The 111456-nt window shown below is 59.7% G+C and carries 130 protein-coding genes, 2 tRNA genes and 2 pseudogenes (2 of these 134 running past the window's edge); 51 read left to right on the top strand and 83 right to left on the bottom strand.

Annotated features, from left to right (window positions below):
- From G7068_RS16175 to G7068_RS16110, 14 genes are all read left to right on the top strand, one after another.
- On the top strand, positions 1-16 hold the final stretch of the coding sequence (locus tag G7068_RS16175) for a hypothetical protein (protein WP_166287230.1). The gene continues 428 nt to the left of window position 1, outside the view; 16 of the gene's 444 nt are visible here — the last part of the coding sequence; its start codon lies off the left edge, out of view; its stop codon occupies positions 14-16.
- A 33-nt stretch (positions 17-49) separates the two neighbouring features.
- Complete coding sequence (locus G7068_RS16170) at positions 50-247, top strand: hypothetical protein (protein WP_166287227.1); 198 nt, start codon at positions 50-52, stop codon at positions 245-247.
- Positions 240-827 carry a phage tail tube protein gene (locus G7068_RS16165; RefSeq protein ID WP_166287224.1) on the top strand — a complete coding sequence of 196 codons (588 nt, stop codon included), beginning with the start codon at positions 240-242 and terminating at the stop codon, positions 825-827. The genes G7068_RS16170 and G7068_RS16165 overlap by 8 nt, the downstream gene beginning before the upstream one ends.
- A 9-nt stretch (positions 828-836) precedes the next feature.
- Complete coding sequence (locus tag G7068_RS16160; RefSeq protein WP_166287221.1) at positions 837-1589, top strand: phage tail tube protein; 753 nt, start codon at positions 837-839, stop codon at positions 1587-1589.
- Between the two features lie 22 nt (positions 1590-1611).
- Positions 1612-2277, top strand: coding sequence for a hypothetical protein (locus G7068_RS16155; RefSeq protein WP_166287218.1), 666 nt, complete (start codon positions 1612-1614; stop codon positions 2275-2277).
- Between the two features lie 155 nt (positions 2278-2432).
- Entirely contained in the window at positions 2433-2714 is a 282-nt protein-coding gene (locus G7068_RS16150; RefSeq protein WP_166287215.1) for a hypothetical protein, read from the top strand.
- A 32-nt stretch (positions 2715-2746) separates the two neighbouring features.
- Positions 2747-7012, top strand: a complete 4266-nt coding sequence (locus tag G7068_RS16145; RefSeq protein WP_166287212.1) for a phage tail tape measure protein — start codon at positions 2747-2749, stop codon at positions 7010-7012.
- Positions 7009-7845, top strand: a complete 837-nt coding sequence (locus G7068_RS16140) for a hypothetical protein (RefSeq protein WP_166287209.1) — start codon at positions 7009-7011, stop codon at positions 7843-7845. Before G7068_RS16145 ends, G7068_RS16140 begins: the two co-directional genes overlap by 4 nt.
- Positions 7842-9452 (top strand): hypothetical protein, encoded by a 1611-nt coding sequence (locus tag G7068_RS16135; protein WP_166287206.1) that lies wholly within the window; start codon positions 7842-7844, stop codon positions 9450-9452. Before G7068_RS16140 ends, G7068_RS16135 begins: the two co-directional genes overlap by 4 nt.
- A 33-nt stretch (positions 9453-9485) precedes the next feature.
- Positions 9486-10109: a hypothetical protein gene (locus G7068_RS16130; protein ID WP_166287203.1), complete on the top strand. Its 624-nt coding sequence runs from the start codon at positions 9486-9488 to the stop codon at positions 10107-10109.
- Positions 10110-10118: 9 nt separating this feature from the next.
- The gene (locus G7068_RS16125) at positions 10119-10604 is read left to right on the top strand and encodes a hypothetical protein (protein ID WP_166287200.1); all 486 of its coding nucleotides are present in this window, start codon (positions 10119-10121) and stop codon (positions 10602-10604) included.
- 155 nt (positions 10605-10759) lie between these two features.
- Positions 10760-11704 carry a peptidoglycan recognition protein family protein gene (locus tag G7068_RS16120; protein ID WP_166287196.1) on the top strand — a complete coding sequence of 315 codons (945 nt, stop codon included), beginning with the start codon at positions 10760-10762 and terminating at the stop codon, positions 11702-11704.
- Between the two features lie 30 nt (positions 11705-11734).
- A complete protein-coding gene (locus tag G7068_RS16115) occupies positions 11735-12157 on the top strand; it encodes a hypothetical protein (RefSeq protein WP_166287193.1) in 423 nt (140 codons plus the stop codon).
- 2 nt (positions 12158-12159) lie between these two features.
- The gene (locus G7068_RS16110; RefSeq protein ID WP_166287190.1) at positions 12160-12378 is read left to right on the top strand and encodes a hypothetical protein; all 219 of its coding nucleotides are present in this window, start codon (positions 12160-12162) and stop codon (positions 12376-12378) included.
- Positions 12379-12382: 4 nt separating this feature from the next.
- Here the strand turns inward: G7068_RS16110 and G7068_RS16105 are convergent, their stop codons facing one another.
- The 39 genes from G7068_RS16105 to G7068_RS15915 all read right to left on the bottom strand — a co-directional run bounded on the left by G7068_RS16105 (position 12383) and on the right by G7068_RS15915 (position 34185).
- Positions 12383-12835 carry a hypothetical protein gene (locus G7068_RS16105; protein WP_166287187.1) on the bottom strand — a complete coding sequence of 151 codons (453 nt, stop codon included), beginning with the start codon at positions 12833-12835 and terminating at the stop codon, positions 12383-12385.
- Positions 12832-13341 carry a hypothetical protein gene (locus tag G7068_RS16100; protein ID WP_166292895.1) on the bottom strand — a complete coding sequence of 170 codons (510 nt, stop codon included), beginning with the start codon at positions 13339-13341 and terminating at the stop codon, positions 12832-12834. The genes G7068_RS16105 and G7068_RS16100 overlap by 4 nt, the downstream gene beginning before the upstream one ends.
- Entirely contained in the window at positions 13334-13789 is a 456-nt protein-coding gene (locus G7068_RS16095; RefSeq protein WP_166292894.1) for a hypothetical protein, read from the bottom strand. The genes G7068_RS16100 and G7068_RS16095 overlap by 8 nt, the downstream gene beginning before the upstream one ends.
- 3 nt (positions 13790-13792) lie before the next feature.
- A complete protein-coding gene (locus tag G7068_RS16090) occupies positions 13793-14173 on the bottom strand; it encodes a hypothetical protein (RefSeq protein WP_166287178.1) in 381 nt (126 codons plus the stop codon).
- Positions 14170-16701 (bottom strand): bifunctional DNA primase/polymerase, encoded by a 2532-nt coding sequence (locus G7068_RS16085; RefSeq protein WP_280116223.1) that lies wholly within the window; start codon positions 16699-16701, stop codon positions 14170-14172. The genes G7068_RS16090 and G7068_RS16085 overlap by 4 nt, the downstream gene beginning before the upstream one ends.
- Before the next feature lie 278 nt (positions 16702-16979).
- Positions 16980-17606, bottom strand: a complete 627-nt coding sequence (locus tag G7068_RS16080) for a DUF669 domain-containing protein (RefSeq protein WP_166292892.1) — start codon at positions 17604-17606, stop codon at positions 16980-16982.
- Positions 17607-17659: 53 nt separating this feature from the next.
- Positions 17660-18469: an AAA family ATPase gene (locus tag G7068_RS16075; protein ID WP_166292891.1), complete on the bottom strand. Its 810-nt coding sequence runs from the start codon at positions 18467-18469 to the stop codon at positions 17660-17662.
- A 51-nt stretch (positions 18470-18520) separates the two neighbouring features.
- Positions 18521-19453, bottom strand: coding sequence for a hypothetical protein (locus G7068_RS16070; protein WP_166292890.1), 933 nt, complete (start codon positions 19451-19453; stop codon positions 18521-18523).
- Between the two features lie 61 nt (positions 19454-19514).
- On the bottom strand, positions 19515-19748 hold the full coding sequence (locus tag G7068_RS16700; protein ID WP_425280504.1) for a WhiB family transcriptional regulator: 234 nt from the start codon (positions 19746-19748) through the stop codon (positions 19515-19517).
- A 7-nt stretch (positions 19749-19755) separates the two neighbouring features.
- The gene (locus tag G7068_RS16060) at positions 19756-19914 is read right to left on the bottom strand and encodes a hypothetical protein (RefSeq protein ID WP_166292888.1); all 159 of its coding nucleotides are present in this window, start codon (positions 19912-19914) and stop codon (positions 19756-19758) included.
- A 162-nt stretch (positions 19915-20076) separates the two neighbouring features.
- Positions 20077-20301 (bottom strand): hypothetical protein, encoded by a 225-nt coding sequence (locus tag G7068_RS16055; protein WP_166292887.1) that lies wholly within the window; start codon positions 20299-20301, stop codon positions 20077-20079.
- Positions 20302-20417: 116 nt separating this feature from the next.
- The gene (locus G7068_RS16050; protein ID WP_166287167.1) at positions 20418-20612 is read right to left on the bottom strand and encodes a hypothetical protein; all 195 of its coding nucleotides are present in this window, start codon (positions 20610-20612) and stop codon (positions 20418-20420) included.
- The gene (locus G7068_RS16045) at positions 20609-20899 is read right to left on the bottom strand and encodes a hypothetical protein (protein WP_166292886.1); all 291 of its coding nucleotides are present in this window, start codon (positions 20897-20899) and stop codon (positions 20609-20611) included. The genes G7068_RS16050 and G7068_RS16045 overlap by 4 nt, the downstream gene beginning before the upstream one ends.
- 129 nt (positions 20900-21028) lie before the next feature.
- Positions 21029-22114, bottom strand: coding sequence for a WDGH domain-containing protein (locus G7068_RS16040; RefSeq protein ID WP_166292885.1), 1086 nt, complete (start codon positions 22112-22114; stop codon positions 21029-21031).
- Positions 22111-22446: a hypothetical protein gene (locus tag G7068_RS16035; RefSeq protein ID WP_166292884.1), complete on the bottom strand. Its 336-nt coding sequence runs from the start codon at positions 22444-22446 to the stop codon at positions 22111-22113. The genes G7068_RS16040 and G7068_RS16035 overlap by 4 nt, the downstream gene beginning before the upstream one ends.
- A 207-nt stretch (positions 22447-22653) precedes the next feature.
- Positions 22654-23154, bottom strand: coding sequence for a hypothetical protein (locus G7068_RS16030; RefSeq protein ID WP_166292883.1), 501 nt, complete (start codon positions 23152-23154; stop codon positions 22654-22656).
- A 4-nt stretch (positions 23155-23158) separates the two neighbouring features.
- Positions 23159-23440 carry a hypothetical protein gene (locus G7068_RS16025; RefSeq protein ID WP_166292882.1) on the bottom strand — a complete coding sequence of 94 codons (282 nt, stop codon included), beginning with the start codon at positions 23438-23440 and terminating at the stop codon, positions 23159-23161.
- 94 nt (positions 23441-23534) lie between these two features.
- Complete coding sequence (locus tag G7068_RS16020) at positions 23535-23717, bottom strand: hypothetical protein (protein WP_166292881.1); 183 nt, start codon at positions 23715-23717, stop codon at positions 23535-23537.
- Between the two features lie 117 nt (positions 23718-23834).
- Positions 23835-25478 (bottom strand): DEAD/DEAH box helicase, encoded by a 1644-nt coding sequence (locus tag G7068_RS16015; protein ID WP_166292880.1) that lies wholly within the window; start codon positions 25476-25478, stop codon positions 23835-23837.
- 12 nt (positions 25479-25490) lie between these two features.
- Entirely contained in the window at positions 25491-25838 is a 348-nt protein-coding gene (locus tag G7068_RS16010; protein WP_166292879.1) for a hypothetical protein, read from the bottom strand.
- Positions 25839-25865: 27 nt separating this feature from the next.
- Positions 25866-26048 carry a hypothetical protein gene (locus tag G7068_RS16005; protein WP_166287148.1) on the bottom strand — a complete coding sequence of 61 codons (183 nt, stop codon included), beginning with the start codon at positions 26046-26048 and terminating at the stop codon, positions 25866-25868.
- A gap of 202 nt (positions 26049-26250) precedes the next feature.
- A complete protein-coding gene (locus tag G7068_RS16000) occupies positions 26251-26862 on the bottom strand; it encodes a hypothetical protein (protein ID WP_166292878.1) in 612 nt (203 codons plus the stop codon).
- Entirely contained in the window at positions 26862-27140 is a 279-nt protein-coding gene (locus G7068_RS15995; protein ID WP_166292877.1) for a hypothetical protein, read from the bottom strand. Before G7068_RS15995 ends, G7068_RS16000 begins: the two co-directional genes overlap by 1 nt.
- On the bottom strand, positions 27140-27586 hold the full coding sequence (locus G7068_RS15990) for a hypothetical protein (protein WP_166292876.1): 447 nt from the start codon (positions 27584-27586) through the stop codon (positions 27140-27142). Before G7068_RS15990 ends, G7068_RS15995 begins: the two co-directional genes overlap by 1 nt.
- The gene (locus G7068_RS15985; protein WP_166287136.1) at positions 27586-28179 is read right to left on the bottom strand and encodes a hypothetical protein; all 594 of its coding nucleotides are present in this window, start codon (positions 28177-28179) and stop codon (positions 27586-27588) included. Before G7068_RS15985 ends, G7068_RS15990 begins: the two co-directional genes overlap by 1 nt.
- A 3-nt stretch (positions 28180-28182) precedes the next feature.
- Complete coding sequence (locus tag G7068_RS15980) at positions 28183-28578, bottom strand: hypothetical protein (RefSeq protein WP_166287133.1); 396 nt, start codon at positions 28576-28578, stop codon at positions 28183-28185.
- The gene (locus G7068_RS15975) at positions 28575-28883 is read right to left on the bottom strand and encodes a hypothetical protein (protein WP_166287130.1); all 309 of its coding nucleotides are present in this window, start codon (positions 28881-28883) and stop codon (positions 28575-28577) included. The genes G7068_RS15980 and G7068_RS15975 overlap by 4 nt, the downstream gene beginning before the upstream one ends.
- 2 nt (positions 28884-28885) lie before the next feature.
- Complete coding sequence (locus G7068_RS15970; protein ID WP_166292875.1) at positions 28886-29254, bottom strand: hypothetical protein; 369 nt, start codon at positions 29252-29254, stop codon at positions 28886-28888.
- Positions 29251-29535 (bottom strand): hypothetical protein, encoded by a 285-nt coding sequence (locus tag G7068_RS15965; protein ID WP_166292874.1) that lies wholly within the window; start codon positions 29533-29535, stop codon positions 29251-29253. Before G7068_RS15965 ends, G7068_RS15970 begins: the two co-directional genes overlap by 4 nt.
- A gap of 12 nt (positions 29536-29547) precedes the next feature.
- Positions 29548-30000, bottom strand: coding sequence for a hypothetical protein (locus G7068_RS15960; protein WP_166292873.1), 453 nt, complete (start codon positions 29998-30000; stop codon positions 29548-29550).
- A complete protein-coding gene (locus tag G7068_RS15955) occupies positions 29997-30200 on the bottom strand; it encodes a hypothetical protein (protein WP_166292872.1) in 204 nt (67 codons plus the stop codon). Before G7068_RS15955 ends, G7068_RS15960 begins: the two co-directional genes overlap by 4 nt.
- Positions 30197-30544 carry a hypothetical protein gene (locus G7068_RS15950; RefSeq protein WP_166292871.1) on the bottom strand — a complete coding sequence of 116 codons (348 nt, stop codon included), beginning with the start codon at positions 30542-30544 and terminating at the stop codon, positions 30197-30199. The genes G7068_RS15955 and G7068_RS15950 overlap by 4 nt, the downstream gene beginning before the upstream one ends.
- A gap of 2 nt (positions 30545-30546) precedes the next feature.
- Positions 30547-30960: a hypothetical protein gene (locus G7068_RS15945; RefSeq protein WP_166292870.1), complete on the bottom strand. Its 414-nt coding sequence runs from the start codon at positions 30958-30960 to the stop codon at positions 30547-30549.
- Positions 30942-31268 carry a hypothetical protein gene (locus G7068_RS15940; protein WP_166292869.1) on the bottom strand — a complete coding sequence of 109 codons (327 nt, stop codon included), beginning with the start codon at positions 31266-31268 and terminating at the stop codon, positions 30942-30944. Before G7068_RS15940 ends, G7068_RS15945 begins: the two co-directional genes overlap by 19 nt.
- 86 nt (positions 31269-31354) lie before the next feature.
- Positions 31355-31621 (bottom strand): hypothetical protein, encoded by a 267-nt coding sequence (locus tag G7068_RS15935; RefSeq protein WP_166292868.1) that lies wholly within the window; start codon positions 31619-31621, stop codon positions 31355-31357.
- Between the two features lie 892 nt (positions 31622-32513).
- Positions 32514-32858, bottom strand: a complete 345-nt coding sequence (locus G7068_RS15930; RefSeq protein ID WP_166292867.1) for a hypothetical protein — start codon at positions 32856-32858, stop codon at positions 32514-32516.
- 44 nt (positions 32859-32902) lie between these two features.
- Positions 32903-33322: a hypothetical protein gene (locus tag G7068_RS15925; RefSeq protein ID WP_166292866.1), complete on the bottom strand. Its 420-nt coding sequence runs from the start codon at positions 33320-33322 to the stop codon at positions 32903-32905.
- A 115-nt stretch (positions 33323-33437) separates the two neighbouring features.
- The gene (locus tag G7068_RS15920) at positions 33438-33827 is read right to left on the bottom strand and encodes a hypothetical protein (protein WP_166292865.1); all 390 of its coding nucleotides are present in this window, start codon (positions 33825-33827) and stop codon (positions 33438-33440) included.
- A gap of 31 nt (positions 33828-33858) precedes the next feature.
- Entirely contained in the window at positions 33859-34185 is a 327-nt protein-coding gene (locus G7068_RS15915) for a hypothetical protein (protein WP_166292864.1), read from the bottom strand.
- 338 nt (positions 34186-34523) lie between these two features.
- Here G7068_RS15915 and G7068_RS15910 point away from each other — a divergent pair, with 338 nt between their 5' ends.
- From G7068_RS15910 to G7068_RS15835, 16 genes are all read left to right on the top strand, one after another.
- Positions 34524-34868 carry a hypothetical protein gene (locus G7068_RS15910; RefSeq protein ID WP_166292863.1) on the top strand — a complete coding sequence of 115 codons (345 nt, stop codon included), beginning with the start codon at positions 34524-34526 and terminating at the stop codon, positions 34866-34868.
- A gap of 92 nt (positions 34869-34960) precedes the next feature.
- Positions 34961-35269: a hypothetical protein gene (locus tag G7068_RS15905; protein WP_166292862.1), complete on the top strand. Its 309-nt coding sequence runs from the start codon at positions 34961-34963 to the stop codon at positions 35267-35269.
- Positions 35270-35333: 64 nt separating this feature from the next.
- A complete protein-coding gene (locus G7068_RS15900; RefSeq protein ID WP_166292861.1) occupies positions 35334-35738 on the top strand; it encodes a thioredoxin domain-containing protein in 405 nt (134 codons plus the stop codon).
- A 116-nt stretch (positions 35739-35854) separates the two neighbouring features.
- Positions 35855-36220, top strand: a complete 366-nt coding sequence (locus tag G7068_RS15895; protein WP_166292860.1) for a nucleoside triphosphate pyrophosphohydrolase family protein — start codon at positions 35855-35857, stop codon at positions 36218-36220.
- A 2-nt stretch (positions 36221-36222) separates the two neighbouring features.
- Positions 36223-36639, top strand: coding sequence for a hypothetical protein (locus G7068_RS15890; RefSeq protein ID WP_166292859.1), 417 nt, complete (start codon positions 36223-36225; stop codon positions 36637-36639).
- 79 nt (positions 36640-36718) lie between these two features.
- Complete coding sequence (locus G7068_RS15885; RefSeq protein ID WP_166292858.1) at positions 36719-36985, top strand: hypothetical protein; 267 nt, start codon at positions 36719-36721, stop codon at positions 36983-36985.
- Positions 36982-37179: a hypothetical protein gene (locus G7068_RS15880; RefSeq protein ID WP_166292857.1), complete on the top strand. Its 198-nt coding sequence runs from the start codon at positions 36982-36984 to the stop codon at positions 37177-37179. The genes G7068_RS15885 and G7068_RS15880 overlap by 4 nt, the downstream gene beginning before the upstream one ends.
- A complete protein-coding gene (locus G7068_RS15875; RefSeq protein ID WP_166292856.1) occupies positions 37172-37402 on the top strand; it encodes a cupin domain-containing protein in 231 nt (76 codons plus the stop codon). The genes G7068_RS15880 and G7068_RS15875 overlap by 8 nt, the downstream gene beginning before the upstream one ends.
- A 300-nt stretch (positions 37403-37702) precedes the next feature.
- Positions 37703-39064: a DNA sulfur modification protein DndB gene (locus G7068_RS15870; protein WP_166292855.1), complete on the top strand. Its 1362-nt coding sequence runs from the start codon at positions 37703-37705 to the stop codon at positions 39062-39064.
- Between the two features lie 158 nt (positions 39065-39222).
- Positions 39223-39726, top strand: coding sequence for a hypothetical protein (locus G7068_RS15865; protein ID WP_166292854.1), 504 nt, complete (start codon positions 39223-39225; stop codon positions 39724-39726).
- A complete protein-coding gene (locus G7068_RS15860) occupies positions 39723-41405 on the top strand; it encodes a hypothetical protein (RefSeq protein WP_166292853.1) in 1683 nt (560 codons plus the stop codon). Before G7068_RS15865 ends, G7068_RS15860 begins: the two co-directional genes overlap by 4 nt.
- Before the next feature lie 9 nt (positions 41406-41414).
- Positions 41415-42926 (top strand): hypothetical protein, encoded by a 1512-nt coding sequence (locus G7068_RS15855; protein WP_166292852.1) that lies wholly within the window; start codon positions 41415-41417, stop codon positions 42924-42926.
- A gap of 54 nt (positions 42927-42980) precedes the next feature.
- On the top strand, positions 42981-43982 hold the full coding sequence (locus G7068_RS15850; protein WP_166292851.1) for a hypothetical protein: 1002 nt from the start codon (positions 42981-42983) through the stop codon (positions 43980-43982).
- Complete coding sequence (locus G7068_RS15845) at positions 43982-44341, top strand: capsid cement protein (RefSeq protein WP_166292850.1); 360 nt, start codon at positions 43982-43984, stop codon at positions 44339-44341. The genes G7068_RS15850 and G7068_RS15845 overlap by 1 nt, the downstream gene beginning before the upstream one ends.
- An 8-nt stretch (positions 44342-44349) precedes the next feature.
- Positions 44350-45456 carry a phage major capsid protein gene (locus G7068_RS15840; protein ID WP_166292849.1) on the top strand — a complete coding sequence of 369 codons (1107 nt, stop codon included), beginning with the start codon at positions 44350-44352 and terminating at the stop codon, positions 45454-45456.
- A 169-nt stretch (positions 45457-45625) separates the two neighbouring features.
- The gene (locus G7068_RS15835) at positions 45626-46045 is read left to right on the top strand and encodes a hypothetical protein (RefSeq protein ID WP_166292848.1); all 420 of its coding nucleotides are present in this window, start codon (positions 45626-45628) and stop codon (positions 46043-46045) included.
- Here the strand turns inward: G7068_RS15835 and G7068_RS15830 are convergent.
- The 12 genes from G7068_RS15830 to G7068_RS15775 all read right to left on the bottom strand — a co-directional run bounded on the left by G7068_RS15830 (position 46042) and on the right by G7068_RS15775 (position 57367).
- Entirely contained in the window at positions 46042-47187 is a 1146-nt protein-coding gene (locus tag G7068_RS15830; RefSeq protein ID WP_166292847.1) for a tyrosine-type recombinase/integrase, read from the bottom strand. The two genes, G7068_RS15835 and G7068_RS15830, sit on opposite strands and share 4 nt — an antisense overlap.
- 97 nt (positions 47188-47284) lie before the next feature.
- Positions 47285-47357: transfer RNA gene (locus G7068_RS15825), tRNA-Ala, on the bottom strand.
- A 34-nt stretch (positions 47358-47391) separates the two neighbouring features.
- Entirely contained in the window at positions 47392-47802 is a 411-nt protein-coding gene (gene rsfS, locus G7068_RS15820; RefSeq protein WP_166292846.1) for a ribosome silencing factor, read from the bottom strand.
- A 75-nt stretch (positions 47803-47877) separates the two neighbouring features.
- Positions 47878-49623, bottom strand: coding sequence for a hypothetical protein (locus tag G7068_RS15815; RefSeq protein ID WP_166292845.1), 1746 nt, complete (start codon positions 49621-49623; stop codon positions 47878-47880).
- The gene (gene nadD / locus G7068_RS15810) at positions 49620-50219 is read right to left on the bottom strand and encodes a nicotinate-nucleotide adenylyltransferase (RefSeq protein WP_280116206.1); all 600 of its coding nucleotides are present in this window, start codon (positions 50217-50219) and stop codon (positions 49620-49622) included. Before nadD ends, G7068_RS15815 begins: the two co-directional genes overlap by 4 nt.
- A gap of 15 nt (positions 50220-50234) precedes the next feature.
- Positions 50235-50444 (bottom strand): hypothetical protein, encoded by a 210-nt coding sequence (locus tag G7068_RS15805; RefSeq protein WP_166292844.1) that lies wholly within the window; start codon positions 50442-50444, stop codon positions 50235-50237.
- 58 nt (positions 50445-50502) lie between these two features.
- Complete coding sequence (locus G7068_RS15800; protein ID WP_166292843.1) at positions 50503-51756, bottom strand: glutamate-5-semialdehyde dehydrogenase; 1254 nt, start codon at positions 51754-51756, stop codon at positions 50503-50505.
- 23 nt (positions 51757-51779) lie between these two features.
- On the bottom strand, positions 51780-52556 hold the full coding sequence (gene proB, locus G7068_RS15795) for a glutamate 5-kinase (protein ID WP_166292842.1): 777 nt from the start codon (positions 52554-52556) through the stop codon (positions 51780-51782).
- Positions 52553-54058: a GTPase ObgE gene (obgE, locus tag G7068_RS15790; protein WP_166292841.1), complete on the bottom strand. Its 1506-nt coding sequence runs from the start codon at positions 54056-54058 to the stop codon at positions 52553-52555. The genes proB and obgE overlap by 4 nt, the downstream gene beginning before the upstream one ends.
- Positions 54059-54146: 88 nt before the next feature.
- The gene (rpmA, locus tag G7068_RS15785) at positions 54147-54401 is read right to left on the bottom strand and encodes a 50S ribosomal protein L27 (protein WP_166292840.1); all 255 of its coding nucleotides are present in this window, start codon (positions 54399-54401) and stop codon (positions 54147-54149) included.
- A gap of 35 nt (positions 54402-54436) precedes the next feature.
- On the bottom strand, positions 54437-54745 hold the full coding sequence (rplU, locus tag G7068_RS15780) for a 50S ribosomal protein L21 (RefSeq protein WP_166292839.1): 309 nt from the start codon (positions 54743-54745) through the stop codon (positions 54437-54439).
- Between the two features lie 156 nt (positions 54746-54901).
- Positions 54902-57367, bottom strand: coding sequence for an Rne/Rng family ribonuclease (locus G7068_RS15775; protein WP_166292838.1), 2466 nt, complete (start codon positions 57365-57367; stop codon positions 54902-54904).
- Between the two features lie 241 nt (positions 57368-57608).
- On the opposite strand from G7068_RS15775, the gene G7068_RS15770 reads away from it, so the two are divergent.
- Positions 57609-58220: a vitamin K epoxide reductase family protein gene (locus G7068_RS15770; protein ID WP_166292837.1), complete on the top strand. Its 612-nt coding sequence runs from the start codon at positions 57609-57611 to the stop codon at positions 58218-58220.
- 11 nt (positions 58221-58231) lie between these two features.
- On the opposite strand, the gene coaE is transcribed toward G7068_RS15770, so the two are convergent.
- Entirely contained in the window at positions 58232-58846 is a 615-nt protein-coding gene (coaE, locus tag G7068_RS15765) for a dephospho-CoA kinase (protein ID WP_166292836.1), read from the bottom strand.
- Positions 58847-58894: 48 nt separating this feature from the next.
- Here coaE and G7068_RS15760 point away from each other — a divergent pair, with 48 nt between their 5' ends.
- Positions 58895-59509, top strand: a complete 615-nt coding sequence (locus G7068_RS15760; protein WP_166292835.1) for a DUF4126 domain-containing protein — start codon at positions 58895-58897, stop codon at positions 59507-59509.
- Positions 59510-59729: 220 nt separating this feature from the next.
- Here G7068_RS15760 and rpsA read toward each other — a convergent pair whose 3' ends face one another.
- On the bottom strand, positions 59730-61181 hold the full coding sequence (gene rpsA, locus G7068_RS15755; RefSeq protein ID WP_166292834.1) for a 30S ribosomal protein S1: 1452 nt from the start codon (positions 61179-61181) through the stop codon (positions 59730-59732).
- Positions 61182-61409: 228 nt separating this feature from the next.
- Here rpsA and G7068_RS15750 point away from each other — a divergent pair, with 228 nt between their 5' ends.
- Positions 61410-62507, top strand: coding sequence for an N-formylglutamate amidohydrolase (locus G7068_RS15750; RefSeq protein ID WP_166292833.1), 1098 nt, complete (start codon positions 61410-61412; stop codon positions 62505-62507).
- A 23-nt stretch (positions 62508-62530) separates the two neighbouring features.
- On the opposite strand, the gene G7068_RS15745 is transcribed toward G7068_RS15750, so the two are convergent.
- Complete coding sequence (locus G7068_RS15745; protein ID WP_166292832.1) at positions 62531-63877, bottom strand: anaerobic C4-dicarboxylate transporter; 1347 nt, start codon at positions 63875-63877, stop codon at positions 62531-62533.
- 136 nt (positions 63878-64013) lie between these two features.
- A pseudogene (gene polA / locus G7068_RS15740) lies at positions 64014-66634 on the bottom strand (DNA polymerase I).
- Positions 66635-66725: 91 nt separating this feature from the next.
- Between polA and G7068_RS15735 the strand changes: the two are divergent.
- Positions 66726-67154, top strand: a complete 429-nt coding sequence (locus tag G7068_RS15735) for a hotdog fold thioesterase (protein WP_166292831.1) — start codon at positions 66726-66728, stop codon at positions 67152-67154.
- A 68-nt stretch (positions 67155-67222) separates the two neighbouring features.
- Here G7068_RS15735 and G7068_RS15730 read toward each other — a convergent pair whose 3' ends face one another.
- Positions 67223-67831 (bottom strand): ANTAR domain-containing response regulator, encoded by a 609-nt coding sequence (locus tag G7068_RS15730; RefSeq protein WP_166292830.1) that lies wholly within the window; start codon positions 67829-67831, stop codon positions 67223-67225.
- 144 nt (positions 67832-67975) lie between these two features.
- Between G7068_RS15730 and G7068_RS15725 the strand changes: the two genes are divergently transcribed.
- Positions 67976-68057 (top strand) — tRNA-Leu (locus G7068_RS15725).
- A gap of 111 nt (positions 68058-68168) precedes the next feature.
- Complete coding sequence (locus tag G7068_RS15720; RefSeq protein WP_166292829.1) at positions 68169-68408, top strand: hypothetical protein; 240 nt, start codon at positions 68169-68171, stop codon at positions 68406-68408.
- A gap of 6 nt (positions 68409-68414) precedes the next feature.
- On the opposite strand, the gene G7068_RS15715 is transcribed toward G7068_RS15720, so the two are convergent.
- The 16 genes and pseudogenes from G7068_RS15715 to G7068_RS15640 form a co-directional block, all read right to left on the bottom strand.
- Positions 68415-69923, bottom strand: a complete 1509-nt coding sequence (locus G7068_RS15715) for a SulP family inorganic anion transporter (RefSeq protein ID WP_166292828.1) — start codon at positions 69921-69923, stop codon at positions 68415-68417.
- Positions 69916-71391, bottom strand: coding sequence for a pyruvate kinase (gene pyk, locus G7068_RS15710; RefSeq protein ID WP_166292827.1), 1476 nt, complete (start codon positions 71389-71391; stop codon positions 69916-69918). Before pyk ends, G7068_RS15715 begins: the two co-directional genes overlap by 8 nt.
- Positions 71392-71407: 16 nt before the next feature.
- The gene (lgt, locus tag G7068_RS15705) at positions 71408-72442 is read right to left on the bottom strand and encodes a prolipoprotein diacylglyceryl transferase (RefSeq protein WP_166292826.1); all 1035 of its coding nucleotides are present in this window, start codon (positions 72440-72442) and stop codon (positions 71408-71410) included.
- A gap of 91 nt (positions 72443-72533) precedes the next feature.
- Complete coding sequence (trpA, locus tag G7068_RS15700; RefSeq protein WP_166292825.1) at positions 72534-73328, bottom strand: tryptophan synthase subunit alpha; 795 nt, start codon at positions 73326-73328, stop codon at positions 72534-72536.
- On the bottom strand, positions 73325-74587 hold the full coding sequence (gene trpB, locus G7068_RS15695; protein ID WP_166292824.1) for a tryptophan synthase subunit beta: 1263 nt from the start codon (positions 74585-74587) through the stop codon (positions 73325-73327). Before trpB (G7068_RS15695) ends, trpA begins: the two co-directional genes overlap by 4 nt.
- A gap of 13 nt (positions 74588-74600) precedes the next feature.
- Positions 74601-75371, bottom strand: coding sequence for an indole-3-glycerol phosphate synthase TrpC (trpC, locus tag G7068_RS15690; protein WP_166292823.1), 771 nt, complete (start codon positions 75369-75371; stop codon positions 74601-74603).
- Position 75372: 1 nt separating this feature from the next.
- On the bottom strand, positions 75373-75606 hold the full coding sequence (locus tag G7068_RS15685; RefSeq protein WP_166292822.1) for a DUF6704 family protein: 234 nt from the start codon (positions 75604-75606) through the stop codon (positions 75373-75375).
- 104 nt (positions 75607-75710) lie between these two features.
- Positions 75711-76289, bottom strand: a complete 579-nt coding sequence (locus G7068_RS15680) for a Trp biosynthesis-associated membrane protein (protein ID WP_166292821.1) — start codon at positions 76287-76289, stop codon at positions 75711-75713.
- A complete protein-coding gene (locus tag G7068_RS15675) occupies positions 76289-77869 on the bottom strand; it encodes an anthranilate synthase component I (RefSeq protein WP_166292820.1) in 1581 nt (526 codons plus the stop codon). Before G7068_RS15675 ends, G7068_RS15680 begins: the two co-directional genes overlap by 1 nt.
- A gap of 26 nt (positions 77870-77895) precedes the next feature.
- The gene (gene hisI / locus G7068_RS15670; protein WP_166292819.1) at positions 77896-78261 is read right to left on the bottom strand and encodes a phosphoribosyl-AMP cyclohydrolase; all 366 of its coding nucleotides are present in this window, start codon (positions 78259-78261) and stop codon (positions 77896-77898) included.
- Positions 78258-79048, bottom strand: a pseudogene (gene hisF / locus G7068_RS15665) (imidazole glycerol phosphate synthase subunit HisF). The gene hisI and the pseudogene hisF overlap by 4 nt, the downstream one beginning before the upstream one ends.
- A gap of 13 nt (positions 79049-79061) precedes the next feature.
- On the bottom strand, positions 79062-79904 hold the full coding sequence (hisG, locus tag G7068_RS15660) for an ATP phosphoribosyltransferase (RefSeq protein ID WP_166292818.1): 843 nt from the start codon (positions 79902-79904) through the stop codon (positions 79062-79064).
- 96 nt (positions 79905-80000) lie between these two features.
- On the bottom strand, positions 80001-80264 hold the full coding sequence (locus G7068_RS15655) for a phosphoribosyl-ATP diphosphatase (protein ID WP_166292817.1): 264 nt from the start codon (positions 80262-80264) through the stop codon (positions 80001-80003).
- A gap of 57 nt (positions 80265-80321) precedes the next feature.
- The gene (locus tag G7068_RS15650) at positions 80322-80612 is read right to left on the bottom strand and encodes a hypothetical protein (RefSeq protein WP_166292816.1); all 291 of its coding nucleotides are present in this window, start codon (positions 80610-80612) and stop codon (positions 80322-80324) included.
- Positions 80613-80837: 225 nt separating this feature from the next.
- On the bottom strand, positions 80838-81500 hold the full coding sequence (rpe, locus tag G7068_RS15645) for a ribulose-phosphate 3-epimerase (RefSeq protein WP_166292815.1): 663 nt from the start codon (positions 81498-81500) through the stop codon (positions 80838-80840).
- Between the two features lie 27 nt (positions 81501-81527).
- Positions 81528-83075 (bottom strand): helix-turn-helix transcriptional regulator, encoded by a 1548-nt coding sequence (locus G7068_RS15640; RefSeq protein WP_166292814.1) that lies wholly within the window; start codon positions 83073-83075, stop codon positions 81528-81530.
- Positions 83076-83335: 260 nt separating this feature from the next.
- On the opposite strand from G7068_RS15640, the gene G7068_RS15635 reads away from it, so the two are divergent.
- Positions 83336-83596: a LapA family protein gene (locus G7068_RS15635; RefSeq protein ID WP_166292813.1), complete on the top strand. Its 261-nt coding sequence runs from the start codon at positions 83336-83338 to the stop codon at positions 83594-83596.
- Positions 83597-83633: 37 nt separating this feature from the next.
- On the opposite strand, the gene G7068_RS15630 is transcribed toward G7068_RS15635, so the two are convergent.
- Positions 83634-84962 (bottom strand): threonine/serine exporter family protein, encoded by a 1329-nt coding sequence (locus tag G7068_RS15630; protein WP_166292812.1) that lies wholly within the window; start codon positions 84960-84962, stop codon positions 83634-83636.
- A gap of 201 nt (positions 84963-85163) precedes the next feature.
- On the opposite strand from G7068_RS15630, the gene G7068_RS15625 reads away from it, so the two are divergent.
- The 10 genes from G7068_RS15625 to G7068_RS15580 all read left to right on the top strand — a co-directional run bounded on the left by G7068_RS15625 (position 85164) and on the right by G7068_RS15580 (position 97764).
- Positions 85164-86192 carry a linear amide C-N hydrolase gene (locus tag G7068_RS15625; protein ID WP_166292811.1) on the top strand — a complete coding sequence of 343 codons (1029 nt, stop codon included), beginning with the start codon at positions 85164-85166 and terminating at the stop codon, positions 86190-86192.
- 81 nt (positions 86193-86273) lie between these two features.
- The gene (locus G7068_RS15620; RefSeq protein ID WP_166292810.1) at positions 86274-87836 is read left to right on the top strand and encodes a helix-turn-helix transcriptional regulator; all 1563 of its coding nucleotides are present in this window, start codon (positions 86274-86276) and stop codon (positions 87834-87836) included.
- Positions 87837-87937: 101 nt separating this feature from the next.
- Positions 87938-89215, top strand: coding sequence for a metal-dependent hydrolase family protein (locus G7068_RS15615; protein WP_205881318.1), 1278 nt, complete (start codon positions 87938-87940; stop codon positions 89213-89215).
- A 57-nt stretch (positions 89216-89272) separates the two neighbouring features.
- A complete protein-coding gene (locus G7068_RS15610; protein WP_166292809.1) occupies positions 89273-90043 on the top strand; it encodes an ATP-binding cassette domain-containing protein in 771 nt (256 codons plus the stop codon).
- On the top strand, positions 90040-91995 hold the full coding sequence (locus tag G7068_RS15605; protein ID WP_166292808.1) for a YhgE/Pip domain-containing protein: 1956 nt from the start codon (positions 90040-90042) through the stop codon (positions 91993-91995). Before G7068_RS15610 ends, G7068_RS15605 begins: the two co-directional genes overlap by 4 nt.
- 62 nt (positions 91996-92057) lie before the next feature.
- The gene (gene gad / locus G7068_RS15600; RefSeq protein WP_166292807.1) at positions 92058-93467 is read left to right on the top strand and encodes a glutamate decarboxylase; all 1410 of its coding nucleotides are present in this window, start codon (positions 92058-92060) and stop codon (positions 93465-93467) included.
- A gap of 93 nt (positions 93468-93560) precedes the next feature.
- Positions 93561-94250: a hypothetical protein gene (locus G7068_RS15595; protein WP_166292806.1), complete on the top strand. Its 690-nt coding sequence runs from the start codon at positions 93561-93563 to the stop codon at positions 94248-94250.
- Between the two features lie 30 nt (positions 94251-94280).
- A complete protein-coding gene (locus tag G7068_RS15590; RefSeq protein WP_166292805.1) occupies positions 94281-94958 on the top strand; it encodes a GAP family protein in 678 nt (225 codons plus the stop codon).
- Positions 94959-95003: 45 nt separating this feature from the next.
- Positions 95004-96266 (top strand): hypothetical protein, encoded by a 1263-nt coding sequence (locus tag G7068_RS15585; protein WP_166292804.1) that lies wholly within the window; start codon positions 95004-95006, stop codon positions 96264-96266.
- A 28-nt stretch (positions 96267-96294) separates the two neighbouring features.
- Positions 96295-97764, top strand: coding sequence for a hypothetical protein (locus tag G7068_RS15580; RefSeq protein ID WP_166292803.1), 1470 nt, complete (start codon positions 96295-96297; stop codon positions 97762-97764).
- Here the strand turns inward: G7068_RS15580 and G7068_RS15575 are convergent.
- From G7068_RS15575 to G7068_RS15565, 3 genes are all read right to left on the bottom strand, one after another.
- A complete protein-coding gene (locus G7068_RS15575) occupies positions 97719-99098 on the bottom strand; it encodes an MFS transporter (RefSeq protein ID WP_425280484.1) in 1380 nt (459 codons plus the stop codon). The two genes, G7068_RS15580 and G7068_RS15575, sit on opposite strands and share 46 nt — an antisense overlap.
- 69 nt (positions 99099-99167) lie before the next feature.
- The gene (locus G7068_RS15570; protein WP_166292802.1) at positions 99168-100643 is read right to left on the bottom strand and encodes an RsmB/NOP family class I SAM-dependent RNA methyltransferase; all 1476 of its coding nucleotides are present in this window, start codon (positions 100641-100643) and stop codon (positions 99168-99170) included.
- Positions 100640-101554 carry a methionyl-tRNA formyltransferase gene (locus G7068_RS15565; protein ID WP_166292801.1) on the bottom strand — a complete coding sequence of 305 codons (915 nt, stop codon included), beginning with the start codon at positions 101552-101554 and terminating at the stop codon, positions 100640-100642. Before G7068_RS15565 ends, G7068_RS15570 begins: the two co-directional genes overlap by 4 nt.
- A 195-nt stretch (positions 101555-101749) precedes the next feature.
- Here G7068_RS15565 and trpB (G7068_RS15560) point away from each other — a divergent pair, with 195 nt between their 5' ends.
- Entirely contained in the window at positions 101750-102955 is a 1206-nt protein-coding gene (gene trpB, locus G7068_RS15560; RefSeq protein ID WP_166292800.1) for a tryptophan synthase subunit beta, read from the top strand.
- 69 nt (positions 102956-103024) lie between these two features.
- Here the strand turns inward: trpB (G7068_RS15560) and G7068_RS15555 are convergent, their stop codons facing one another.
- The 5 genes from G7068_RS15555 to G7068_RS15535 form a co-directional block, all read right to left on the bottom strand.
- The gene (locus tag G7068_RS15555) at positions 103025-103663 is read right to left on the bottom strand and encodes a hypothetical protein (RefSeq protein ID WP_166292799.1); all 639 of its coding nucleotides are present in this window, start codon (positions 103661-103663) and stop codon (positions 103025-103027) included.
- Positions 103664-103677: 14 nt separating this feature from the next.
- On the bottom strand, positions 103678-105720 hold the full coding sequence (locus G7068_RS15550) for a primosomal protein N' family DNA-binding protein (protein ID WP_244304557.1): 2043 nt from the start codon (positions 105718-105720) through the stop codon (positions 103678-103680).
- Between the two features lie 37 nt (positions 105721-105757).
- Entirely contained in the window at positions 105758-106948 is a 1191-nt protein-coding gene (gene metK / locus G7068_RS15545; protein WP_166292797.1) for a methionine adenosyltransferase, read from the bottom strand.
- Between the two features lie 133 nt (positions 106949-107081).
- On the bottom strand, positions 107082-107348 hold the full coding sequence (gene rpoZ, locus G7068_RS15540) for a DNA-directed RNA polymerase subunit omega (protein WP_166292796.1): 267 nt from the start codon (positions 107346-107348) through the stop codon (positions 107082-107084).
- Between the two features lie 53 nt (positions 107349-107401).
- On the bottom strand, positions 107402-108049 hold the full coding sequence (locus G7068_RS15535; protein WP_166292795.1) for a DUF8185 domain-containing protein: 648 nt from the start codon (positions 108047-108049) through the stop codon (positions 107402-107404).
- A 70-nt stretch (positions 108050-108119) separates the two neighbouring features.
- Here G7068_RS15535 and G7068_RS15530 point away from each other — a divergent pair, with 70 nt between their 5' ends.
- The 3 genes from G7068_RS15530 (at position 108120) to G7068_RS15520 (ending at position 110639) form a co-directional block, all read left to right on the top strand.
- On the top strand, positions 108120-108989 hold the full coding sequence (locus G7068_RS15530; RefSeq protein WP_166292794.1) for an acyl-CoA thioesterase: 870 nt from the start codon (positions 108120-108122) through the stop codon (positions 108987-108989).
- An 85-nt stretch (positions 108990-109074) separates the two neighbouring features.
- The gene (locus G7068_RS15525) at positions 109075-110106 is read left to right on the top strand and encodes a hypothetical protein (protein ID WP_166292793.1); all 1032 of its coding nucleotides are present in this window, start codon (positions 109075-109077) and stop codon (positions 110104-110106) included.
- Positions 110103-110639: an RNA polymerase sigma factor gene (locus G7068_RS15520; protein ID WP_166292792.1), complete on the top strand. Its 537-nt coding sequence runs from the start codon at positions 110103-110105 to the stop codon at positions 110637-110639. The genes G7068_RS15525 and G7068_RS15520 overlap by 4 nt, the downstream gene beginning before the upstream one ends.
- A 140-nt stretch (positions 110640-110779) precedes the next feature.
- Here G7068_RS15520 and G7068_RS15515 read toward each other — a convergent pair whose 3' ends face one another.
- Both G7068_RS15515 and ettA read right to left on the bottom strand, forming a co-directional pair.
- Positions 110780-111250: an acyl-CoA thioesterase gene (locus G7068_RS15515; RefSeq protein WP_166292791.1), complete on the bottom strand. Its 471-nt coding sequence runs from the start codon at positions 111248-111250 to the stop codon at positions 110780-110782.
- Positions 111251-111259: 9 nt separating this feature from the next.
- Positions 111260-111456: the final stretch of an energy-dependent translational throttle protein EttA gene (gene ettA / locus G7068_RS15510; RefSeq protein ID WP_166292790.1), read on the bottom strand. The gene runs 1486 nt beyond the window's last position; the window shows 197 of its 1683 coding nt (coding positions 1487-1683); the start codon falls outside the window, past its right edge — the gene reads right to left on this strand; the stop codon is at positions 111260-111262.

Raw genomic sequence — 111456 nt, 5'->3', positions numbered from 1 at the left:
CCTAAGCCATTCCTGAGCACTGGCTATGTATATGCTGTAAACTGTCGACATGCCTGAGTTTAGGAAATACCGGCACCGCGAGACGGGCCTAGTCAGCGAAATGCACCCCACCACCGCTCGCGGCATGGGCGATCTGGTGGCAGAGGTTCGTGAGACCGCAAAGCCCCGTGTCTCCATAAAGGACCTCCAGGCCAAGGGCGCCGCCAGCAAGTCCGAATCAAAATCGAAGGAGAGCAAGGATGTCTGATCGCGTCCTACGCGGAAATGAGACCGTTCTTCTCATCCCCGCTTACGTTGACCCACTTGGTAACGCCCAGGCGATCCATTCAAATGGACTTACGCCCCTCACGAGTGACGGGCTCACAACCACAGCGTTGAACCACTGGATTCCAGTAACGAGTTCCGGGCATCCCAACGCAAGCGGTGGCGGAAACGTCTCCTGCGCAGTGAAGGATGACATGACCCTGGGTCTCACTGATTCTGAGGCTGACACTGACCGTGTGATTTGCGATGTGGGCCAAGTTGAGGAACTCACTACTAAGCAGTTTGAGGCCGCAATGACTGGCTTTCGCGACAAGGACCTCACCGCCAACGGTGCATACAATCTCTTCAATAAGCTGACATTCGCACCTGACGTACCGTACATCATTGCCCACCGGATCGGCGTAAAGCAGACCGAGTTGGCGGTAGTTGGTGAGCGCTGGGATTACTACCTTGTTGGCACTGACGTTCAGATCCCGGCATATGCGAACGGTGCCAACATCACGGTCGGACAGACCTTCATCCCCAAGAACATCGTCCAGTTCGCCGCAGAGCTTACAGCGTAAGGAACTCCAATGACTGATACTCGAGTTACCAGTAACAAGAACGTCGAGGTACGCCTTGGCGTAGAGACGGCCATTGCCAATATCGACGCCGCCACCGAAGCGGAGATTAATGCTCTCGTCCCTGCGCGCGCAGCTATGCGGTGGGATCAGTTTGATCTCAACGTGCAGGCTTCCAGCATGGATGAGGACCCAACTCTTGAGGATGAGGCTGGCGCGCAGATGCGAGCCCTCCTTCAGTTCGGCGGAACCGCATCTTTCTTGACTCCGAAGCCTGGCGATACAGGCATCATTAAGCAGATTCACGATCTCGTCATCGTGCCCCACTCCAAGCTCGTCGTAGCGATTCGTGGAGTGCTGCCAATCTCTACGCCAGCAGAAGCGGGCCAAGTCTGGAACTTATACCGGGTTATTACCGACGCGGAGACGCACGAGCGAGCTGATACCGGATATAGCTTCAAGGTCAATTTCCGCCCCCTCGGCCAGGCTGGAATTAACGCGATCGTGCCCTCATCACCAGCAACGAGCGTCACCCTGACGCCGGTCGGTGGCTCCACGGCAACGATCGGCAAGCCGCTCTGCCTGAACGCTCTCTACGAGGGCAATGACATCACGGTAGGCGCCCAGTACACCTCAAGCGATGACGCAGTTCTTGAACCGCTACCGCACGGCTGGGCTATCCCCAAGACCGCTGGCACAGCAAGCATCACTGCCACTTACCCAGGCTCAGCACCCGGCACGCCGCTGAGCATCACCGTTTCCTAGCACTACCAACCTGGAGGATCACATGACCGAATCAATCGACGCCAGCACCAACGAGCTTGTGGAAGAAGTACAGCAGGAGCGCAAAGACTTCGATCTCCTCGACCGACTCGTCAACCGCCCAAAGCGAGACCCACAAATCGTCACCCTCTACATGAACGAGGAGCTGGGCACGAAGCTTGGCTACGTTCGAGAAGAAAAGAACGCACTAGGCGTGCCTATGGGCTACTCGAAGTCTGGCCTCGTCGGAGAGCTGCACGACGAAGAATCGAAAGACGAAGAGAGCCGCGACGGGGAGCGGATCAAGGCTCTTCAGGAGAAGATTCGTGAAACGGCCGCCGAGATCAAGCGAGACTCCCTCACGGTCACCCTTCAGTGGATTCCCCCGATTGCCGAAGAATTGCTCCAGAAGGAAAGTCTGGAGGCAGTCGGGCTCAAGTCATTGCCGGTGCCCGATAACAAGCTCGAGGAGTATCAGAAGGAGTGGTTTGCTCGCGCCCTCGTCTCGACGCTGGTGAGCATCATGGACAATTCGACAGGCGCTCGCAAGGACAAGCTGCGACTCGAGGAGGCCGCAAGCCTGCGCAACTACGCACCCAAGGAGCAGCAGCGACAGCTGGATCGGGCCCTCAACGCGCTACTCAATCGAGCCGCCATCTCCGAGGAGGCGCTCGATAGCGCGGATTTTTAGCGGGCTATCTCGCCAGCTCGGCCGGAGCGAGATATGTCACCCTGATCCGCGCGGCGATCGCGGCAGGAATACGGCCTACGGCCATGCTATTCCGGGAGGACCCAACGCTCCCTTGGCGCCACCACGACTTCCTTCTCATCGAAGCTCTGCAAATCATGGAGCAGGAGCGCTGCGGCCAATGCGGAATGCCCGTCTGGATGTGCCACGACGAAACGGGCGGCGTGCAGTTCTCCATCCAGGAAGATGAGTGCGTTGCAAAGAGGGAAATTGATCGACGCAACGACGCTGATAGCAAGAAGGGCAAGTCGGCGCATGGCATTTCCCTGAGGCCGGAGCCATACTATGTCGACGGGGCAACCTGGCTGGAGACGCGCGACACCTACTACAAGACCCTTGTCGAAAGGGCGTCCGAGGCGCAGGAAGGAATCGCAGCTTAGTTTTAGCTATGAACTAACTGTAAACTGTCTATATGTCTGAGAATTTCAATGCCCAGGGCGAAATTAGCCTCTCGATCAGCGGCATTGATGATCTCGAAGCTCTCATTACCGCAGTCGGAGCGTATAACCGCGAGACCGGTGGCACCGACGAGGCGATTGAGCGCCTCGAGCGCAATCTCAATCGACAGGCGCGCTCCGCTCGCGAAACCGCACAGGCAATGTCGGCAGGCGCGAGCGACCTCGCAAAGTACGCTGCAGGTTTTGCAGAGCTTGTGCAACAAGCTGATCTCGCAACTGACGCCATCCGAGCAGTAGCCCAGGCGCAAACTGGGGCAGGCGGCTCAGGAAATGCCTCCCAAATTTCAGCCCAGGCAATGACCCTGCAAGAGGCACAGAGGATCATCCAGATTCGTGAGGCAGAGGGCGTCACGGCAGAGCAGGTCGCCCGCAAGGTCATCACGGCCGAAGAAAAGAAGCGAGCGGCCGCGCTCGAAACCTACCAAACGCTGCAGCGCGAGAACGAAGCATGGGCGAAGCGCTACCAAGAGGGCTTCACCGACCCGAAGAGCTTTATGGGTCAGGCGAACTCAAGAGACTCATCGGCGGGCCTCAGGGCCAGCGAATCCATTTGGGCAGTAGAGGCCAAGGAGATTAGTGGGCTAAATCTCCAGTACGACGCGCATGTAAAGTCGTTCGATCGGGTCATGGCAGAGAAGTCCACAGCCTCTCAGCAGACGGCTCTCTACAACCAGTATCTCTATGACCAGGAGCGCGCCACCAGGCAGGCCAATAGCGCCACCAATGAGGCAACGGTAGCCCTCCCTCGCCTGCGTTACGCCCTCTACGATGTCGCAACCACGGCGGGCATTATGAACGCCGCAATCGGGGCGTCGGGGGCCGCCGTGCTTGCCGCCAGTGCAAGCTACGAATCAAGCTTCACCACGGTAGAGCGTACTACCGGACTTGTCGGAGACGGCGCTACACGAATGCGTGACGAGCTACTTCAACTCACGCGAGAGATCCCGCAAACCTTTGGTGAAATCTCTAACATCACGGGGCGCGGCGCTCAGCTCGGCGTCGCCACGAGTTCACTTGCCGACTTCACGGAAACCGTTGCGCAGTTCGTTGCCACCTCGGATACGGTGACACTCGATCAGGCAGTAGAGTCTCTCGGGCGAATCTCAAATCTCATGGGCGATACCGACTTTAACCGGATCGGGTCGTCCATCACGCTCGTTGGCGTCAATGCCGCCGCTACTGAGTCGCAAATCATTAAGACATCCCAGGAGCTCGCACCCTTCGGCACCTCAGCCGGATTCGCAACTCACGAGGTAATTGGTCTGGCCGCTGCGCTCGGATCGCTTGGCCAGCCGCCAGAGCGTGCCCGTTCGGCGTTTCTGTCGCTTCAGTCCGTCATGGATAAGGCAATCGGCGGAATTAACGACAAGCTCCCGGTGTTCGCTCAGCTCCTCGGCCTGAGCGCCGACGAGACTGCAAGGCTCTGGCAGCAGGACCCATCGCAGTTCGTCACCTCCTTCGTGCGGGCACTTGGCAACGTCGACAATATGACCGTCGCGCTTTCGGATCTTGGGCTCTCGGAGAAGCGCTCATCGCAGGTGTTCCAGGCGCTCGCATCGGACTCGCGCAATGCCGGTGAAGGGCTGTCCGTGCTCGAGCAGGCACTCGCCGACGCCTCGCAGGGGTATTCCGAAGGCACGGAGCTTGGCCGACAGTACGGCCTCATCGTTGACGACCTTGCAAGCAAGTGGCAAATCTTCCTCAACAGCATCATGGAAACGACTGCAGCCGTTGGTGATGCACTTGCACCAGCAGCCAAAGCCGCACTAGACATCATCACCCCCCTCGTTCAGCAATTCGCAATATTCGCGCGCTCCGCAGGCGGCAAGTGGGCCATCGGCATTGCAGCGACCCTTGCTGGGATTGCTTTCGGGTTGACGGGAATCGTCGCAACAGGTGCTCTTGCAATGGCTTCCGTTGCCGCAATGGGCACGGCGACCGCCGAGTTGTCTGCAGCGGGCGTCGGCTCCATCTTCACCCTTCGCGGAATGAGTTCAGCATTCTCCTCCGTCGCGGCCGCCGCAGGACTATCCACGCGGGCAGTGTCGGTCTTTAAGGTCACTCTGGCCAGCACGGGAATCGGGCTTATCGTGCTCGCTCTTGGCACCCTTGCCGCTGCATTCATGCAGGCAGGCGATAGCGCCGAGATGGCATTCGACAAGTACGTGGGCACGACTGCTGGATTGACGGAGGCTCTCGCCGCCGACAAAGAGGCATATAGTCAGGCAGTCGCCGAGGGGAACAATGCCGTCGCCGACTCCTTCCTTCACCTGCAGCCCAATGTTGACCTCGCAACCGGTTCCCTTGAGACAAACAACCAAGCTCTCAGCGACACCGCCTCGGTACTCGGACTTGCCGCACCTGCCTACGGAAGTGCAACGGGGGCGGTTGAAGGCTTTACGGTCGCACTTGGTGAAAACACCCTCGCCTGGGCACAGAACACCCTCATGGCGAGTGAAGAGTTTCAAAAACTTGCCTCAAGCAATCAGTTTGCAGAAACGTGGGCCGCGATGGGCGGCAACTTTAACGAAGTGCTGAACATTGCTGCCACACAGGGCCAAACTGGCGTTAGAGATTACTTCATACGGCTTGCCAACCAAACGGGGCAGTCTGCGAATGTCTACGCAAAAGGCACCGAGGGGATCTTTCAGAGCCTAGCCCGCGTAATTTTCAATGCGGGAGGATTCATTTCGGGGGCCCTAGACTCGCTTGGGCAGCTTTGGGGTAGCAAGCTCTCCACCCTTCAAAAGTTCCTCTGGTCGGGAATGACTGCCATTACTGGCGGCTTGCGTGGTGCTGGTTCCCTCGATCCCCTAAAAGATAACTTTCGTGACTTCAATGGGGTCGTGAACGGCGTTATCAATCAAGTAAAGACCGTTGGCGGTGAGGCAAACCGTGCGGGCAATGGGTTTGCCGAAGGCGCTGAGGGAGTCGACAACTTCACTGACAGTGTTGATGATGCAGGGGGCGCTTCCGAGAAGGCTGCCAAGAAAATCTACACCTTGGCAAACTACGCATCCGACCTCGCGTCGATTTGGGGCAGGGCGTTCGAGATTCGATTCTCCGGCCAAAGCACTCTTGACCAAGTGACCTCTGCCTGGATCAAAATGAAGAAGGCCGCAGAGGACTCGGCTGACGCGATAGCGAAGTACCGCGCAGAAATGGCGTCACTGAACGCAGATAAGACTACTCTCCAGTATTGGCTCATGGTGGCTGAGAACTACGGCGACTCGATTCGGGCGGCCGAGTTGCGGGCAAAAATTGGTGAGACTGATGTCAAGATCGCAGAGACTAAAAAGAAGCTGACCGCCGAGCAGGAAAAGAACAACAAGACGCTCGTCGGCAACAGCGAGGCGGCGGTCAATAACCGAAAGACGATCACCGATCTCGTCAAGAGCTACCGGGATCACATCGAGTCTCTCGCCGCGAGCGGGATGAGTAGCGAGGATCTCAAGAAAAAGACTGACGAGCTGAAGAGGAAGTTTATCGAGCAGGCCACCCAGCTCGGCTTCTCGCGAACAGAGATCAGCAAGTATGCAAAGAGCTTCGATGATGTGAAGTTCGCGATCGACAAGATTCCTCGCAACATCACAGTTACCGCGAACACAAACCCAGCGATCCAGGCGTTCAACGAGTTCAAGGCCAAGGCAGACGCAGCGACCTCCTCCATGACCAAACTTCGAAGCGCAGCTTCTAAGCCAATTCCAGGTGGGGCATTTAATAGCTTGTCTGGAGAAGCGGCAAGCGCTTCCGTTCGCACCGAGGCAATGATCCAGCTCATGAGCTTGGTGCCACGAGTGGCAAAGGCTATTGCCGATCGAGACGTTATGGCTCTCGCTGTCCTCGTTCCACAGGCCGCGCATTGGCAAGTACGGGCTGCGCGAGGATGGAAGGCGGGTGGCTACACAGGCGACGGTGGCACCGGCGAGGTCGCTGGCGTTGTCCACGGAAAAGAGTTTGTATTCTCGGCGCCAGCGGTCGCAAACCTTGGCGTTGGGAACCTGGCTCGCCTCCACGAGTCTGCCAAATCCGGTCGCGTGGGCGGCAATGGCAATGGTGGTGGTCTCGGTGCGGGCCCGATGGAAGTTGAGCTCTCACCAACCGATCGCCAGCTACTTGTAGATGTCAGGCAGGCAGTGGGCATATCTCTGGACGGAGGGGCAATGCAGCGATTCTTTGGTGCGGGTGCGGTTAATTCAGGAAGGACGGGCCAAGGATGAGTCGCGTTTTTTATATCGGCACACCGGGTCACCTCAAGCCGGTGAAAATGTTTCAGGCTGGTGGTGGACACACTTCTATGGGTTACGGAGAGAAGATTCAGTACCTTTCCGGCCGGGCGGGTATGAGAACGTCCTTCGGCTCGCACCGAGAGTACGACTTCTCTTGGCGTGGGCGCCGCGACGAACTCCAGCACCTACTCGACCTCTCGAGCGGCCTCTACGGGGACTCACCCATATATTTCATAGACCCGATGTGGGCAGACCGAAATATCCTTGCCGCGCATTGGGCGGCCCCCGTGCAGGCCACCCTTGACGCACCGCCCGTGTACGGGGATGATGCCCCTGAGGCTATTCAGACTCCCGCAAATAACCTTGATCTACCTGCGTCTGGGGCACTGCTCGTGCGCCAACCGGCCGCAAATAGTCGTGAGCATTACATTCCCATTCCACCAGGGCATTCCCTTCACTTCGGGTACGCGGGCACTCCCTCAATCGTTCGCCTCACCCCGATGCTAGGGGCCCAAAGGTCCGGGCCGGACGTGACGGCTCTCGCTGCCAATGTCACGAGCGGTAATATTCTCACAACCACCATCGCGGGGTCAGCCAGCCTGGACGGCGTGTCTATCTCAGTTTCACCCCTCGCCATCGCAGAGCTCTATGCGATGCAAGCGCAGGTTCTTCCGTCAACTGCGCAGCGGCCCGTGTCAAAGTTCCACGGCGGCAACGGGCATACCGGATGTCATTTTGAAGGCCATCCTGTCGTGACCCCATACTCAAGGCCGTATGACTCCATTGGTGTCACCGCAAAGCTCGTGGAGGTGGACGACCAGTGACCATCTCGATCAAGGTTGACGGCACAGATGTGACGCGAGAAATCACCTCGCATTCTGTGTCGGAAAACGCCACGCCCGTCAACGTTACTGAGATGAGCGGCGGCGTGAGTCAGATGACGCTGCAGCTCAAAGGCGGCAAGCGGGCCCGCCACATGCGCCGCAAGGAGGTCGAGCTTGTTGACTCCGGGCAGGGCAAGACGGTTGGGCGAGTCTCAAGCATTTCCGACCAGGAGCTCGCCGCAACGGTCACCGCAGATTCGAGAATGATCGCCTTCGTTTCTGAGCGGAAGCTTGATCCCTACGTTGGAAACTTGAGCGGCTACTTCACCTACCTCTGCTCTGTCGTAGGTATAACGAGTGGAATCGTCATCGACTCCTCCCTCTCAGCAATTCCCGTAGTTGCAACGGGGTGGAATGGGTCAGTTTGGGACCGTATAAAACAGCTCTGCTCTGCACACCGCGTCGAGGCTTCACTCGTCTCAAACAATGTGGTCTTTCGACCAATTCGGGGGCGGGTTGCTCAGACTCATCGCGATTCAGCCCGCACCGTTTCGGTCGATGACTCGAACACGGCTCAGCGAATCAAGGTCCACTATCTCGAATCTGCAGAACGTCGTACTGACCTCGCCTTCCCACTAGGTGGCTGGACCGAAGAGACGCGGGTGTTTAATGTCAAGGCTGGCGAAACCCTCGAGTTTTCGATCGACCTAAAGCCTGCTAGCGGCGAGGATGGGCCTGGAGTGAGCCTGCAGTCCATCATTCAACCGACCTGCGTTGATTTCGTTGGCCGAGACCATGTTGCCTCCTCCGTCTACTGTGTGGCAGGGAACGACGGCAAGCCAATCACTGCTTCACAGTGGCTTGCCACGGGTGGGAATCTTCAGGTGGAAATTGGAGAGGACTCGCAAACTCTCATTATCCGTGTGACTGGTTCGAGTATCGAGCAGTACGCGCCTTACCGAATCGCGGCGACGGCTGGCACAAGCAGCTACTACTCCTCCCTTCGAGTGCGTGGGACCGGGATCTTTTACAATCGCGCAACGATCGACATGGCGACTGGAAACTCAGCAGATGACTCTCCAACCGAGATAGGTGCAGAGGTGGAGAATCTAATGCTCGTTGGCTATGAATCTGCGTGGCGCGCTGCAGCCGACGCACTTTGCTCCTGGACCGGCCCAACCATGAGGCTCAATGTGACAACGCGAGGACTGAATAGAAAGGGGGACAGTGGCTCGGCCGCCTACCCCACAATCGGAGACTTCAACAACCTTTACCCGTTCGATACGTTTCAGACCTTCGATTCCAAGTGGCCCGTTGAGTCGATCGCCTCGCTAAACTCCTTCCTCTTCTCCAAAGTTGAAAACGAGTTTGAGAATCAAGCCTTTGGAAATATCGCTGGGTCTCGGGTGCTTGAGGGTGGTTTCTGGGCACGCATTTCCAGCGCGACCATTTCTCCCGCAACCGTGTCCTATCAAGCCGAAGCCGACACAACGATCGGAGACTTCAATTCCCACTACGGCGATATGTCCATTGCCTACTTTAATACTCTCGTTGGCAACTGGAGCGTTGGAGACCTTGGAATTGAGCCACTTATTCCACCCACCTAAGCCATACCTATGCTTTTGCTATAGAATTGCCGTATGCTAGCGCCACCGCAGAACACTTTCGATAGAGAGCAGTATCGCCTCATCGACTGGGTTATCGGCACGATCAGGGAGCACGATCGCCTCCTTGGTCTATCCGCAAGCTTGAGCGGAAATACGAACCTAGAGCTCAACGGATCAATCGACCAACTCAATCGCTCCGTAGACCAGCTCAACACGACCGTCGCTGAGGTCGTTTCGCTCGTAAAGAACCTCCCTGTTACGGTTAGCTCATCTAACGCAGTAACCAATATTTCAATCAACGCCTCTTGGGTAACGAAAGCCACTCTCACTCTTGAAGTCCCGGCCGACAAAAGTCGCGTTAGCATTCTCGCCACGGGGGCGGCTGAGGCTCTTGACAGGACTACGGGCGGGGTTACGGTGGCCTACCTACGGCTCGTAGTCGACAGCAGCACGAGTAGACAGTTTTCCGCGAGCAAGGATGCGGGAGCCACGGTCGTAAACAACGTCATGTCTGGCACCCATTCTCGCTCATATGCGGTCACGCCAGGCTCAACGATCACTGTTTCCGTACAGTGCATGGCCCTCAATGGCAGCGCTTTCCCAGCAAACGCCGCAAACTTCGCTCAAGTTACCGCACTTGCGACTTTTTCAAACTAGGAGATTCAAGTGGCAACAACACCCAGAGGCATTCCCCTCATCGACACGAATACCAAGATTGCCCCGTTCCAGGCACATCACAATGGGATGGCAAATGCACTGGACACTGCCCTCGGCAATTTTGACAATCGACTCTTGCCACTTGAAGGCAAAATGTCTAAGCCAGGAAAGGTACTCTGGTCCGGCTCGGTTTTCCTAAATGGCATTCAGTCGATCGACCTCACAGAATCGATTTCTAGCCAACTCAGCGGTGTTTGCTTAATCTGGTCCGAGTACGCAAGTGGTGCGGCAGTCAACGTGAACTTCACTCATCAGTTCATCTCGAAAGCCCAGGTGCAGCTCTATTCCGGTTATGGAGTGCGTCTACTGACGAAAGTCGGCGCAGACGTCGTGAGTAAGTATTTTTACGTTACGAACGACAAAATCTCGGGGAACAACGACAACAATGCCGCCCCTAATAATCGCTTGGTTTTGCGTGAAGTGGTAGGGGTGTGACCATGTCGCTCAAAACCTTAGTGACGCCGAACTGCGGGCACCACGAGTACGCGAGAAATTGTCTCCCGATGACGCAGAAGGCGTTCGTCACCCAATCGACCACTTAGAAGCGAACTCAGGCGACACAACTTAACTTTTGAAAGAGAGCAGAGGCTATGACCCACTCACCACTCACCGCCTGGACGGCACCGACGTCTAAGTACAACGACATCGGGCCTCGCGCCGTAAATCGCCTCATCATCCATCACACCGCAGGTGGAACGAATGATGGCAATATTGCCGTACTCTCATCCTCCAGCCGGGAGGTGTCGGCAAGCTATTGTCTACTTACAACTGGCGATCTTGTGGGCATCGTTCCCGAGGAGTATCGTCCCTGGACCTCGAATGCCCCAGGTTACGACAATGACCGGAACTCAGTTACTGTCGAGACCGTCAACACGACTGGGGCCCCTGATTGGGGCGTTTCCTGGGCGCAGGTCGAGAAGCTGGCCCAGCTAGCGGCTGATCTCTGCAAGCGTTACGGGTGGGGTCGGGTTGATCGCAGCCGGGTGGTTGGCCATCGCGAGGTACTCCCTGGCGGCTACACGGAGTGCCCCGGCCCATTCCTGCACGGCCAACTCAACAACATCGTGGATCGCGCCAATGCGATCCTTTCAGGCGCTACCGGCGCACCAGCACCCAATGGGGAGGAAATCGTGAAAGAATTTACCGGCGGAAGCAGCCGAAAGGCACCGCAGAAGATCAAGGGTGGCAATACCGAATACATTACGTTCCGCGATAAGTGGACAGATGACAAGTGGGGCGACAGGACTATTGCGCGAGGCCCCGGCTTCCTCTCCGGCACGATTAACATCGCCATGGAAGGCGAGGCCGGAACTCGAGTCGCCTTCCAGCTAGTTCGCGAGACTGGCGAGAACAAGAACCGACTGCAGATCGCCGACCCGCGTAAAACAATCGATTCACTCGGCAAATTGTCATTCCAGATCAACTTCAATCGTCGCCTCGCAGAGGGTCAGCTCGTTCGACTGCTAGCGCGAGTGCAGAACGGTAAAGAGGTTGAGGTCACGGAGTTCTATTGGGACGGCGGGCGCTCCGAATAACGCTGAACCTCATCTATTAGGTAGCCCTTCATGTCAGAAGCTTTCTGGATAGCCGTCGTCGGCGCAGGCGGTGTCGTGTCAACAGCTCTCTCTGGGATCGTGATTGCAATGCTTTCCCGCCAGCATAAGAGCGTAAAGAGCGTGAGGGAGCAGGTCGAGAACGATCACAAGCTCCCGGGCGGCGCCCCTTACAACCTTCGCGACAACATTGACGCAAATCAAACTGCCGTAATGAGCGAGATCCGAGGGTTGCGGAAGGATGTCGGGCGTCTCGACAATCGCGACATCGCGCGCGGTGAAGAGATTCGAGAACTCTCACGCACCCTCGGCCAGCACCTTGATTGGTCGCATGGTTGGAAATCGAAACAGGCGGAAGCCACTCACGAGATCGCTGACCGACTAGAAGACATCGAAGACACCCTCAACCCAACAAAGAACAAACCGAAGGAATAACCATGCTCACCAACCACCACAAGACTCGCCTTGCGATTTACATCGTCGGCGTGGCCGCACAGGTCACGAGCTTCTTTGTCACGCTGGTATCGCCAGAACTGGCTGGAGCCTTCTCGCAGACCGCCGACGTACTCGGAGCGATCGCTCTCACTACAGCCCTGACCAATGTGAACGATGTCACTGGGGCCGCAATACCTCAGCCGTTTACTGACGAGGTTTAGTCAGCTAATTCATCTCGGGCACCGGCCACAACGATTCGATTGTTGGCCGGTGCCCTCGCGTTTTTGCCCATGCGATCGCATGCCGGATCGCGTCAGTCGCGTGCGGTTGACCCTTTTTCCAATAACCCGTGCGCCTGAGTAGCTCGTCGGGCGCGTGGGCCTTGTAAACGTTTCGCTGAAAAATCGGTGCAGATTGGCCAGCAAGTGCCCGCATGGTCATGAGAGCCCCTTCAATCCTGAGTGCTTGAACATCCGGCTTCGGCGTGCGTCCGTCATCTACGAATGACTCGCTCACGAGAATGTCGGCCCTACAGATCACCACCTGATTGGAGATAACCCCGTCGATCCCGCTCTGCCACTGCCCATGCTCGAGTAAGCGAATCGGGTCGGAGTCGTTCACCGACCAGAGAGAGTACCCTGTCGTTCCCCCAGGGTCGAGGGTCAATAACGTTGTCATGCAGCCTTCTCCTTCGTTCTTACGGGCGCGAGCACATCCAGCCACGGGTCGATGTCCTTCAGCTTCGTGTGGAGCACTTTCTCTTTGGTGACAACATCCCAGGTGAAGGCATCTACGAACCTGTTCGCACCCTTGGACTCCCAGGTAGCCAGGAAAGCGGCCACCATTTTTCCGTCATGGCGACGCCTGGCGCGCAGTTGCCAGTATTGAACGTCGCAAGGTTCGAGCTTGACCTCCCCCGCCCTGTCAGTTCCCCTGTAGAACGTGCGACCAGTGCGAACCATCGCCACCTCCACCCACACTTCCCAGCCCGCAGCTTCAAGGCGCTTGTACTTGCTGCGCAGGGTGGATGGCGCGGCCGAAACGAGTGCTGGTGTCATCGGAGCAAGGAGTTCGCTAGGCTCATCATCGGGGATTGCGCCCTCTCCCGCTTCGTGTTGTCGACGGCATTCCTTGAAGTAGGTGGCCCAGTTGCCCCAGAGACTAGCGAGATTGGTGTCAATCACAGAAGCACATCCCTTCAACTAGATAGCAGCCTTCCTCAAAGCACGGTTCACAGCACCCATTAAGCGGATGATAGTTACGAACGGCAAGCTTGTTACCGCAGCGGCATTTACACTCAGGCGTTGGCAGTTCTGCAATTTCATCACCCAGAACAGCCTCCAGCCAGTCCTTCGCCATGAATCCACGCTCGTCGTCGGCCGGGGCTGTGAGCATCCATATCAGGGCGTGGCGCACCGAGTCGACGTCACAGGGGTTTGACACTAATGCGCAGTCTGATACCCACGGAGGTGGACCTCCCAGGCCGAGCACGCGGGCATGAAGCCCAGGTACGGCCCTCGTTGGGATGATCTTCATTTCGAGATCAGCTCCGGCTTTGGCCTCCTTGAGCACCGCGAGCTGCCCTTCAGTCATCGGCCAGGGATGCACCTGCACGGGGACGACTTCAGCCACGACTCACGTCTCCAATCCCTTCTTGTGCTTGCGGATGCGATTCCAAACGTAATCTCGGCTTTGCCCGATCAGGGTGGCAATCGCATCCACGGAGGTCCCCTCCTGGTACGCCTTGTAGTACAGGGCGATCGCTTCACCTTCGGGCAGGGTCAATGCCTGCTCGATGATCTCGAGCGTTTCGGGATTGAGCCGGCCCCCACGCGAATCCGTTTTTTCAAAGGCGTCAACCAGCTCATTCGGGTCGAGTCGCACAATCGACGCGATTTGCCTCTTTGAAAGCGCGTCGAATTCCGCCAGCTCTTTCGCGAGCACGCGCCGCTCCGGTCGTCCAATGAGGTCCGATGCTGCGTAGGCGGCTATCGCCTTGCCTAATAGTGTTGTCATGTTACTCCTCCAATCAGTTTCAGTATTTGAGTGTCGCCGTTGTTCTGCAGCTCTCGCTTTGCCCTACCCTCGGCAACTAGCTGTGCAACCAGCGTATCTGTGGCGCCCTTGGTTTCCATTGGCGACCTGCGGTAGACGTTCTCCATTCGCATTTCACCGCCCGCGCTTCGAATCACTTTCTCAAGCTTGGCGACTGACCGCACGAACGGCGATGAGTCCGTTGCGGTTACGAGGTGCAAGAGGTTTCCGAACCACTCTTCGCCCTGTTCGATGGCAAGAAGTAGGTCGGTTTCCTCAAGCACCCTACGACCTTCCGACAGTGCCACCAGACACGCGGCTTTCAGGATCGCATCGGACATTCGTTTGACGGACGGGTAGAGGCGCTCCTTCATCTCGGGCTGCTCGTCGGCGAGCTCGTACATGCGCTCCTGGCAGGTGACAAAGCGCTCAATCAGGAAATCGTCAATCTCCATCTCAGCAGGCTCGCCCGATGGAGCAATGCGATTGGCGGTTGACCGGAACTGGGCCGCCCACTGCTTTTGCATCGCGCGCGGGTCGATCTCGCGGCCCCGCCCTGGCTGCCGAATTCGCGGCCGCATTGCCTCCCTGGTGCGTTGATGCTCGTCACCGATCGCCCAGACGAATCGAGGAAGGAACCCGCTTTCCCAGTCGCTCGGTTCGAGCACGTCAGTTACGCCTTCGAAGGTGCCCATGTAGTGAATCGAGAAGTAGGTGCGCGCGCGCTTGTCGGAGACCTCCTTGTTGGTCGTTCTCAGCATCTTTGGCACCTCGCCGTCGTAGAGCAAGGTGAGGGCTTGTGACAAGCCAGCCAGGTAGTCCTTCTTTTTCATCTCGGCAATCTGACCGTGTGCTTCATCCTTGTTGAAGAGCGTGGCCTTCCCGTCGCGCTCAATCAGTTTGGCTCCGAGCGCTGAAGGGGACGGATCGCCACCGATGTCTGGATCGTCCTCCTCGGTGAAGCACGTTCGCAAGACCGAGTTCATGATGCGTAGCGATTCTGACTTGCCGGTAGTGGTGTCGCCGATCACAAAGCCGTAGATATTTAGACCTTTGTCACTGCCACCTTCATACGGGATGATCCCCACGGTGGAGAACACAGCTGAGAGAACAAACCAGCGATTCATGCGATGGTAGGGCCCGTTGTAGACGGAGGTAATCTCCTTCGCCCATTCAAGATAGTCGGTCCCCCACCACGACTTACCAGTGATGGCTCGGCGCTCGCTCTCGGTGAGCAGCTTGGCCGCTTCTGGGCGCTCTGGCAGGTCCGGTTTCTCGATCGTTGCCAGCGGCTCCTGCGTGGACTCGGCAACAGGCTCGGTGGCAGGCGCATCGTCAATCACGATTGCGGTGCCTGCAGCCGGAGTGGTGGCCGCCTCGGACACTCGAGGCTTCAGCTTTGACTCGACGCCCTCCACATCGCGATAGAGCCGCCGCAAACCGTATTCGCCACCCTTGTACCGGTCAGAGCACTTAGAACCATAGATCACGGAGGCCGTCTGCTGCACGCCGAGGCCCGCCAGCAAGCACTCCTCAATCAGTTTGACTGGCTTGGCGTCGGGATCCCCGACGACCTCCAAGAAAGAGCGTTGCGATTTAGGTGCGAACGCCGGAAGAAGATTGACCGACTCTACGAAATCGAGGATCTCCGGCAACTGCTCGGCGGGCGGGTCGGCGAACTGGCCCCGCGTGGACTCGCGCGCGCTTTCCCATTGCTCGAGAATCCTGTCCTCGGACCACTCCGGCCAGACCGGCGTACAGGTCAGCATGATCTCAAGCGCTTTGTCCTCGGTGAGCGCGTAGCTCGGCGTTCGCACCATGCGCCAGAGCCAGCAGCTTGAGCGGAATACAGTGTCGTGCCACCCGTCGCCAGCGCTCCACTTCCGAGGAAGCGCTAGAAGCCACGACTGGATGTGGGAAAGGTCTGCCAGCTCTGATTCAGAGGGTTCGGCAACCTTCTCGACCCCTGCGAGTTCGGCGGCCTCTTCATCGCTCATTTCCTTGTACGACTGACGTTCAGGAATGAGGTCGAGGAGTGCTTGTGGCGCATCCGGGATGTTCTTGAGCGACCCCGTATACACGCCCTCGCTAGTTCGCGAGCCAGGGCCCACCACGAGGCCACCCTCGCCACGCACATCTACGCCTGGGTGGAGCTTGGATCGGGAATTACCAATCTCGACGTCGTAGACACGGAAGTAGTGGTGGACTCCCCCGTCCTTGCGCGGCGAATAGACAATGGCACTGGAGTCCTCTATGCCAGTGCTCTTCCACCATTTGCGCGCCTCTTCACCGTCAAGGTCTATGACGATGATGTTGTTTGCGAGGCCGGTACGGATGCCGTAATTACTGTAGGGCTTTTCTGTAAACCACTGCTGGATAGTGAGCGGGTCCGTGGTGGCCGCTTCCTGCCACCCTTCCATTGCTGGAATTTTCTTGCCAGGTACGGCTGGAAATACTCTAAGTCCAAGATCAGCAACTTCGAGTGCCGAGCTGAGGGCGGTGCCTGAAATGATTCGTCCTTTCGCTCAAACTGAATGTTTTGAATCTGTGCGTCGCCAGGAGTCGAACCTGGTGCCGTGTCGCTACCGAGAGGCTGGCTCGCCTCCGAGTTGCTGGCAGTCACCGCCGCCATTCAAATGCTGGTTTGCCCTGAATGGTTGGTGGCATCCGCTACCGACGCCGTGCGTGATGTAGTCGCACCCCTATTGGGTTTTGCTGCGGTGGGCTACGGCTGGATTGCCGCGCCCGCTACAGCTTTGGAGTCCCCTCTCCCATTGCGGCGATAAAACTAGAACGCCTTGCCCGAGCCCTCGGCGGCGGCCTGAAGGGCAGAATCGCCACTACCGCCCTTGTCACCCTTGTTACCCCAAGGTGACTCGGCGCCCTCCTTCGGGGCGAACGCGCTGCCAACCGCGGATGCGCCAGGCTCGACGACACCCTCAAGGGCCTTGGGGGCGCGGTAAGAATTGACGCTGTTTTCCTTCTCGCCAGCGTTTTTGAAATGATCCTGAACGCGAACGCCGATGCCAAGACGCGTACCACCAAGTTCTTCGAGAAGCGGGAGGCCCTTGCCGGTCGTCACCGCTTCCTTCGTTGCGCCAACGGCCAGGAAGAAGTTGAAGAAGTCAGAAGCGACTGCGCCAGCAGGGTTCTTCTGGGTCGGCGCCCAGCGCTGGAACAGCGGGACCATTGCGAACAGAATGCGGCCTGCGCCCACTGGCGCGCCGTCGATCACGCGCAGTTGCAAGTTCAGATACTTGCGGCCTGCGTTATTCGAGGATTCGCCATATTCGCCTACCTCGGCCTTGCGAATCGTGACCTCATACGAACCTGCGGGCAGAATCTCAAAGCTGCTCGCCTCCTTGATGAGATCCTCTGCCTGGTTGTCAACTTCAGCCATGAGTGCTGTAGCCATGATGTTTCCTCCTAGATGTTTAGTGGACTAATTTGGGTGGCCGGTGCCTGGGATTAGGCGGCGGCCTTTTCTTCTTGGTTGGACTGGTGGGTGGTCTTGGCCTCGATCATCTCGAACAGTTTCGGCAAGTCGGGGTCGATGATGAATGGCGGCAATGAGTAGCGATTCTTGGAGATCACTACTTCACTCTCGGCGACACGAGCAACGAGGTGCGTATTGCCACTTTCGGGATCTGCCTGGTACTCGAGGTATGCAACGATCGACGGAATGCCACCGATTGCGTCTTTGCTTGAGCCGGAGAGCCTTGGCAGGATTCGGTGAGCGCCTGACTCGAGGGTCTGCTCCTTGGAGTGGCAGGTAACGATCGACATAAAGTGCTTCGATTCGTGCAGCTTGCGCACGATCTCATCGGTCCAGATTCCGAGATCACCGAACACACCGAAGGTGTTCTTGGAGCCTTCGTATTTCTTCTTAATGACCTTTTCCGCCACATCTTGAGCGACGTCAAGTGTGTCGAGAATCACCGCATCGTAGCCGAAATCGGTTTTGGTGATCTCGTCAACAACGGCATTGATCTTTACGAACGCATCGCCATCGAGCGACGAAACCTGAAGGATTTGCAAACGACCTTCGACAATGGCTTCCTTGATTACGGGATCGTTCATCAACACTTCAGCACCATTGTCAATATCAATGAAGAGCACCTTTTTGAAGCCTGGCGCCTTAATGATCGAACCGGCGATACTGGTCTTGCGAGTGCCGTGCGTGCCGTAGAGCAGAATGCTCTTCGGTCGACCAACTTCCTCGGGCGGTTGAATGAACGCCGCGAATGTCGGAGTTGGGAGAGTTGTGACGTTGGACATAATGATCCTCCTAGTTTGTGATTTTAGCTGACTACTTCACGCATTGGTGTTCTATGCAGCAATTGGCGTGACAACTGCTTGCTCCTGCGCGTTCTTCACTTCAAGGGAGCAGGGGAAGCAATTCACGTTGCGCTCAAACCCCTCGAGAGGCTTGCCCGACTGGAGCTCGGCCCAGATGTCGAGGCCGCGCTGCCAGACAAAGTTGGCGTATTCGGGGTTGTAGTCGAAACTCAGTACGTAAAGATCGTGCTTCTTGTGCTCGTCTTCCCAACCGTCAAGGCCAGGGTTATCAAACCAGCCAGTGCCGTCGCGCGCAATGAGCACGATACTCATTCGCTTGACGTCGTAACCCTGCAGCGCCTTGCCTCGTCCGTAACTCTGAAGCTGGGCAAAGTAGCCCGTTACCTTGTACTCCATCTTGACCATCTGCTCGGCGTACTGCGCTTCGCTGAGCTTGACGTCCTGGTGCCGTCGACCGAAGATCCCTTCAGGGTGCCCCTTTTGCATGTGCAGGAAGTCAATCAGCAACAGAATGTCTTTGCGCTTCGAACCCTTCCAGTCAAACAGATGCCCCTCACTGGGAAGAAAGAGGTCTGCGGTGGAGCCGACGCGACCATATCCAGGGATAAGCCCGAGAGAGAATCGCTTCTCAACCTGCGCGTCAGGGAATCTGCGAGCAAACGGCGCAATGCGCTGGCGCTTGATGTCATCCCATTCTTCACGATCAGCCTTCCGCTGCTCTGCGAGCCAGGCTTTCTGCCGCATTTCCTTGAGGGCATGAATTGCAGTTCCCCAAACGCGGCCAAGGTACGCCCGGTCGAGCATCGGCGTTTCCCGCATGTCGCCCATAAGGTTGCAGGCAAGGCAGTAATTGCAGCCATTGGCGAGATTCGAAGCGCCGATCTTCTGCTGCATATCTCGCGCAGTCGGTGCCTTGAGAATGTCAACCGCTAGGCGACGAACCTCATCATCCGTAAGTGCCACGATGATCCTCCAATCTGTTTTTGTTTGCGTTTCCCATTGCTGACTAATCTACACATTAGTGTTAATTCCTGTCAAGCGGTTTTCTGAAATTTCCTGAACCGTATACCCGACCACCCCACACCCCCCATGCGGGGCGTCGAGTTTGGGCCGCCTCATCACAGAGCTCAAGGAGTGGGCAACCTCGACACAAGGCGCGCGCCTCGACCCGAGTAGGCGGCTTCTCGTAGTCAACATAGAGCGACTCACCACCGAGACATTTCGGCTTCTTCCACTCCTTCTGAATGGCGTGCCGCAATTCAGCCTCAGGATTCCTTTTCGCCAAGGGGCTCCGCTTTCTCTCGTAGTTCTTCGATCTCTAGGTGCTCTCGATACGTCTCGACGTCGATCGGGGCACCAAACAGTTGACGCTCAATCCAGTCGCGATAGTCGGCTATTGCCTCAATGATTTGGTCGATAGTCATTCGGTTCCTTTCGCTGCGCTCTTTGAGTATTTGCGCTGCAGCCTTCGCGCTTGCCTTCGATGGGTGCGTGAGCTGGGGTCCATACTTTGCCTGCAGTGCCAGCCAAACCAACAAGCACACAGGGACACAACGAGTGCAACGACAGAAGCCCAGAGTGACAAATCAGCCATCATCACCCCCGTCTGACGCGAGTGCTTGGAGCACCTTAATGGACGGCACATCCCATCCGCACCCTTCATTCCAGTGCTTCGCTGACTCGACTGCTGCATGGACACGAGCGATTGCCGCCAATGCCGCGTCACGCTCGGCACGCACGGAGTCCACGAGTTCCTCTCGGGCCTCGATCCAACGTGGAGCACCTACTTCTTCCCACTCTTTAAGGTCCACTTCATGCTTCTTAACTGCTGCGCGTGCTTCTCGTAGCTCAGCGATCAGGGCCCGCACATGTGGGCTATGCTTCGCCACCGGCATGCGTTCTAACTCGTCAAGATCAAGCTTTCCGCTCACCATTCCACTCCCGCCCAAAGTCCAGCTATAAACAGGGTCACGGCAACCGACCCGCACCACACTGCTACACGCGCGGATGTCGTTGCCTTCCGATCATCAATCCCGCTCTCAACACCGGCATTTACTAAGCCGCCAAAAGCGACGATCGCAAACGGGAGCGCGGACAGCATTAGCGCCACGGTTACGCTCATTTCTCTTCCTCTCGTTGATACGGGTTTGTCTGCGCGGCAAGCTTCCCGAGTGGCGCGAGTAGCGTTGACGGTTCCTTGTGCCCCACATAGACCGCCTCGGCCGCCTCGTACAGCGGGTATGCAATCCGGGCAAGATCGTCCCACGCTTTCTCGGCGGCGGCACGCTCAACCTCAGCAAGCATGCGCCCAAACTCCTGCCGTCTCTGGGCTTTGAACTCCTCAGTAGCCGTCACGCTTATTGTGAGGTTGAATATCTCGTCCGTGGTTGGCGTGTATCCCTCACTCACTACGATCACCCCGCCTGCACTCGTCGCACTTGTAGAGCCACCGGAAACCCCACAGGGCTCGAACTCCGGCATGGAAGCGGCACTCTGGGTCTAGATGGGTATGGACCTTGAACGTGATCGTTGTGACGCTCATTGCCCACCACCTCGCTCCCTTCCATTTGCGTGAATACCGCGAGAGAACCTGTCAGCAGCGATCTCCATGTCTGCCAGAACGTCTGCACGGTCAATCAGACCTTTTGGCGCAATCCTTTCCAAATAGTCGGCGGTTTCACGAACGGCCTCAGCACGAGCCTCGGCCAATTTCGCTTCGTCTGCCGTTACCGGCTCTACCGGAGAGGCCAGGGCACCCGCAGCCATATCCACGACATCTCCGACGAGTCTCGTGATCCATGGTGTCTGCTGCAAGGGTGACGCTTGGGAGAGCATAACGAACGCCTTGGCGTGTACCTGCTCGATCAGCTTCTCGCGTTCAACTCTCGGGGCAGTCACACAATCCGGGCACTCCCCAGAGTTCATGTGGTTGCTACCCACAAGCCCAATTTCATTGCAGGTTTGGCATGTTGGTGCGGGTGGGGTGACACCAGCAGCGATGCGTAAACGCTCGGCGGCATCCTGAGGCGTATGCCCGTCATATTCAGGCGGCAGTTCCGCCTCGGGAACAGCGAATAGGTCCCAATGCTCCGCGCGATAATGGTTCGACACCTGGCCAGTCGGAAGCGTCGCGGTCACGATAAACCAGCCTACGCCAAAGCACGGTTCACCGTCCGAGTGCTTCCAAGATTTCACCACTGGAATACCAGCAGTAAGCCACCCAGTCGCCGCGTGAGCGTTGTACAGCATTCGATAGTCGTACAGCTCGTCAAAAGTGTGATGACCGTCAGAGGTGCTACCAGTAACCGGGACGACACCAGCAGCAGAGAGAGCGGAGCCCTCAGTAAAACCGTCTATCCACGCATCCTCAACGTTTGAGAATGGGTTTCCGTCGATGAATACCCCGCTAGCAACTTTCTTGGCCCGCTCCCGCTGTTCTTCGCTCGGCTCACCCACCAACAAACCAGCAGCGGCGAGAGCTTCAGCTTCCTCGAAAATCGGATCGCGGTTGATGCTCAGTTCAAGCTCCCACGAGTCACCAAGTGAGCGATCAAGTGTTCGCCTTTGCTCCCAGATCACCCGTGCGGCCTTTTCGACCGCTGTCTTGCGTTCTGTCTCAGTCATCGCGCCCCTCCAAGTTCGTTATGCGGGATCGTGGTGCGCTTCGTAGGCATGTCCACGCTCACGGTTTTCTTGTTCCATCTGACGACCGGATACCACCGGCCATTGAGTGCCCATTGCGCTTCAGTGCAACCCTCAAACTGCGCCTTTAGGTCGGCCTCTTCATGCGCTGCTTTCTGCCGGTCACGCACCATCGCCGAGACGCGCGCAGAAGCCTCTGCCGCACCCCTCGATCGTTCGTCAAGTTCTTGCTTACGCTCAGCTACCGCGCCAGCCACGATCTGATCCATCGCGCGCGCACGAGACCGAAACGCGCTCCGAGTGTCACGCTTCACCGCTCTCTCCGTCCTTATCGTCAATCAGGTAAAGATCACGGGGCGTCGGCGCTCCCAACGTGGTCAGTGCAGAGTCCAACCCGAGAGGCGTTGACGCACTAACCGGCGTATCGCCCAACATCGTCGTGAACCCGCCCTTTATTTCGCGCACCTCGAACGGGGTGCGTCCCGGCCTCTCATATGCCAGGCATTTCATCTCGCTGCGCTTCATTCCTCGCCCCTCTCCGGTACCGGCAACCACACTCGTTGGCGGCGACGCAAAGGCAGAGCATTGGCGTAAGTGCCACTTTCGACTGCTTCGACTACCCGCTCTTGTACCTCGATAAGGCTGGTGCACAACTCGTCCTCGTCCATGTCGGCATCAGCCGAGTAGCCACCTTTCGAATTGCGGTGCCCAACGCTGTACTCCCATTCCGGTTCTGTCGCTTCGGGTACAGCAGCACGAGAAACCGCGGGATACGCAGCAAGGATCGCGTCAGCCAACCCCACGGCTTCCTCATCGAGCAGCCCAGTAAGACACGCGTCCACCGATTTCTCGGCCAGCAGCTTTGCGAGCTCGCCACGGTCTGGTGTGTTTGGTGTCGCTTCCAAGGCGTCAGCAACGAGAGTGATTGCCCGCTTCGCCCCGTCGGGAATCGAGAGGTTGAACTGCGGGTCTGCCAGCTCTCGCAACTTGTCGATCTGTGCGCGTTTCTGTTCTGGTGTCATGGTGTCATCGTCCTTCGTACTGCCACATCACAGCGTTGCAGTAAGCGTGGACAGCCCCTTCCGTCATGTCAGTGTCGTGGTTGTGTTGAAGGTGGACTGGGTACTTGAGAAACTGGGGCGGAAAAAGCTTCCAGTTGACCGGCTTCTTGGTTATTGCGCTCGGCGGCTCTTTGTCGAGTTGCGATCTGCAGTAGAAGCACATCCCCTTCTGCCTCCGGGCATACTCCTCACGCGCTTCACGCCGCTCCTGCCATGATGAAGTTGAATAATTGATCGGAAGTTCCATAGCGACTCCCCCTACTTGCGTCATCGTCATTTCGTTTGTCCTATCTGCGCGAGAACCCGCACGGTAAGTCTTGCGTGAAATTTAGTCGACTAATTCACGCGGCGAGCTTGGAGATATTCAGCTCACGCGCGCAGCCATCACACTCATCGGCGAGGTCAACATTGACAACCTCGAGAGAGATTTCGGGCACCACAAATGACTGCAGATAATCGCAACTGTGCGAGCGATCGCGGTAAGTTTCCACCTCGAGCTCGGCATCCTCATAGCGATCAATCATCTCTCGCATCTCCTCGGACCCGTGGGCCTCAAACGAAAAGCGTATTTTGCGAGCATTCATCGCATCTCTCCAATCACTCATATTAGTGTTTCAAATTAGCTGACTAAACACAACAGTTCATGCGGCCTTCATTGTGACCGCCATAGAGGCCGATCGACCCCGCAGGACTGCAAGCACGCCCTCGTCATACGTGTTGCGCGCCACGATCTTGACGTGCTCGAAGTTCTCTTTATCAACACCTCGGCGCCAGATGCGATGAACAGCCTGATTCTCCGTTACCGCATCACCCTCAACTTCGGACATTTCGATTACCTTCGAGCAGACCTTCTGAAATCCATCGAGGCCAGTTCCAAACGCCTTTGTGACAGCCACAATGTATTGCAACCCGCCCTCGTCAAGCGGCGTAAGAAACGCAGCCTTGATTGCGTCACGTCCCACACTATTTACGTCCCCAGACCACTCAGCAACGGAAAGCCCGGCCCGAAGCATTCGCCGCACGGTGACCTTCGCAAAGCGCTTCGAATCGGTGTAGATCACGACCTTTTGGCGACCGTAGTGATTGAGAATCCCACCAACAGCATCAAGAGTTGTGCTCACGCAATCGTCGGCAAATGTCACTTCACCATTCTCGTCAAACGACATCTCTCCCAAGGTTGCAGTGCGGAGCCTCTGTCGCTGCGCAATGGGTACCTCGGCGACAAGCGGCGCGAGAGTCTGCTCAGATGAAAGCGGGTGGCGTTCCTTGAGCCACGCGAGCATGTCTCGCTCCATCTGGTCATACTGCATACGCTGAACTGGAGAGAGGTCGATGTAAACCAGCTTAGGATCAGGCACCTTCTCTTCGGCCTCGATGCGGAAGTAACTCGGCAACGATTTCACGAACTCTCCCGGCTCCTTCTCGCCAGCAATCTGCTCAATTTCCACAAGCTTGCCATTGCGCTTCACAAAGACAGGCTCGCCGAGTGCGCACCATTCGTCTTTCCAGCGGTGGAAGGATGTGTCAATCAACTTTGGCCAAAGCCAACCCGTGATGCTCCAGGCATTCTCGAATTTGTTGCCGTAGAACGTACCGCTCAGCGCGCCCTTCCATTTCGTCGGGATGGAGAGTAGAGTGCGGCGGCCGACGTTCTTTCGGTTTGCCGCGAGGATATGAACCTCGTCAACGATCAGCGCATCAAACGGCACCTTCATTTTCTTGTAGGTGTGGAGGTGAACACGCTCGCGCACATACGCGGGCTCAGCAAACTCGGGCCCGTGAAAGCCAAGCTGCCAAACCGGCATTGGCAACTCCGGCGCAGTTGGCAGTTTCGTGTATTTGATTACCGGCGCGCCATCGCGATCGAGCTCGGGAATGGGTTTGCCCTCGGCGTCGAGCTTGTTTCGGTGGTCCCAGTCCTGGGCTGTGAGGTACTGGGAACCTGAGAAGAAGATTCCTGGCTCCCCCGCGAGCATTGCGGCAAGGTTTGACTTCCCTGCCTTGGTCGAGTTCACTGTACGCAGATTGAGCGCCCCGTCACTCTGATCTTGCAGCGCCTCGGCCCATTGTCCAGCTGTATCTTTCACCCCCACGATCAACACACGCCCCCATTTGGCGCGGTGTACGATTTCTGCAGTCACGCCGGTCTTGCCCTGGCCCATATCTGAGCCGTTGAGGAACGCACACGTTGGCTCCTCGAGCACGCCTTCGATGATCTCGTTCTGCCCATCGGTAAAGCGCGGCAGATCGTCGGTGGCGTTGGGATCGTGGGGGTGAATCTTCAAGGTCAGGCTCCTTTAGAGGTCGATCTTTTCAAAGTCGCTGGCGATCTCAAGATCGAAGATGCCAAGCGGGTTGGATGCGATCAGATTAAGGAAGGTCTGGTGGCTCATCTTCGGATTCACCATCGGGTTATTGCCCTGTGCCGTCGAGTACCAGGATCCCGCCACGAACATTGCCGCGAAAGTGTAGGTGACCTGATTTGAGCCCAGCATCTTCCATCGGATAAGCGTCCCGTCGGGGAAGGGGCGAACTTTGCGCAGGTCTGCGATGAGGCGCTCCTTGGCCTCACTTACGGCCACCAGCGCGGAGCTTTTTACCCCCGCACCCTCACCCTTGGAGGTGTTCTGAAATGCTGTTGTCATGATTTCTCCTTTATCTTGTCGTGCGTTTTAGCTGGCTAGTTTTGGTTCTGGGGTGCGAATGTCTCGCAGCCAAGGTTGCTGCTCCATGACGCTCTTGAGCACGGTGTCGGGTTGACCGTAGACGGGCAGGAGCGCGTAACGATCGCCGCTCGGGTGGTCGATGGTGTACAGCGCTCGGCGCCAGTGATTGTTTACTCGGAGGTAGAGCATTTTGGGGCCTTTCTCTTGGTGTCAATTCGTACCGAGCCGATGAGCAGATTGATGATGACGCAGTACCGACTTGACCACTGCGCACCTATTTTGTAGTTCCAGCCGCCACCAAAGCGGCCCATGTGACTCTTTTTGGATCTCACTTCAAGGTGAATTGTGGTGCGGCCAAACGTCCACCACTTGTCGAGGGTCCGTGTAATTTTCACGCGCCCACCTCCGGCCAGATACGACGACCGGCAGTGATGCTTTTGACGTCCAGATGCTCCTGACTACCATCCTGAAAGACGATGATATTGACCTCACGAAGGACTTTTACAACAAACCCGGTTCGGTTCCTGAGCACATTGCCTTCTTTGATGTCCACCGCCCACACTTCGCCTGGCTTCGCGTCATGCCACGGCTTCGGCTCGGGATGAGCTTCAAAGTAAGCGCGCGCCGCCGAGCTATGCACGTTGCCGCCAGGCAGTGACTCAGTGCGGGTAAATGTATAGCTCGGCCCGTAGGACTCATTTATTACGATCACCGTTTCGGGGTTAGAGTCAGGCAACTTCCGCACCACGTACTCCGGGTATTCCGGCCACCGCCACCGGCCTAGCTCGGTGTCACGCTCATGCTGGAAGAACTCACGCAACGCTTTAGCCATCGCAGACTCTAGCGAGAATCCGTTTCGACCGCCTTTGGTCACAGCCTCGCCGACCGGATGCCACTTCCGATCTCCAATAATTTCATCTGCCTTTCGACACATAAGCCGAGCAAACGTCGAATTGTTTTCAGTCTTGAGCTCGACCCCGTTACTTGCTGTGAACTTTTCCATCACTCGACCCCTTCCTCTTCCATAATCCAACCGCCCTGCTCAGACAACGCTTCCTTGAATGCGGCGATTGCATCCGATAGCGCATCGCCAACGCCCTCTGGTGGCGATTCAAGGTCGAGGTCGGTCAGGTGAGTGTGAGCAAATAGGCGATTGTGTGCGCCCTCATCCCCAGCTTCGATGGCGCTCACCGTCACGGAGATGAATTTCGGCGTAACCACGATGTCAATATCGAGTTTTTCCAACTCGAATTCCAGCCCTCGCAACATTAATGTGGACATCACTTCTTCCCTTCCATTTTGGGCATGACCCGCTCAAACAGGTCCTTCACGAGCGATTCGGCCAATTCCTGAGCGTTGAGGCTAATCAGGCTCTCTAGCTCCTCAGCGAACTCCTCGCGATCTAAGTTCGAAAGTAGCCCCATGCCCTCTTCCCACTGGGAAACCTGTGCGTCGCATACATACGCTTCGACCTGCCCCTTGTCGGTTACACGTAGTTCTATCTCGACGCTGCGCGTTGAAGTCGTTTCGCTCAAACTCCAGCTCTCCTTTTCTTCGGGCCACAGTTGGAATGCTGCGGCCGCCGTTGCAATTCCAAGCACTACGCCGCCAAGCGAGTGCCACATTTCGTTTGGGGAGGTCAGCATTGCGGTGCCGACGATCATCCCAGCCCACCACGACGCGCGCTTCACCCAGAGCGCGAGCTTTGCCTTCCTCTCAGCACTCATCAGCGCACCGCCTCCACGGCCTTCGCGAGCTTTTCTTGGCTCGACGGAAGGTCAGCCCAGGCCACGACGGGATGCTGCTCTCCCAGCGACTCGATAAAGCCTTCGGTAAGCGGGATGAACTTACCGCTCTCATGCTGCACGAACTCGGCGTAGACGAACTCACCTGGGATGGGCTGCGCCCAGTCGGCCCGGTCCTTGGCCCGAAGGAGTTCCTCGCCAGAGAGGGTGATAATTATGCGCTCCGCTTCCGTGCCGGCCTCTCGGATTAAGACAGCGAGATCCTCGACCGCTGGCTTCACCGATTCTTCGACTTGGCCGATATGGTCGGCCAGTTGCACGAGGCGCTGCACGGTGTAGTAGTCCTTGGTGCCCATGATTTCTGCGCCCATTCGACGCATCGGTACACCGCTCGCGCGCGCTTCACGCATTGCCTTTGAGAGAGTGAGCTTCATGACAGAGACTTCAGCCTCAGCGGCGATCTTCGCGCGCGCGAGTGCCGTGTCGCGCACCTCAACATAGGCCGCGTATGCGCGCTGCACGGTCTCGAAGTGCGCCTGCTGCACGTCGGTGAGCACCTTTGGTTTTCCTGCCATGATTTAGGCTCCTTCGGTAGCTGGGGTGAGATTTGCGAGGCGGGCGAACACTTTGCTGGCATGTCGCTCATGGCTCGGGCGCGCCTTGTCGCGTACAACTTCCTGGTAAATCCGAGTGGCTTCTCTACGGGACATTGATAACTGAAACCCTTGCGTGAAGAGTCCCCAGTCATGGGCGTGCTCCCTCAGCTGTCTCAGCGTGTAGCCGTCTCCCATATAGTCCCGGAATGCAAGCAGAATCGGGTTGGGGTCATTGACAACGAACTCTGCGCGCGGCTCCAGCCTGATAACGTCACCGACAAGCGACATGTATGCGTCGTCCGTATCCCTTTTGCCAGTTGTGTAGTTCATGACAGGGAGGGGGTCGTTATTGACTGCTTGGCTATTGAATATCGTCATGCCGTTACCTCGACTCTGCTGATCGGATTGTCGTAGCCGAACATCTTGCCTTCGTCGTCGATGAACTGAGCGAACCAGCCAACGTAGTGCTCGGGATACTTTGCAACTTCGAGGGCATCGGCAACCTGCCAGTTATCCGGGTCCGGCGTGACAGCAGGGCAGAAACCCAACAGTGTTGTCACCGTCCCTATCTCTCCACCCTCAGGCTTCCCGACTTTCGTTCCCTCAATCTGAACACGATGCGGGCGAGGCACCTTGAATGGATCGCTCGCGGGGCTTTCGTAGTGAATCATCATTGTTGCCACGATCAATCCTCGATTCCCGCGTAGCGCATCAGGGCCTCAATGAAGTCATCCTTTGATTGCAGCTCATCATCATTGCCGTCATCAGGGTCACCCTCGCGCGCAGCCTCCATTTTGCGGTAAAGCTCGTTGAGCTCAGCGCGCTCGCCGGGCGCAACGTCCCTGCCGAAATGCAGCCGGTTCTCAATCGTGTTGATCTTCTCGATGAGGTCGTAGGCAAACGATTTCCAGACTTCGAGATCCCCCTCGATCAGCGCTTCACCCATCCAGATTGCGGGCTGATCGTTGGTTGTGCCGTTATTGTCCTCGAACTCACCCGGCTCGATAATCTCTACCTGATCGGGGACCGTGCCCCAGTACGTGTTGTTACTCATGCCCCTAATTCCTCCGTCATCTTGTTGAGCATCGGCTCAATGAACCGGCTCCATATGTCATCGTGATTTCCTGAGCGGATTGCCTCAGCTGCATCCTTAGGCATTTCCTCACCCCAGGAATGTGCTCGCTCATCGAGTGCTTCCGCGATCAGCTCGTAAATGTCGCGCTGCGCTCGGTCGCGCTCGATTGCAGCAATGATGATGGGTTTGTCATCCTGGCCAATGCTTATGTCTGTGTTGAATATTTCATCCGCGATTTGCTCGGGTGTTTTGATACTCACTTCGCGTCTCCCCTAGTTCTCGGCATAGTAGGTCACGCCACCGACGTCGATAAACGAACGCCCGAGACCATTGCCCGCAACCGACGCATTCCAGTAGCAATTTGCCGCGTCCTCAGTGGCGCACGGCGGTAATGAGAGCGTTCCTTCACTCGGCAAGCCGGAGGTGTCGTTTACCTCAGTCGACTCAGCCTCGGTGACCACCGCTGGCACTGGAAGGGCCGGTGCCGCGACTTGCTCGGCCTCGGCCTGGTCAACCTCCGGGACATCAATTTGCGGCGCCTCGGGAGTTTCTGCGATTTCCACCGCTTCAACCTTCACAGGATCTACCTCGGGGAGTGACGCGGCGCTCAACGTCACCGTCAATCCCACCGCGCCGATCAGCGCAAACGCGGCCACTACTCCATTAACTCGTGCAAACATGCCGTGCACCGTCCTACTCTGGTTCTTGTCTGATTTGGCGTTCATGCGTAGATTCCTTTCCGGGCGAGGGCTTCGCGAATTTCGGTGAAGCGGTTGAGGTCATCACCGAAGCCGAACACTTCAACAACGATCGGGTTTTCTGACAGCTCGCGCACCAAATCTGAGGTGTAGTCGATGAGCTGACGAATGGGGTCCGGTGCATTGGGTGACACCGTTTTGAACTCGATTTCTGGCTTAGCGCTCATTTCACTTCTCCGCTCGCGAGGCGAACTACAAGAGACAATTCGTGATCCAGCTTTTCGTTGTAGTGGACAGCATCAGGCGACCCCTTGGGTCCGTTGTGGTGGCCATTGATCTTGTTCAGAATGTGGGACTCGCGCCACTCAGCCGCACGAGTTCGGCTCTCGTTGGGAACTGGGCCGACTAGCTCGATCAAACGCTGCATCGCGTCGGATTGCGCGCAGCTGAACATCGGCGCGAGCTTCCAAACCGTCTCGCTGTCGTGGAACAGAGCTTCAATGAGCTCTTGCGCTGCGTCGTGCGCAAGCTCGTCACGATTTAGCTGGCTAATTTCGGTGTTCGTATTCATTTTCAGATCCCCCACTTCAGCAGCTTCTTCATTTCGCGAGATGCTCGGCGGAAGTGCCGTGCATCCTCTTCCAAGCCGCGAATGAACGAGAGCGGCGTGAAGCCGTTGTGCTCTGCGAACTCCGCGCTCCAGCAATTCGTAAATTCCTCATCGGAATCAAAATCAACGATTTCACCCGCCATCGCCTCCACGAGATCACGAACGCTCTTGCAGTGAGCGATGTCGACCATGCACGTAGCGTGGTTCGGCGCTTCCACCGTGACATAATCACCCTCGCCAAACTCGGCGTTCCCGTGGTCGAGGTCGAACTTCTCCAAGATTGCCTCAAACAGCTCTTTGGTGACCGCATCCGCCAGGTTCAGCGTGACAGCTTGATCCCGTTCACTTGCGGCACCCATCAGAACCGCTCCGCCCATGTCGTGAGCGCTTCGATTTGCTCGGGGGTTGAAACGTGCTCAGCCATGTAGGCCGCGTGCTCAGCCTCTAGGCGCTTGAGGCTATAGCGGTTGCACTGCGCGCTCTTGCGCGGCACTGGTGCGTGGTTCGAGGCCACAGAAGTGAACTTCTCACGAAACCCCAGCGGGGTTACTTCACGCCGTCGAGCCCTGGTCAAGATTCGGCCTGGCAAATGCGTGGTTACGATTGCCAGCACGATCCCTTCGCGTTCGGTCTCGAATGTCTCCGTGATCGTGCGGTTTTTCTCATCGACTGTCCTGGTACTCATTGCTAAGATCCTTCGGGTTTTAGTTGGCTATTTTACATATTAGTGTTTATGAGCGCGACTCAAAACTTGGCCCACAGCTTGCGAAACTACGCGCTTACGAGGTCTGGTCCGTGGTGTGCTCGATACCACGCCTTAGCCGCCTCTGGCTCGGTAGGCGGGTTCGCGTGCATTTTCGCCTCTTGCTCAGCCTCTTCGTATGTGTCGAATTTATGAAGAACGAGACCACTCTCGACACTGGTCACGTAGTACCCATCCGACCTGAAGTCACTCACCTTCTCAACCTGGAACACGTCAAGTTTCCCTTGCGCAGAAAAAACTACAGCTGGGTCTTTCGGTATGAATTTGCGTGCCATTTCGGTTCCTCCAGAGCTGGGCTTGTGTCTTGGTTTCGAGTGTAACTTGATGGTCAGACATTGACCATTACTGCATGGTAGGTGCAACAATGTTGTTTTCATTGCGCCATGAACCTGCAAATTATTTACATATTCATGTTGCCATGAATCAACATTGTTGTTCCTACTATGGCGTGATGGGCTTGAATTGGAGCGTGAAAGGCTCCACAAGCGGCGAGTGCGGGCGGTAATTGATCCTCGCAGCGGTGCGGGGTGAAATTGGCTTAAACATTGCGATCCCTCCAGATCGTAGCGTGTGGTTGGGTATTTGGAGATTAGAGGTCAGTTGTCTGACGTAACACTAATATGACGAGAGAAATATCATCTAAATACATCTAGCTATATTGCTATATGTACATATGTTCGTATATTGAGATTGGAAAGAGTCGAAATTCGTTCGTCATATTAGTGTAAATCGACTTCTTGGACTGAGTTCAAGTCCTCAGCGCTTGAACTTGCCGAATCGTCCGATTTGCCGAATGCTGTGTAGCAAATTGCCACCAGTCCCCCGAACAAAATCAGCGAAGATCCGAAGCCGGTTTCTGAGAGCAACCGCCACAGTTCGGCGATCATCGTCCAGCCCGCTTCCTCTGCTTCTTGGCTTTACGTCGACGCTCCACGGCTTTGTCATGCAACCGTTTCTGAGCCTCGCGGGCTTCGCGCCGCTCTTCAGCATCTTCGAGGCGGCACACTTCACGCCACTCGGTCGGGTTCATCGTGCGCTCCCATACTTCGCGCGTCGGTGCGCTTTGCGTGCGAGCGTCTGAGCCTTGCCGCGTGCGGTTGCCTTATGAGTTGCGTAGTTCGACATTGCTTTGATCCGTTCCGTGTCGTGAGGTAGTTCTGAGGCCGGCTAGGCGAACACGAGTTCGCTATCTTTGTAAAGACCGGTGAGCCAAGGCTTGATAACCGGCGCGCCCATGAGGTCGAATGATCCGGGGGTTGAGTGAATGCGTGAGATGACGCTGGGATCAATCCAGACCAGACTCAACGTGTCCCCACCGTCGCAGCCAGGTGCGTCTAGCTCACGCAATACCCAAGTTCCCGCGCCGCTGCGGCTCGCGCGCAAGTGATAGCGCTGTGACTCTGCGTCAGTAAAGTCATATCGAATAGTCCATTCGATCATTGCCCAGTGATTCGTTGCAGCGGCGTTCGCGCTCTCAATAGTTCGAGTAACTGCCTCGGCTAGCGTGTTCATTGCTTCGATCCTCCCCGGCGCGGTAGCGCCGATTCCTTACTGATTTAGTGGACTAATGCCGCCGGGTGTGCAGCGCGCTGAAAGACGGCGAGAGCGGCACGATAACAGCGGTCCTCATATTCCCCCAGGCGCTCGCGTTGACTATCCCAGCCCGCGCCCATCGCCTCGCGCCTCGCAGCTTGTGCCGCGCGAACTACGCCCCACGTACCGAGGCGAACACGAAAGGTGCCGATAAAGTCACCGCTCACATGTTCAAGCATCGGAGAATCGACGCGGCGCGCGCCCTGCGAGAGTCGCAGCAACGCAGCGGCGAGAACGAGGCTTGTAGGCGTATAGGTGGCCTTGTCACCCTGGATAACGTGGCTCTGTGTGAGTTTTGGAACACTCACGTACTTCACCCCGTCAACCTCTCGGATACGGGCGCGGAACTCAACAACAACTGAGCTATTCATAATCTGTTCCATTCTTCACAGTCGAACGCGTGTGGGTGGTTTTCGGGATCGGCGCAACCTGCACAGCAAATCTTGCACGGCGGCTGACAGCCGGGCTTGGCCGTTACCGGCGCGAGGGTTGGGGTACTCATGCGCCCATCTCCCATAGTTCAGACAACGCCTCATCTATCGCCTCAACGAAGGCGCTAGGTAGCGAACGAATAGAGCGGCCGTCCCAGTACACCTGGAGCTCTTTGTCATCGGTGTCAATCCACACATTAGGGCCGCCGAGTGAGATGCACACTTGAGCCGCGCGGTAACTCCGATCATTGTTGACGATATAGCGAATGTCGAGCGCGTCACCCAGATAATCAATCGCGGCAACACTCACGCAATCCTCTTGCCATTCATCAAGAGGTTCGCCCGACTCAGGGTCAAGCCACCCGAATGGCGCGCCCTGCTCAGTGCGGTTGCGAATGTCAGCGATCAGGCTATCGGCATGCTGGGCGGCTAGCGTGCGGTCATCTGTTTCAGTCATTGGTCTAGTCCTATACGTGAGAGTCAATTAGCTAGCTAAATGCGGGTGCGAGCTTGGCTGTGGTGAACGTGCAGAACACATCAAGTAGTTGGCATTCCCAGTGCTCGCAGCCGCGTGACAGTGGCGCGGTAGTGCCGTGTCGGCCATGACGAGGGCGCGAGACAAGCAGGCGGTACGCGGTGCGAACGCGCGCTACAGTGCGGCGCTCAGTGCGTGTTGGGTTGCCATGAGTTACGCCATGTTTGCCACGGTGTGAGCCGTAACGGTTGACGTAGGCGCGTGCCGTGATCCACGGCTCGACAGCTCCCGCGTGACGCGCGGAGGCCGGGGCGGTAAGTTCATTCCTGTCGTTTCCCATGACTCCAGTTTACACTAATGCGTAGGATAGTCAACTAATTCAGCATAAAATATGCAATCAATTCCAACCCATCGCGGGAAGCAAGGCCCACTTTCATGCACACATGCACGACAAGCAACACGCAGTCAACGCGACCGCGAGACACCCCGGGCACACAGCGCACAGCAAGAGACACAAAGAGACAACGTGGCGCAAGGCGAGACGAAGGAAAGGTCGCGATTTGTGGCGCGTAGAGGGGGGACGTGGTGGTTGGGCCGCCCCCGCGCACACTATTCATTGTTCCCCCATTTTTTGCCCCACACTGGCCCCAATTTTTTTTCTACGCTATTCTGAAAATCATGCCCTCCAAAGCAGGTAACCTCGGCCTCACTTCCGCAGTCGTTTTGCTCACCTCGATCGGGCTCACTGGCTGCACGACTACCTCCACGGATTGCCAAACCTACACTCGGATCATGGACGAGGCCGCTCATCGCATCGCGCAGGCGGATGCTTCAGACAACGCCGCAATGTTTAGCGTCATGAAGAACCTCGAGGAGCTGCTCCCCTCTCCAAAGTTTGCCTCGCTATCCACCGTTGCTGGACAGTATGCCGATGCTCTGAAGGTAGGTGACGAGGCTGGAATTGCGAAGTTTTCGAGCAGTTTTGTTGAGGCCACCGCAGCATTTGACGCGGAGTGCCGCTAACTGAGTAACTTCTCGACCCCCAGCCCTCCCGGTGGTTTAGATTCCCACATTTAGCCCACTAAATTCCCCATATTGGTGTTAGGCTGACTTTCATGAAGCCTTTTGAACTACTTACACCCTTCCTTTCCCAGTTCGACATCACCCCTTCCCAGCTCCAGTCCATGTCAGTCGACCAGTCGCGGCTCCGCTTTACGGAGCGCCTCGAGAACGGCGTCGTTCGCGAAGTGACCTACCAGAACTGGGCGGGGATCCCCGTGGCAATGGAGGGCGACTTCTCGGATGCGGGCAGTAACCTCACAAGCGCGCCGAAACACGCCGCCCAATCACACGCCGCCCCTTCAACTATTCGCTCTGGCTTCATTCCCGAGGACAAGGCCCTCGGATTTGTCGAAGAGGTTTAACCCCCTCTCCTTCCAGTCACATTTAGCCAGCTAATTCGAACCGCACTCACCAGAGAGGACTCACATGCCAACAGTCACCATCCCCCAGGAACACTCGATCACTGTCTACTCGAAACAGCGAGGTTGCATGGCCTGCACCATCACGAAGCGCTGGCTCCTTGAGCGAGAGATTGATTTCAGTGTCGAAAACATCGAAGCTCCCGAGAATCGCGAAACGGCCGCCGCTTTCGCCATCAAGTCGGCGCCTATGGTGATCGCAGAGCCGAGCCCCATTACCGCCGAGAGTTCGGAGATCGTATTCTCCGATTTCCGCGTCGACGTCCTGGAGAGTCTTTTCCCCGCCGATCGCTACCCCAAGACGCGCACAATCTCGACATCAGATGTTGACGAACTGGCGCCAACCCCCGAGCTGCAGATCGACGCCGACGAGCCCGAATTGGACGCCGAAGCTGAATACGAGGCCGCGTAATGCGGGGTTCCATCTCAACCATCGAGCCCCACTCAACCTTGGATGCGCTCCAGGATGTCATCGGCGAAGGCAACGCCAAGCGCGGCTTTCGCACCCAAGGCGACTTCTTCCGGGAAATGAGTGGCACGCGAGAAGGTGGCGACGCTGCGCTTCGCAATTACTACATCACCAAGCTCGCGCTCATTGGAACCGAGGTCACCGAAGCGATCGAGGAGCTGCGGAACGGCCACACTGCCACAGAGCGCTACTACTCCGGCACCGACAGCCGCTTGGGCGGGGCTGTCTCGAGCGACGTTAAGTCACTGGTCGAGAAAAGTTGCGGCACCGCGAAGCCGGAGGGGGTCCCATCCGAGCTGGCTGACATCGTGATTCGCGCCTTCGACTTCGCCGATGAGGCGGGATTCTCCCTCGCCGAGGTCATCCTGGAAAAGCTCGCCTTCAACGCGACCAGGGGCCATATGCACGGCGGCAAGGCGGTGTGAGTGTGAGCACACAAATCTACGCTACTGGCCAGCTCGAAAGCGACCTCAATGGCGTTAAGAGCTACGACTCCAGCGAGAGTAACCAGGCACGCAGGAACATTACAAATGCACTCAATTTTCTCCAGAGCCGCGTCGCGACCCTAGAGGCCAGAATTGCGGTGGATGGCGCGAGGAGCACTCGCCTAGCTGAGCTTGAGTTGGAGCGGGACGTTGACAGCGCACTCAAGCTGGCATACCTTGCCAAGGTTGACCAGCTCGCCCATGAAAACGCCGATTTGCGGCTCGAGATCAAGCGCCTAGAACACGAGTGCACTGAGCGGAACCGCGACACCCCAGACGAGCATCAGCGACCCCCCAAGGGTCCAGCAGGCACGCCCAAGGGAAGCACTTGCAATCCCATCGAAGTTAAGTCGAAGTAGCGCATTTGTCGGAGGGGTTTGTTACCCTCTAACCAACCCCCGTTCGAACATATGTTCGAATAACTAGAAAGGAAATCTCATGGTAGAGATAACCGCTGAGGCAGCAAGTGACATCAGTACCGCGATCCCCATGCTTGCTCGCTTGTCAGATCGCACCCAATCAATCCTCCTCGGGCCCATCCCTGTGAAGGACGAGGATGGCCTAGTGATCCTCGGCCATCTTCGCGAGTCCGAGGACTACAAATGGGTCTTTGAACCAGCGACGTACACCACCCCTGACGCGGGAGACCCAGAAGAGGGCGAACTGACGGGCACTTGCTTGAGAATTGTGGATGGCGCCGCATGAGCGCCGACGTAGCCAGCTCCTTCTCAACTGCGCTTCGAACGCTCAACGCCGACGATCGCGGTCGCATCAGCATCGGCTCGGTGGTGCCAGCAGCCAGAGGCGGCTCATACAGCGTGGCAGTTGACCGCGACGGACGCATACTCCTCACCCCTACAGGCAAGCCCACGAGAAAGCGAGTATCCGAACATGAGTAATCGCCTCGAGCAATTCAAAGCAGGCGACCTTGTTCGCTTTAGTAAGGGCGGCAAGGTGGACTGGGAAGTCTCTCGATCAACGCATGACGGCCGATATGGAATCCAGAAACTCACGCTCACGTCGGGAATGTCTGACCGAGCAATGCACACCACCAACGAGCACGTTATTCACCGGAAGGACGCGCTCGCACAAGAAAAGGGGAAAACGAATGTCACGCAATAGCACTGCAACCCGGGTCACGCCACCATTCACGCAGGATCGTCCCCGAAAGAGCTTTAGGACTGGAGATGAAGTGGTTTATCTCAACCAGCTCCTTGCTCGCGTCGAGAAGGTCTATCCGATAGTCGAGACTGCGCTTGTGGACTTTGGCCGCAACATTCGCTACTCCGTCCCTTTCGCAGCCCTGGAAGCGCACCGGCCATAATTGTCGGCTAAATAATTGCGCATCGGTAGCCACTGTCGCTAGACTGAACCTCCGCTGTAGGGGTGCCAAACCGGGCATCTCAGATTGGAGGATCGACAGTGGCTACCACTATGCCAGCACAAGTACCAAGCGGGTACTCTACGACCGACACCTACTTTGCGAGCCGGTTTAAGCAGGGCGGTCGCGTGGTCTACAACCTCGATCTCTCGCTTTTGCAGATCACCAGCTTGATCGTGCGCCCTGATCCTGAGCGTCCGGTGGAGAGTAACCGCGCCATTCGAGCAAAGCACGCAAAGGATTTTGCTGACTATTTTCGAACCCAAACCAGATGGGTGATCCCCAGCCTCATCTTGCGAGCTCCAGCACCTTTCAAATTTGAGGTACTACACGAGGTTGCTGGGTCAAAGTTTGGCGTACTTGAAATCGCGCGATCGGCAGCTAGAGACGTTAACATCCTCGACGGGCAACACCGCATCCTCGGCTTCTTTATTGCAGCAGCCGACATCGTCGCCGACCTCGACAAGTCACGAGAGGCCCTGCAGAAGGCTGAGCGAAACGATCCAGGCGGGGCCGCGAGTCGATACATTCGTGACGACATTGCGCTCCTTGAGGAGCAGTACGCTCGCCTGGATTCAGAGCGTGCAGCGATTCAGATTTACATCGAAGAAGATCCGGTCGCATATCGTCAGATGTTCTTTGACATATCCGACAACGCACTCGGGATTACGGCGTCAGTTCGAAGTCGCTTTGACTCTCGAAAGGTCGTCAACCGCGCGCTGCCAATGGTGCTCGAGTCCCCACTCCTTGCAAGCCGAATTGAGATGGAGCTCGACCGCATCAATAGGAAGTCGGAGAACTTCCTGTCGGCAAAGAATGTTGCGGAGATTATCAAGAACGTCACTGTTGGCCTCAATGGCCGCGTGAGTCGCCGTCAGGATCAGGAGCTTGAGGAGCGTCATGTTGCCGATCGCGCCAAAGCGTTCTTTGACGACCTGACTGAAGCCTTCCCCCCGCTGCGCTCAGTGCAGTTGGGACAGCTGCAGCCCCGAGAATTGCGCAAGACAAGCCTGCTTGGGTCTGCGGGGTTCCTTCGAATTCTTGCCGGGGTCTACTACCAGCTCCTTCTCCCTGACGTGCATGGCTGGCGCCGCGAACAGGTGGTCGACTACTTCAGGAAGCTCGCACCGCATGTTTCCAGCGACGGCTCCCCCGTCTATCCCGGCTCGATTTGGATGGACCACATGGCGGAGGGGTTATTCCCCGCTGGAGCTCTCGGCCCGTCGGGAAAGAGGCAGGATCTAGTGGCAGTTCATGACACCCTTGTGGACTGGGCCCTGGACCGTGTTGGGTTCCTAGATTCTCCACCCGCACCTCGCCCAGCCGACCCCGAGCGCGAGGAAGATCATCCCGAGTACGGAACTGGATACACCGATCTCGGGTTCGAGATCCCGAAGTCCTAACACCCTCCTCAAGAGCGAAACCCCCTGGGCCATTGACGTGGCGCATTCCAGGGGGTTTCGTTTTGCACACAGCGTGCGAGTGGAGGCTGAAACTGACAGGTGAGAGTCGGTTTCAGAAACATTCTATCTATGACTTGGCTAAGTGTAAACTATGAGCTATGAATATTGCGACTCGGCCAGCGAATGCGATGGATGACAAGATCCTCCAGCTCGCTGGCTCGCGGTCGCCTGAAGAGATTTCATTCATGCTCGGCGGCCTCATTACCCCGGAGCGCATTGCGAGTAGGACACAGGAGCTTCTTAAGTCAAAGAATTGGCTCACGCAGCAACAGGAGCAACGACGCCTCTACTTAACGCTCTCCGCATTGCTCGCCACGCTCCAAGATGGCTACTTTGACCTCGATAAGGCGAAGGTCATTCTCGCCACCGTAAAGCAGCTCTCCGCGCAGGCCGAGAGGCTCGGAGCGGCCACCGAGGAGGACCTCAACAAGCTTTACGGTAACCAGGGGCGAATTATGGCCCAGGTTGTCGATGGCGCATTCGGCTACATGCGCGGAGCACTCCGTGAGCGCGTTCCTGCCGAGCTGTGGGATGAACTCATGATCGAAGCTCTCAGTCACGCGCGCGACGAGATCGCCAAGCACGAGGCGATAGAAGAGTGACCAACTCGACGCAGCTTTCCCTGCACCCCGCCGTCTATGACGGCGCGCTCGCGGAGATGCGCCGCAAGGCCAAGAATCGCCTCTACCAGCGCGACTTTGCCGCATGGCAGTACGACATCCTCGGCGAGCGAACCTACGCCAAAATGGCGGAGATCAGTCAGTCCGTCCTCACGACACCCAAGATGCGCGCGCTAGTAAAGAGCGCGAACGGCACCGCAAAAACCTTCCAGGCCGCGCGTTGGGCGATGTGGTGGATTACTGCCTTTGATCCGCGCGAATCCCTGGTAATTGCCACCGCCCCGACTCTCCGTCAGGTTGAGAAGGGCGTGTTTTCCTACATCAAGAACAGCTATGGCGCTGTGAAGGCTTCTGCGATGCAGCGCAACGAGCCGATGCCGTGGCCTGGCTGGATCAGCGAGCAGAACGAGTGGAAGCACATCCCGAGCGCGGGCGGCTCTGAAACCCTTGCGCTCGCCAGTGTCCCAGGCGCCGCCGATGCCGTTTCTACGTTCCAGGGTCTCCGCAAAGAAAGCGGCCGAAACCTCATTCTCCTGGACGAGGCCGGTGGTGTATCGGCAGACATTTTCACCGCGATCGAGGCGCTCATGACTTCGGGCGAGGCCCGCATGGGAGGCATTGGCAACCCGGACCGCCGAGCCACACCGTTCTACGACGGATTCAACGACCCAGTTCTTGCCTCAGAGTACGATCTACACACTATTTCGGCATACGACTTGCCTACAATGACTGGCGAGATCGTTTACCCCGAGGATCTCGAAAAAAACGAGCGCATGATGCGCGGTTTGACCTCAAGGAAGTGGATCGAGCACAAGCAACGTGTGTGGATTCGTAACGGCAAGAAAGAGGCTCGCTTTCTCGCAAAAGTTGAAGGGCAATTCCCCGGCGAGACCGACAACGCTTTCTTCTCTGAGGATGACATTGTGGCCGCGCAAGAGCGTGAGCTACCTGCAAGCGGTGAGCCACCGATCATGGGCGTCGACCTTGCGGCAATGGGTGACGATGAGAGTGTCGTGTATGTCAATCGCGGCGGAATCGCTCGCATATTTGACGAGGAAATCACTTACGTCGACGGCGTTGACGAGGATGGTCAAGAGATCCGGCGCACCACATCTGGAGTGTGGTCCAAGGAGGATGAGGTCTCGAGCGCCCGACGCATCCACGCGATCGCGAATCACATCGGCGCAACGGAAGTTCGTCTCGATGCTGCGGGCCTCGGCGGCGGCGTCGCAACCATGCTCATGCGTCTCGAGGAGTTCGCCGAGGCGGAGTATGTCGTAATTCGGGTCATTGGCTCGGCTTCATCGACAGACAAAGCGAAATGGGTGCGCGCACGCGACGAGAATCACGACGACCTTCGACTCAAGCTTCGCATGAAGGAGATTGACCTCGACCCCACCGACAAGATCCTCAAAGATCAAATGCTTGCCGTCACCCAAGACTCAGACAATCATGGCGCCCTGAAGATTACACCGAAAAAGCTCATGCGCTCTGAGATGCACGGCTCACCGGACCGCCTTGACGCACTGATCTATGCCGTTATCGACACGTCGGCGCTCACTGCGCCACCCCTCGGCGAAGTCGAGGTTGGTGACGTTGTGCGCGTCGACCCCTTTGAACTACTCAACGTTGCCCGCATGGGCGCAGGAATGCCCATCTAGGAGAACATGATGACTAATCAGCCCAGTATCGAGCAGTGGATCGAGGCCCGCCGAGGCCGAAGTGCAGAGCTCCTCGAGGAAGCATTTGAACACCTCGATCCGCGAGTTGCCGAGCAACTTAGCGGAGTCATGCAAATGTGGAAGGAAGAGGACAGTGATTGGCTCAGTCTCGACGGCAATCAGAGTGACGGCCTCTCCCTGCAAGACCTTAAGCAATGGTCTGGCCAGCTCCGCGAGGCTCTCGTTGGCAATCCGCACATCGAACGTGGCGCGAACCTGCGTTCCGACTACATCAACGAGGGCGGAGTTCGTTATGGCGACATCACGAAGAAAATTCGCACGGCCATTGAATCCGACATTCAGCGTCGGCGATACTTTGGACCAACCGCCCGCCAGGAGCGCTACCGCGCCTGCTACACCGATGGCGGCGTTTTCTACCTCGGCGACAACAAGACTCGCCAGATCGAAGCGGCTATCCCCCTTGGCGAGATCGTTGACGCCTACCGCAACTCTCAAAATCGCTCTGAGGTCTGGGCGTACCTGCGCGAGTGGCAGGACTACTCTGGCGGGGTTCAGAATCCAAGACTTCGACGTGAGTGGGTATTCACCGATGTGTTTGAGGAAAAGCGTGGCAACCGCAAGACCATCAATTACGACGGCAAGCCGGTTCGAGTCGCTCGGGACAAGGTGATCTTTGACGCCTTCGTGAACACCCAGATCGGTTGGACCTTTGGGGCGCCACACGCACTCAACGCTCTCGCCTGGGCGCGCCTCTACCGAGACTTCCTCGTGAACGGCAAGATCATGTCAGACGCGATGGCACAGTTTGCCTTCCAAGTCACAACAAAGACGAAGAAGGGCACAGAAAACACGAGCCTAAAGTTCGCATCTGCGCGTGGATCAGGCCAAACCGTTGTTGGCCCAAATGACCTCGCACCGCTAGCGACCGCTGGCAAGGGGTATGACTTTGACTCCGGCCGAGCACTTGCCTCCGTCGTGGCCACCGCTATCGGCGTCTCCGTCATCCACCTCACATCCGACCCTGGCACTGCGGGCAGCTCATATGGATCAGCCCAGACGCTCGACCTCCCGACGCGTCTCTCCGTGGAATCGGAGCGGAACTGGAACGCAGAGCTCGATCTTCGAGTGCTTCGCTGGATGGGCGCCAAGAACCCCACCGCCGAATTTAACCCACTAATTAGCGCAACTGACGTGTATCGAGAGATACAGGCCATTAAGCTCGCCTGGGACACCGGCCTGTTTGAGGGCACACCACTTCAGGATCGAATTGCCGACATCCTGGGCATTGTGGAGCCGGGCGCCGTTCCTTCTGACGTACTCACACCAAATAACGGGAAAACGGTACTGGCAACAAAGAGTGCATCGAGTCAGGGGGGCCAGAGCGACGACAGTGGCGACCAGGCTGGCGGAGCTGGCCAGGGCCAAAGCACTGGCGCAGGCAAGGGGCCCAAGAGTCGGGACACGCGCGACGACAATGTGAGCGATAATGCCGCAAATTAAAGGGCGACATTCGCAACCTGTGATTCGTCTATGTATTTACTGTAAACTGATCGCATGACCAAAACGGCGCTACGCATCCGGGAGTCCGGTGCGCTTGAGAAGAAGGGCACTAAGGGCACATACCCGATTACGGTTATCACCTCGGGACGTGGTTCAAGTGGCGAATACTCGGCCGAACTCCTTCGATCAGAGCACGCGGCATTCGACAATTCCGTAAGCTTCATGGACCATCCCGAGTATTCTTTCGCCCCGCACGAGCGTTCCGTGCTCAAGATTGGTGGGCGAATCGTCGGTGAAACGTGGGTCGAGGAGCTGGCCGATGACCAGGTGGCGGTTCGTGCCAACTGGAAACCGCGAGCAGAATATGCCGAGTTCGTTGAGGAGTTTTTCGACTTGCTTGGGATCTCCATTTTCATTGAAGCATTTGGTGTTCACAACGAAGAGCGCGACGTGTACGAGGTCAAGCACTTCAACGCCGAGGACCCATACAAGAGCGTTGACATTGTTGTTGCCGCTGGGCGCGGTGGACGCTTTGACGCGGCGGCCGAATCGGCCCGCGCAATCGAATCTTCTCTCGGGACCCCCCGAGCTGGAAACAAGCCTGACGCCGAAGCCTCGGCGCTGGAGAAAGAAGGAAACATGCTGACCAAGGAAGAGGTTGCTGCGGCTATTGCCGAGGCGCTCGCTCCCCTCGTCGCCACTGTTGCCGAGCTCAAGACCGCCGCCACCGAGAAGGCTACCGCCGAGGCTACCGCCGAAGCTACTGCCGAAGCGGTGACGGAGGCGCTGACCAGCTACGACGAGAAGATCACGGCCATCGCGGCCGAGAAGAATCTCCTCGCGTCGCAGCGGGTCGCGCTCACGGAGTCTGCTCGCAAGGGTGACGACATCACCAAGGCGCTCGAAGACGCCAAGACTATCGCGGAAGAGGCCAAGTCCACATTCGCTCCCGCGAACGACGGCGACGGCTTCGTGCTCGAGGGCGACACCCCTGGCGCTCCCGACGACAGCAAGTGGCTCGCCGAGGCGGCTGGCTACGGAACGGAAGGTGCGTAATGGCACAGCACATCGTCAAGGACTCGCACCTGCCGATCTTCGTCCAGGAGGTCGACGTCGCGAGCACCGTCAAGGGTGACGACTGGGTTGGCAAGGGCGCAATTCGCGGCCTCGCTGGCTACGACGGTCGCCTCGCCGAGGACGGCAAGTATTACACCACCGTCGACACCGCTGCCGAGGTTCGCTTCGACGCCGTTGCTGGCGCATTCGCCATTGGCGACAGCGTGTACCGCAAGACTGACGGCTCCGCGTTCGTGAAGGCCGCAACGGCCGACCACGTCCTCATCGGCGTCGCCACCCGAGCGAAGGCCGCAGCAGCGGGCAAGCTTTTCGTCCAGCTCATCCCCCAGGCCGCATAAGGAGAACCATGCGACTCACTGAATCCCAGAAGAAGGCAGCAACCCTCTTCAAGGCCGCCGAGAGTGGTGACGTCAACGCGCAGCTCCGCTTCGCCGAGTCGATTTCCCACACTGACTTGCCGACGCAGCTCCGTCCGGTTATCAACACGATCCTCCAGAAGGAATACGACCAGGTGGAGACCACCTTCGAGTCGTACACCTCCAAGGAGACCGTGCAGACGATCGGTGAAGAGGAGGCCGTCAAGGTCTACGGCTTCAACCAGGACAACATCGCCGACCTGAACCACGGCGAGACGTTCCTGCCCGGCACCCTGCCTCGCATCGGGAACCGCCAGAGCTACCCCCAGCTCGGGCTCCAGGCCACCGACAAGAAGAAGGCCGCCTACCAGTACGGTGAGGCTTTCGGAATCGACTGGCAGACCATCGTGAACTCGCGCGGCGCCCGCGTCGATCTGGTTCGCGACTCGGTCACTGAGTTCGGCATCCACGCGCGTCAGCTCGAGGACTCCAAGCCGGTGAAGAACCTCGTCACGGCCACCGGCTTCAACACTGCGAAGCTCGGCACGGCAGGTGCCCTTGCTGGCAACCCGTCGCTCGAGGACATCGTGGCGATCCAGGCTGCGCTCGAGAAGGCCCAGTCCTTCAAGATCGACGGCACGCCGGTCCATTTCTCGAAGTTCGTCATGCTGGTGGCTCCCGGCCAGAAGGGTCGCGTACAGCAGGCTCTCTCCGGCCGCATCATCAAGAAGACGAAGGGCACCGGTGGTTCGACCATCGACACCGTCGCCTTCGAGCAGACGATCGACCTCGGCGCGGAAATCACCGTGCTCGAGAACCGCTGGCTGACTGCCATCAACCCGAACTTCGGGCGTGGCTTCATCCTCATCCCGATCGGTGGCCCCCGCCCAGTACTGACGCGCAACTACCTCGCCGGTGCTGAGCGTCCATCGTTCTGGGTCAAGTCCTCCAACTCAGTCAACTTCTCTGGCGGCGCTGTGCCGTTCATGGATGGCGACTTCGACTCGGACTCCATCTCGACGAAGGTGCGCCACGTCTACGGCTCCGACCTCCTGTGGACTGAGGGCATCGTGTTCTCGAACGGCACGAACACCTAAGCCGGATTTGCTGGCTAAATAACCCCTGGCTTCGGCTGGGGGTTATTTGCGTTCTGTGGGTTTACTATGAAGTTCCGGTAGAATGTAACCGTGATCCTCCAATCACACCCTGCCCCGCCAAATCGTTTCCCAGCCAACGGCGGGGCAGGCCAATTCCTCTGGAGCTGAAATGATAAATCTCGGCGCACGCCCCATCGACAAGGATTCCCTTGTCGGCCAAGTTCGACTAAGCATTGGTGACACCAACTTCACGGAACTCGAGCCGGTAGAGACTAGTGTCGTCAACTACGCAAACTTCTCGGATGACGAGCTTGAAGTGCTCCTTGCTGGCGCGGATGAGAATGTGCTTCGGGCAACCGCGCGCGCATATGCGAAGCTCGCGGCCATTGCGGCCGCCACGGGCGCCACGATCAAGACAAATGACCTGGGGCACTCCACCGAGCGGCGCGCCGGGGAGCTGCGCGCCCTGGCTGATTGGTGGAGAGGCGAGGCCGATGCAGCTGACGAACTCGCCTCGGACGATTTCCTGGAGATCGTCAGATTTCCCGGCACCGACTTCACAGACCCCGCCCGCCCAACCTTTCCCTAGCCCAATAGCGCCAGCTTGATTGCATCCGCTGCAGCTTCTCGCGTGGCATTGAGGGCATCTGGCATCAAGTGCCCGTAGACGCGAACCGTCGTATCAATATTCTCGTGCCCGAGGCGACGCTGAATATATGGCAGCGGCACGCCCTTGGCAATAAGCCAGGAGGCGTGCGAGTGACGAAGATCATGGTTTCGGGGGTCCTTGCTTATCCCAGAGATCCGCACCGCACGCTTGAGACCATATTTCGCGAATGTGCCAGCACTGACCACGGCTCCTTCCCGCGTTTTGAAGATCAGCTCGTGAGACTTGCCAGGCGTTCCGAGCGCCTGAACAACCTCGACCGAGACGGACACCAGCCGCACACCAGCGCCAGACTTTGGTGGCCCTAATACACGTCGTTGCCCTCGCTCGCCCTGCTTCCACGCCTTGTTTACGTCGAAGCACCACTCCCCATTGACCATAACCAGGTCGGCCCAGGTAAGGGCGGTTGCCTCTCCGAAGCGTAGGCCCGTCGAGGCGAGGGTGAGCATGAGTGGCTTGTACCACTCAAGGGTTGCGCGGTAGACACAAGCGAACTCGCCTTCGGTCAAGAAGCAGATGGGTGGACGAAAGCCCTTCGGAAGAGTGAGCCCATACGCCACGTTGCGGGCGACGATTCCCCTCTTGGCCGCAGCCCCGAGTGCGCCAGACAGGAGTGCGTGATAGTTCTTGACCGATTTGGCCGAGATAGTGCGATCCGGGTACTTTACGGTCGGCTGCTCAATCTGCCAGTTAAGCCAGGCCCGCACAGCATCCTCGTCAACGAGATCCACGGGAAAGTCACCCAGGCGGGGCAAGAACGATCGTTCCGCGATCATTCGATAGTTATCACGAGTCCCGGCCGTCACGCCGCTTAGTAGCCCGCTCTCAGGGTCCAGGTATTCGCGCACCCATTCCGAAAGGAGTGGCGCTTGCTCACTGCCCATTTCCTGTGCCATGCGGAGCTCGCGGGCAGCACGCCCTCCGATGCGGTCAATGACACCACAGAATTGCTCCGCAGTTTCGGCTGTCAAGAATGATTCTTGCGCCTGTCTTCCGTCAATGCGGAACATCACGCGGAAGGAGATTGTCCCGTCTTTGTTGGTGCGAGGCTGAATAGAGGCCATGTGGCTCACCGTCCAATGTTGGCGTGCCTGTTGGCACGGTATTCTGGAACGGCGCTTACGGCCTAGAAAACTCCTGATCGGAGTAACTTTTTAAGAGTGGATCTGAGGGGATTCGAACCCCTGACCCCCTGCATGCCATGCAGGTGCGCTACCAACTGCGCCACAGACCCGGGAAGTCGGGCGAATGCTCACCCGACAACTTCTCTAGTTTAGACCATCACCCGGGGTCGCGCGCAAATCGGCAGCATCCTTCAGCATGCCGCTCACGTCTACGACCGGGCAGTCCTGCCACAGGCGCTCAAGCTGGTAGAAGTCGCGCTCTTCGCTGTGGAAGACGTGCACGATCAGGTCACCAAAGTCCAGCAGAACCCAGCGGCCACCCTCGCGCCCCTCACGACGAATCGTGCGTACACCCGAGAGGTTCAGCGCATCTTCAACCTCGTCCGAGATCGCCTGCACGTTCCGCTCGACAGAGCCGCTCAGCACCAGAAAGTAATCGGCCAGCGCAAAGTGCTCTGCTACATCCAACGCAACGGGAGCGGTTGCCCCCTTGCCGTCAGCAGCCTGCACCGCAATTCTCAGGCTTTCAAGCACGTCGTTCGGCTGATTTGCCATGGTATTCAGTTCATGTCCTTTGATAAAAGCTTGGTTCGGGATCCGTGCGTTCTCACACCGGAAGCATGAGTCAGACTAGCCGAACATCCCGTTGGTTGCGCCCCAAACACCAAAGCCCACGACGACGACAAGCAGTCCACCACCCGTAAGCGCCAGCACAAGCGGCAACTTGCTGTGTTCCTTGGTCGGCTTTGCAACAACGGGAGCGCCCGAGGCAACACGCGCGCTGACCGCGTGGCGAGCAGCCACGGGTGCCGGGCCCTGATCCGCGGTGATCTGCGATTCCGGAACCTCAGCCCCAATAATCGGATCCATCTCGATGGAATCGTGCAACGCCGAGTGTCCGCCGGTCTCGCCAAGCGACTTCGGCAACTCGATTGACCCGGTGAGGTACAGCTCGCCGGTGCCACCAAGAGGACCCTTGAGCCCACCAGTGTCATCGGGCATTGCCGGGAGAATCAGCGCAGAAGTATTCGAGGAGCCCGCAGCCCCCTCCTGAGCAACCGCGCGCGAGATGAGATCATCAAAGTCGCCGGGCCCCTCATTCCGCTTACCCGGAACCGGAGTTGTTCGAGAATTCGGATCGTCAAAGACTGAGCGCCACTCTTCGGGCGGCTGAATGTCTGGGAACGAGTACGCGGCCGTCGACTTGGTGTCAGCAGTTGGCTCAGGATCCGAAACCTCGGGAGCAACAACAGGCTCAGCGGCGACGGGAGCCGCAGCAACGGGTGGCACAAACGCAACAGGCTCGGCTACTACCGGCTCGGCTGCCTCAGGCTCGGGAAGCACGGGCTCGACCACCACAGGCTCTGCAGCCACGGGTTCTTCAGCGATCGGCTCAACGATCTCGGCCTCAACGACCTCAGCCTCGACGGTGGGCGCAACCTCGACAGGAGGAGCAACCTCGACAGCCTCAACGGATGCTTCAGGCGCGGGCGCGGCAGGCTCTTCCGTGTCTTTGCCGCGCTTCCAAAAGCGACGTTTTGGCTTTGCTTCTTCTTCAGCAACCGGCAACTCTTCAGCTGCCACAGAAGCTTCCTCGAACACGTCAGGAGCCTCGACAGGCACCTCGTCGAGCGCTTCGGCACGTGCCGCCGTCTGAGCCTCTTGCAGCTCTTCAACGGTGAACGCCTCGGTCGGCGGAGAGATGAGCGAATCAAAATCTATTGCGGGCGCAGGTTCGGCCGACAGAGACTCCGTAATGACGGGCTGAGAAAAGGCCACCGGCAGGTCTTCAGCCGTTTCCGGCTCAGCAGCCACAATGGGCTCGGGCGCAACAACGGGTTCCGCAACAACAGGCTCGGGCTCAACAACTGGCTCGGTCTCAACAACAGGCTCGGGCTCAACAACAGGCTCAGCCGCGACAACCGGCGGCGCCACAATGGGCTCCGGCACGACCGGCTGAGGTGCCGCAGCGACGGGCTCGGGCACAGCAACGGGCTCAGGTGCCACAATCGGCTCGGGCGCCACAACGGGTTCCGACACAGCCTCAACGGCTGGCTCGGCAGCTTCAACAACCTCAACGACTGGCTCAACGGCCGGCTCAGCCTGAGCTCGTGCAGCCAGCGCCTCTTCGCGCAGCTGCCGCATCTCGCGCCGGCTTCGTGGTGTTCCGTCCGGGTTAACGGGAGAAATCTCAATGTCTTCGTCGCCAGCAACTGCGGCGGCAGGGATCACAGGAGCAGCAGGCTCTGCAGCGGGCTGAACAACCTCAACCTGCTCTACCGTTGCCTCTGAGATATCCAGAGCCCCGGTTTCACTCATTTCCCGCAGGCGGCGCTCGCGCCGCGTCAGCGGTTGCTGTTCATCGTGCTCAGTCATCTCTTCATCACTTCCTCGCTGTACAGCTCATGTTTTGCTATGTACTGCACAACCCCGTCTGGTACGAGGTACCAGACCGGGTCTCCCCTAGATACCCGCTTCCGGCAGTCCGTTGACGAGATTGCCAGTGCAGGAACTTCTAATAAGCTTACGTGTTCACCAGATAATCCCGAAAGGGAAAGCTCGTGTCCAGGCCTTGACACCGCAATAAAGTGGGCAAGCTCCCAGAGTTTATCTACATCTTTCCAACTGAGGATCTGCTCAACCGCGTCTGCCCCGGAGATGAAGAACAACTCCGCATCGGGCATTTGCTCTCGCAAATCACGCAGCGTGTCTACGGTGTACGTCATTCCATCACGATCGACATCAACGCGACTCACCGTAAAACGCGGGTTTGACGCCGTCGCAATAACGGTCATGAGATAGCGGTGTTCACTCGGGGTGACCTGGGCTTTCTGCCAGGGCTGCCCCGTGGGAACAAACACTACCTCGTCGAGGTCGAATCGCTGGGCGACTTCACTTGCCGCGACCAGGTGACCGTGATGAATGGGGTCGAAGGTTCCACCCATCACCCCGACACGACGTTGGTTTCGCACCGCCCGATCGTCTGACTAGTGCTGCTGGCTCGCGCCGTGCTCGCGAGCGTAGGCCTCGGCCTTATCGGAGTGGCGGTTTGCGACATCGCGGAACGTGAAGGTCACAATCGCGAGAGCGGAGAGCACAACGAAGATGGCGATGCCAAAGATGGGTGCTGGAAACCACAGTTCGTTGACGACGTGGGAGCCTTCTTCAGCGGCGGCGATCGTTGCGAGAAGCGACATGGGAAACCCCTGTATTCATTACAAATTGGATGGTCATCTAATAGTCTAGCGGTTTCGGCTAACGAACCTGACCCGCACCGCGCACAAGCCACTTTGTACTGGTCAGCTCAGACAAGCCCATCGGCCCGCGAGCGTGCAGCTTCTGGGTCGAAATTCCGACCTCTGCACCGAAGCCAAATTCGCCACCGTCAGTGAAGCGAGTCGAAGCGTTCACCATCACCACCGCCGAATCGACCTCCGCGAGGAACCGCTCCGCATTGGCATAATCCTGGGTCACAATGGCCTCGGTGTGCCGCGTCGAGTAACGATCGATGTGGGCAATCGCCTCGTCAATCGAGTCGACCACACGCACGCCCATTTCAAGCGCCAAGTGTTCGGTTGCCCAGGTGGAGTCATCGGCAGCGCCAACTTCGGCGACGATCGAGCGAACCACTTCGTCGCCGCTCAGTTCCACGTCGGCCGCGATCAGCTCCCCCGCGAGGCGGGGCAGCAGCCGCTCGGCGGCTTCTCGGTGCACAAGCAGCGTCTCAGCAGCGTTGCAGACGCTCGGGCGGTGAGTCTTTGAGTTTCGCACAATGTTCACGGCCATGTCTTCATCGGCCGTCGCATCAACAAACACGTGAACGATCCCTGATCCGGTCTCAATGACCGGCACGGTCGACTCCTGCACAACCGTCGCGATCAGGCCTGCACTTCCGCGCGGGATCAGCACGTCCACATACCCTCGCGCCTTCATCAGCCGCGCGGCGCCTTCACGCCCAAACTCGTCAATTGTTTGGACGGCGTCGCCATCGAGTCCAGCGCTGGAAATCGCGTTCTGGATCAGCTTCACGAGCACCGCGTTTGTGTTTTCCGCTGCGGTGCCGCCACGAAGAACCGCGCCGTTACCGCTCTTCAGCGCGAGGGCCACGATATCAACGGTCACGTTCGGCCGCGCCTCGTAGATGGCGCCAACAACACCAAATGGCACACGCACCTGATTGATCGTGATCCCATTCGCCAGCGTGCTGCCACGCACCACCTGACCAACCGGGTCGGGCAGAGCAATCACATCACGCACGGCCGCAGCCAGCGCCCGCAGGCGCGCCTCGTTCAGCATGAGCCGATCAAGCAGCCCCTCGCCAATCTGATCGGCGCGTCCGCGCTCCAGGTCACGAGCGTTCGCCTCGACAACGGCGTCAATCCCGTTCTCCAGGGCGACGGCAATGGCCTCAAGCGCGGCGTTCTTCTGGCCGGTAGTAACGGTTGCTAGGGACTTTGCCGCAACGCGGGCACGCTCAAGTTTGATGAGGAACGGGTCAACGGTTGACATAGCGCCAGTCTACCTTTCGACGATCACGCGGGCACGGGATCAAAACGCGTCCCGTGATCCGCCCCCTCGAGCACGGGTGCGAGCAAACGGGTCTCTGTCAGCAACACGGCAACACCCGCATCAGCCGCAAGCCTGGCGGCCTGCACCTTGGTCGCAGCTCCCCCGGTTCCCCAGCCAGACTGGGTCTCACCGATCTCGATGCCCTCGAGAGGGTCACCGTACGGAACGTGCGCGATCCGCGTTGCTCCAACCACTGTCGGCGGAGCGGTGTACAGCGCATCAACGTCGGAGAGCAGCACCAGCCGGTCCGCCTCAACAAGCCTGGCAACGAGCGCGGCCAGGCGATCATTGTCGCCAAACCGGATCTCATGGGTCGCAACGGTGTCGTTCTCATTAATGATCGGCAGGATCCCGAGCTGCAGCAGGCGCTCGATTGCGCGCCTAGCGTTGCCGCGGTGCGTTGGGTTTTCCATGTCATGTGCGGTGAGCAACACCTGACCTGCGATAATCTCGTGGCTGCCCAGGGCCCGCTGATACCGATTGACAAGGATGTTCTGGCCAACGGCGGCGGCGGCCTGCTGGGTTGCGAGGTCTTCGGGCCGCTCCTCAAGACGCAGGAACGGCACGCCGGTAGCGATCGCGCCACTGGATACCAGGATCACCTCAGCGCCGGCAGCGTGCAGGCGAGCGAGCGAAGACACCAGGGTCGGGATCTGGGATGCATTCTCACCGCTGACGGATGAAGATCCAACCTTGACGACCACACGACGTGCGGCCAGCAGCTCCTCGCCTACGCTCACGACTCCTCTTTCCACATCCCTGCTTTGCGCTCTCGCTCAAGCTCGGCGCGCGCTTCGGCCTTTGCATCCATGCGAGCGGTGTACTCCGCGCGACGCTCTTTGTTTGTACGACGATCGTTTGGATCGACACGCGAATCGGTGCCGCGAGCTCCCACCTGCACCTCGGCAGCGCTGGTGAGCGTCGGCTCCCAATCGAACACAACACCCGATCCAGGACCGATCACAACGGTCGATCCGGCAACGGCACCCGCCTTCACAAGCGCGTCGTCGATGCCAATCTTCTGCAGACGATCCGCGAGGTAACCAACAGCCTCGTCGTTCGTAAAGTCAGTTTGCTCAACCCAGCGCTCGGGCTTGATACCGAGCACACGGTACAGCGTTCCGTACGATCCGCCCTCAGTCGCGATGCGGAAGCCACCGTCGTTGACGGCCTTCGGCTTCAACACGATACGAGGCTTGCTCTCAGCCTCAACAAGCGCCTCGGCGCGAGCCTTCTCCACCAGCTCAGCAAGGGCGAAGCTCAGTGAACGAAGGCCCTCGTGCGAAGCCGCCGAGATCTCAAACACCCGGTATCCGCGTGATTCGAGTTCGGGGCGCACAAAATCAGCGAGATCACGGGCCTCAGGCACATCGATTTTGTTCAGCGCGATGAGCTGCGGGCGTTCCAGGAGCGGCGTCTGCCCTTCGGGAACGGGGTACGCACCCAGCTCGGCGAGAATAACCTCAAGATCTGAAATGGGATCGCGACCCGGCTCCAGCGTTGCGCAATCGAGCACGTGAAGCAGTGCGCTGCAGCGTTCGACGTGGCGCAAGAAGTCGAGGCCAAGCCCCTTACCCTCACTCGCGCCCTCGATTAGGCCGGGCACATCCGCGACCGTATAGCGGTGCTCTCCGGTTTCGACCACACCGAGGTTCGGGCTCAGCGTCGTGAAGGGATAATCTGCGATCTTGGGCTTGGCGGCACTCATTGCCGCGATCAGGCTCGACTTACCCGCGGAGGGGTATCCGACAAAGGCCACATCGGCGATTGTCTTTAGTTCGAGGGTGAAGCTGCCGCTCGTGCCGGCGGTGCCGAGGAGCGCGAACCCCGGCGCCTTGCGCTTCAGGCTCGAGAGCGCGTTGTTACCCAGCCCGCCAAGGCCGCCCTGAGCGGCAACGTAGCGGGTTCCGGCCTCCGTGAGGTCGGCGAGGGTTTCGCCCTTGTCGTTCTTCACTACCGTGCCGATAGGCACCGGCAGCAACAGTTCTTGTCCGTTGACACCGTCGCGATAATCGCCGGCACCGTAGCCGCCGTTATCGGCCTCGCGGTGAGGGCGACGATGGTACTCGAGCAGGGTTGTGACCTGCGGATCAGCAATCAGCACAACGTCGGCACCGTTACCACCGGCGCCGCCGTCTGGGCCCGCGAGCGGCTTGAACTTCTCGCGCCGGATCGACACACAACCGTTTCCGCCGCGACCGGCCTGCAGATGCACTTGCACCTGATCTACAAAGGTCACCATGCTGATCCCACCCGCCGAACTTCTGTGAATTCTTCTCTAGATACGGCAAAAGGCGAGCCGAAGCCCGCCTCGCCTTTGACTGCTTACGTTACGCAGCAGCTACGATGTTGACAACCTTGCGGCCGCCCTTTGCACCGAACTCTACCGAGCCAGCTGAAAGTGCGAACAGTGTGTCGTCCTTGCCGCGGCCGACGTTCACGCCGGGGTGGAAGTGCGTGCCACGCTGACGAACGATGATCTCGCCCGCGTTGACTTCCTGTCCGCCGAAGCGCTTAACGCCGAGGCGCTGCGCGTTTGAGTCGCGGCCGTTACGAGTTGAGCTTGCGCCCTTCTTATGTGCCATTGTCTCTAACTCCTTGAAGCTCTAGCCGTTACCGGTTACTTGATGCCGGTGATCTTGAGGCGGGTCAGATCCTGACGGTGACCCTGACGGCTCTTGTAGCCGGTCTTGTTCTTGTAACGCTGAATAACGATCTTCGGACCGCGGAGGTCGTCGAGCACCTCAGCCGTTACCTTCACCTTTGCGAGCGCGGCAACATCAGTGGTTACCTTGTCGCCGTCAACGAGCAAAACTGCAGGCAGCTGAAGCTTGCCCTTTGCGTCGCCCGCTACACGGTTGACGGTAATGATTGAGCCAACCTCAACCTTTTCCTGCCGGCCGCTTGCGCGCACTACTGCGTAAACCACTTGTCACCCTTTTCCTGAGGATTGTCTTACGTGTCGAATCGCGGCCTGGCCGTATTCGAAGTCTGAGTTACTCGTCACCCGCGAACGGACGACACCAACGCTCCATCGTATCTCACACATTCACTGATGGTCAAATACATGTCACGCGTGTCACGCCTAAGAGTTCGAGCGCCGCTGGGTTGTGGCGTCGAGAGCTTCGAGGAGTGACTGCTGAGCCGCCTGCGCTGCTTCCGAGCTCTGCTCGGCCGCACCACCCTTGAGCGTGCTCGTTGAGACCCGGCGACTGCGTGCCCGACCAGTTCCCGCGGCAGGAGCCTCTGGCAGCGCGTCAAGCACCGATCCAAGAAGGTCCGTGCTGAGAGCCTTGGATGCGCTTTCAGTCTTCTCACCCGCGTCTGCAGCGCGCTTCTGGCGCGACTGCACACGACCGGTCCGCTTAATAACGGGCTCGGCGGGAGCTTCAACGATCGGGAGCGAAACCTGCGATTCCGCGGCATCCGTCTCAGACTTAGCACCGGGGATCGTCGAAGCCGCAACCTGCGCAAGCATGTTTTTGGCACCGTCGGTGATCGCGTGAGTCTGCGACTTGGGCTCTTGTGCGGGCGCCTGCGATCCAGACGCAGCATTCGATCCTCTGCCGCGCTTCTGGTTTCGGGCGCCGCCGTCGGCGCTGCGGTGCTTGTTCACTGGATCGTGATGCACAATCACACCGCGACCAGCGCAGACGTCACAGGGCTCGCTGAACGACTCCAGCAGACCAAGACCGAGCTTCTTACGGGTCATCTGCACGAGACCCAGCGAGGTCACCTCGGCGACCTGATGCTTCGTGCGATCCCGGCTCAGGCACTCGACGAGGCGTCGCAGCACCAAATCGCGGTTCGATTCGAGCACCATGTCGATGAAGTCGATGACGATGATGCCGCCGATGTCGCGCAGCCGGAGCTGGCGAACGATCTCTTCAGCGGACTCGAGGTTGTTCTTGGTGACGGTCTCTTCGAGGTTGCCGCCGGTGCCCACAAACTTGCCGGTGTTGACGTCGACGACGGTCATGGCCTCGGTGCGGTCGATTACGAGCGAACCGCCGGAGGGCAGCCACACCTTACGATCAAGCGCCTTCGCGATCTGCTCGGTGATGCGGTACTCGTCGAAGACGTCTCGCTCACCCTCGTAGCGCTCAACACGCTGCAGCAGATCTGGGGCTACCTGCGAGAGGTAATCTTCGATCACCGTGTAGGTGTCGCTACCCGAGATGAGTAGGCGCTGGAAGTCTTCGTTGAAGACATCGCGAATAATCTTGATGAGCATGTCTGGCTCGGAGTGCAGCAGCACGGGGCCGCCACCCTTCTCGACGCGCTTCTGAATCGACTCCCACTGACGCGTTAGGCGCTGCACATCGTGTGTGAGCTGCTCTTCGCTCGCACCCTCGGCAGCGGTGCGCACAATCACGCCCGCGCCGCTCGGCAGAACCTCTTTAAGGATCTTCTTGAGGCGAGCACGCTCGGTGTCGGGAAGCTTGCGGGAGATTCCGTTCATCGCCCCGCCCGGCACGTACACGAGGTAGCGGCCCGGCAGCGAGATCTGGCTCGTGAGGCGAGCACCCTTGTGCCCCACAGGATCTTTGGTTACCTGCACAAGCACCTGATCGCCCGGCTTCAGAGCGTTTTCGATGCGGCGAGCAGTGTTGCCACCCTCAAGCTCAGACCAGTCAACCTCACCGGAGTACAGCACTGCATTGCGGCCACGGCCAATATCGACGAAGGCGGCCTCCATGCTTGGCAGCACGTTCTGCACGCGTCCGAGGTAGACATTGCCGATGAGCGAGTTCTCACTGGAGCGGGCGACGTAGTGCTCAACGAGCACGTTGTCTTCGAGCACACCGATCTGCACGCGATCCGAGGTCGAGCGCACAATCATCTGGCGGTCGACGGACTCGCGGCGGGCGAGAAATTCTGACTCGGTAATAACAACGCGGCGGCGACCTGCATCGCGGCCATCACGGCGACGCTGCTTCTTCGCTTCGAGGCGAGTCGAACCCTTGACCCGCTGAGGCTCAGTCACAAGGGGCGCTGCGGACCGCGAGCTGCGACGAGCGGAATCGTCTTCTGCCTCTGAACCGCCCGAACGGCGACGCTGGCGGCGCTGACCCGAGAAGCTATCGCGATCCTCGCGGTCATCACGCGAGTCACGATCATCACGATTGTTTCGATCGTCGCGCGAGTTACGGTCATCGCGGCGTTCGCGATCCCCCTCGCGCGTAAAACGCTGGTCGAGCATGTCGTCAAGACGACTCAGGTCTCCGCGACGGGGCCGGGGCTCGATCGGCGGCACATCCGGCGCCAGGAAGATAAGTCGAGTCGTCGCCCGGAAGCGCTCCTCTGGCGTCATCTCCGCAAGCGGGAGAATCAACTTTGGACCCTCCGGCTTTGCCTTCTCAGGCGCCTCAACACTCACTTCAACCGCGTCGACACCCTCAGCAGCAGTTTCCTCTGCAGAACCATCCTCGGCTGCAGCATCTACGTTTGACTGGTCAACGGTTGACTGATCAACAGTTTCTTGGGTTTCCGTTACAGAGTCTTGGCCAGCATCTGCCGCCAACTCTTCGGTGTTCTCGTTATTCACCATTCCTGGTGTGCTCCTCTGACCCGGGAGAACTGTGTTCTCGCCGGGAACCTATTCGTGCGGTGATGTTCCGCAAATTCTGTTCTCCGCGGATTAACCATCCGCGCTCGGTCAGCGACCGGTGGCTACCACTCGGTAGCCAAAAGACTGTGCGTGCGACTCACCTTCTCGGAATGCCACACCAACACTCATTATGTCACGGCCATCACCGAATGCGCAGCAAGGGGTAGATTATGATCGAACTATGAGTTCTGAACTTCGCACCGGATCACGCCCCGTCGGTTTCGCAATTTTCTCGATTGTCGCGGGCGTCATCGGGTGGTTCGCTTCGTTTGAGCTGCTTACCGAGTTCATTCACAAGCTCAAGGACCCCTCATACATTCCCAACTGCAATGTCAGCGTGATTGTGTCTTGCGGACCGAACATGGAGTCATGGCAGGGGTCGGCATTCGGCTTCACGAACACTCTGCTCGGGATCGCCGCCTTCATGGCGCCGATCATTGTTGGTGTTGCCCTGCTCGCCGGAGCAACATTTGCACCGTGGTTCTGGCGCATCTACCAGCTCGGCATGCTGGGCGGCATCTCGTTTGTTTTCTGGCTCGCGTTCCAGAGCATCTTCTCGCTCGGCACTCTGTGCCCGTGGTGCATGGTTGTGTGGACGGTCACGATCCCACTCTTCTGGGTCACACTCTTCCGCCCGTACGCAGTGGGTGACATCCCGGTGAAGCAATCGACGCAGCGACTCTTCGAAAAGCTTCTCTCGTGGGCCTGGGTCATTATTCTGATCTGCTACATCGCAATCGCTTTTACCGCCCAACTGCGCCTCGATTGGCTCGCAGAGTTCTCACGGGTCTAGTTCTCGAGGGTCTAGTGCGGCCCGGTGAGCCGCGCCCACAGCGCATCAACCTGCGCGAGCGTATCCGCCTCGCTTTTTGAGGTGTCGATGATTACATCGGCAATTGCACGGCGCTCTGCGTCGCTCGCCTGATTCGAGATGCGCCTGGTTGCATCTTCTTCCGTCATGCCCCGCAGCGAGACCATGCGCTGCACACGCTGCTCAGCTGGCGCGTCAGCCACGACAACAAGATCCCAGTTATTCGCCGAGGCGCGCTCATCGAGGGTCTCCACCAGCAAGGGGATCTCGTACACGATCACCGCCGAAGGGTCTACCGCACGCGCGGCAGTGATCCGCTCGTCAGCCAGTCGCTGCACCTCGGGGTGCACGATCGTATTGAGCTCGGCGAGCGCTTCGGGGTCGTTGAACACGACTCCCCCCAGCGCCGCACGATCCAAACTCCCGTCGCTCGTGAGCACAGCGCCACCAAAGCGATCCGCCACCCGTGAGAGCCCCGGAGTCCCGATGGCCACGGCGTCACGCGCGAGCTGATCCGCATCAATTCGCACCGCACCCAGTTCTGCCAGCCGAGCACCGATGGTCGATTTTCCGGAGGCGATACCCCCGGTGAGCGCAATGAGCGTCAAGCGAACCACTCCTTCACAGCCATATGCTGGACCCAGAAAGGATCCGCAATGATTGAAGTTATCACAGGGTTGACGCTCGCCGCCGCCGCTGGTCTCAACGCGTATATTCCGCTGCTTGGGCTCGGACTGCTCTCCCGGTTCACGGACATTGTGGATCTGCCAGCCAGCTGGTTGTGGCTCGAGAACGACTGGTCACTCGGCATCATCACCGTGCTGCTGGTCATCGAGATCATCGTGGACAAGGTGCCGGCTCTCGACAGCGTCAACGACGTACTGCAGACGGTCGTGCGCCCCGCCTCAGGTGGCATGGTCTTTGCTGCGGGATCTGCGAGCAACACACTCGCGGTCGAGGATCCCTCTGCGCTGTTCACATCTGCGCAGGTTTGGCCGTTTTTGCTCGGGGTGGGGATCGCTCTGGTCCCCCACATTCTGAAGGCGGTGGCGCGCCCGATCCTAAACGTCTTGACCGCTGGCGCGGGTGCCGCAGTCTCGAGTTTCTTCGAGGACCTTGGAGCTGCGGTGCTCACAATCCTCGCGGTCATCGTGCCGATTCTGGCCCTGATCCTGCTCGTACTAGTTGTGGTCTTGCTTGTGCGCAGACTCCGCCGCGCCGTCGCTGAGCGTCGTGCTCGGCGTGCGGCCGCCGCCCCTCAAGGAATGTAGCCCCCGTCCCCTTTTTCTCCCCGCCCCACCCTCCACCCTCCACTCTCCACCCTTCACCCAATCGGGTGTAGCCATATTGCTAGTTGGCTTTCGGTGAACTCGCAATATGGCTACACCCGATTGAAGTGCGTGGCAGGGTTGGGGTTGCGGGACCATATTGCTCCCTTAAACGCCAAAGGCCCGGTCCCACCGAGGTGGGACCGGGCCTTTGAACTAAGGGTTAGTTGCCCTCGAGCTGTGCCTTCAGCGCTGCAAGCGCCTCGTCATCAGCGAGTGCTCCGGCCGAAGCCGAATCGCTCGAGAAGCTCGATCCTGCAGCAGCGTCCTCGGACGCGGGTGCAGCAGCGATCTCAGCGGCAGAAGCAGCGACCTGCTTCTTGTGTGCTTCCCAACGCTCCTGGGCAGCTGCGTACTCGAGCTCCCACTTCTCGCGCTGGGTCTCGAAGCCTTCCTTCCAGTCCTGAGTCTCAGGATCGAAGCCCTCGGGGTACTTGTACTCACCGTTCTCGTCGTACTCGGTGGTCATACCGTAGAGAGCCGGATCGAACTCGGTGCCCTCGGGATCGACACCCTCGTTGGCCTGCTTGAGGCTGAGCGAGATGCGGCGACGCTCGAGATCGATGTCGATGATCTTGACGAAGACTTCCTGGCCAGCCGAAACGACCTGCTCAGCGAGTTCAACGTGCTGACCCGACAGCTCGGAGATGTGCACGAGGCCCTCGATGCCGTCTGCAACGCGAACGAACGCGCCGAAGGGAACGAGCTTGGTGACAACACCCGGGGCGATCTGACCGATCGCGTGGGTGCGTGCGAAGACCTGCCACGGATCCTCCTGCGTAGCCTTCAGTGAGAGCGACACGCGCTCGCGATCGTGCTCGACGGAGAGAACCTCGACGGTGACTTCCTGGCCAACCTCGACAACGTCGGAGGCGTGCTCGATGTGCTTCCAGCTGAGCTCGGAGACGTGCACGAGGCCGTCAACGCCACCCAGGTCAACGAACGCACCGAAGTTGACGATCGACGAGATGACACCCTTGCGAACCTGGCCGGGCTTGAGCTCGGCGAGGAAGGAGGAGCGAGTTGCCGACTGCGTCTCTTCGAGGAGCGCACGACGCGACAGGACCACGTTGTTGCGGTTCTTGTCGAGTTCGAGGATCTTGGCTTCGATCTCCTGGCCCAGGTAAGGGGTGAGATCGCGCACGCGGCGCAGCTCGATGAGTGAAGCGGGGAGGAAGCCACGGAGACCGATGTCAACGATGAGGCCGCCCTTGACAACCTCGATGACGGTGCCGGTAACAACACCCTCGGTTTCCTTGATCTTCTCGACATCGCCCCAGGCACGCTCGTACTGAGCACGCTTCTTGGACAGGATCAGGCGACCCTCTTTGTCCTCTTTCTGGAGAACGAGTGCCTCAACCGAGTCGCCAACCTCAACGACCTCGTCGGGGTTCACATCGTGCTTGATGGACAGCTCACGCGAGGGGATAACACCCTCGGTCTTGAAACCGACGTCGAGGAGAACCTCGTCGCGGTCGATCTTCACAACGGTGCCCTCGATGAGGTCTCCGTCGTTGAAGGACTTGATGGTCAGTTCGACCGCTGCAAGGAAGTCGTCGGCCGAGCCGATGTCGTTTACTGCAACCTGCTTGCGTTCGGTCGTTGCGTTCGTCATGTAATTGGTCTCCAGAATGGACAAGGAATCAGGCGTGTACGCGCCGGGAATCCGGCCGAGCAAAAGCTCGCGAGTCGCACACACGTGGACATAGTTGAGTCGCCACAAATGTGACACTCCATCCTATCCACCCGACACGCCCGAAATCAAGGCGACAACACATCTCCAAAGGATCCGCCGCCGCAAACACCCCTGGTGGGCGGGGAACCTCGTGGTTATGCTGAGGTCATGAGCGCCAAAGACCTCGACTTCATTCCCGCTGGGACGGTGTACACGGCCGAACAAATTACTCACTTCGCCGATCCCGATACACGCAATCTCGAGCAAGCGATCGTCGAGGCCGACCTGCTGGTCAGTACTCCCCACTCGGGCGCTGCGATCCCCGAAGAACTCGCCGAGTTCATCTCGCCCGAGCTCACCCGCCGCCTGCAGTACGACTTCACCGATGTTGCCACGGCCGCGATCGTGAAGCGATGGGCTGAGATTGATCCCCGCATAGTGGCGGTTGTTAATCCTCACCCTCGTCTGGTTCGGGATCCAAATCGCCCAAAGCCCGCCGACGTTCGAGGTGATCTCAAGGCCGCCATCGAGCGGGTGCGCGCCGCTGGCGCCTGGAACCCCGTCGATTTGAGCGGGGTGGACGCCATCAGGCCGGTCACCTTCTCGTTCTTTCCGATCCTGCAGATTCCCTCCTCAGATGCCGGCCTGCAGCGCCTCGTAGATGCATTCGCGGAGGCGGCCGAGCAGGGCCTTGGTGTGTACGAGCGCACGCGCGACGCACTCACCGAGCAGTTCGTCGCGCATGGACTCGCAAACGGGGGCACCTTCACTCGGCTGTCCTTCCACGACACGATGAACACCACGACTACACGCGAGGGCGCCGTGAATGTTGCCCGGGCGAGCAAGGATCAGTTGCCGAGCGTGGTTGCCCTTTCAAATCGAGGTGATGCGCTCGGCGAAGAGAGGGACCCGCAGGATCCGCCGACCATGCAGCCCGCGGCGATTCAGCGCCTCGCTGAGGCGCACCGCGAGGGATTTGAGGTAAACGATCCCGGTTCAGTGCAGCTCAACAAGCCCTACCTGGGCAGCCAAGAAATTCGCGCGGACGGTGCCAGGTTCCGCGCACTCAGCGCCGACGCTGCTGCAGCGGGCCTACAGCTGGGAGCCGTGCAGGCAGAGTTTCTGCGCGAGTTTCTGCTCGGCGCTGCTGCGACCGCGATCCTGCACGAACCTGGAACCGATTGGATCGTGGAAGATCCAGAGCACATCGACGCGATCGCCCACGCCTGCAAACGCTCGTGGGACGCGTTTCGTGACGCGTCTTAGCGGCTCCCAATGGGCCTGACCGACTATCCACCGCCCCACATCGCACCGAACGCCGCACCCGCGGCAATCGTTGTGGCCGCGAGCGCAAGCGTCGGTACGAAGAACGAGTGGTCGACAAGCTTGGTACCGAGTTTGGTACTGCCCGAGGTATCAAAGTTTGCCGCCGCGATCTGCGAACCGTTTGTGGGCAGCAGGTAGATTCCGGCAAACGCGCCCGCCCACATGCCCGACAGCACTCCCAGTGGAATGCCCGCTGCTAAACCGATCGGCACGATCGTTCTTGTTGCAGTCGACTGGCTTGTCGTAAGCACACACACGAGGAATACACCGAGGGCAAAGATCCACGGTGCGGCTTCTACGAGCCCACCGACGCTGTCGGCAATGAATTCGGTGTGGGCGCCTAGGAAGGTATCTGTCAACCAGGCCAACCCGAAAAGGGCAATCGCCGAAACCATACCGGCTTTGAACACCGTCATGGTTGGGATCTCGGACACCTTCGGGCGCGACACCAGCAGAATGAGCGTGCCTGCCACAAACATGACGATCTCAATGATGGGTGTCATCGTGACAGGATCGCCGTTGCCGTCGAGCGGCCGCAGATCTTTAAAGAGGCCAAACACCACAATGGCTGCCACACCGAGCAAAAAGATGGTCGCTGCGTTTCGCCCAGCTTTTGTGACCGTCACCTGCGCCTGCAGGGCCTGCGCATTCGCGTGTGGAGCTTCGAGCTCTCCGGCCTCGATCTTGGCCTGGATCTCGGGATCATCGGCGATGTCTTTGCCGAGCCTGTTGACCACAATGCTCGACAGCATAATGCCGACCACTGCCGCCGGGATCGTCACCTTCAGGATGTCGACAAGCTCAAAGTTCCAGGGTGCCGTATCGGTCAGCGTCACCATTGCCGCCATCGCCGCGGAAACCGGGCTACAGGCGAGCGCAACACCGGTCGCGACGACCGACAGCGAGAGCGGTCGCGAGGGCCGGATCCCGTTTCGGTATGACAGGTCTTGGATCACCGGCAGCAGCGGATACAAAATGTTCGAGGTGCCTGCCCCAACCGAGAACAGGAACGACACGAGCGGGGCCACGAGGGTGATCTGCTTGGGGCTCCTCGCAATGAGCTTGGCCGCGATCGACACCATCCAGTCGATGCCACCGGCGGACTGCATCATTGAGGAGGCAAGCACCACCGCGAGCACGATGAGCAGGGCATCGACGGGAGGATCTCCCGGCGTCAGCCCAAACACAAACACGAGGATCGCGACGCCGGTGCCGCCCCACAGGCCAAGCCCAACGCCGCTGGACCGGGTGCCCATGACGATACAGCCAAGAACTACAAGCAGCTGAGTGACAAACAACACGGTTTCCATCGCTGAGCCCCTATCGACGCCGATTCCTACCCTGATAGTAGCGAGTCAGCGCCTTCTCGCGATAGGGCATAAATCGAAACTAGCTAGTGAGGCGAACGGCGAACGGGCGTATTGCCCCGCCAACTGGCAAACGGTATTAGTGCGCCGCGGCGTTCCAGTTCGGGCCGTGCCCGAGCTGCACCTCAAGCGGCACCGACATGTCGGCGGCGCCAGCCATCTCCTCGCGCACGATCACCTCAAGGGCATCCCACTCCCCTCGGCAACCTCAAACATGAGCTCATCGTGAATCTGGAGAAGCATGCGCGAGCTCATCGAGGCCTCGCGCATGCGACGCTCAACCTCGATCATGGCGCGCTTGATGATGTCGGCAGCGGATCCCTGGATCGGCGCGTTCAGTGCAGCACGCTCAGCGTTTTCGCGCAGGATGCGGTTCGGGCTCGCCAGATCAGGGAACGGCCTGCGGCGACCGAAAATGGTCTCGGTGAAGGTATCGCGCTTCGCCTGATCCACGACGGAGCGCAGGTAATCGCGCACGCCGCCGAATCGCTCGAAGTAGTCCGTCATGAGCTGCTTCGCCTCGGCGGCCGAGATGCCGAGCTGCTTTGAGAGACCAAAGGCCGAGAGGCCGTAGGCGAGACCGTAGGACATGGCCTTCACCTTGGAGCGCATCTCGTTCGTGACCTCATCAGGCTCAACACCAAAGATGCGCGAGCCGACAAAGCGGTGGAGATCCTCACCCTGGTTGAACGCCTCGATGAGGCCCTCGTCGCCAGAGAGGTGCGCCATGATGCGCATTTCGATCTGCGAGTAGTCGGCTGTCATGAGGGTGTCGAACTCGGGGGCGTGAATGATGCCCTCGCGAATGCGGCGGCCCTCTTCCGAACGCACCGGAATGTTCTGCAGGTTCGGGTCGGTTGAGGCGAGGCGGCCCGTGCTGGATCCGGTCTGCACGAAGGTGGTGTGGATCCTGCCGTCTTCCTTCACGGCCTTGATCAGGGTTTCGACCATCTGCCGCAGCTTGTTGGCGTCGCGGTGCGCGAGCAGTGCATCGAGGAAGGGGTGCGGGTTCTTGACCTGCAGATCGGCGAGCGCGGCGGCATCGGTTGTGTAGCCGCTCTTGGTCTTGCGGGTCTTTGGCATTTCGAGCTGCTCGAACAGCACCTCCTGCAGCTGCTTCGGCGACGAGAGGTTGACCTCGCGGTCGATGGCCGCAAACGCCTGCTTCTCGAGATCAGCGACGCGCTCGCGCAGCTCGGCGTCGTGCGCCTCGAGCAGAGGCAGGTCGATCTGCACACCGCGGTACTCAAGCGCGGCGAGCACGGGCACGAGTGGCAGCTCGATGTCGCGGTAGATCTCGCCGGTGCGCGACTGGAACCGTTCGACCACGGCCGCGTGCGTGCGCACCGTGTACCACGCGAGCGCCGCGGCGTCAGAAACGGTGCCCTCATCAGGCACAAGCTGGTTCGGATCGCCCTGCGGCACTTCTTCGCCCAGGTAGCGGAAGGCAGCGTCGGCAATATCTTTCTCGGCGTTCGAGGGGCGCAGCAGCCAGGACGCGATCAGAAGGTCGCCCGCGACACCACCGATCTCTTTGCCGAGGCGCTTTGCGAGGCCAATCTGCTGCTTCGAATCCCAGAACATCTTGGGCGCGTCGGAAGCGAGCCACTCCTCAAACTGGGTGTAGTCGCGGCCGCCAAGCTGCCACTGGAACAGGACCGAGGTGGTGGCGGTCGCCAAACCGACCTCGATCCCAGAGCCAACCTCGCGCAGCAGCACCGCTGGGGTGTCTGACTTGGCGAGCCAGTCGCCGAGTTCTTCGTCGATAAGGTTCTTGGCCTCGGGCTTTTCTGGCGCCAGCGATACCGCGGCTGTCGCACCGCCAGTCGGCACCTCGGCGCCTGCAAGCTTGGCGACGCGCTGCAGCAGCGTGCGGAACTCGAGCTGGGCAAACACCTGCTGCACGGCTGCCATGTCCATCTCGCCGCGTTTCAAATCGTCGAGCTCTACGTCGAGTTCAACGTCGCGCACGAGCCGGTTGAGCCGGCGATTGCGTACGGCGAGATGCGCGTTCTCGCGCAGGCTCTCGCCAACCTTGCCGCCGATCTCGTCTTGGCGGCGCAGAATCTCTTCGAGTGAGCCAAACTGGTTGATCCACTTGACCGCGGTCTTCTCGCCAACTTTGGGCACACCTGGCAGGTTGTCGCTTGTCTCCCCCACCAGTGCCGCGATCTCGGGGTACTGCTCGGGGCGGATCCCGTAGCGTTCCATGACCTTTTCTGCGTCGTAGCGAGTGAGCTCGCTCACGCCCTGCTTCGAGGGGTAGAGCAGCGTGACGTTATCGTCGACCAGTTGAATCGTGTCGCGATCCCCACTCACCACCAGCACACGGTAGCCAGCCTGGCTGCCGCGGGTTGAGAGTGTCGCGAGAATGTCGTCTGCCTCAAAGTTCTCTTTTTCGATGGTGCGGATCCCCATCGCGTGCAGCGCCTCCTGCAACAGCGGGATCTGGCCCTTAAATTCGGGGGGCGTCTCACCCCGAGTGCCCTTGTACTCGGGGTACTCCTCGGTGCGGAACGAGTGCCGCGAAATATCGAAGGCAACCGCGAGCGAGTCGGGCGTTTCGTTGCTGAGCAGGTTGATCAGCATCGCGATAAAGCCGTGAATCGCGTTCGTATGCTGCCCCGTCTGCGTCTGGAAACTATCAACGGGCAGCGCATAAAAGGCCCGGAAGGCCAGCGAGTGGCCGTCGATGATCATGAGGGTAGGCTGAGGCGTATTCGACACGCACACAAGCCTACAAGCCTGGGCTGCTCGCGACCACAGTTGCCCCGCAGAGAAAGATGCTGAAATGACCGAAGCTTCCGTTGCCCCCGCCGATGCGCTCGCCTATGTTCGCGAACGTGGCCTCGGCGCACTCGCCGACAAAATGGGCATCGAGATTCTTGAGTTCAATGTTGAACGCGCCGTCGCCACCATGCCGGTTGAGGGCAACACACAGCCCATCATGCTGCTGCACGGGGGTGCTTACGTCGTGCTGGGCGAGTCACTCGGCTCGATGCACGCAAACCTTGTGGCACCAGAAGGGTACGTTGCGGTCGGGGTCGACATCAACGCGACCCACACGGGGTCTGCGACCTCCGGGCTCGTGACGGGTGTGTGCACGCCGGTTCACACGGGGCGCTCGATCGCGGTGCACGAGATCGTGGTGAGCGATGAGCGGGGGCGCAGGTGCTCGACTGTGAGGATCACGAACCACTACAAGAAGCTCAAGGCTTAGTCTTTTCGCGATACAAATACAAATGCCCGAAAGTCATTCACGACTTCCGGGGCATCTGTGTTTAACAACTAATCCTTTTTGGCACCGAGCTGGTCGATGATGGTCTTCGCCACGTCCTGCATGGTGAGGCGGCGGTCCATCGATGCCTTCTGGATCCAGCGGAACGCCTCGGGCTCACTGAGGCCCATCTTGTCGTTCAGGATCCCCTTGGCGCGGTCAACCAGCTTCCTGGTTTCGAAGCGCTCCGCGAGATCGGATACCTCGCTCTCAAGGGCCACGATCTGCTGGAAGCGCGAGAGTGCGATTTCGATGGCGGGGATCAGGTCTGCGGGGGTGAACGGCTTCACCACGTAGGCGAGTGCACCCGCCTCGCTGGCGCGCTCAACCAGTTCACGCTGGCTGAAGGCGGTGAGCAACACCACGGGGGCCATGTGAGTCTTGTTGATCTGCTCGGCAGCGGAGATGCCGTCAAGCACGGGCATCTTCACGTCCATCACAACAACGTCGGGGCGCAGCTCTTCAACCAGCTTCACAGCGGTTTCGCCGTCGCCAGCCTCGCCAACTACATCGAATCCGTTATCGCGAAGGGTCTCAACGATGTCAAGGCGGATCAGGGACTCGTCCTCCGCAACGACAACGCGGCGCGGGGTGCTCGGGGCAGTGCTTTGGTCATTCACGCCGTTCAGCTTACCGGCTCAGGCTGGTGAGAGGCTGCAACATTCCCGGCTGTTGAAAAGACGGGTGATTCTGCGACCCAAAAGCTGCGCTATTGTAGATCTGGTGTTCCGATCGAATCGGCACCACAAACAACTGAATAGCAAGCCGGATTGGCGGAATTGGCAGACGCGGCGCACTCAAAATGCGTTGTCGAAAGACGTGAGGGTTCGAGTCCCTCATCCGGCACAAGAAAATCAAAAGCTCGCTGTCAACCCCTCCTGGCAGAACGTTCAGAGCCCTAGAGCAAAAGCACTATGCGCTCTACCATGGGAGTACGTTAGCCAAGGAGGGGAAACGATGTCTCAACCAATGCACGACGCCCACGCTCCGCACGGCGAGAGCCCAACCGAGGCCGCGAATGGGCTCGGAACCGTTCACCACTCACCAAGGGGTGAATCGCTCAATCACCCGATTCTTGACGGGTCAACGGAACACTACGACGAAGACGTGGATCCGCGATTCGGCATGGATAACCCAGAGTTGATCCGCCACACCTCAACGGGAGAAGAAACTCCGACTCCCAATGAAGAATCGTAAGACTCGCTAGTTCTCGGCCCCAAAACCACCCGAGAGTCGCTTGTGAAGCGACGTAGCGGCATCGTCCATGCCCAAGAGTTCGACGCGTTTGCCGCGATGTGAGTACTTCGTGGTGATCGCGTCGAGCGCGGCAACGGTCGACGCGTCCCAGACGTGTGCCTGTGACATATCGATCACGATTCGCTCGGGATCCTCGCCGTACGAAAACAGCGTCGTGAGGTCATTGCTTGAGGCGAAGAACAGCTCACCGGTCACAAAGTAGTGTGCTGTCTCGACGCCAAAGGCCGATGTCACCGTGCGTTCGACCGACACGAAGTGCGCGACCCGGCGCACAAACAGCACCGAGGCGACAAGCACACCAACAACCACACCGATGGCGAGGTTGTGCGTCAGCACGACGACCAGCACGGTCGTCACCATCACAAAGGTTTCGCTCTTTGGCATGCGCCGGAGTGTGCTCGGCGCGATGCTGTGCCAGTCGAACGCCGCAACCGACACCATAATCATCACGGCGACCAGGGCCGCCATCGGGATCACGCTCACCACATCACCGAGCACCACCACTAGCACCAGCAGAAACACGCCGGCCAAGAATGTCGAGACCCGGCTGCGCGCACCAGACACTTTCACGTTCATCATGGTCTGCCCGATAACGGCGCACCCACCCATGCCGCCAAAGAACCCCGACAGCATGTTCGAAACACCCTGCGCCCACGACTCGCGCGTTTTGTTCGAGTGGGTATCGGTAATCTCGTCGACCAGCTTCGCAGTCAGCAGCGATTCCAGCAGCCCCACAATCGCCACCGCAAATGCGAACGGAGCAATGATCGTAAAGGTCTCCCAGTTCAGCGGCAACTGCGGCATAAACAGCTCCGGCAAGCTGCGCGGCAACTCCCCCTGATCGCCGACGGTCGGCACGTTCAGCGAGAACACAACAGCGGCTGCAGTAATCACGACGACAGAAACGAGCGGGGCCGGGATCGCCTTCGTGATCCTCGGCATACAAATAATCACGAGAATTCCCGCGGCCACCAGCGGATACACAAGCCACGGCACCCCGATGAGGTGCGGCAGCTGCGCGATAAACACCAGGATCGCGAGTGAGTTGACGAACCCCACCATCACACTGCGCGGGATGAAGCGCATGAGTTTCGCGACGCCCAGCAGCGCAAACAGGATCTGAAACACCCCTGCGAGAATGATCGTCGCAATGAGGTAGTCAAGACCGTAGGTCGGTGCGATGGGCGCAACAACGAGGGCAACCGCGCCGGTTGCCGCCGTAATCATCGCGGGTCGACCACCCAAGAAGGTGATCGAAACCGCCATGATGAACGACGAAAACAACCCAACTTTGGGGTCGACTCCCGCGATAACGGAGAACGCAATCGCCTCGGGGATCAGCGCAAGGCCGACAACCAATCCCGCCAGTGCTTCGCGAGTCAACAGACGAGGCGAACGAAGCACCCCGAGAACTGAAGGATCCGCGCGATAGCGGGTCGCTTCCAGGCTAGACAAACACCTTGCCTCGGCCAATGACGTGCTTGCGCGGCCCCGCCTCTGGCAGCTGCCCCGTCGCCTCGCCAACGCGGTGAATGCGCAGCGTGTTTGTCGTGCCGACCACCCCGGGAGGGGATCCAGCAATAATCACGACCTTGTCACCGACCTCAAGACGATCGTGATCGAGCATCACCTGATCGACCTGAACATACATCTCGTCGGTGCTGCCAACCCGTTCCACCAGGTAGCTGCGGGCACCCCAGGTGAGTTCCATGCGGCGCCGGGTCTCGGGATCCGGGGTGAACACAACAATCGGCTTTGGCTTACGCAGACGCGACATGCGGCGCACGGTGTCACCGGACTCCGTGAACACGCAGATGTACTTGGCGCCGATAAACTCTGCAACCTCTGCGGCAGCGAGGGTCAGGATCCCGCCCTGAGTGCGCGGAGGCGTGCCGAGGGGTTCGATGCGGTCGAGCGCATGATCCTCAGTTGCCTCGATGATTCGGGCCATCGTGGCGACGGCCTCAACCGGGTAGGCGCCAACACTGGTCTCGCCAGAGAGCATGACCGCGTCGGCACCGTCGAGAACAGCATTGGCGCAGTCGGAGGCTTCGGCTCGCGTGGGGCGAGGGTTCTCGATCATCGATTCGAGCACCTGGGTCGCAACGATAACCGGCTTCGCGTTCTGGCGCGCAAGCTTGATTGCCTCGTTTTGCACGAGCGGCACCTGCTCAAGCGGCAGTTCAACCCCGAGGTCACCACGCGCGACCATGATGCCGTCAAAGGCGTCAACGATCTCTTCGAGGTGTTCAACGGCCTGCGGCTTCTCGATCTTGGCGATGACGGGAAGGCGCACACCCTCCTCGTCCATGATCTCGTGCACTCGCACGATGTCGGCAGCGTCGCGCACAAACGAGAGCGCAATGTAGTCGGCGCCGAGGGCAATCGCCCAGCGCAGGTCTTCTTCGTCCTTATCCGACAGCGCGGGCACATTTACTGCAACACCGGGCAGGTTGATGCCCTTGTTGTTCGACACCGCACCGGGAATCTCGACGACCGTGTAGACGGTGTCTTCTGTCACGCGAACGGCGCGCAACCCAACCTTGCCGTCGTCAACGAGCAGCGGATCCCCAACGTTGACGTCGCCGGGCAACCCCTTGTGGGTGGTGCCGCAGATCTCGCGGGTTCCCACGATGTCGCGGGTTGTGATCGCGAACTCGTCACCAACCTCGAGCTCGTAGGGTCCACCCTCAAACTTGCCAAGGCGAATCTTGGGGCCCTGCAGGTCAGCCAGCACCGCGATAGGGCGACCAACCTCGGCCTCAGCGCGCCGAATGTTGCGGTAGATGCCCTCGTGCACGTTGTAGGTGCCGTGGGACATGTTGAGCCGCGCCACGTTCACGCCCGCACGGATCAGCTCGAGTGTGTGGTCATAGCTGGAGACCGCGGGCCCCCAGGTTGCAACGATCTTTGCGTGGCGCATGTAACTTCCCTGCTGCTTAGGAGTTGGTCGGGCTGGTTAGCGCGGGATCGGCGGCGGCTTCGTTCTCTGAAGCCGCTTCGAGCGCTTCTTCGTTCGAGGCCTCGGCTGATCCCTCTCCACGATCAATCACGTGGTAAAACTCGTCGGGGTTCGAGGTGTGCTTGAGCACTGCATCGGCTGGATTCTGGCGACCCGGCAGGTACGGCGTGAGCTCCAGACCCGGGTGGCGGCGATGCTGCACGATGAGGATCACGATACCGAGCACGGCCGCAAGCGCAGCGGCGAGCACATTGGTGCGCTGGCCGAGGAACAGCAGGCTGGGATCAACTCGCAGCGACTCGGTGAAGGTGCGTCCGATGCCGTACCAGATCAGGTACAGGGCAAAGAACTTGCCCCAGCGCGGGCGCCACTTCCGCTCAATCGCGAGCAGTACGACGATGCCAAGAATGTTCCACACTGCCTCGTAGAGGAATGTCGGGTGGAAGAGCGTGCCCTCGGGAAGCCCAATCGGGAACGCAGGGTTGCTCGACTCGATCTCCAGGCCCCACGGCAGTGTGGTCGGACCGCCGAAGAGCTCGTGGTTGAACCAGTTGCCGAGGCGGCCGATGGCCTGAGCGAGCAGTAGACCGGGAACAAGCGCGTCAGCAAACGAGAGGAAACGAATGCCGGTGAGTCGTGATGCGATGAGTACACCGATCGCGCCGCCGAGCAGGGCACCGAAGATTGCGATGCCGCCCTTCCAGAACGCAAAGACGTCGAGCGGGTTCTTGTCGGGTCCGAAGAAATCGCCCCAGTGGGTGACCACGTGGTAGAGGCGCGCACCGAGGATGCCCATGACCAGCGACCAGACGATGAAGTCGAACACCGCGCCGCGCTCACCGCCGCGCTGACCCAGACGGCGAGCCGTCCAGATCCCGGCAAAGATGATGCCGACGATGATGCACAGTGCGTAGAAGTGGACGACTGGCGAGAACGTAAAACCGAATATTTGGTACGTGCCGAAGTCGATGTACTGCACATCCGGGCTCGGAATACTGAACGGGAGAATCATTCACTTCTCTTTCGCTGGCGACTATCGCCGCTGAATCCTGCTTGCTGGTTCCGCCACGTCATTCAGACGGACGGATCAATCCTAGCGTGCGCTATCGCACTGTTCCTGTAGCAATTTCTCGCACTGTGGCGGCGAGTCCTTCGACACCGCCGTCACGCAGCGCACGAACGAACACCGTGCCAACGATCGCACCGTCGGCGTACTCAAGCGCTGCCGCGACCTGATCTGCCGTGGAGATGCCGATCCCAACACACGCGAGCTCTGCACCGTGCTCGCGCAGGCGCTCAGTGAGGCGACGCGCGGCGGCGTCAAGCTGCGCGCGCTCCCCCGTGATGCCCATCGTCGAGACGGTGTAGATGAAGCCCGTCGCACTGCGAGCGATCATCTCGAGCCGGTCGTCAGCCGAGGTGGGAGCTGCAAGGAACACGCGGTCAAGACCGTGGGCCTCACTAACCGCCATCCACTCTTCAGCGGAGTCAGGTGTGATGTCTGGCGTGATGAGACCAGCGCCACCCGCCGCGGCGAGATCGCGAGCGAAACGATCAACCCCGTACTGCAGAACAGGGTTCCAGTAGGTCATGATCAACACGGGCGTGTCGACGGCCTCGCGCACGCGTCGCACGGCCTCAAACGCCTGTGAGACGTGAAAGCCCGCGTTGAGCGAGGTAAGGGTTGCCTCCTGGATCACAACACCGTCCATGACGGGGTCGGAGTACGGAATACCGAGCTCGATCACGTCAACGCCGCTGCGAGCCATAGCGATCGCAGCTTCTACGCTGGTGTCGAGATCAGGAAACCCGATGGGCAGGTAGCCGATCAGCGCGCCGCGGCGGCTGTCGTTCGCCTCTCGAATGACCCGGGAAACCTGGGACTCACGCGCGCTCATCCCATAACCTCCGTCTGATCGCCATCCAGCAAGCCGAAGTATCGCCCGGCCGTCACCATGTCTTTGTCGCCGCGACCGGAGAGGTTCACGAGAATCACTGCGTCTGGACCGAGCTTCTTGCCGATCCGGATCGCACCAGCCAGCGCGTGCGCCGACTCGATGGCCGGGATGATGCCCTCGGTGCGACTCAGGAGCCGCAGCGCCTGCATCGCCTCGTCGTCAGTCACGGACTCGTACGTCGCGCGACCGAGGTCTTTGAGCCAAGCGTGCTCGGGTCCAACGCCCGGGTAGTCGAGGCCGGCAGAAATCGAGTAGGACTCAGTGGTCTGCCCGTCTGCGTCCTGCAGCAGGTAGGTCTTGGTGCCGTGAAAGACTCCCGGACGCCCCTCGCCGAGGGTGGCGCCGTGCTCACCGGTCTCGATGCCGTGACCGCCCGGCTCGAAGCCATACAGTGCAACATCGGCGTCATCAAGGAACGCATGGAAAATGCCGATCGCATTGGATCCGCCGCCCACACACGCCGCAACGGCGTCGGGAAGCTTGCCGGTCAACTCGAGAACCTGCTCGCGGGCTTCCTCGCCGATAAAGCGATGGAAATCGCGCACCATCTCGGGGAACGGGTGTGGCCCGCCGACCGTGCCGAGCAAGTAGTGAGTATTCTCAACGTTTGCGACCCAGTCGCGGAACGCCTCGTTGATCGCGTCTTTGAGCGTGCGGGACCCGGTCTTAACGGGAATAACCTCGGCTCCGAGAAGCCGCATACGAGCGACGTTCAGTGCCTGGCGCTCGGTGTCGACCTCGCCCATGTAGATCGTGCATTCCATGCCGAAGAGCGCTGCGGCCGTCGCGGTGGCAACACCGTGCTGGCCAGCCCCGGTTTCGGCGATCAGGCGGGTCTTGCCGAGCCGCTTCACGAGCAGCGCCTGCCCCAAGACGTTGTTGATCTTGTGGGAGCCGGTGTGGTTGAGGTCTTCGCGCTTCAAGATGATGCGCGCGCCACCCGCGTGCTCGGCGAAACGAGGCACCTCGGTCAGGATCGACGGGCGACCCGTGTAACTGCGGTGCAGTTCTGCGAGCTCAGCGGCGAATTCGGGATCTTGTTTCGATGCCTCGTAGGCACGTTGAACCTCGTCAAGAGCCGCAATCAGTGACTCGGGCATGTACCTGCCACCGAATTCACCGAAGAAGGGGCCGGTCTGAGCCCGAAGGCCTTGGCCTGATGCTCGCGACGCTGCTGCACCGGATTGCTGGTCTGTCATTTCTGCCTGTCGGTTAGACGCTCAAGTAAGAAGAGAGTGTTGCGATGGGGTCGTTTGTGACGAGCGCCTCGCCAACGAGCACCACATCAGCGCCGGCCTCACGGTAGTGCTGCACATCGGCAACATCAAGCACCGCAGACTCGGCCACACGAATAACACCCGCGGGGATCTGGTCAGCAACGCGGCCAAACAGATCACGATCGAGTTCAAACGTGGAAAGGTCCCTCGCGTTCACACCGATGAGCTGCGAACCAAGATCAACGGCGCGCGCGACCTCGCTCGCGGAGTGTGTCTCCACAAGCGGTGTCATGCCCAGTTCTCGCGTAAAGGCGTAGAGTCGCTCAAGTGTCGCCTGCGGCAGGGCCGCGACGATCAGCAGCGCGAGGTCAGCGCCCGCGGCACGTGCCTCAAGCAGCTGGTACTCATCACCAATGAAGTCCTTGCGCAGTACCGGAATACTCACGGCCTTGCGCACGTCTTCGAGATCAGCGAGTGAGCCCTTGAACTTTCGTTCCTCGGTCAGCACACTCACCACACTCGCCCCACCGGCCTCATACTGGGCGGCAAGCGTGCGTGGTTCGGCGATCTCAGCCAGGTCGCCCCGCGAAGGGCTTGCTCGCTTTACCTCGGCGATGACCTTAATATGTTCCGCCGGAGCGAGCGCTTCGAGCACATCGAGCGCGACAGGGCGCGCGAGCGCCTCGGCCTCAACCTCCGCGAACGGACGCTGTTGCCTCCTGGTGGCCGCATCTTCGAGCGAGCCGGCGAGGAGTTGCTGCAGCACCTTACTCGTGCGTCTTGGGCGAGTACTTAGGCCCGTTGACGCCGTATCCGGCCTTCGAGAGCACAAAACCGAGCAGTGCACCCAGAACCACAACACCAACACACGCGTAAACGCCGACTGGGATGTGCAGGAAGAAGAAGACGGCGCCAGCTGCGACGCCAAGAAGCATCACGATAACTGCTGTCCATGCGGCGGGTGAATCGCCGTGGCCGGGGTCTCCGTGCTGGGTACTCATGAATCTCCTCTAGATGCGAAGTGAACGACTCAAGCCTACCGGATATTCTCAGCTTCTTGAGCCGGTGGTGTTAGCGAGCTGCGTTTGTTGGCCAAGCACCGCAGTTACTGCGGTTGAGTTGGATCGTCGCCCTCGCTCAGCGAATCCCAGTCAGAGATACGATCTGGACCTTCCGACTTCGGGTCTTGACGCTTACGCTCAGCGTCATACTTTCGGCCGGCCGTTCCCCAGCGACCACCCCACACGACAACGGCGATACCCAACAGTGCCGCCACAATACCGAGCACCAGAGTGACGTATCCCCACGGTGACACTTCAGACCACACAATGGCCGACGCTGAGGCGCTACCAGTGATTCCGGTCAGTTCCGTCACCTTGCCGGAGATTGCGCTGAGGGGCGAGGCAAGCGCACTCCAGGTGAGCGCCGCCGATCCAGCACCCAACAAAGCCACAAGTACCCCGAGCACCCTCCGAAACACTGTGCCCGCGATCGTGAGCGCCAAAGCAGCGGCAACGAGGGCGAGAGCGAGTGGGGTGAGCGCGGGGTTGATGTCTTGCCCGGGTACCGTTTCAACCTTATGAACACCCTCGAGCATAAACGACACCCAGGTCTGCGAGCCGGCCAGCAGCGAAGCAGCTCCGGTGGCGGCGATCCCGAGCAGGATCAGTGGCTTAGCGCGCATTAGTTGGCCTCCGCCTTGGTTGACGATCCCGCACGCAGCGGTCGCAGCGTATTGGCCACAGCAACCGCACGCAGGGGCGCAGCCGCCTTACTGAGGCACTCCGCGTCTTCGGTCTCGGGCACAGAATCCGCGACAATTCCGGCTCCCGCTTGCACTACCGCCACACCGTCGCGAATCGTCGCGGTGCGGATCGCAATTGCTAGATCAGCTGCGCCACCGAGGCCGAAGTAACCGACGACTCCCCCGTAAACACCGCGCGGTACGGGCTCAAGCTCGTTGATGATCTGCAGCGCCCGCGGTTTTGGTGCCCCGGAAAGGGTGCCCGCAGGGAACGTCGCACGGAAAACATCGACGGGGTTGTTGCCCGCGCTCACCTGACCCTCGACGGTCGACACGATGTGCATGATGTGACTGAACCGCTCGATGCGCATAAATTCAGTGACCTCAACCGAGGCAGGCTGGCACACCCGCAGCAGATCGTTGCGCGCGAGGTCCACGAGCATGAGGTGCTCGGCACGCTCCTTCTCGTCGGCGAGCAGGTCTCGCTCGTGCTGCTGATCCTCTTCGATCGTCGCACCGCGAGGCCGCGAGCCAGCGATCGGATGCGTAATCGCGTGACCGTTTTCTTGCACCGTCACCAGCGCTTCGGGGCTCGAGCCGACAACAGCAAACGGGTGACCAGCGTTGTCTTCAAGCTGCAGGAGATAGAGGTATGGGCTCGGGTTCAGGTGTCGAAGCACCCGGTAGACGTCGAGCGGATCAGCCGTGCACTCCTGCTCGAATCGTTGAGAGGGCACAACCTGGAAAATATCCCCGTCAACAATGTGGCGCTTCGCCGTTTCGACGGTCGCCATAAACTCAGCGCTGGTCGTGCGGCGGGTGGGATCCGGTATCGCGTCAGGATCAAGCGCCCCCAGCGGTGATGGGGTGGGTGCCGAGAGCGCCTCTTGCAGTGCGTCCAAGCGGCCTTGCGCGTCAGCCCATTGCTCGTCAGCAGTTGCTGCCTCGGCGTCGTTGAGCGCGTTCACCAGCAGAACCACGGAACCCTCACGGTGATCAATGACCACGAGTTCGGAGACAAAGCTGAGTCCCTGCGACGGTAGCCCGGATCCTGCACCCGCAGCCGCCGCACCACCCTCGATGCGCTCGAACTGCCGCACCGTGTCCCAGCCCATATAGCCAACAAATCCGCTCGCAAGCGGGGGCAAGCCCTCGACCTGCGGCGATCTCCAGCGCTCGTAGACTGCTCGCAGTGCCTCGACCGGCGCGAGCGCGCTCACGCCGCCCGGCAATAGCCGCTCTTCGGAGAGTGTTGGTCCGCTCGTGTTTTCGGCCCAGTGGGCCTGCCCGTCGCGCTCACCGAGCACACCAAAACTGCCCGCGCCGACAAAACTGAAACGGGTCCACACGCCACCCTGCTCCGCTGATTCGAGCAGGAAGGTTCCCGCACGACCACCGGCTACCTTGCGGTAAATACCAACGGGGGTGTCAGCGTCCGCGAATATCTCGCGGCACACGGGAAGAACGGCGTGGGATGCGCGCGCAGCATCAAAAGCGGCTCGCGTTGTCGTCAGAGTCACCGTCACAGCCTATCGCGCTGTGACTCCTAAGCGGGTGAGTCGGGATCACCCACGAGGGCCGGAATCTCGCGATCTGTGAAGCAGCTGCGAGTGCCGGTGTGACAGGCTGCACCGATCTGAACGACACGCACAAGCAGAGTGTCACTGTCGCAGTCGGCGGCGACACTGCGCACGTATTGCCTGTGCCCCGACGTGTCTCCCTTGCGCCAGTACTCGCCACGCGAGCGCGACCAAAAGGTCACTCGACCGGTCGTGAGCGTGCGACGGATCGCTTCGTGATCCATCCAGGCGAGCATCAGAACCTCACCGGACTCATCATCTTGAATGATGGCGGGAAGTAATCCGTTTGCATCGAAAACGAGATCTGCGGGAACCGGATCGAGGGGGTTCATGCGCGTGCTCCTGCTTCGGCACCCGTGAGTCGAACCGTGTGACCAGCATCGGCAAGCGCCTGCTTCACCTGTCCGACCGTAAACGTGCCGTCGTGAAATACCGACGCTGCAAGCACCGCGTCAGCGCCGGCGTCGACCGCTGGAGCGAAGTGTTCGAGCTTGCCCGCACCACCCGAAGCGATCACCGGTACGGTCGCGAGCGCGCGCACCGCTGCGGTCAGCTCAAGATCAAAACCCGCAAGTGTGCCGTCCGCATCCATCGAGTTCACGAGTAGCTCCCCGCGCCGCGCTCCACTGCCTCGCGACACCACTCAAGCGCGTCGAGGTCGGTCTCACGCTTGCCGCCGTGGGTGGTCACGACGAAGCCCGAGGGCATGCGGTCGCTGCGCTTCACGTCGAGCGACAGCACAAGCACCTGCGCGCCAAAACGATCCGCGATTTCGCCAATCACCGCGGGTCGTGCAATCGCACCGCTGTTGATCCCGACCTTATCTGCCCCAACCGCCAGCAAGCGCGCAACGTCGTCAACTTCACGCACACCGCCGCCAACAGTCAGCGGAATGAACACTTGCTCGGCGGTGCGCTGCACCACGTCGTAAGTGGTTGATCGATCGTCAACGGTCGCCGTGACATCAAGAAAGGTAAGCTCGTCGGCGCCCTGCTCCGCGTAGCGGGCAGCGAGCTCGACGGGGTCTCCCGCGTCTCGCAGGTTCAAAAAGTTGACGCCCTTTACGACGCGGCCACCCGCAACGTCGAGGCAAGGAATCACGCGTGTTGCAACTGACATGTCGGCTCCTTAGTTACAGGCGTGCAGCGTGGATCGCGGTTACGAGGATCGCCTTTGCGCCCAGGTCGTAGAGGCGATCCATCACCTCGTTTGCCTCGTCGGCGCACACCATGACCCGCACGGCAACCCACTTCTCGTCTCGCAGCGGCGAGACGGTGGGTGATTCGATACCGCCAGCGACCGCGATCGCCGCATCAAGCTGCTCAACCGGTAGGTCGTAGTCCATGAGCACATACTTGCGCGCGACAAGCACACCGCGCAGGCGGCGCAGTAGCCGGGCAATGCCGGGGTGTTCGTATTCGCCACGGATCAGCACCGCGGTTGATTCGAGGATCACCGGGCCGAAGATCTCTAGACCAGCTGCGCGCAGCGTCGCGCCCGTTGACACAACATCAGCGACCGCATCGGCAACTCCAAGCTCAACAGCTGATTCGACAGCACCGTCAAGCTGCACGAGCGTCGCTTCGACCCCGTGCGAGCGCAGGAAGTCGTCTACGAGCTTCGGGTAGCTGGTCGCGACGCGACGGCCCTTGAGATCAGCGATCTCAGAGATGTCGCCAGCCGCGGGCGCGGCAAAGCGGAACGTAGAGTCTGCAAAGTCGAGCTCGGCTATCTCGCTGGCGTCTGATCCCGAATCGAGCAGCAGATCCCGGCCCGTAATGCCAACGTCGAGCGCATCGGACCCCACGTAGGTGGCGATGTCACGCGGGCGCAGGTAGAAGAACTGAACGTCATTGCGAGCGTCGGTGTGCACGAGTGTGCGGCTGTCGCGGCGGCCAGAATAGCCAGCCTCGGCAAGCATTTCGGCGGCAATTTCAGAGAGTGAACCCTTGTTGGGAACGGCAATACGCAGCATGGTCGAGTGGATCCTTCCGTGGTGGCCGTGTCGCGGCCGGAGTAGGGAAATCAGCGGCTGGCGTCGGCGCGGCGGATGGGAACCGTCACGCCAACGCTAGAGATGCGAGTACACGTCTTCGAGCTTGATGCCCTTTGCGAGCATCATGACCTGCAGGTGGTACAGCAGTTGGCTGATTTCTTCGGCGCACTCGTCTTTCGACTCGTACTCGGCGGCCATCCAGACCTCGGCTGCTTCCTCCACGATCTTCTTACCGATCGTGTGCACACCGGCGTCGAGCCGTGCGACAGTGTCGCTACCCTCCGGGCGGGTCGCCGCCTTCTCGCCGAGCTCAGCGAACAGTTCATCGAAGGATTTCACCCGTTTAGTGTATCTCGTTCTGAAGAAGGCCTCGTTCGCGTTGAGATTCGACCGACTCTAGTTCCTTTTGAGGCCGACTAAACTTCGGTGTGGACCTTCGAAACGCGCGACCGCAACCTTCACCTCAACAATTTCGTTTTCAAGGGATTCTAAGCGGCTCTCAACACGATCAATACGGCACTCAACACGATCAATACGAGCATCAACTTGATCAAAGCGAGCATCAATGTTCTTGAACCGCGCTTCGAGCCGATGTTCCAAGCGGGTGATCAGTCGATGCATGCCGCCGAACACGGCAGCAACCGCACCGATAACGACCGTTATGGCGATAACAACATCGGGAGACACGTACACACCTCAATTTTGCCTTCAGGTTGGTCACATGGCAAGCATTTAATAGGCATTGCCTAAGAATTTGACATGTTTAGTTGAGGTAAAGTTTAGGTTTGAATCAATACGTACGTGGCGCAAATAACAGGATGTGGATAACTTGCACTTAGGTTTCTGAAGCTAGGGTCTGTGAGCGAATCCCGCTGCGTCAGACTCTCTCACTTCAGGCATCTTGCGCAAAAACTAGTGCTGATGCCTACCAGCGGCAGCGCGCAACTGCGCGATCCGGTCTTCGGGAACACCACCGTAGACGGCAGAACCTGCAACAAAGGTGTCTGCTCCGGCCTCGGCCGCGATCCCAATCGTATCCACCGTAATACCACCGTCGACCTGCAGCCAGAGGTCGAGCCCCAGCTTCGACTTCGCTTCTGCGAACTGACGCAGCTTCGGCATCATGTCGACCATGAACGACTGGCCACCAAACCCTGGTTCGACGGTCATCACAAGCACCTGATCGAACTCCGGCAATAATTCGAGGTACGGCTCGGGATCGGTGCCTGGCTTCAGCGCGATGCCAGCGCGAGCACCAATCTCTCGAATCTTACGCGCGAGAGCCACAGGATCGGCCGCTGCCTCGGCGTGAAACGTCACGGAGAACGCGCCGAGCTCCGCATACCCGGGCGCCCAGCGGTCTGCGTCAGAAATCATCAGGTGCACATCGAGCGGGATCGGCGAAACCGCTTGAATGCGCTCGACAATCGGTGGCCCCATCGTGAGGTTCGGCACAAAGTGGTTATCCATCACGTCAACGTGCACCAGATCGGCAGAGCTGATGGCTTTCAGCTCAGATTCGAGGTTCACGAAGTCGGCGGAAAGAATGCTCGGGTTAATGCGCTGCGCAGTCACGAAACTAGCCTACGTTACTCGAACGCTCTAATGGCTTTCAGAGGCCAGAAGTAGGTGCATGCGAGTGGCAATGCGGATGGCCTCACCACGCGAAGAGCAGCCGAGTTTTCGATAGATCGAACGAAGCTGCGACTTGATGGTGTTCGGTGAGACGTGAAAGAGCGTCGCGATACCGCTCGTTGAGTCGTTTCCGACGAGCGCGTTGAGCACCCGCAATTCGCTGTCGGTGAGAACAGGGCGGTGGCTCATCTCGAAGCGTTCGGCTCCCTCGGTGAGGTCGTCAAAGACTTCCTTCGAATCACCGGGTAGGCGCTCAAGCACCTTCTCAACCAGTTGTCGCGGCATGATCGAGACGATCCTTCGATTATCGGGATTACGCGCCACCCGCAAAACATGCATCGCGGTTTCAGAGTCGATGTCATCAGAACGCGCGAGGTCTAACCATGCGGTGAGAACGGCCGACTCAGCTCGCTGAGCTGGCCCGAGCGCCGTTTCGTGGGCAATTGCCTGGAGATCTCGGGCAGCGAGCTCGAGGCGTCCTTCTTGCAGGGAGAGCCTGGCCATCGCGAGCCGCGTAAAGACACCTACCTGGCTTCTCTTATCGGCCACCCGCCGCGCGTACGCTAACTCACCGGTTGCCAGCAGCGCTTCAATGGTGCCCGCGCCAATAACGTCGTAGGCGAACGAACCCGGCTGTACCGGGTGGGAATCTTCGGTCAGACGAACAGCTTCTAAGGCGTCCTCGGGTTCCTGCCGCAAAATGAATGCACGTGTGCGCGCAAGGAGCGCGAACGGCCAAATCATCTCAATGGAGTCGTGCGGCTCCAGTTTCATGAGCCGTTCATCTAGGTTGTCGGCCACACGATCAACCGCGATCAGCGCTGCGGCGGTGTTCTCAGTTGAAGCGGTGGCGTTGTGATGCGCGAAGACTGGTGCGGGCAACCCCTCAAGCTCACGCAACACCCGCTCCGCATCCCCCAGGGCTCCTCGCACGGCGTGCGCGAGCGCAACTCGACCGAGCGCCATGCGTTCCGCATAGGGCTGCATTGAAAGCTTGCCCAGCTGCCGCGCGGTGGCAAATTCAAGAAGTGCTCCGCTTGAATCACCGGCGATCAGCATCGTAGAACCGATCTGATGATGGAAGAACCACAGTGGCCCGTCGAGACGATCGCGAGCCGCGACGCTCGTGTGCTGCAGGCGATCCTTCAACCGTTTTGCATACAGGATCGCAGCGCCAGTGTCGCCGCTCGCCCTGGAAGCGATGTTTTGGGCGAGAATGAGAAAATCAACCTCTTCAGGGCTCATTCTGCGAGCGTCCTCTGTGAACGCAACCGTCTTAAAGGTTCGCGAGGTTCGCGCAAGAATGGCCATCATCGGGTGCACCAGACGCAATGTCGGATGCCGCTCGAGCAGCGCACTGTCAAGGTCTGACACGGCGGCTGTGAGTCGTTCCATATGGGAAGTCAGTAGCGGCCAGATGTTGGCCGCGGCCACACGAGCAATAGTCTCAGGGTGTCCGGATTCGATAGCGCGATCTAGCTCTTCCAAGGCGCCAACCGGATCGTTGAGATTCATGTCGCCCTGGATTCAACGAGCTTCCGGTTTGAGTACATGATTAGTGCCCCCTTTGCTGCGCCCCCTACAGCGCCCACCCCCTCCCTTCACGTCAAGGAACGTCAACGTGAAGGGCTGCGTTTTCCGCCAAACAGACCCAGGGCATAACCCCCAGGTTGCGTTGCGGATACTAATCTTCACCCTAGCATCACCCTGACGCAAGTCTTCAATAGATTTTCAGGGCAATTTTGCATTGGGGTACACAGAAAAGGGGTAGAACAATGGGCACTAAAGATCCGTCGGAATCGCGGAATTCATCAAGCGAATCAAACCGGAGCAACACCAAGGCAATTGTCGCGATTCTTCTCGCGATAGCCACGCTCGCTTTCGTTTTCTCAAACGTCGGTGAGGCGACACTTCACTTCCTCTTCCTACGATTCACGATGCCCACCTGGGCCTGGTTCCTCGCGGTACTGCTCTCTGGAGTTGTGATTGGATCGCTCTTCCCCTGGTTCCGCCCGAAGAAAAGCCGGAAGAGCTAACTAACCTTCGGTTGGAAGTGGCCGCGTTGACAGGCGGTCACTTCACTGTTTCGGTGGAGGCGCCGGGTTCGACGCTCTGCCAAGCACGGGCTGCCGCCTTCACGTCACGGCTCACTCCGGCTCCAATCACCATGCCAATCGCAATGGCGATGAGCGACCCGAACGTCTGAAGGATGGTGTTGATGGCACCAGCTGTTCCGGCTGCAGCCTCGCTAATGCCGATAAAACCCATGGCCCCCGGCACAAGTAGCCAGTAGGCGCACGTCAGCATAATGGCTGACGGCGGGGCGGCCTTGAGACGAGCTGCCAGATACACAGCCGGCACAACGATTGCGGCGCCGATCAAACCAGACAGTTCCGGCCCGACCACGAGATTTCCCAGCAACTGCGCCGTGTACGCCACCACGAGCGCGTACAAAATCCAGACGAGCGAACGCTTGGGAGCTGCGGAAAACAGATAGTAGCCAAGACTCACGAGCACGATTCCGACCCACGGCGCCCAAGAGCCCAACTGCGTCGGAGTTGTTGTCACCGACGTGGGCTCCCCCGTAACCGAGATGCCGGCAAACACACCGAAGGCGAGCAAACCAAGTCTCGCGATCCCGTACACAAGTCTGCTGGCGCCCGCGATGACCTGCCCCGACGTCAACTCAACGGCGGCAATCGTGAGTGTCAACCCGGGCAGAAACGACACCAGCGAGGGTGCCACGAGTCGGAGCACGTCATCGTGCACGATCGGTTTCACAACCCACGATATGAGCACGGTCACGGCAAACGCGGTGAACACCGGCAGGATCAATGAGAGTGTCCCCGCCCGTGATCCGATCAGCACAATGACGCCGACAACCGCACCCAGCACCACATACACCGGAAGCGCGGTGATCGTTGGATTGATCACCATCCCGAAGCCGAGGCTGAGAAGAGTGTGTCCGAGTACCGTCAGCACGGGCCCAAATCGCGGCGCTGCTTTCCAGATCTTCGCGATTTCTGCTGTGACGTTTTTAGGCTCCAGCCGTTCTCTCGCAGCGCTACGTACCACGTGCTCAACCGCTCCCGCCTGATCGAGCCGAAGAGCGCTCTCGTGGGCGGGAAAAATCGCCGTCTCTGAGGGAGTGGTGCTCGAATCCTCGACCATCACGAGCGTGGGAAGAACGAATACCCGGAGGTCTGATCGGCCGTAAGCGTCGGCCAGAGACTGTAGCGTGTCTTGCACGTCGTTGGTCGCCTGGTTCGATGCCAGCAAGGCGGGGCCGATGGCTCCCAGCATTTCGAGCACACCACCGTCTGAGGGAGCAGGATCATCAGCAGCGGTGGGGCGCCCGAGAGCATGGAGAACCCCTCGTACACGATCGATGAGTCCAGACATGTGAACCTCCTTGTCGGTACATTCCACCACTCTTCACCGCAACTTGGCAGAACGAGCTGTGTTCAGCGTGTCTTCCCCGCCAGAGCGGGTGTGGGGTGGGTGATGCGGAGGGTGAATCTCTCAAAACTCGCTAGGCATGACTCTGACACTCTGCAATACATGGAAGAACGAAGTCACAAGTGGAAATCGGAGAACCAACTAATGTGCACGAGAGTTGTCTGGCCAAACGCCAATGGAGCTGTTCTTGTCGGCCGAAACATGGACTACCACCGTGACCTCGGAACCAATCTGTGGAAGCTGCCCCGAGGAGTCGAGCGCAACGACGGGGTCACCGGGCACATGACGTGGACTGCGAAGTATGGAAGTGTTGTTGCCGCCGCCTTTGACATGATCACCGTTGACGGAATGAACGAGGTGGGACTCGCCGGTCACGTGCTCTGGCTCGCGGAATCCGTCTATGGCAGCTTCGACGAGTCACGCCCGGCACTCAGTCAGGCCGTGTGGCTGCAGTACTTCCTTGACAACTTCTCGACCGTTGCGGACGCTGTCGCCTGGGTAGAGGACAACGGGGTTCAGGTGGTTCAGCTCGCTGACCCCGAGAGTGGTGAGGTCCCCGCACTTCACCTCGCGCTCAACGACGCGATCGGTGACTCGGCAATCTTTGAGTACATCGACGGCAAGCTTGATGTGCACCACAGCTCCGACTATCTCGTCATGACAAACTCACCCAAGTACGAGGAGCAGCTCGCCCTGCTCGCAGAGGTTGAGGGATTTGGCGGGGATCTCCCCCTGCCGGGGAGCACACTCGCCTCCGATCGCTTTGCACGCGCCTCGTTTTATGTTGGGCGACTCCCACAGCCTGCGACACAGCTCGCGGCCATCGCATCGATGTTTAGTGTGATCCGCAATGCTGCCCAACCGTTCCGCACTCCTGACCCGGGCAAACCAGATGCGTCCCAAACCATCTGGCAGGTTGTCGCAGACCTCACCAACAAACGATATGTGTTTGAGTCGACCACCCGGCCGAATATTGTGTGGGTCGACCTGGCAGACCTCGACTTTCAAGAAGGGTCTCCTGAACTCGTGCTGAACCTCGGCAGCAAGCTCTCTCTCGAGGGCGGAATTGCGGGAAACGTGAGCACAAAATTCGAGGACGCTGGGCCGCTTCGATTCCTCACCCTCGCAATCATCAAGCAGCTTGCTGCCGCAAAGGCGGCCGCTGCGCAATAGCCAGCCACAAACTCGACTTTTCCCAGGCTTTCAGGTAGACAGGCCTTCGGGAGAAGATAAAAGGGGAGGGCGGGTTGGGCCGTGAATCTCAACGATCCGGAGAAAGCTCAAGAGGCGCTTGAGCGCGCGCTTGAATCGGGAAACTCTAAAACCATTGCGAACGTCGCAATGGCAAATATCTGGCCCCTTCTGAGTCGTCACCCGGTGCAGCTGACGGCGGCAATTACTACTCTTCCTGGGCCAGTGCTCGAGCGCTATCCGGTTCTGCGGGTTTTACACCCACTCACACCGGTGCTTGCGCGAACGACACACCCGTTCAAGCCGCTTGTGTACCTCGATGATGCGCGAGGTATCAGCCCGGAAGAACTCGATTTTCTGACGGTCGCCCAGATCATGGCGTTCAGAATCAGCGGAGACGTTGCCGCGTCCCTCGTGTATGCGCGCCGCCTCGAACACCGCATCACACAGGTGCGCGTTGAGTCACGAGAGCACCCCGAGGGACCGCTGTGGTTTTTCCAGCAGCAAATCGGATCGACGCTCCTTGCCGCCGGAAACACCTCTCGAGCACTGACAAAATTCGCAACTATGCGACAACTTGCCCGGGTAGCAAAACATCGGGACGCGGAACGTATGGCACTCGGGCTTGAGGCTCTCGCCCATGCAGTCCGCGGCTCAAACAGCGAGGCCGATCGAGCGCTAGCGGATGCGGCGCAGCTTCCTCAGCCCTCTGCCGTTCACCTCGAATCAGCGAACTCGCTCGAACGAACTGCCGCGGCACTCGTTGGGATTGACCGGATGGATCCACATCTCGACACTCTCGTCGAAGCGCTGAGCCCGTACGACAGCGTTGAACTCACTTGGCCGTTTGCTCTGCTGGCTCGCTGCAGGGCGTCACTTGCCTATCAGCAGCCGGAGGACGCTCTAGAGGCGATTTATCTCGCGAATGCCGCGCACCCAGCGCAGCACGGATCGTTTGCCACCGATGTTGTGACAGCGATGTCGGTCAAGTCCTTCATCGCGTTGGGCAGCCTCACTCAGGCGCGCCAATCGGCCGAGATGAAACCCAACGCGGGTACACAGACGGCTCTTGCCAGGGTGAAGCTGCTGCTCCACGAGTGTCGATACGAGGAAGCCGGGCAGGAGCTTCGACAGTGTTCTGCGGATCACGCGCTTGGACCGATACAGCGGGCCGAAACCGTTCTTCTGCTGGGGTGGCTGGAACTCGCCCGCGACGGGGTGGTTGACCACGATACTGCCATCCAGATCGCTCGCATCGCCCATAAACGCGATAATCGTCGTCTGCTCGCGCTGGTGCCTCGACAACTCGTCGACCACGTCGCGACACAGTTGCCGCCAAATCTGGCCGAAGAGTTTCGGGCGTCGACCAGCGGGGTGAACAGTTTCCAAATGCGGTCGCAGCCCGTACTCACCAATAGTGAGCGCCGGGTGCTCAACGCACTCCTGGTGCACAGCACAACCGCGTCAATTGCCGCGGCCTTTCACGTCTCCCCTAACACCGTCAAAACCCAACTGAAGTCGCTCTATCGCAAGCTTGATTGTTCGACCAGGGAAGAGGCAATCAAGGCCGCCACGCGCCTCCACCTCATTGACGTAGAGGACTCCATCACCCAAAACGCAAGCTGATCACCCCCAGGTGAACACCAGGGTGATGCGCTGGATGGGCACCCGGGTGAAATCGATTGCACCCCCGGTCGGCCACAGCGCGAAAAGAATAGTCTCGCGCCATGAGTACAGATACAGCACCCAGAATGATCATCCGCAACGTTCGAGTCTTCGACGGCCTTAGCGGGAAAACCATCGACAACGCCGACGTGCTCGTTGAGGGCACGCACGTCATTGCTGTTTCGACCTCGCCCATCGCAGGAGATTCCTCCGACGGCGTCGTTGAGATCAACGGCAACGGCAAGTTCCTGATGCCGGGTTTGAGCGACGCTCACGTTCACCTCATGGGCAACGCCAACAACATGATGGAGTTCTTGCAGGCGCCAACAGGCACCCTCTACGGCAACACGATCGCCGAGGCCAAGCGTATGCTGCTCCGCGGCTTCACCACCGTGCGCGACATGGGCGGAGACACCGCGCCAATCAAGTCCCTGATCGACAGGGGCACTTTCGAGGGACCCCGCATCTTCCCGAGCCAGGCCATGATCTCGCAGACCTCCGGTCACGCAGACTTCGCCTTTGTCTACGACACTCCCGAGGAGTTCGGCGGCAAGCCGAGTCGCACGGAAGACATCCACTTCACCAGAGTCGCGGACGGTGTGCCCCGTGTACTCGCTGCGGTTCGCGAGCAGCTTCGCCAGGGCGCTTCACAGATCAAGCTCACCCTCGGAGGCGGCGCGGCATCGATGTACGACCCGCTCAACACGCTGCAGTACACGCCAGAAGAGATTCGGGCGGCAGTGCAGGCCGCAACCGATTACGGCACCTACGTCGCGACCCACGTGTACACACCCGAGGGCATCGCACGGGCAATTGAGGCCGGTGTGAAGTCGATCGAGCACGGGCACCTCTCGGATGAGGCAACCGTCAAGCTCATGGGCGACAACGGCACCTGGCTGTCGATGCAGCCGTTTGCTGAGGACGACCACCACTACCCCGATCCCGTACGTTCTGCAAAGAACACCGAGATCTGCAAAGGCACCGAAGAGGTCTACGAGTGGGCCAAGAAGTACGGCGTCAAGACGGCCTGGGGCACCGACCTGCTGCTGGAGCCGCAGTCGGCAGCCCGCCAGAGCGTGATGGCGGCCCGGCTTGGAGAGTTCTACAGCAACGTGGAAGCCCTCAAGATGCTTACCTCCGGCAACGCTCAACTGTTCGAACTGGCTGGCGAGCGCAACACTTACCGCGGCGGCAAGCTCGGCGTGATTGCTGAGGGCTCCTGGGCAGACATGATCCTCGTCGATGGTGACCCCACGGCCGATCTCTCACTGATCGCAGATCCGGACACCAATTTCAACCTGATCGTCAAGGGCGGTCAGATCATCAAGAACACGCTCTAGCGCGACGCCATCGCGTAAGAGTCATGGGGATCAGGGAAACGAACAAGGGGGACGGACATGGAACTCGACCGAGAATCTAACGAACCGACCACTCAACTTGATGTGAGTAGGGCCACAGCGCGGCATGAAGAAGAACCGGTGCTGCGCGCGGAGGGCATCGGCGTTGATGCCTCGTGGGGGCACATCTACGGACCGGTCGATCTGACGGTGCGCAGAGGTGGCGTCACGGTTCTCGTCGGCTCGGGTGGACGCGGACGGACGGCTCTGCTGCTGACCCTCGCGGGGCGCATGAAGCCAACCACCGGCACACTCACCGGGTTCGGCAAAACAAAGGATGCTCAGCACCTGTTTTCGAACGCGACTATCGCTCACGTCAACGAGGTTGACGGTATCGGGCAAACCATTCGTGTCAGCGACATTGTGACCGAGCAGATTCGCTGGGCCGCACCGTGGTACGCCTGGGTACCACCGGCAACCGAGGAGGATCTCGAGCGCATCTGCCGCCCCGTCTTCGGCGACTATTCGCTTCCGACCATGGACGCAATGGTCGAAGAATTGCCCGAGTTTACGAATGCGCTGTTCCGCATAGCGGTCGCCAACATTCGCAAACCGCCACTTCTTGTGGTGGGAGGTATCGACAATCTGACAAGCGTGGCGGCCGCGAGCAAGCTGCTTGACCGGCTCATTGTCCTAGGAAAGGATCAGACCGTGATCACCGCTGATGTAAATGGTGTCGCGCTGAAAGAAGGCATCACCGAGGTTATTGAGGTGCACAACCTCACTGACCACCAGTTTGCAGTACTCGAGCACGAAGCGTTTGTACGATGATCGCCGCATTTTCGCCGGGGAGCGACTTCAAGCGCTACTACCGAGGCCGCATGCCGAGGCTCGCCTTCATCGTTATTCTGCTCATGCCCCTCATGTACGGAGCACTGTACCTGTGGGCCTTCTGGAACCCGTTCGGCAACGTCGACAAGATCCCCGTTGCCATCATCAATCTCGATACGGGCACCCAGATCAAGGGAGAACAGCTTGACGCGGGCAAACAGGTCGTAAAGGGCCTGGTCGACTCGAAGCAGCTCGATCTGCACGAGACCAGTGAAAAGGACGGGGTCGACGGCCTCGCCCACGGCAAGTATTACTTCACGATCACACTGCCGAAAGACTTCAGCGAGTCGATCGCCTCGGCAGCAACTGACAGCCCGCGATCCGCAGAGCTGCAGTTCACCTACAACGACTCGAATAACTATCTCTCGACCGTCATTGGTCAGGACGCGGCCGAGGAGGTGATCAACCAGGTCTCCGCGCAGGTCGGTGAGCAGACCTTCGACATGGTTCTTACCGGGGTCAAGGGCGCTATTCCCAAGATCAAGGCGGCCGTTGGCAGTGTCGACGAACTCAACACCGGCATGCAAGCTGCGAACGATGGGGCCCACGAGCTGGCCACAAATCTCGTGACCGCAAACGACGGAGCCGCCACCCTGGCCGGCGCCATCGACGAGCTCGACGACGCAGTCAACAGCGCGACGAGCCGCGCCGATGCCGCAATCGCAAAATCGGGGTTGACCGGCAACGAGATCAGATCCATCGTGGGCAGCATTGGAGCCAACACCGATGCGGTCGCCGGTGCGATGGACCGTGCTGTGGCGGCTCAGACGGAAGCAAATGCTGATCTCCAGTCCGTGATCAACGACCTCAATGTCAGTGGTGATCCGGCGCAGCAGGCAATCGCGACCAGGCTGGTGACGGTGCAGTCGAAGTTCGAGAATGCTTCTCTCACCAAAGAAGTGACGGCGAGCTTCGATCAGATTCACAGTGATGTCGACCGACTAGCCGCCGAGATCAACAACCCCGACAGTCGCGTCAACGTGATCCTGAGGTCGGTTGAAAACGGAGCGGTGCAGCGAGACCTCGCAACCGTCACGTCAAAGGCCGGTGAGCTTCGTAGCGGAGCAGACCAGCTCAGCGACGGACTGGTGAAGCTGACAGACGGCGCTCAGACGCTCGCGGCCGGTACAACACAGCTCGCGGCGGGAACCGACGAGCTGCAATCCGGAGCGAACCTGGGGCTCAAGCTGCTCCCATCGTGGAACGACTCGCAGCAGTCGAACTTCATCAACACGCTCGCGCAACCGGTGAAACTGCACGAGACCGTCAACAACGAGGCAAAGACCTTTGCATACGGATTCGCACCGTTCTTCCTGGGACTCGCGCTCTTTGTCGGCGGCATCATTGCCTGGATGCTCTTCACGCCAGTGCTCGCAAGACCGCTCGCGCAGGGGCTCTCATCATTCAGAGTGGTTCTCGCGTCGTACGCTCCAACGTTCTTTGTGGGGCTACTGCAGGCGACGATCCTGTTCCTGGTCGTGTATCTCGCAATCGGGCTCCATCCGGTGCACGTATGGGGTACGTTCGGGTTCATGGTGCTGATGGTGGCGATGTTCTTAGCCATGATTCAAATGTTCAACGCCTTACTCGGGCCAGCCGTGGGTCGTGTGCTCACACTGGCGTTCCTGATGGTGCAGTTGACGTCGGCGGGTGGCATCTATCCGGTGCCGACCACAACGCCACTGTTCCAACACATCAATCCATTCGATCCGATGACGTACACCAACACCGGGCTCAGGCAACTGATTCTCGGTGGCGTCGACTACCGGCTGGGAACCGCGATAGCGGTGATGGTGGGCCTCACGGTGATCTTCATCGCGGTGTCGACCTGGGCCGCGCGGCGAAACCGCCAATACAACATGGATCGCCTCTACCCACCGGTCGAGGTCTGATGCTCCCAATCCAACATCACAAACTCAACATCTCATTGAACACACACTCCTGAGGAGGAGAAATGACTACCAACAACAGCAAGGCACGTCAGTCAACCAACGTCGACCCCGTGCTGAGCATCAACCCAGTATTCGTCCGCCCCGGCGAGGCAACCGAATTCAGCAAGTTCGTGATGCCAGACGAGCCGAGCTTGCCGGAGACCGCCTACCAGATCGTTCACGACGAGGCCATGCTCGACGGCAACTCGCGCCTCAACCTCGCTACCTTCGTCACCACGTGGATGGACGACGAGGCGAAGAAGCTGTACGCCGAGGCTGCCGACAAGAACATGATCGACAAGGACGAGTACCCGGCGACGGCCGCGATCGAGGATCGCTGCTGGCGAATGTTGGCTGACGTGTGGCACGTGCCGGATCCTAACGACACCGTCGGCACCTCGACGATTGGCTCGTCGGAGGCCTGCATGCTCGGCGGCCTGGCCCTCAAGCGCCTGTGGCAAGAAAAGCGCAAGGCAGAGGGCAAGTCGACCGAAAAGCCGAACCTGATCATGTCGGCCGCGGTGCAGGTGGTGTGGGAGAAGTTCTGCAACTACTGGGACATCGAGCCGCGCTACGTGCCCATCACGAAGGACCACATGTACTTCGATGGCTACAACCTCGAGGACTACGTAGACGAGAACACCATCGGTGTTGTGGTCATCCTCGGCCAGACCTTCACCGGAGCCTACGAGCCCGTCAAGGAAATCGCGAAGAAACTCGATGAGATCCAGGCCAGCACGGGCCTCGACGTAAAGATTCACGTCGACGGTGCGTCCGGTGCCATGATTGCCCCGTTCTGCCAGCCAGAGCTTGAGTGGGACTTCAAGATCGACCGGGTCAACTCAATCAGCACCTCGGGTCACAAGTACGGTCTCGTCTACCCAGGTGTTGGCTGGGTCATCTGGCGCAACACCGCGGTGCTGCCAGAGAGCATGATCTTCCACGTCAGCTACCTCGGCGGCGACATGCCGACCCTGGCACTGAACTTCTCACGACCCGGCGCGCAGGTGCTGCTGCAGTACTACCAGTTCCTCCGCCTCGGCCGCGAGGGCTACCGTGCCATCCAACAGAACTCGCTCGACGTGGCACAGTACCTCTCGGCAGGGATCGCGGAGATCGGCCCGTTCGAGCTGGTCACCAAGGGCGACACGATTCCCGTGTTCGCCTGGATTCTGAAAGAGGGTGCGACAAAGAACTGGAGCCTCTACGACCTCGCGGACCGGCTGCGCATGAAGGGCTGGCTCGTACCCGCCTACCCCATGGCAGACGACCTCTCCGACATGGTGCTCCAGCGCATTGTCGTGAAGGTCGGCATGAGCCGCGATCTCGCAACGGCTCTCCTCTCCGACATCAAAGGTGAGGTTGAGTTCTTGGAGGCACTGGAGACGCCGCTGCCTCGCGAGGCCAGCAGCGGATCGCACTTCCACCACTAAATCAATCGAGTTGGGCCGGGAAACGCTCGCGGCTCCCGGCCCAACTCCCCCAGTTTCGAGTCACCCGAGAAAGCAGACGTAGGGCAGGACACCATGAGCGCAGCAAGCATTCCCGTGGAACGGACGGTCAGGCCATTCTTCGTTCCCACTCTCGCAAAGCAGTGCTGGATCTTCATGATCGGCTCCGCCCTGTTTGCGCTCGGATCGGCTCCCGGCTTTGGTAGCTGGGCCGGCGCCGAGATTCCAAACCTCTGTTACTTCATCGGCGCACTCTTCTTCACGACCGCCGGGTTCATTCAGCTCTTCCTGAGCGGTGCCGTGAGTGTGCCCGTCAATTACGCTCCCGGCCGGATGGTTCGGGCCGAGTGGCTTGCAGCATCCACGCAGTCCTTCGGAACTCTGATGTTCAACATCAGCACAACCGCAGCCATCACGGCGAAGAGCATCAAGGCTCAAGAACACTTCGTGTGGAACCCTGATGCTGGCGGATCGGTCGCGTTTCTTGTCAGCGGGGTGCTGGCGTTTGTTGCCTACTCCCACAGCGCTCGAAGCTGGGATCTCGGAAAGCGTGCCTGGTGGGCAGTCGCAATCAACTTTGTAGGCTGTGTCGCGTTTGCCTACTCTGCCGCGGGCGCCTACATCTTGCCGAGTGGCTCGGCAGCAAACGACAGCCTGGCCAACAACGGCACGTTCATCGGCGCCCTCTGCTTCTTCTTTGCGTCGTTCCTGGTGCTACCCGCGTGGGATCGTTCCAAGAAGGCCCTCGGCGGCGATCCACGCTAGCCGCGTGCCACTCAATCGGAGGAGAACAACATGACCATGTGGGGAGTTCTCGCCGACCTATTGACGATTGGGATCGGTGTTGCGATAAGCCCGCTCGCAATCGTCGCGGTCATCCTGATGGCGACCTCCGGCAAGGGTCGCTCAAACGGCACCGCGTTTGTGCTCGGCTGTTACGTGTGGGCGGTCGCGTTTGTGAGTGTGCTCGCTCTCCTTGGGCGGGCTGCGGGATCCGATGAGGCAGGATCCGGCACCCACGTCACCATCGATGTCGTCGAGATCGTGCTGGGTCTGGTGCTTGCCGCGCTCGCGGTCATGCAGTGGCGGCGCAGAAATCACAATGAGACACCCAAGTGGATGAGCGCGCTCGACGGTTTCAATGCCTGGCAAGCGTTTGTGCTCGGGGTACTTATCTCGGGACCGCTCTCGCCAAAGGATCTTCCGCTTCTCATCGCTGCGGGCGGCAGGATCTCACAGGCCAGTCTCGTGTGGAACGAGTTTTTGATTGTGATCTTGATCTTCGGGCTGATGGGCATTCTTGCGGTCACCGTGCCGTGGCTCATCAGTGTCATTTCGCCGAGCAAGGTCGAGGCAAGGCTGAGCGGGATGCGGGATTGGCTGGTCTCAAACCACTCCGTGATCATGACCATCCTGTTCCTTATTCTTGGAGCAAAACTCATTGGTTCAGGGGTCGCCGATCTTGTGAGCTAGGCCGACAATTTCTAGCTGGGGACACATGCAAATATGCTGGAGGCCATGACTGAGCCACAGGATCCCCAGCAGCCAGAGTCCACGCAGCCGATTCAGCCGCCTCAGCCGATCCAGCCGCAGCCGATCCAGCCGCCTCAGTATGCGCCGCCCGCGGATGTGCCCCAGTACGCCCAACCGAGCCAACCGCAGTATGCTCAGCCAGTACAGCCACAGTACGCGCAGCAGCCAATGCCTCCGCAGTACAACGGCTACCCGGGCCAGTATGGCGCTCCGCAGCCCCCGAAAAAGGGACTTTCGGCTGGAGCAATCGTGGGAATTGTCGCGGGCGCCGTGGTCCTGCTGATGTTTGTGGTGTTTGGGGGCCTCATCGCGTTCGGTGCCTTTGTCTCAAGCGTTTCAGGCTCAAGCGGATCCTCAGACTATGCCGGCGAAGAACCACTGGGCTCTCCCGGCGACATCGTGGAGGAGTATCTCAACGCCCTTGCTGACGGAGACGCTGCAACCGCGCGCGACATCGTTGGCGAAACTTCTTCAAACAGCATGCTCTCAGACGAGGTCTTGAAGAAATCGCTCGAGCTGGCCCCGATGACCAATATCTCCGTGGACGAAGACTCGATCCAGAAGGACTATGACGAAGCCACGGTGTCAGCATCATTCGACCTTGGCGACAAAACGATCACCCGCGATTTCACTGTCTGGAACAACTACGACGGTGAGTGGGAACTCTCCGATGGACTGGTAGATGTCTCGCTGTCATCGTTCAAGTCCCTCGGCCCGATTTTCAACGGGGTCAAGATCACGGATGACTACGTCATGGTCTTCCCCGGCACGTACGAGGTTGATATGTCCGTTGAGGCGTTTACCATCGACAGTGACTCGAACAGGGTCACGCTGGCAGATGACTCGGGTTATTCAAGCGATAACAACTTCACACCGGTTCTCACCGAGAAGGCCAGCAAACTCTTCACCGAGTTGGTGAGCAACTCACTCAAGGAGTGTCTGGCACTCAATACGCTCAAAACTCCCTGTGGCAACAACGTCGACGCGAAGCTGGCTGACGGCTCGACCGTGGCCGATGGAGACATCAAACGGACGCTGACGACAGAGGGCGTGGCTGACCTGCAGGCGCTTAAGCCACGGCCTGATTGGCAGGTACCAACTTCAGTGTCCGCACCAGCACTCGTCGACATTGACGTGAGTCTCACAAACGAAAACGACAAGCGCTCCCGCTGGATGTTTGGCGGCCGACTGTTGACCCCAACCGTAGACTTCGCTGCCGAGAACCCGACGGTCACGTGGAAGAAGTGAGACGCTTCGCTCGCACTAAGGTGAAGTCATGAGCAAGGGTGAGAATCAGCAACCGCAGGAGGAGGCATCGGATCAGTCCGCAGACACCTCGCTGCACGATCTGGCCCTCTCTCCGCTCGAGTTTCCAACGACCCCGCTGTCGACGGCTCCCCCAGGGCTGGCGCCTTCACCTGGCCTGGCACCCTCCGCCGGCATCAAGCCGCCGGACTTGCATGCGCCTCCAGCGCAAGAACCACAGGAGTCATTGAAACCGCAGCTGCAGCCCGAACCGTTTGTACCTCCCGAGTCGTTTACGAGTTCTGAGCCACAGTTTGAGGTGACCCCCGAACCTGCGACGGCGCTTCCAGCAGTCCCCGAAACGTTGGTCCCAGCAGCAGCACCAGCAGCACCGTTTCAGCCGCCGCTACCTTCCTCCCAGCCACAGCTACCATCATTTCTCCCACCGAAAAAGCGCCTCTCTGGCGCGGCATTCTTCGGCATCATCGTGGCCGGAGTGATTGTCATTCTTCTCCTTGTTGGAGGCGGATCAGCCATTGGCTCGATGTTCAGCGCAACCGGGGGCACCGAATTTGACGGCTCCGGCTCAACACCGTCTGAAATTGTTGAGGAGTACCTACAGGCTCTTCAAAACGGCGATGCTGACACCGCACGTGATTACGTGAGCGACTCCAACTCCGACGAGTTTCTGACAGACGAGGTTCTTGAGCGATCACAGGAGCTCGCCCCGATCAGCAACGTGTCCGTCGAGACCGATCCTGTGCAAGAGTCCGAGTACAACGCAACGGTGATAGCTAGCTTTAATCTGGGAGAGCTGGAAGTCACCCGCCGTTTCGACATCATGAGCACTTCCAACGGGCCAGAAATCGCGGATGGCCTCCTTGTTTTGTCGGCCGCACAATTTGAGGGGCTCGGGACCAAACTCAATGGTGTAATGCCCGAAGACGAGAGTTACATCACCCTGTTTCCTGGCACCTACGAGTTTGAGTTCGAACGCGATGCATTTGCAATCGGAACCGACTCAGATGATGCAAAGCAGCTTGAAGTACTGACAAACGAAAAGCCCGGCAGAGTGTTTTCCTTCGGATCAACCGCTGACACCAGTGCTTTCTTTGATACCAAACCGATTCTCACAGCAGCGGCCACCCAAACCTTCCGCGATCTCGTTCGCGCCTCGCTCACGGAGTGCGTCGCGATGACCACCCCCGTGACACCGTGCGGTATGGATGTCTCGTCAATTACAAGCAGGGTCGCCGTTCCGGTGGATGGCACAATCGTGCGTACGCTCACCCAAAAGGGTGAACAGGCGTTGAACAAGCTCTCTGCCACCTCGGCGTATGGACAGCCAACGGTGTTCAGTAGCTCCGACTTTATTCAGGTTGAGTTCAAGATGCAGGCGGATATGTGGGGCGAGCGCACCAGCCTCGGCACACAGGCTGCAGATCTGTTGACTCCCTACGTGGACTTTGCTGCTGATACTCCCGCTGTCACCTGGAAGTAACTGCGAGAGAGCAGTCGGTACTGCTTCGTGAGTGAAGCCCCAACCGCGAGCAGCACCATCGCGGCACCCGACACCAAAAAGATGAGTGCGATGCCGCGGCTTTCCCCCTCGCCAAGCAGCCACCCCCAGCGATCCTGACCGGCCTGTCCCGCCATGTAGGGCACCACCCAAAACTCGGCAACCGGCGCTATGAGGAGTGCCGTGATCGGGGCTGCGGCGGCCTCAAAGGTCATCGCGAGCCCGAACACGCGTCCCTGTTTTTCAAACGGGACAACCTTCTGGATCACGGTTTGTTCCGCGGCCTCAACAGCGGGCATGATCGCCATAAACACCCAGATTCCGGCGACGAACAGCCACGGCCACTCCCGCAGGGTGAAGATCATACCGAGCACCCCGAGCAGTCCCACGAGAATCAGCATGGTGCGAATTGGGTTGCTGCCAAGCCCCCACTTCGCCACGACGATGCCACCAACTATAAACCCGGTGGAAGCGACACCGAACACGATTCCCCAAACCTCGACAGGGAACATGTTGAGGCCGTAGGGATCGAGCAGCGTCATAAAGACACCTCCGGAGAGGTTATTGAGCATCGTAAACAGCACGAGGGCAAACAGTCCCGGGACTGCGAGCATCGCCGCCATCCCTCCCTTGAAGTCGATGGCGCTGCGGTCAGGATCTGGCACTACCTCTGGCTCGGGAATCTGAAGCAGGTACAAGTGCACGATGGGTACCGCCACAAACACCGTCGCGATCAGCATGGTGGCTCCCATGCCGAGCAACCCAACGGAGAGCCCGCTGAACACACTCGTCGCGATAAACGCGATCCCCTGCACCGTGCCAACCAGTCCGTTCGCGTTCGCGTGACGCTCGACCGGCACGAGCAGTGTCACCGTGGTGGCGAGGGCCAGGTTTCGCAGCATCTCAACGACACAACCCGCCAGCAAGATAAACGTAAATACCCAGAACCACGGCCCCTGAATATCGAGCAGCACCGACTCGGGCAGCGTGAAGTACATGGCGCAGCCGATAACAAATGCAATGAGCGAGGACCAGGCAGAAATCAGCATGACTCGGCGCTTGCGCAGGCGATCCACGAGTGAACCAAACCACATCGAACTCAGCGCAAGCAAAATCATATAGGCCCCGCCGAGCACTCCCGTGGCCAAAATGCTCTTGGTCTCCAGGTACACCCAGAACACAATCGCGAACCACAAAAAGTTAGTGGTGAGGTTGGCAACCGCGGTGTTCACGAGCACCTGCAGGAAGGTGCGCATGTTCCGTTTCACCTGAAGCGCGTCAGCGTTCTCGGCTACTGTCTCGCTTTCTGCACTCATGCAGACAGGGTAAAACGCACCACCGACATTCTCTAGGGGGTGTTGATCCGGCGAAAATAATGTAGTTCGCTACGACACCCGCTCGAACAACGCGATGAACATCGCGTCGGTGCCGTTTCGATGCGGCCACAGTTGTGCGCTCAGTGACGTGCCCGCGAGATCCAGGTCTCCGCGTGCAACACTCTGCAGCACTGCTTTTGCGTCGAGCTCACGAATCCCTGAGTGACGCTTGAGCAGTCGATCGACAGTGACCCTGGTCTCGGCCAGGTGCGGCGAGCAGGTCACGTAGGCGAGAGCCCCACCGGGCGCCAGATGCGCGACCGCGGCGTCGAGCAGTTCTCCCTGCAGCGCCGTCAACTCCGGCAGATCAGAGGGCTGTTTGCGCCAGCGAGCCTCTGGCCTCCGACGCAGCGCGCCGAGACCCGAGCAGGGAGCATCGACAAGAATGCGGTCGAACTGCGCGTCGGCTTCGCCGTAGGCGTCTGATTCGCGGCCGTCAAAGCTCACCACGTCAACACTGTCTGCGACCGCAGCAACTGAACGTCGCACAAGCTCGGCCCGGTGCTCTGACACCTCGTTGGCGCGCACGGGAACGGTGTAGCCGCTCAGCTCCGCACCAAGCACGGCCGTTTTGCCCCCGGGGCCGGCGCACAAATCCAACCAGCGCTCCCCCTCTTTCACAGGCCGCAGCCGAGTCAGAGCGAGCGCCGCGAGTTGCGATCCCTGATCCTGCACGCGCACTACCCCCTCAGGGAACCCGAGTGCCTCGATTGCACGCGCGGGATCCCCACCGGCCAGCTCCAAGCCGAAAGGAGAGGGACCGTTCGCCGTGAGATCGTCACCGTCAGCCAGCGCTTCGGCGTCACCGGAGTGCCAGCCGGGCAGCACAACCAAGCTGACGCGCGGCGGTTCGTTGTTTGCGGCGAGAAGATCCTCGAGTTCTTGTTCGCGACCCTCTGCGCGCAAAGCGTCACGAAGCGCGCGCACCACCCAGGAGGGGTGTGAGTCGCGCGCGGCCAAAGCCTCGTCGGGTGAGCTCGCCGTTTCTACGATCTTTGCGTCCCACTCAACCGGCGTCGAACGCCCGATCGTGCGCAACACACCGTTTACGAAACCGGCACCGCTCTGGTTTGCAACGCGACGCTGCAGTTCAACACTCTCGTTCACTGCCGCGTGGGCAGCCGTGCGCATTGAGAGCAACTGGTGGGCTCCGAGTCGGAGCACGTTGAGCGTGCGCGTGTCAATGTCACCCACAGCACGGTTCGCCGCCAGTTCAATGATGCGGTCGTAGCGACCACGCTCGCGCAGCGTCCCCGAGGCAAGCTCCGTCGCGAGCGCGGCGTCGCGCCCGTCGAGCTTGGCCTCGCGAATCCGCGAGGGCAACGCCAGGTTTGCGTAGGCATCACGGTCTTCGACGTCACGCAGCACGTCGTAGGCGGCAATCCGCGCCGGAGAGATCTCGACGCGAGGCGCACGAGGCCGTCGGTCTTGACCCTGGTTTCTGTTTTCGCGCGGCCCGCGGCCGCGACCTCGACGCTCACTCATCGCACCACCGCTTCCCCGCCACGGCCGCGTAACCACGCGGCCCCATCCATCGCGGCCTTACCGGCCGGTTGCACCCGCGTGAGTTCCAGCGCGCCATCACTCAGATTCAGGATCGCCTTTCCCTTCTGAATCGTCGCGGTGCCCGAAAGCACACCATCGATCTGATCTGCTGCGCGCACCTCAAGCACCTTCAACGGCTGCTCGTCAACACTCACAAATGCGCCGGGCTCTGGCGTCACGCCCGCCCAGTGGGCGAGCACACCGCGTGAGTCACCACTCAGGTCCAGGCGCCCGTCTTCACGACTCAGTTTGTGAGCGTAGTTCGCCTCGCCTGTCTGGGGCTCTCCGGTGAGTGAGCCGTCGGCCAAACCGTTGACAGCCGCGAGCAGCGCACCCGTGCCGAACTGCGCGAGTGAGGTGAGTGCAGCCCCCGCCGATGTTCCGAGTTCAAATGTCTGCGAGTCACGCGTCAGCACGTCACCCGCATCGAGCGCTTCAACCAGTCGGAACACCGTCACACCGAGCTCTTGCTCTCCCGCCTGCAGCGCACGCTGCACCGGCGCAGCACCTCGCCAGCGCGGAAGATCGGAGAAGTGCAGGTTGATCCACCCCTGCTCTGGCAGCGATAGCAGTGGCTCTTTGACAAGCCCGCCGTACGCCACAATCACCCCGAGCTCAGGCGCAAAGCCTCGCACCCACTCAGTGGCTTCGTCGCCGAGTTTGTTTGCCTTGAACACGGGAATGCCGAGCTCGTCAGCCGCGAGCGCCACGGGAGAAGGGGTGAGGATCCGCTTGCGCCCGAGGGGGGCGTCCTCTCGCGTGATCACACCCACAACGTCATGGCCACTCTGAGCGAGCGCACGCAGGCTCGGCACGGCAAACTCCGGGGTCCCGGCAAAGACAACTCGCATCCGTCTATTCTCGCAGCTTTTGTAACTTGCCAGGGTGCGGGGCACACCTGCTACACTCCCCTCATGCACATTGTGATTCAGTGGTGGACCGCCTAAGGGCGGTTACCCGTGCGCATACGCATATTTCCAATACCGCCTCCTCGTAGGCGGTATTTTTGTCTATGGGCGGCGCAATGAAGCAAAGGACCTGAAGTAATGACCACAACACTTTCCCCCTACCGCGCAGACGAAGCCGGATTCTTTGGCGAGTTTGGCGGAGCCGCGCTACCGCCATTTTTGGTAGAACCGATCGCAGAGGTCGCCGCCGCCTACGAGCAGGCCTCACAAGACCCCGAGTTTCAGCGCCAGCTGCAATCGCTGCTCGCAAAATACGTCGGCCGCCCCTCGCTGCTGTACTTTGCTGAGAACCTGACGAACGCACTCGGCGGCGCCCGCATCTACCTGAAGCGCGAAGATCTGAATCACACCGGCGCCCACAAGATCAACCACTGCCTCGGTGAGGCTCTGCTCGCAAAGCGCATGGGCAAAAAGACGCTCATTGCCGAGACCGGGGCAGGCCAGCACGGCGTTGCGCTCGCGACCGCTGCCGCCCTCGTCGGTTTGAAGTGCGAGATCCACATGGGAGCGATCGACATTGCAAAGCAGCACCCGAACGTGGTGCGCATGGAACTGCTCGGCGCGAAGGTTGTGCCGGTCGAAGAGGGTGGGAAGACACTCAAGGAGGCAGTCGACTCGGCGTTTGGCGTCTTCGCCTCAAACCCCGAGGACTATTTCTTCGCAATCGGTTCCGTCGTGGGGCCGCACCCGTACCCCTCGATGGTGCGCGACTTCCAGTCCGTCGTGGGGCGCGAGGCGCGAGCGCAGATTCTTGAAGAAGAGGGGCGTCTGCCCGATGTGCTCGTAGCGGCCGTCGGGGGTGGATCAAACGCGATGGGCCTGTTTGATGCGTTCCTCGAAGATGAGTCGGTGAGGATCATCGGGGTCGAGCCCGCGGGTGAAGGTCTCGACGGTGACCGCCACGCCGCCACCATGACGCTCGGCACCCCGGGAGTGCTGCACGGCATGCGCACAAAGGTGCTGCAAGACGCAGACGGAGAGCCCTCCGCCGTGCACTCCATCGCCTCGGGTATCGACTACCCGGGTGTTGGCCCGCAACACGCACACCTCGAGCAGCTTGGCCGCGTTGAGTATGTTTCCGTCACCGACGAGGAGGCGGTCGCTGCGTTCCAGCTCTTGACTCGCCAGGAGGGGATCATCCCCGCTCTCGAATCATCACACGCACTCGCCGAGGTCGTGAAGCTTGCCCCGAGCTTGCCAAGCGATGCCATCATCATCGCGAACTTGTCTGGCCGCGGCGACAAAGACGTGGATTTTGTCGCGGATCGCCTGCGGGGGATCTGAATAGATTCGTTTGCACCCCCGCGGTGAACGCGTTTCAACATTATGAGCTCACATAATGTTGAAACGCGTTCACTCCGGCGGGCGCGGAGCCTGATCGGGTGACTGCGAAGCCTCGCGCGCGCGACGCGCTGCAAGTTTGCGCTTGCGGCGTTTTGAGAGGATCGGGCCGGATCGAACGGGGTGGGCATGAGACGCCAAGGCCGCAGCCGCAAGATCGTTTTGCCAGCCGTACATCTTGTGCCAGCGGATCGTGGTCGAAACGTTAGGGGCATAGGCGTCCAGAATGCTCCGCCAGAGATGCGCGCGAGCGCGGCCCTCTGCAACCACAGTCACGACTCCCACCACGGCCAAGGCGATGAAGCCGATGCAGAGCATCAGTAGCGCGCCAGGCATCGCCTCATAGTTCTCAGCCACGGTCGCAACGGTCAGTGTGACCAAGCCGCCCACGGCCACGATGGCGCCGATCCCCGCTGCAACCTTTGACCAACGCCTGACGTTTCGCCAGGGACCGGCGTCTCCAAACTCGGCCGCCTGCAGCGGGAGCCGTGAAATTGTCGGTACGGGATTGTGGACCAGCCCCTCGTTACGCAGCAGCCGCGCCATCCCGTTGAGTTCGAGCCGGTTAAACCTGAACTGAATTCCGGCAACGGTCGCCAGGGTCAAAAATGCGATGAGGCCGACAAGCCCAAGCATTACGTCCATTGCCACCACTCAATTCCAACTTAGTTATCGAACACACCACGGTCATCGAAGCGGAGTCGCAGAGCCTCGGGGCGAGCACGTCCAGGGGCCCTACCCTTGGCGCGAGAGGCGGAGCCCGCGGCGTCAGCGACCAGGGCGCCGCGCAAGCGCTTAGCTACTTCTGCCCCCTGTCCGTAGTCAAAGCGCACGATCGCTCGCACAATTCCCGCTGGTGACGCCGATCCGCCCTGGGTAACGCGCACTGGCACTGGAGTTGGTCCGAGGTGATCGACGCCCGGCAAGCCAGCGATTGTGTGCAGCGCACGATCGACCTCTTCGGGACCGCCGCTCACACTCGCAACTCGAACAGCCGGTGGGTAGCGCAGCGTGTGCCGATCCCTTACCTCACCCCGCAGCCATTCCTCGCTGCGTCCGGTAACAAAGGCCTGCACGACGGGTCCGCCTCCCGACGCCATCAGGCACAGGCCGTCCGGAGCCGCAAGCGCCGCAGCGTTTTCCCACCATCGCAGGCAGTCTTCACCCGCGCGCAGGGTCTCAATCCCGAGCAATCGTTCCGCGTCGAGCAGCACCACCGCGCGGTATCCCCCGGCAGCGAGTGGCTCGGCGCCGCGAGTCGCAACAACAAGGGCTGGTCTGGCATCTACGCGCTCGCGCGGGTGCTCGCCGTCGCTCAACAGCACTCGCACACCAGCGAACTGGCGCTCGAACTGCTCAACGGTGCGCCCTGACCCCATGCCACGCTCCTGCAAGCGCCCGCTGCCGCAGCTGCCACACCGCCAGGCATTCGCGAACTCACCGCACCAGCGGCACGAGGCCCGCCCCACAACCCGAAACCCAATGGGCCCGGCACAATTCGCACAGCGCGCGAGATCTCCACAGTCGCCGCACACGGCAACGGGCGCGTAGCCCGGCGTCGCAACCTGTACGAGCACGGGTCCGGTTTTCAGGCCCTCACGAATCGTCTGCGCGGCAAACTCGGGCACTCGGCCCGCAAAGGCATCGGGTGCACGCGCCGCGTCGGCGTGAAACACCCTCGTGCGCCGCGGTAGGTTCTGCTGCGCCAGCACATACCCGATCTCGACGAGCCGCTGCACCTCGGCGCTGCGCACGTGTCCGGCGAAGAACAATCCGGCACCCGACTGTTCAGCCCTGATCAGCGCCGCGTCTCGCGCGTGCACGTAGGGCGTCAGCGGCTCAGCCAGCACGGGATCGCCGTCGTCCCAGATGAGGATCGCACCCAGATCGTGAGCGGGTGCGTAGACCGCGGAACGGTTGCCCAGAACGATCCGAGGCGTTGCATCAAGTGCGCGCAAAAAGGCCGCGTAGCGCTCCGAGTTTGATTGCCGAGAGTCAACCCGCACCACGTCTGCGTGCCCGAGCGCCGCCAGCGCGTCTCGAAGCTGATCGAGATCCCGATAGTCAGGGGCGACGAGGATCGCGCTCCGCCCACTCTCAAACACGGCGAGAGCAACACGCGCCATCTGGGCAGCCCAGCCGCCGACCCATTCGCCGGTGTGCAGGCGTTCTGGCCCGTGCGAGGCCGTGTGCGACAGGCGCGCTCCGGCAATCAGCTCGGCCGCGATCGTGCCCTCCGGGGTCGGCTCGGTGTCGAGTGCGGCCTCGCCCTCGGACGCAGCCACCGTCGGCGTTGCCGTGTCTTCTCCCGCGAGGTGCTTCTTCTCAACGCGCACCTGTCGGGTGGGGATCGCGAGGCGCAAGATATCGCCCGCCGAGCCGCCCGCCCGATCCGCGACGGCACGAGCGAGGCGCCACACCTCGGGTGTCAGCTGCGGGACCGTTGTGACGATATCAGCGATGGGCGAGAGCTCACCGCCAAACTCACTGCGGTCAGCAAAGCCGACGATATACCCGAAGGTCTTCCGATCTTTCGAGCGGAACGGCACCCGAACCCGCTGCCCAACGCGCAGAGTATCGGCGAGGTCTACCGGAACCGCGTAGTCGAAGAGATGGTCGAGCTGCGGCAACGCTGAATCGAGCAACACCTGCGCAACCGGCCGCCCGGCGGCAGATTCCGCAAGCTCGTAGGCGCTCGCAACGCTCACGGCAGCCGCCACATCACGAGTTCACCTGGTGCTCCACTCACAGACCGACAGCGGCCCGCAGATCCGCGACCCGAGGAGTCGCCTCCCAGGTAAATTCGGGCAGCTCGCGGCCGAAGTGGCCGTATGCGCTTGTCGCGGCGTAGATCGGGCGGATCAACTGCAGATCACGAATGATGGCGAGTGGGCGCAGGTCAAAGAGCTCGCGCACGGCGGCCTCGATCTTTTCGCGCGGCACGGTCTCCGTGCCAAACGTCTCAACGTACAACCCGACGGGATGCGCGCGACCGATCGCGTAGGCCACCTGCAGTTCTGCACGCTTTGCCAGACCAGCACGCACGACGTGCTTCGCAACCCAGCGCATCGCGTACGCTGCAGAGCGGTCCACCTTCGAGGGATCCTTGCCGCTAAAGGCACCACCGCCGTGCCTGCTCGATCCGCCGTAGGTATCGATGATGATCTTGCGCCCGGTCAAACCAGCGTCGCCCATTGGCCCGCCAACCACAAAGGGCCCGGCGGGATTGATGAAGTATTCGGCGTCGTCGCTCGCGAGATCCACCCGGTCGAGCACGGGCCGGATGACCTCCCGCATGACGACGTCGTGCAGCGCGGGCTGTGTGATGCTGGGCTGGTGCTGCGTCGATACGACCACGGCCTCAACGGTCGCGGGTCGATCTCCGTCGTACCCAATGGTTACCTGGGTCTTGCCGTCTGGCCGCAGTTCGGGCAGCAGGCCACTCTTGCGCACGTCGGTGAGACGCTCAGCCAAGCGGTGGGCGATCCAACTCGGAAGCGGATGCAACTCAGGCGTCTCGTCAGTAGCGAACCCGAACATAATGCCCTGGTCACCCGCTCCCTGGCGGCTCAGGCCATCGTCGGTGGCTCCGGTGCGCTGTTCAAGCGAGGTGTCGACACCGCTCGCGATGTCGGGCGACTGCTGGCCGATTGAGATCGAAACGCCACACGAAGACCCGTCAAAGCCCATGTCTGAACTCGTGTACCCGATGTCCCGCACGGCCTCACGCACGATCTGCGGAATCTCCACGTACCCCGAGGTCGATACCTCGCCGGCCACGTGCACAAGCCCCGTGGTCACGAGCGTTTCAACCGCAACACGAGCACCCGGATCCTGCTTCAGGATGGCGTCAAGGATGGAATCCGAGATGCGATCACAGATCTTATCGGGATGCCCCTCGGTCACGGACTCGGAGGTGAACTGGCGCAGCGACACGGTGCTCCTAGGTCGTTGAAACGAACAAAAATAACAGATCTAAAGCCATAAACAGTAGTGGCGTCGGACTCTCTACAGAGTATCCGACGCCACCGACATTGCTGCGTGTGCAGCAGTAAGTTACGCGTGAACGCTAGAGCGCAGCGCTCTCTTCCTGCTTCGTCATCGTGAGCTTGCCCTCGACGATCTCGTGCAGTGCGATCGACAGCGGCTTGTCGTCAACCGACGAATCGACCAGCGGGCCGACGTTGTCGAAGAGATTGCCGTCGTGCAGATCGGTGTAGTAGTTGTTGATCTGACGCGCACGCTGCGACGCGAAGATCACCAGAGCGTACTTCGAATCCACCTTGGCGAGCAGCTCGTCGATGGGCGGATCAATGATGCCGTTAACATTGGCCATGTAAACACTCCTCTAATAGACCTAGCTATTGTACCCTGCCAACCCTGGATAGGCTAACCCAGCAGCGAACGCACGAGAACGTGCCCGCGTTCCGTGGTCAAGCGAGTCCAGGTGAGCGATTGGGATCGACGCACGGGCTCACCGTCCACCAGAAATCCCAGCGTCTCAGCCGCAAACGCGGCGGCCGCGGGCAAGCCAGGCGCAATCTCCGCGCCCCACACGCTCGCGCGCACCTTCTGCACCACCGCTTCTCCCGGGTTCTCCGGCAGCAACGACGCCACCCGCTCAATCCCCTCGGCCGCGACCGTGGCAAGCGAGGCACCGTCGACACTCCCGGCGGCTTCCCACCCCGAGGTTGGGGGCAGTACCCCGGCCCACGCAGCCATCACGGTCACATCGGGTAGCTCGAGAGTGCGCCCGACGATCCCGAGCCGAGCGATTCGATCCAGGATCGCCCTCGCCTGCACCGTGGTGTCCACGGATTCCGAGGGATCCTCGGCAAGAGCAAATGCTCGCATGACCAGCACCACCGGAACCGGGTCAGTGATCCCGCGCGGCATTTGAGTGCAGCCATAGACCGCGAGGGCTGATCCTCGAGTCACGAGGCGCACCTCAGCCTGTCCTGTGCGCAGCAGGCGCTCCAAAAAGATCCGCAGGTCATCTCGCGTCGCGACATCCGCGAGCAGTAGTGTGGCAGCCATCACAGTCAGCCTACCCGGCACTCGGCGGCCCTAGACTGGATCCACACAAGGTCAACCGCAGGGAGGAACCATGACTGCAGAATCCGAACTTCTCGCCATGCTCTCGGTGATCGATTCCGACGCGCGCACCCGCTACGACATTCTCACCGGGCCGCCGCTACCAACACCCCACGGCCGTTCCTTTGGCGGTCAGGTTTTGGGGCAGGCAATCGCCGCGGTCGGAACGTCAGTCCCTGAGGGGCGCGAGATTCACTCGATGCACGGCTACTTTCTGAGGCCGGGATCCAGCTCCGAGCGCATGACGTTTGAGGTTGCCAGACTCTACGACGGTCGTTCGTTCTCGACGCGACGCGCGCAGGCCTATCAAAACGGTGACGTGCTGATGTCGATGATCGCTTCTTTCCAGGGCATCGAAGCGGGCATCGAGCACCAGGAGAGCCTCGACATGTCGGGCATTCCCGACCCCGAAAGTTTGCCCACGGTCTGGGAAAAATACGGTCACCTTGCCGACAGCGGCCGCGCTTCTTGGGTACTCAATCGGCCATTTGATCTGCGCTACGTCGAGTCCGACATTGTGTTGCGGGTTGAGGATCAGGCGAGCCGCCAGCGGTTATGGCTTCGGGCCCGCGACACACTTCCGGGCACCCAACTCATCCATTCGGCCGCCCTCGCGTTCGCGAGCGACTACGTGCTGATGGAGCCGGTGCTGCGCCGCCACGGAGTGCCGTGGGCGACCCCTGGTCTGAGCACGGCGAGCCTTGACCACTCGATGTGGTTCCACCGCCCGTTCCGCGCTGACGAGTGGCTGCTCTACGAGCTCGACTCCCCCACCGCACAGGGCGGCCGTGGGCTTGCGCACGGGCGTTTCTACAACACCGCCGGTGACCTTGTTGCGAGTGTCGCTCAGGAGAGCATGATCCGGTTGCCGAGCGGGGAGTAGTTCCGAAGGTTCGCTCCGAAACGAATTTGTCACGTTTCGAGCGAAACTTGCAGGTACATGGTGAACGACGGAAACGGAGATCACCATGACAATCACCGACGATGAGCTTGACGCTCAACTGCGCGCGCTCGCCAGGCCCACCCCAGGCATCGACCCGGCCGCGGCTCTTTCTCTCACTCGCGAAGCCACCGACTTCACTGGCAAACGCCGACGCTGTGGAAAATGGCTCATTCCGACGGGGCTCCTTGCGGCAGGATTACTCGCGATACCTACCACTGCCGTAGCTACGCGCATCTTCGAGGCACAGACCGGGGAATTCTCCGCGGAGACCACAGAGTCAGAGGCTGGCAACGAGTGGGTCTACACCGGCAGCCCAGACTACGAAGAGTACTTGGTGAGCATTGCACCAAGGCACCTACCCACGCCAGCGGGATTCAGCTGGGAAGCGGAAGCCGCAGCATTCACCACTTGGCACCAGAACAGTTACGTCGAAGATGCGACGCTCATCTGCGACTTCGAGAACACACTCTGGCAGGCCTGGATCGCGGAGTGGATCAAGGCCGACCGCGAGGGCGACGACAAGGCGCGTGAGATCGCGATGGACGTGCTTCGTGAGGCTCCCAGCTGGCCCAACATTGCGAGTTCTGACGGTGGCGGCATTCGCTACGCCATGTGGGCGTTTGTCGCACGCATGAATGTGGCTGATCCCGGTGCTCGCAGCATCGCCGCTCAGGCACTGGCCGAACGTGAAACCGGCTATATCTCTCGAGCAGATCGACTGATCGAGTTGCAAATCAGCGACTCACCACCCGCGGCCGAGCTGTTGGCAGCGCGGGGTCCGGCCTTTCACTCGCTCCTTGCGGCCTGGGACCACCGTGATCGCCAGAACCTCATCACCGAGATTCTCGCTGACAGCAGCTCGTTCTCTACGCACAATGACACCAGCGCGGGTTCTCCTTACTGGGATGACTATGGCCGTGCCCTCATCGAAATTGCCACGGCAGCGGGGGTCCCAGATCCAGCGGCCGCAGTGGGTCGCAGCCGACTCGGACCTAATATCTGGAAGGGCGAGGTCGTCTGGAACGGCGATTTGGCAACGGATGGGGATGCCGAATGACCGCCATTGCCGCCAGGAGCTCAGCCGATCAGAACGACTCCCCTTCCGTCTCCTCGTGGCAAGAAATCGACTTCAACAAGATCGTCGCCGAACTCCTCCCCCAACTCACAGGCTACTTTCTGCGCCGGCTCGGCAATGCTGACGATGCGGCCGACGCGGCAGCCGATGTGCTGATTGTCATCGTCCGAAAGCGAGACCAGCTCCAGTGGGACGCCGAATCCCTCAGACAATACGGCTTCGGAGTGGCACGTAAGGTACTCAGCAGATCCCGTCGCGGCAAAATTCGGCACACGGAACTGGCAGAGAAACTGCGGCGCGAGATGATCGTTGCGACGCCAGTGGATCCGGATCCTCACCCCGACTTAGCGAGCGCCCTCGCGAAGCTCTCAGAGAAGGATCGTGAGCTCCTACTACTCGTAGCGTGGGAAGGCCTGCCTGTCGCAGAGGCCGGAGCAGTGCTGCGATTGAAGCCGGACGCCGCCCGCCAGCGCTATTCAAGACTTCGCGCACGTTTACGCGCCGAGCTGGTCTAACCACCCTGAAACCCTAAATCGAGTGTAGCCAAATGGTGGGTTGAATGTGTTTCAACCCACCATTTGGCTACACCGGATTGCGCGGCGTCGGCTACACCGGATTGGGTGGCGTCGGTTACACCGGATTGGGTGGCGTGCGGCTAACCTCTGCGGAGACGCAGCGGCTCGTCCATCCACGGTTCGACGGCAGCTCTGGCATCCGCAGGAATGCGGATCGGGCGCAGGTGGACACCGTCGACGATCACAACCGTGGTGATCGCGCGGGCAACCACGCGGCGCTCAGGCTCTGCGGCAGCGTCAATGACCTCGTAGTGCAGTTCGAGGCTGGATCCGCCGAGCTTGCCGATCCACATTTCGACCACAATAGGGGTATCGCCATATTCAAGCACACCGAGAAACTCGATCTGCTGATTGGCGACAAGCATCTTGAGGCCCTCGGGAGTGTCGCCCCGAAAGTGCCCCTCCATGCCCGTGGCCTGGCGGCCACTGCCGCGCCAGAACACGCGTACGCGCGCTTCCTCAAGGTAGCGCGCGTACGCGACGTTGTTCACGTGGCCGTACGCGTCTTGATCGCCCCAGCGGAGCTCAATATCGACGTGAGTGCGTGCCATGAATAAGCGCTAGTCCCGCGTCAGCTTACGGTAGGTGACACGCGAGGGCTTCGCGGCGTCGGCGCCAAGGCGGTCAACCTTGTTCGCCTCGTAGGACTCGAAGTTGCCCTCGAACCAGTGCCAGTTCGACGGGTTTTCTTCGGTGCCCTCGTACGCGAGAATGTGGGTCGCGATGCGGTCGAGGAACCACCGATCGTGAGTGATGA

This window comes from Leucobacter viscericola (assembly GCF_011299575.1).
Lineage (GTDB): Bacteria > Actinomycetota > Actinomycetes > Actinomycetales > Microbacteriaceae > Leucobacter > Leucobacter viscericola.
The sequence above is the reverse complement of the archived record's forward strand: the minus strand, read 5'-3'. Positions and strand labels throughout refer to the sequence as shown.

Bases quoted from the DNA above. Each gene is read 5' to 3' on its own strand.
- G7068_RS16170 (WP_166287227.1), top strand. From the start codon at position 50: ATGCCTGAGTTTAGGAAATACCGGCACCGCGAGACGGGCCTAGTCAGC.
- G7068_RS16165 (WP_166287224.1), top strand. From the start codon at position 240: ATGTCTGATCGCGTCCTACGCGGAAATGAGACCGTTCTTCTCATCCCC.
- G7068_RS16160 (WP_166287221.1), top strand. From the start codon at position 837: ATGACTGATACTCGAGTTACCAGTAACAAGAACGTCGAGGTACGCCTT.
- G7068_RS16155 (WP_166287218.1), top strand. From the start codon at position 1,612: ATGACCGAATCAATCGACGCCAGCACCAACGAGCTTGTGGAAGAAGTA.
- G7068_RS16150 (WP_166287215.1), top strand. From the start codon at position 2,433: ATGGAGCAGGAGCGCTGCGGCCAATGCGGAATGCCCGTCTGGATGTGC.
- G7068_RS16145 (WP_166287212.1), top strand. From the start codon at position 2,747: ATGTCTGAGAATTTCAATGCCCAGGGCGAAATTAGCCTCTCGATCAGC.
- G7068_RS16140 (WP_166287209.1), top strand. From the start codon at position 7,009: ATGAGTCGCGTTTTTTATATCGGCACACCGGGTCACCTCAAGCCGGTG.
- G7068_RS16130 (WP_166287203.1), top strand. From the start codon at position 9,486: ATGCTAGCGCCACCGCAGAACACTTTCGATAGAGAGCAGTATCGCCTC.
- G7068_RS16120 (WP_166287196.1), top strand. From the start codon at position 10,760: ATGACCCACTCACCACTCACCGCCTGGACGGCACCGACGTCTAAGTAC.
- G7068_RS16115 (WP_166287193.1), top strand. From the start codon at position 11,735: ATGTCAGAAGCTTTCTGGATAGCCGTCGTCGGCGCAGGCGGTGTCGTG.
- G7068_RS16110 (WP_166287190.1), top strand. From the start codon at position 12,160: ATGCTCACCAACCACCACAAGACTCGCCTTGCGATTTACATCGTCGGC.
- G7068_RS16105 (WP_166287187.1), bottom strand. From the start codon at position 12,835: ATGACAACGTTATTGACCCTCGACCCTGGGGGAACGACAGGGTACTCT.
- G7068_RS16090 (WP_166287178.1), bottom strand. From the start codon at position 14,173: ATGACAACACTATTAGGCAAGGCGATAGCCGCCTACGCAGCATCGGAC.
- G7068_RS16080 (WP_166292892.1), bottom strand. From the start codon at position 17,606: ATGGCTACAGCACTCATGGCTGAAGTTGACAACCAGGCAGAGGATCTC.
- G7068_RS16075 (WP_166292891.1), bottom strand. From the start codon at position 18,469: ATGTCCAACGTCACAACTCTCCCAACTCCGACATTCGCGGCGTTCATT.
- G7068_RS16060 (WP_166292888.1), bottom strand. From the start codon at position 19,914: ATGACTATCGACCAAATCATTGAGGCAATAGCCGACTATCGCGACTGG.
- G7068_RS16050 (WP_166287167.1), bottom strand. From the start codon at position 20,612: ATGAGCGTAACCGTGGCGCTAATGCTGTCCGCGCTCCCGTTTGCGATC.
- G7068_RS16040 (WP_166292885.1), bottom strand. From the start codon at position 22,114: ATGACTGAGACAGAACGCAAGACAGCGGTCGAAAAGGCCGCACGGGTG.
- G7068_RS16030 (WP_166292883.1), bottom strand. From the start codon at position 23,154: ATGACACCAGAACAGAAACGCGCACAGATCGACAAGTTGCGAGAGCTG.
- G7068_RS16025 (WP_166292882.1), bottom strand. From the start codon at position 23,440: ATGGAACTTCCGATCAATTATTCAACTTCATCATGGCAGGAGCGGCGT.
- G7068_RS16020 (WP_166292881.1), bottom strand. From the start codon at position 23,717: ATGATTGATCGCTATGAGGATGCCGAGCTCGAGGTGGAAACTTACCGC.
- G7068_RS16010 (WP_166292879.1), bottom strand. From the start codon at position 25,838: ATGACAACAGCATTTCAGAACACCTCCAAGGGTGAGGGTGCGGGGGTA.
- G7068_RS16005 (WP_166287148.1), bottom strand. From the start codon at position 26,048: ATGCTCTACCTCCGAGTAAACAATCACTGGCGCCGAGCGCTGTACACC.
- G7068_RS16000 (WP_166292878.1), bottom strand. From the start codon at position 26,862: ATGGAAAAGTTCACAGCAAGTAACGGGGTCGAGCTCAAGACTGAAAAC.
- G7068_RS15995 (WP_166292877.1), bottom strand. From the start codon at position 27,140: ATGTCCACATTAATGTTGCGAGGGCTGGAATTCGAGTTGGAAAAACTC.
- G7068_RS15990 (WP_166292876.1), bottom strand. From the start codon at position 27,586: ATGAGTGCTGAGAGGAAGGCAAAGCTCGCGCTCTGGGTGAAGCGCGCG.
- G7068_RS15985 (WP_166287136.1), bottom strand. From the start codon at position 28,179: ATGGCAGGAAAACCAAAGGTGCTCACCGACGTGCAGCAGGCGCACTTC.
- G7068_RS15980 (WP_166287133.1), bottom strand. From the start codon at position 28,578: ATGACGATATTCAATAGCCAAGCAGTCAATAACGACCCCCTCCCTGTC.
- G7068_RS15970 (WP_166292875.1), bottom strand. From the start codon at position 29,254: ATGAGTAACAACACGTACTGGGGCACGGTCCCCGATCAGGTAGAGATT.
- G7068_RS15960 (WP_166292873.1), bottom strand. From the start codon at position 30,000: ATGAACGCCAAATCAGACAAGAACCAGAGTAGGACGGTGCACGGCATG.
- G7068_RS15955 (WP_166292872.1), bottom strand. From the start codon at position 30,200: ATGAGCGCTAAGCCAGAAATCGAGTTCAAAACGGTGTCACCCAATGCA.
- G7068_RS15950 (WP_166292871.1), bottom strand. From the start codon at position 30,544: ATGAATACGAACACCGAAATTAGCCAGCTAAATCGTGACGAGCTTGCG.
- G7068_RS15945 (WP_166292870.1), bottom strand. From the start codon at position 30,960: ATGGGCGGAGCGGTTCTGATGGGTGCCGCAAGTGAACGGGATCAAGCT.
- G7068_RS15940 (WP_166292869.1), bottom strand. From the start codon at position 31,268: ATGAGTACCAGGACAGTCGATGAGAAAAACCGCACGATCACGGAGACA.
- G7068_RS15935 (WP_166292868.1), bottom strand. From the start codon at position 31,621: ATGGCACGCAAATTCATACCGAAAGACCCAGCTGTAGTTTTTTCTGCG.
- G7068_RS15930 (WP_166292867.1), bottom strand. From the start codon at position 32,858: ATGAACACGCTAGCCGAGGCAGTTACTCGAACTATTGAGAGCGCGAAC.
- G7068_RS15925 (WP_166292866.1), bottom strand. From the start codon at position 33,322: ATGGAACAGATTATGAATAGCTCAGTTGTTGTTGAGTTCCGCGCCCGT.
- G7068_RS15920 (WP_166292865.1), bottom strand. From the start codon at position 33,827: ATGACTGAAACAGATGACCGCACGCTAGCCGCCCAGCATGCCGATAGC.
- G7068_RS15915 (WP_166292864.1), bottom strand. From the start codon at position 34,185: ATGGGAAACGACAGGAATGAACTTACCGCCCCGGCCTCCGCGCGTCAC.
- G7068_RS15910 (WP_166292863.1), top strand. From the start codon at position 34,524: ATGCCCTCCAAAGCAGGTAACCTCGGCCTCACTTCCGCAGTCGTTTTG.
- G7068_RS15905 (WP_166292862.1), top strand. From the start codon at position 34,961: ATGAAGCCTTTTGAACTACTTACACCCTTCCTTTCCCAGTTCGACATC.
- G7068_RS15900 (WP_166292861.1), top strand. From the start codon at position 35,334: ATGCCAACAGTCACCATCCCCCAGGAACACTCGATCACTGTCTACTCG.
- G7068_RS15895 (WP_166292860.1), top strand. From the start codon at position 35,855: ATGAGTGGCACGCGAGAAGGTGGCGACGCTGCGCTTCGCAATTACTAC.
- G7068_RS15885 (WP_166292858.1), top strand. From the start codon at position 36,719: ATGGTAGAGATAACCGCTGAGGCAGCAAGTGACATCAGTACCGCGATC.
- G7068_RS15880 (WP_166292857.1), top strand. From the start codon at position 36,982: ATGAGCGCCGACGTAGCCAGCTCCTTCTCAACTGCGCTTCGAACGCTC.
- G7068_RS15875 (WP_166292856.1), top strand. From the start codon at position 37,172: ATGAGTAATCGCCTCGAGCAATTCAAAGCAGGCGACCTTGTTCGCTTT.
- G7068_RS15865 (WP_166292854.1), top strand. From the start codon at position 39,223: ATGAATATTGCGACTCGGCCAGCGAATGCGATGGATGACAAGATCCTC.
- G7068_RS15855 (WP_166292852.1), top strand. From the start codon at position 41,415: ATGACTAATCAGCCCAGTATCGAGCAGTGGATCGAGGCCCGCCGAGGC.
- G7068_RS15850 (WP_166292851.1), top strand. From the start codon at position 42,981: ATGACCAAAACGGCGCTACGCATCCGGGAGTCCGGTGCGCTTGAGAAG.
- G7068_RS15845 (WP_166292850.1), top strand. From the start codon at position 43,982: ATGGCACAGCACATCGTCAAGGACTCGCACCTGCCGATCTTCGTCCAG.
- G7068_RS15840 (WP_166292849.1), top strand. From the start codon at position 44,350: ATGCGACTCACTGAATCCCAGAAGAAGGCAGCAACCCTCTTCAAGGCC.
- G7068_RS15835 (WP_166292848.1), top strand. From the start codon at position 45,626: ATGATAAATCTCGGCGCACGCCCCATCGACAAGGATTCCCTTGTCGGC.
- G7068_RS15830 (WP_166292847.1), bottom strand. From the start codon at position 47,187: ATGGCCTCTATTCAGCCTCGCACCAACAAAGACGGGACAATCTCCTTC.
- rsfS (WP_166292846.1), bottom strand. From the start codon at position 47,802: ATGGCAAATCAGCCGAACGACGTGCTTGAAAGCCTGAGAATTGCGGTG.
- G7068_RS15815 (WP_166292845.1), bottom strand. From the start codon at position 49,623: ATGACTGAGCACGATGAACAGCAACCGCTGACGCGGCGCGAGCGCCGC.
- G7068_RS15805 (WP_166292844.1), bottom strand. From the start codon at position 50,444: ATGTCGCTTCTCGCAACGATCGCCGCCGCTGAAGAAGGCTCCCACGTC.
- G7068_RS15800 (WP_166292843.1), bottom strand. From the start codon at position 51,756: ATGTCAACCGTTGACCCGTTCCTCATCAAACTTGAGCGTGCCCGCGTT.
- obgE (WP_166292841.1), bottom strand. From the start codon at position 54,058: ATGGTGACCTTTGTAGATCAGGTGCAAGTGCATCTGCAGGCCGGTCGC.
- rpmA (WP_166292840.1), bottom strand. From the start codon at position 54,401: ATGGCACATAAGAAGGGCGCAAGCTCAACTCGTAACGGCCGCGACTCA.
- G7068_RS15775 (WP_166292838.1), bottom strand. From the start codon at position 57,367: ATGGTGAATAACGAGAACACCGAAGAGTTGGCGGCAGATGCTGGCCAA.
- G7068_RS15770 (WP_166292837.1), top strand. From the start codon at position 57,609: ATGAGTTCTGAACTTCGCACCGGATCACGCCCCGTCGGTTTCGCAATT.
- G7068_RS15760 (WP_166292835.1), top strand. From the start codon at position 58,895: ATGATTGAAGTTATCACAGGGTTGACGCTCGCCGCCGCCGCTGGTCTC.
- rpsA (WP_166292834.1), bottom strand. From the start codon at position 61,181: ATGACGAACGCAACGACCGAACGCAAGCAGGTTGCAGTAAACGACATC.
- G7068_RS15750 (WP_166292833.1), top strand. From the start codon at position 61,410: ATGAGCGCCAAAGACCTCGACTTCATTCCCGCTGGGACGGTGTACACG.
- G7068_RS15745 (WP_166292832.1), bottom strand. From the start codon at position 63,877: ATGGAAACCGTGTTGTTTGTCACTCAGCTGCTTGTAGTTCTTGGCTGT.
- G7068_RS15735 (WP_166292831.1), top strand. From the start codon at position 66,726: ATGACCGAAGCTTCCGTTGCCCCCGCCGATGCGCTCGCCTATGTTCGC.
- G7068_RS15720 (WP_166292829.1), top strand. From the start codon at position 68,169: ATGTCTCAACCAATGCACGACGCCCACGCTCCGCACGGCGAGAGCCCA.
- pyk (WP_166292827.1), bottom strand. From the start codon at position 71,391: ATGCGCCACGCAAAGATCGTTGCAACCTGGGGGCCCGCGGTCTCCAGC.
- lgt (WP_166292826.1), bottom strand. From the start codon at position 72,442: ATGATTCTCCCGTTCAGTATTCCGAGCCCGGATGTGCAGTACATCGAC.
- trpA (WP_166292825.1), bottom strand. From the start codon at position 73,328: ATGAGCGCGCGTGAGTCCCAGGTTTCCCGGGTCATTCGAGAGGCGAAC.
- trpB (WP_166292824.1), bottom strand. From the start codon at position 74,587: ATGACAGACCAGCAATCCGGTGCAGCAGCGTCGCGAGCATCAGGCCAA.
- G7068_RS15685 (WP_166292822.1), bottom strand. From the start codon at position 75,606: ATGAGTACCCAGCACGGAGACCCCGGCCACGGCGATTCACCCGCCGCA.
- G7068_RS15680 (WP_166292821.1), bottom strand. From the start codon at position 76,289: ATGCGCGCTAAGCCACTGATCCTGCTCGGGATCGCCGCCACCGGAGCT.
- hisI (WP_166292819.1), bottom strand. From the start codon at position 78,261: ATGAACCCCCTCGATCCGGTTCCCGCAGATCTCGTTTTCGATGCAAAC.
- hisG (WP_166292818.1), bottom strand. From the start codon at position 79,904: ATGCTGCGTATTGCCGTTCCCAACAAGGGTTCACTCTCTGAAATTGCC.
- G7068_RS15640 (WP_166292814.1), bottom strand. From the start codon at position 83,075: ATGAATCTCAACGATCCGGTTGGCGCCTTGGAAGAGCTAGATCGCGCT.
- G7068_RS15635 (WP_166292813.1), top strand. From the start codon at position 83,336: ATGGGCACTAAAGATCCGTCGGAATCGCGGAATTCATCAAGCGAATCA.
- G7068_RS15630 (WP_166292812.1), bottom strand. From the start codon at position 84,962: ATGTCTGGACTCATCGATCGTGTACGAGGGGTTCTCCATGCTCTCGGG.
- G7068_RS15625 (WP_166292811.1), top strand. From the start codon at position 85,164: ATGTGCACGAGAGTTGTCTGGCCAAACGCCAATGGAGCTGTTCTTGTC.
- G7068_RS15615 (WP_205881318.1), top strand. From the start codon at position 87,938: ATGAGTACAGATACAGCACCCAGAATGATCATCCGCAACGTTCGAGTC.
- G7068_RS15610 (WP_166292809.1), top strand. From the start codon at position 89,273: ATGGAACTCGACCGAGAATCTAACGAACCGACCACTCAACTTGATGTG.
- G7068_RS15605 (WP_166292808.1), top strand. From the start codon at position 90,040: ATGATCGCCGCATTTTCGCCGGGGAGCGACTTCAAGCGCTACTACCGA.
- gad (WP_166292807.1), top strand. From the start codon at position 92,058: ATGACTACCAACAACAGCAAGGCACGTCAGTCAACCAACGTCGACCCC.
- G7068_RS15595 (WP_166292806.1), top strand. From the start codon at position 93,561: ATGAGCGCAGCAAGCATTCCCGTGGAACGGACGGTCAGGCCATTCTTC.
- G7068_RS15590 (WP_166292805.1), top strand. From the start codon at position 94,281: ATGACCATGTGGGGAGTTCTCGCCGACCTATTGACGATTGGGATCGGT.
- G7068_RS15585 (WP_166292804.1), top strand. From the start codon at position 95,004: ATGACTGAGCCACAGGATCCCCAGCAGCCAGAGTCCACGCAGCCGATT.
- G7068_RS15580 (WP_166292803.1), top strand. From the start codon at position 96,295: ATGAGCAAGGGTGAGAATCAGCAACCGCAGGAGGAGGCATCGGATCAG.
- G7068_RS15575 (WP_425280484.1), bottom strand. From the start codon at position 99,098: ATGAGTGCAGAAAGCGAGACAGTAGCCGAGAACGCTGACGCGCTTCAG.
- G7068_RS15570 (WP_166292802.1), bottom strand. From the start codon at position 100,643: ATGAGTGAGCGTCGAGGTCGCGGCCGCGGGCCGCGCGAAAACAGAAAC.
- G7068_RS15565 (WP_166292801.1), bottom strand. From the start codon at position 101,554: ATGCGAGTTGTCTTTGCCGGGACCCCGGAGTTTGCCGTGCCGAGCCTG.
- trpB (WP_166292800.1), top strand. From the start codon at position 101,750: ATGACCACAACACTTTCCCCCTACCGCGCAGACGAAGCCGGATTCTTT.
- rpoZ (WP_166292796.1), bottom strand. From the start codon at position 107,348: ATGGCCAATGTTAACGGCATCATTGATCCGCCCATCGACGAGCTGCTC.
- G7068_RS15535 (WP_166292795.1), bottom strand. From the start codon at position 108,049: ATGGCTGCCACACTACTGCTCGCGGATGTCGCGACGCGAGATGACCTG.
- G7068_RS15530 (WP_166292794.1), top strand. From the start codon at position 108,120: ATGACTGCAGAATCCGAACTTCTCGCCATGCTCTCGGTGATCGATTCC.
- G7068_RS15525 (WP_166292793.1), top strand. From the start codon at position 109,075: ATGACAATCACCGACGATGAGCTTGACGCTCAACTGCGCGCGCTCGCC.
- G7068_RS15520 (WP_166292792.1), top strand. From the start codon at position 110,103: ATGACCGCCATTGCCGCCAGGAGCTCAGCCGATCAGAACGACTCCCCT.
- G7068_RS15515 (WP_166292791.1), bottom strand. From the start codon at position 111,250: ATGGCACGCACTCACGTCGATATTGAGCTCCGCTGGGGCGATCAAGAC.